This window comes from Bacillus sp. FSL W8-1127, assembly GCF_038006725.1.
Taxonomy (GTDB): Bacteria; Bacillota; Bacilli; order Bacillales; family DSM-4216; genus Bacillus_O; species Bacillus_O smithii.
This window is the reverse complement of the sequence record NZ_JBBOVU010000001.1, coordinates 3,056,589-3,162,500: the sequence shown is the minus strand read 5'-3', so window position 1 is coordinate 3,162,500 and position 105,912 is coordinate 3,056,589. Positions and strand designations below refer to the sequence as shown.

Sequence of the window (105,912 nt, the reverse complement as noted above, 5' to 3'; positions counted from 1 at the left end):
TCGTCGGGCTCATAACCCGAAGGTCGCAGGTTCAAATCCTGCCCCCGCAATTGTTTCATCATAAGGATGGTCCCGTAGTGTAGCGGTTATCACGCCTGCCTGTCACGCAGGAGATCGCGGGTTCGATTCCCGTCGGGACCGCCATTCACTAAGTTTTGTTGACGAAACGTTGTTTCGTTCTTTTTTATTTTTGAAATGTAGGGTATACTGCTTATAATACGATGAACGACCTTAGGATTCGCATTATCCTAAGGTTTTTTTATAGACAGAAGCTAATAAAAAGGAATCTTGAGCTAAAAGGAGATTAAGGATGGGCCGATATGAAACTGTAACGAAAAGTCCGGAAGAAACGTTTCGTTTGGCAGAATCTCTTGCAAAAAAGTTGGATGCCGGGGATGTTCTTCTGTTGGAAGGTGATTTGGGAGCCGGGAAAACGACGTTTACCAAAGGCATTGCGAAAGGCTTAGGGGTCGAAAGAACGATTAATAGTCCCACTTTTACGATTATTAAGGAATATAAAGGAAGAATTCCTTTCTATCATATGGATGTCTATCGAGTAAGCGATCCGGAGGAGGATCTTGGATTTGATGAGTATTTTTTTGGACAGGGTGTATGTGTGGTAGAGTGGGCCCATTTAATTGAGGACCAGCTTCCGGATGAATATTTGCAGATTTCTATTTATAATGAGGATATGACAACAAGACGCTTTGTGTTTGAACCTGTTGGAAAAAGATATGAACGGTTATGTGAGGAGCTTTTTTTATGAAAGTGTTAGCGATTGATACATCAAATTATCCGTTAGGCGTTGGATTAGCAGATGAGAATAAAGTGATTGGGGAATATATCAGCAATACAAAAAAGAACCATTCCATCCGCGCAATGCCGGCCATTGAGTATTTATTAAAAGACTGTGAGACTTCTCCCCAAGAATTGGATAAAATCGTCGTAGCAAAAGGACCGGGATCTTATACCGGAATTCGTATAGGCGTGACCATTGCGAAAACGCTTGCTTGGTCCTTGCAAATTCCGATCAGCGGGGTTTCCAGTTTAGCTGCTATTGCTGCCGGCGCCCATTACTACCCGCATTTCATTTGTCCAATCTTTGATGCCAGAAGAGGACGAGTCTACACCGGTTTATACCGTTATATAAATGGTCAGCTGACGACTGAATCAGAAGATCAAAATGTCCTTTTATCCGATTGGTGTGAAGAATTAAAGAGGAAAAAAGAACCCGTTTTATTTATGGGAAACGATCTTTCCCTCCACCGTTCTTCGATAAAAGAAATGTTGGGAGATCAAGCCGATTTTGCGCCGGACACTCTTCACAACCCTCGTCCGGGAGAGCTTGCCAAAATGGGCATGAACATGCCGGAAGAAGACTTGCACTCATTTGTCCCGAATTATATTCGTTTGGCTGAAGCAGAGGCAAAATGGCTTGAAAAGCAAAAGGAACATGAAGAGGGCTGAAGATCAATGGAACGCATACAATATCGATTTATGAGAATCGAAGATATTGATGAAGTGATGGAGGTAGAACATTCGAGTTTCACCCTTCCTTGGACGAAAGAATCGTTTTATTATGAACTGGAACAAAACCATTTTGCCCATTATCTTGTGGTAGTGGTCAATGACAAGGTAGCCGGGTACTGTGGTTCTTGGATTATTTTGGATGAAGCTCATGTCACGAACATTGCTGTTTTGCCTCAATATCGAGGAAGAGGATTTGGCGAAGCTTTGCTGAGCAAAATGATGGAGTTGGCAAGGGAGCTTGGGGCGAAAACGATGACGTTAGAGGTTAGGGTAAGCAATATGCCAGCTCAGTCTCTTTACAAAAAATTAGGGTTTCAAAAAGGAGGTATCCGTAAAGGGTACTATACGGATAATCAAGAAGATGCTTTGATAATGTGGGTGAACTTATAATGGAAAAGGATATGTACATTTTAGGAATTGAAACAAGCTGTGATGAAACGGCTGCTTCCGTTGTCAAAAATGGCAAGGAAATTCTCTCCAACAAAGTGGCGTCTCAAATAGAGAGCCACAAACGATTTGGGGGCGTTGTCCCGGAAATCGCATCACGCCATCATGTGGAACAAATCACGATTGTCATTGAAGAAGCGATCAAGGAAGCCGGTCTAGATTTTTCTCAATTAGACGCGATTGCGGTGACGAAAGGACCCGGTCTTGTCGGGGCGCTGCTCATTGGCGTCAACGCGGCAAAAGCGCTTGCCTTTGCTCATCAAATCCCTCTTGTCGGTGTGCATCATATTGCGGGCCATATTTATGCTAATCGGCTCGTAACGGATATGCGCTTTCCGTTGATAGCGCTGGTAGTTTCAGGCGGCCATACGGAATTAGTGCTGATGAGAGAGCACGGAACATTCGAAGTGATTGGGGAAACAAGAGATGACGCGGCCGGAGAGGCTTATGACAAGGTAGCCAGAACATTGAATCTAACCTATCCCGGAGGGCCGGTCATTGACCGTCTTGCGCATGAAGGAAAAGCATTGATCGATTTTCCGAGGGCTTGGCTGGAAGACGGATCCTATGATTTCAGTTTTAGCGGATTAAAATCAGCAGTCATTAATACTTTGCATAATGCGGAGCAAAGAGGGGAACAGTATCGCCCTGAAGATGTGGCTGCAAGTTTTCAGGCGAGTGTGGTAGAAGTATTGACTGAAAAAACAGTGAGAGCCGCCAAACAATTTCAAGTAAAACAAGTTTTACTTGCCGGGGGCGTGGCAGCAAATCGTGGTTTGCGTAGCGAATTGCAAAAGAAAATGGAAGAATTGAAGGATGTAGAGTTAGTCATACCGCCTTTATCGCTATGTACGGATAATGCAGCCATGATTGCGGCTGCAGGGACCATTTTTTACGAAAAAGGAAAACGAGACGGCTATAACATGAACGCCTATCCCGGATTGGAACTGGATCACGTTTAATCTCATTCTTAGATGTAAAAAAAGGGTTTTTGCGGGGATCCATCTTTAGAAAAATAGTGCTGTTTCTAATCGAGATGAATAATGACGTTTTTTGACCGGCAGAAGGGCGCTGCCGGTTTTTTTGTCTTCCGGTGAGAATCGTGGAAGGGCTTTTTGGTGAAAAGCTGTGGAAAATAGAATCGTCAGGAATCACTATTGTTCATAACATGTGGATAATATGTGGAAAACAAAGTACGTTATGTTAAAAACTTTTTTTAAATGTGGATAAATTTCGAGGATAAATTTGGAATGTTGTCAATAAGTCTGTGGATAATGTGGAAAAATGTGACTTTTGCGGTTGTTTCAATGACAATAATGTGATTTATTTTGTGGATAATTACGATGGTATCAATCCGTCTTGGCAGCGATTTTTTTGTTGATAAAATATCGGAAATAACGGTGTGGAAAAATCGTGTATAAGAGGATTTTCATTTATGGTGTAAAAATCTAAAGAGGCTGTAAGCAATGATGCTACAGCCTCTTTTTTCATAGAGAATACAGGATGTCCGAACAATGAGAACTATAAACTTTCCTGCAATTCCGTCCATTCCTCCATAAGCTGATCAATTTCTGCTTTCAGCTGTTCGATTTCCTGATTGATGGCATGTGCCTTTTCATAATCTTGAAATATGTCAGGCTGAACGAGAAGTGCTTCTTTTTCTGAAAGGAGCGTTTCTTTTTGTTCAATCGTTTGTTCAATTTCTTCAATTCGTCTTCTTTTTTTTCTCTCCGCTTTTTTCGCTTCTTTATCCAGTGCAAACGTGTTTTTCGAAGCGGTTGTGTCGTCATCAGAGGTACGGCGATTTTCTTGTTGTTCCAAAAGCGATAATTCCAGCTGTTCTTGTTTTTTGTTTACATAGTAATCGTAGTCTCCCAAATATTCAGTGGTCCCGTTAGGAGAAAGCTCGATCACTTTAGTGGCAATTCGGTTGATAAAATAGCGGTCATGGGATACGAACAATAATGTTCCCGGATAATCGATCAAAGCGTTTTCGAGTACTTCTCTGCTGTCAAGGTCAAGATGGTTCGTCGGCTCATCGAGAATTAAGAAATTGGCTTTCTTCATCATGAGTTTGGCAAGGGCCAGCCGTGCCTTTTCCCCGCCGCTTAAAGAGGAGACGGTTTTCAAAACGTGATCGCCTGAAAAGAGAAAATTCCCTAAAACGGTCCGAATTTCTTTTTCATTGTAATCAGGAAAATCATCCCACAGTTCATGAAGGACGGTTTTATTTGAAGTTAAATTGGCTTGTTCCTGATCATAATAGCCGATTTCGACATTGGTGCCGAATTGAACAGATCCTTTGATCGGCTGCAGAAGCCCAATAATCGTTTTTAATAGAGTGGTTTTTCCGACCCCGTTCGGTCCGACAAGCGCAATGCTTTCCCCGCGGGTTATGTTCAAATGGATATTTTCACTCACAGGACCGCGGCCGTATCCAATGGCTAAGTCTTTAACGCGCATCACTTCATTGCCGCTTTGCTTTGCAATTTCAAACGAAAATTGAGCCGATTTTTCATCCCCTGCAGGTTTTTCCATCAGCTCCATTTTTTCCAGTCGTTTTCTTCGACTCTGCGCTCTTTTTGTCGTCGAAGCGCGAGCGATGTTTCTTTGGATGAAGTCTTGGAGCTTTTCAATCTCCTCTTGCTGCTTTTCGTATTGTTTCATTTCCCGTTCATATTGCTCTGCTTTTTGAATCAAGTAATCACTGTAGTTTCCATAATATTTTCTAGCCTTATGCCGGGAAATTTCGTATACTTGGGTCACTACTTTATCAAGAAAATAGCGGTCATGGGATACAATCAGAATGGCTCCGGGATAATTTTGCAAATATTGTTCCAGCCATGTTAAAGTTTCAATATCTAGATGGTTGGTCGGCTCGTCCAATATGAGAAGATCCGGTTTGGAGAGCAAAAGTTTCCCGAGGGCCAACCTTGTTTTTTGACCTCCGCTTAATGAGGAAATTTTGGTTTCATAATCATAGTCTTGAAAATGAAGACCGTGCAAAACGGAACGAATATCGGCTTCATACTGATAGCCGCCTTGTTCTTTAAATTGAATTTGCAATTGGTCATATTCTTTCACGATTTTCTTAAATTTTTCCGGATCGTTATAAACGGTCGGATCGGCCATTTGATTTTCCAAATCTCTCAGTTTCTTTTCCATCTCCCGCAGTGGGCCAAAAACGGACAGCATTTCATTCCAAATTGTCAAATCCGATTCCAAGCCGGTATCTTGAGCAAGATAGCCGATCGTCACATCCTTTGGCTTGATGATTTCGCCGGAATCATATGACAATTGGTCCGCGATGATTTTCAGAAGCGTAGATTTGCCTGCTCCGTTTCGCCCTACTAAAGCAATCCGGTCACGTGATTGTATTTCCAGTTTAATATTCGATAAAATAAGTTCAGAACCATAATATTTTGTGAGTTGAAGAACTTGCAGTAGAATCATTGTTTTATTCACCTCAATTGCTATAGTGTAAGTGTACCTTATAGCTCCTTAAATGGGCAATGGAAAGAAACAGAACGGGGGAAGTGTGAGACGGAAAGAACGGGAAATCGAAGCAATCTCTTCGGTCGTTAAGTCAAGCTGCCGGCAGGAAGCCACAACGAAGCATGAATTGACGACGATCTTACATCCGCTGGACATACGTTTTAGATCGATGTCCACATTATACACAGACATTCGCAAAAAAATAGTGTATCATAATGGGGAGGCATTCATCGTGTCGAAATTTACTCATTTTAACGAACAGGGAAGGGCTAAAATGGTTGATGTCAGCCATAAACCAGAAACAGTCCGTACAGCCGCCGCCTGTTCAAGCATCCAAGTAAATGAAGAAATTTATGAAGCCATACAAAATGACCGGATTCAAAAAGGGGATGTGTTGGCCGTAGCACAAGTGGCCGGAATTATGGCGGCAAAGAAAACATGGGATATCATTCCAATGTGCCATCCCATTCCCATTAAGGGGATCGATATTTCCTTTTCGTGGGAGACATACAACGAGAAATTTACTTTGAAAATTTTGGCTAAAGTAAAGACCGTAGGAAATACAGGTGTAGAAATGGAAGCGTTGACAGCCGCTTCTGTTGCGGCTCTTACCGTTTATGACATGTGCAAAGCCGTAGATAAAGGGATGGTCATCGGACCGACCTACTTGCTCGAAAAAACGGGCGGTGTCTCCAGTCCGGACTATAACAGAGATCATCATTCATAGTTTTTGGAAGTTGTGGAGGAATGAGTATGAGTCAAGAAGCCATGAAAATTCCACAAGCGACGGCTAAACGTCTGCCTCTTTATTACCGATTTTTGCAGAATCTGTACGCCTCAGGGAAAGAACGAGTATCTTCAGCAGAATTAAGTGAGGCGGTCAAAGTGGATTCCGCCACGATCCGCCGTGATTTTTCCTATTTTGGCGCCTTAGGGAAAAAAGGCTACGGATATAATGTCAGCTATTTATTGTCGTTTTTCCGAAAAACGCTTGACCAAGATGAAGTGACAAGCGTCGCACTGATTGGCGTGGGGAATTTAGGCACAGCGTTTTTAAATTATAACTTTATGAAAAACAACAATACGAGAATCGAATGGGCGTTTGATATCGACAAAAATAAAATTGGCAAAAAAGTTGGCGATGTAGTGGTATATGATTTAGCTGAATTGGAGGAGCGATTGATGGGCGAGAATGTTCCGGTAGCCATTTTAACCGTTCCGGCTTCGGCCGCCCAAAGTATTACAGACCGTCTAATAAAAGTGAACATCAGTGGAATTTTAAATTTTACGCCGGCAAGAATATCCGTTCCTCCTTCCATTCGAGTCCACCATATCGATTTAGCAGTTGAATTGCAATCATTAGTATATTTTCTGAAAAATTATCCTGAAGAGGAAGAAGTGGAAGAGAAACTCGATAGAAAAAAGGATTTACATCATTTATGATAAAATGAAAGAGGTGGAATACATTGGGAATGGGACCGGGCAGCCTTATTTTAACTGCGATCGCAGCTTTATTAATCTTTGGACCGAAGAAACTCCCTCAGTTGGGGAAAGCAGCCGGGGATACATTGCGTGAATTTAAACAAGCAACTAAAGGCTTAGCAGAAGAAGAAAAAACGAAAAAGAACGACGACAAGTAATGATAGGATGAGCGATCATGAATCGAAAAGACATGACGGTACTGGAACATATCATGGAATTAAGAAAACGTCTCATCATTGTGATCGTTTTCTTTGTGATCGCTGTAATTGTGGGTCTATTTACAGCGGAGCCGATGATTAAATTTCTGCAGCATGCCGATCTGGCGAAAGAGTTGACGATGAATGCATTTCGCATTACGGATCCTATGAAAGTTTATTTTCAAATGTCCTTTGTGATCGCATGCATCTTAACTTCCCCAGTTCTTCTTTACCAGCTTTGGGCCTTTATCAGTCCCGGGTTATATGAAAAAGAGAGAAAAGTCACGTTAAGTTATATTCCTGCTACGGTATTGTTATTTCTTCTCGGCGTTGCTTTTTCCTATTTTGTTCTTTTTCCGTTTGTTCTTCGTTTTATGACAAACTTATCTGAAAAACTGGGGATTCATCAAGTCATTGGAATTTACGAATATTTTCACTTTTTGTTCCAACTCACTATTCCTTTTGGGATTTTGTTTGAATTGCCTATCGTGGTCATGTTTTTAACCCGGCTTGGCATCGTTACACCCAAGTTTTTGGCCAAAATACGTCGTTACGCCTATTTTGTCCTGCTTGTCATCGCGGGAATTATTACGCCGCCGGATGTGATGTCACAGCTCATTGTGACCATTCCTCTTTGTTTTTTATACGAAGTGAGCATTTGGATTTCGCGGATGTCCTATAAAAAAATGCAGAGATTAGAAAGGCAAAGAAGCGAAGAAATCGTGAATGAAAATTAATATCACGATCCGAGAGAAAGGCTGCTCGAGTTTCAGTGGAAGATATATCCCATATTGATTGCGTGAAACGTTCAATAATCTGCTTTATAGTCTGTTCAAAAAACATATCCAGTATATCCTAAAAGAATATACTAAGAGAAAAATAAAAACGAATCCTCTGCTCAAGCAGAGGATTTTAGTTTTGGCGCGAGGAGGGTGTTTACGAAAAAATGAAAGCGATTTCTTTTTTGTGAAACAAAGAAGGCTTTCTAAACGAGAAGTGGTGATGAAAACATGGCGAATTTCGGTTAGGTTTTTTTAAGAAAAAATTAAGAAAGGACCCGCATACTAGGCTTATCCAAATGACCAATGGATAAGAAAGGAGCAGGGATGTTGAAAAAATGGTGGATCCTTTTTGGGATTGTGATTGTCGTTATTGGAATAGGTGGATGGTTTTTTGCCAAAGGAAAAGACAAGCCGACAATGGCACAGGTTCAAACCGCTTCTGTACAAAAAGGAAAATTGCAAGTGAAGGTGAGTGGTTCTGGGACTGTTCAACCTGTTACGAGTACGGATGTCAAAGCTGCTTCCAACAACGAAGTAGACGAAGTGCTTGTTTCTAAAGGAGAGAAAGTAAAGGAAGGACAAGAGTTGGTTACATTTACGGACGGCAGTGATATTACTGCACCGGCAGACGGAACCGTTACATCGATTGGCGTTTCGGATGGAGATCGTGTATCGAAAGGCCAAGTCATTGCTCACATTACCAATTATGATGATTTGCAAACAACGGTGCAAATTGATGAATTAGATATTCCAAAAGTAAAAGTGGGGCAAACGGCCAGTATAAAGGTCAATGCCTTCCCTGATACAACCTATACGGGGAAAGTGACAGCGGTTGCCAATGAAGGGACGGTATCCAATGGAGTCTCGACATTTGATGTAACGGTTCATATGAATAAACCAACGAATGTAAAAGTGGGAATGACAACCGAAGTCAGTATTTTAGTGCAAAGCAAAGACAATGCTCTCTATGTGCCGATTGAAGCAGTACACTCAATCAATAACGAAAAGTATGTAGTGGTTGAAAAGGGAGATGGCTCTGTCGCGCGGCAAACCGTGAAAACGGGAATAAGCAATGAAGATTATGTAGAAATCACAGATGGTTTAGCAGAAGGTGAGGTTGTCCAGCTGCCGAGAGTATCTGCATCGTCTTCGAGCAATGAACAAATGAGCGGCAGAAGAATGATGGGCGAAATGTCTGGTATGGGTGGATTTGGCGGCATGAATCGCGGATTTAACAGAGGGAGATGATCGATGATGACTGAACCGATTATTCGGATGGAAAATATAACGAAATCATATTCGCTTGGGGGAGAAGTGGTTCATGCCCTGCGGGGGGTCTCTCTCCAAATTGGAAAAGGAGATTTTCTTGCGATTGTCGGTCCTTCCGGTTCCGGGAAATCAACATTGATGAATATCATTGGCTGCCTCGATCGTCCTGATGAAGGTCGTTATATCCTCGATGGAAAAGAAATAGATAAAATGATAGACAGTGAACTGGCAACTGTTCGAAATGAAAAGATAGGATTCGTTTTTCAAAATTTTCATTTACTGGCAAAATTAACGGCGTTAGAGAATGTAGAACTGCCTTTATTATATCGAGGAGTAAAGACAAAGGAACGACAAAAAATCGCTTATGAATACTTAGAGAAAGTGGGATTAAAAGATCGAGCCCGTCATTTGCCCAACCAGCTTTCTGGCGGGCAGCAGCAACGGGTGGCCATTGCACGGGCTCTTGTCGGCACCCCGCCGATTTTGCTTGCCGACGAGCCGACAGGGGCTCTCGACAGCAAGACAAGCAAGGAAATCATTCAATTGATGAAACAATTAAATGAGCAAGGACATACGATTCTTCTCATTACACACGATTGGGAAGTGGCTAACGAAGCAAAGAGAATTGTTCGCATTCAAGACGGGCAGCTGTTTGAGGAGAGAGGTGATTTTGTTGGCAATTATTCCATCCATTAAAATGGCTTTCCGCAGCATTCAAGGCAATAAGCTTCGCTCCTTTTTAACGATGCTTGGCATTATTATCGGCGTCTCTTCTGTTATTGTTTTGATCTCAATAGGTCAAGGTTCGAGTAAAGAAGTTGCCAGTCAGATGAACCAGTTAGGGAGCAATTTATTAACAGTGAATGTGATGGATTCGGATCGTGTTCAATTGAAAATGGATGATATCGAAAAGTTTCGCGATATTACAGGCGTAAAAGAAATTGCTCCCGTTGTTTCCGGACGGGTCTATGTAAAAAATGGTACGACTTCGACACAAGTTTCTTTATTGGGAACGAGCTCTTCGTATCAAACCGTACGCAATGCACAAGTCAGCCAAGGTCGCTTTTTATCTGATATCGATGTAGAGTATCGGCAAAAAGTGGTGATTTTAGGATCTGACACAGCGCAAACATTATTTGGTTTTGATAATCCGGTCGGAAAATATATACAAGTGGAGGGCACATCGTTCAAAGTAATTGGAGTTCTGGCTTCAAAAGGCAGTTCGTTTGGACAAAGCGGTGATGATGTGATCATAATGCCGCTTTCGACAGCCCAGCGATTGGTTAAAAACACAAGTATTCAGACAGTATATGTTCAAGGAAAAGATGAAAGTGAAGTCCCGTTTGTTATGGCGCAATTAAAAACAACATTAGCACGTCTATTCCCCAATGATGAAGATAGCTACAGCGTCTTTAACCAACAAGATTTAATGGAAACGATGAGTTCGGTTAACAATACGATGACGATGATGCTGGGCGGAATCGCAGGAATTTCCCTTTTAGTTGGTGGAATTGGGATTATGAATATTATGCTTGTGTCTGTTTCAGAGCGAACGAAGGAAATAGGAATTCGAAAAGCGATTGGAGCGAAGAGAAGAGATATTTTAATGCAGTTTTTGATTGAAGCTGTTGTGCTAAGCGCTCTAGGAGGTGCGATTGGAGTGGGATTTGGATTGGTCATTGGAAAAGGGCTTGCAGCTACGATCGGACTGTCTGTTTCTTATTCTGTCTCTGTTTGTATGGTTGCCTTCTTATTTTCTCTATTCATTGGAGTGGTGTTTGGTGTCTTCCCGGCTAACAAAGCAGCAAAACTGGACCCGATTCAAGCTCTAAGATATGAATAAAGTAAAAAGGCGCAATATGGCTGCATACGGATTGGAGAAGCAAGTTTTAAGAAAAATAGATATCTTAAAATCTCCTGCGAATGTTTTTTATTCGTAAAAGTGACTGGTCTTTTTAAGGGCAAATTCTATGGCGTAAGAAAATAGACAATCGAGCGGCAGAAAAAATAAAAAAGAAATTCTAAAAAGCGATCGCTTTTGGCGACCGCTTTGTCTTATGTGCGCCCGGCATGTACATGAACTATAGGGTGTAAGTCCCGAACCCCGAAGACAGAAGTAGAGGTTAGCCAAGAGCAAGGGTGTCCGTGGTGACGCGGAATCTGAAGGAAGCTGGAGGCAAAACACCGGTCCGAGGAACACGAACCTCATATAAGGCTAGGTATGATTGAGTGAGTTTGCATAACAAAACAAAGCTCTTTCTGTCGAAGGTCATATCGAGTAAATGAGGCGGATAGATGGTGTGAAAGTGCATGTACTTACCCGGGGAGGTCTGGCGGATATGTGAAGTACTCTTCATAACCTACTTAGTGATAAGTAGCTGAACCGTCAGAAGTCAGCAGAGGTCATAGTATTAGTTGGTCTAGAACAACTAAGAAGGACCGAACAATTAAGAGAGAATAGCCCTTGGTATTCAGTGAGTCATGATGAACACAGAAAACGTAGTACCTCACTTGAGGGAGGAAGCGGTGAATCCCGTGGGAGACCTCTTGGAGGGTGGAGTGACCACTGGCATAAAGAGAACAGCTATTCACGGAAGTTATAAAGACTTGCGTCAATTATCTTAATTGAACCGCCGTATACGGAACCGTACGTACGGTGGTGTGAGAGGACGGGAGTTAATCGCTCCCTCCTACTCGATTATTAGAAGTAAGAGAAAGAAGGGAGATCCGTGAGATTATTAGTAGTTGAAGATCATGTAGATTTGTTGAAATCGATGATTGACATCTTATCGGATGAGTTTGAGATCGATAGTGCCACAGATGGCGAGGAAGGGTTATATTTAGCTTTGCAAAATATTTATGATGCCATTATATTGGACGTTATGCTGCCGGGAATGGATGGTTTTGACATCGTGCAACGAATTCGGAAAGAAGAGATTGATACACCCGTTTTATTTTTAACGGCAAAAGATTCTCTCGAGGATCGGGTAAAAGGCTTGGATTTTGGCGGAGATGACTACTTAGTCAAACCGTTTTATGCTTCGGAGCTAAAAGCACGCATTCGAGCGTTATTACGGCGCAGTGGCAGTTTTACAACCAAACAGACTATTTGCTATCGAGGGATTGAGCTGTACGGAAAAGATAAGGATGTCATGGTAGATGGGCACCCTATTAAATTAACGGCGAAACAATACGAGCTATTAGAGTATCTTATCCATAATAAGGGAACCATTCTAACAAAAGAACAAATTTATGATCGGGTGTGGGGATTTGATTCGGATACAACGATTGCCATTGTCGAAGTATTCATTCATCATCTCCGCAAAAAGCTTGAACCGTTTGGCTATCACACAGATATTCAAACGGTTCGTGGCGTCGGATATAGGTTAACAGACCAATAGGCAGGAGAGAAAACGATGTTTCAACGCACTCATCTTCGATTGACGCTGTTAAATTCTCTTGTTTTTTTCGTTTTAATTAGCTTATTAGGGACGGCTCTCTATTCATACATGCATGCTCGTTTATATAAAGACGTGGATGCATCGCTTATGCATATAGCGGAACGAGAAGCAGATAATGATAGACCGTGGGAAAAGGACGTTCCTTTTTTTCGGGATCCCCGTGTGTTTATCGTGTTTTGGAATGAAAAAGGAGAAATAATCGACTTAGGTCACGACGCAACCATTTTCACCCAAACGCCTATCGAGAAACCTAAACAATTGAACAAACTGTATGATATGAAGATTGAAAATTTTTATTTCCGAACGATTGCATTCCAAATGGATACGGAATTCGGAAAGATTACGGTACAAATTTTTCGAAGTGTCAATTCCGAAAAAGAGATTTTAGATAAGCTTTTATTGATCATTGTGGCGGGATGCGTGATCGGAGGACTGTGCGCCGTAGCAGCGGGATATTTTCTTGCAGGGCGAGCACTGGTGCCGATTCAAAGAGCATGGCAAAAGCAGCAGCAATTTGTTTCGGACGCTTCTCATGAATTGCGGACGCCATTAGCAGTGATACAGACAAAAACGGATTTATTGTTCCATTCTCTTTCCTCGACCATTGAAGAAAAAATAATGGATATTTCCGTAATCGCGAAAGAATGTAGACGACTTTCCAAATTAGTCTCTAACTTGCTTATCTTGGCACGCTCAGATTCCAATCAAATAGAATTAAAAAAACAATCATTTCGATTGGATGAGTTGATTAGAGAGATTGCCGATACTTATTCAGAGATTGCTTCCTATCAACAGAAGGAAATAACGATAAACGTAGAATCCCCGATTTTATTTACTGCGGATAAAGAACGAATCCATCAATTACTGGTCATCCTATTGGATAATGCGATCAAATATACTAAAGAAGGGGGACGCATTTACATCTCTTGCCGTCAAACTTCTTCTTCCATTACCCTTGAGGTGCAAGATAATGGAATCGGGATTGCCAAAGAAGAGATTCCGAAAATTTTTGATCGTTTTTATCAAAGCGATAAAGCACGGACGAAGTCAGATGGGGCAGGATTGGGACTTTCCATTGCCAAGTGGATTATTGAAAAACACAATGGAAAAGTAAAAGTGGACAGCCAATTAGGAGAGGGAACTCGCTTTGAAATGACCTTTCCAAAACAATCAAAAAGATGAAGGGACACCCGCATTTCTTGAAGTGACCCCTGTCAAGTAGACAGGAAATAAAAAAGGACACTTAAGTAGCCTGAGCCTTATATTCATAAGGGCTCGGGCTATTTTATTTTTTTAGTAGCGTTGGACGTATTTGTGTACGGCATCCTTGACCTCTTTGACTTTGCAAAAAGAGTGCAGAAGAAAGCACTCTGTCTTGAAATAGCTGAATAAGTTCTCTATGCAGGCATTGTCCAACCAGTTTCTTTTCCTGGATATTCGGGTCCTTGATCGACCGTGACGGCCTCTGGGAGAATGACCATAACGTTCTTTATATTTTTCAAGTGCTTCCTGTCAAGTTAGAGCTTTGTTACAGAAAGGCTTGGTGTGCCCTTTTTACGATAAGTGTACGACTTCTTAGAGGGCCTGCGGAGAGGCTCAAAAAGGACGTCGATGAGGCGTCCCACGGATTTCGTTCTAAAGGATCAAGTCCGTGGGATAAGAGATATTGGCTGCTTGCATATGTAGTATCCAGCATTCGTTTTCCTTCAATCTGGGGCAGATACGATATAGCCGTGATCATTTTCCGGGGATCCGAACCGGCTGGGGATTGATCACCTTCATCATCGTTGAAAGAATCTTGAGCTTTCTGACGTTCTTGTTTCCCCTCCGCTGTCCGAGGTTTTCCCTTCCGTATCCGATTCCTGCCAATCTTTGCATACGTCGATCCAATCCTTGGCACCGGAATAATTCCACAGATCTTCCAGACTCACTTCAATGGCGGAGTTGATGCTTCCGCATGCGGGAAAAACGGTTTTGAACCGCTTTAAGGACAGGTCTAAAAAGATGTCCAAATCATTGGCCAATCCAAAAGGGCAAACCCCTCCGACCGCATGGCCCGTTTGTTCGAGCACTTCCTTGGCGCTTAACATCCGCGCTTTAAAACCGAAAGTATGGCGGAATTTTTTGTTGTCGATTTTGGCGTCGCCGGCGGTCACGACCAACAGCGCACTGTCTCCTTTGCTCCGGAAGCATAAGGTTTTGGCGATGCGGGCCGGTTCTACGCCGATGGTCTGGGCGGCTTGTTCCACCGTGGCGCTCGAAGTATCGAAGACCATAATATCCTGATCCCGATTCCATTTTTTTAGATGGGCTCTAACACTTTCCAGGGACATCTGTCTTTCCTCCTTCATAGGTTCTATATGATTAATGTCTATCTTATCATAATGATTCGAATTTTGTGAGATTTGAGTCTTTTGGGGGCGTGATATTACGGAAGGACGCAAAAGGGACATCCTTGTATGCAGCCGCCGCAGATCGGATGTGATCTTACGGAAGGCATATATAAAGCCAGACCGGTGGCAATGTCCTCTATCCCTTCGTGAACTTTCTTTTTTCTGTCCACTATTATAAGGGGATCATATCAACTTATAGGGTGTTTTCCTTTTTTAAGAAAAAGTTAAGCAAGGCTTGGCATAATGATGGCATCCTCAAATAAATGAAGAAAGGAGAGTCGCATATGAGAAGGGTACGTGCCCTTCATTTTTGGATCGGAGTAATAGCATCTTTGTTTTTGTTCATTGAATCAATAACAGGTCTCATTATGTATGTAACAGGAGAAGAGCGAGGAAAGGATGGTAGAATGGAACAGTTTCATGCAGTCAATACACAGCAAATGGCAACGAACTCTCAACAAAATGGACAATCAGGGCCTCCAGCTGCAGGAGAAATGAATGGGGGTTTTCCGAATAATGGGGGAGAGGGCCATTCATTACAAAGAGTGGTTCGTGAACTTCATACAGGCCCCATTGGTCTAGTGAGTTCGATCGGAATGATCATCATGACCGGGACTGGACTGGCTATTTCGATTCATATACTTCTAAGAAAACGAAGAAAGGCGAGACTTCGAAAATCTCTCGCTACATAAGATGAAGAAAGGGGGAGATTTTCCTTTTGACGCACTTCGTAAAAAAGGAATAAAGAGGTTGGCTTTCATAAATTAGCCGAGCCGTTGATAAAGGCTGCTGCCATGTTTGGTTTTATGTTTTGGTGAAAATGGGAAGATAAAGGGGGTGAGAAATCATCAATGGGCTGAAGAAAATCGAGGCTGTTAAATAATGTGAATCATTCTTTTTTTTGCCGTATATGGGGAGCCTCGGCGAGGAGCGAAGATACGAACGAATGATCACATTATTACACTGAAGCCTCCATTTTGCCCATGCAGAAATAGAAAAAATTCGATTGTCAAAGAAAGATAGCATTCAATTGGCAGAACAATAAAATGAAGGTGAAAGGTAAGCAAATAGGATGGGTATATCGGTTCATGCTTACCTTTTTTCTTTTTGTGAAATTCGTGCCTTATTTTTTGTATCGGCTCTTCATACGGAAATAATAAAAAATGACTCGAATGCCAGATCCCACATCCAACGTCGCCAAAATGATGAGCAAGTACGTAAAAAAACCAAATCCATTGGAATTTACATTTTCAATAGCCATATAAGTAAAAAGGGAACCAAAAAGCAAATAGATGATCCCTGAGGATAGCAATGTTTGTTTCATTGGAAAAATCCTCCAATTAGTCCTTGAATGTGCTGAAGTTGGTCACGATAGAAAAGCTGTACGACGACCACAAGAGTATTCATGGCTACGTGGGCGAAAATAGGAACCAGAATTCTGCCTGTTCTTACATATAAAAAAGCGAATGTGAACCCCATCGCGCTATAAAGAAGAATATGTTCAAATTCCATATGCGCCATGGCGAAAATGACGGAACTGATCGTTGCGGCGATCCAAAAAGAAAAACGTTTGTATAAAGAGCCAAAAATGATTTTTCGAAAAACAATTTCTTCTAATATAGGTCCGAAAATGGATGAAACAAGCATGGAAGCCGGAAATGTTTTGATAATTTGAAGGATATTTTCCGTATTTTTCGAACCGGGATCCACCCCGAAAAGGTTTGCTTCGATGTTGGCGGCGATGCCTTGGGCAAACAGTGCAAGAAATACTCCGGCGATCGCCCATACTATCGATTCTCCTGGAGAAGCCGGAGCTTTTCTCACCAATAAAGCATCAGTACGTGCTTTTCTTAAAATCAGCAAAATAATGATTAATGTAATGGAAAAACTGATGACAATCCAATATCCGGGGGCCGCTTGCCTCATAAAAACGGGGTCTTGTCCTGCCCTGATTCCGATTCGATAAACGAGCGGGACACCGATGAAACTGGATAGCTGCATAAGAATATAAGCAATTAAAATATAACCGTATTCTTTTTTCACTTTTTTATACTCCTTCTCTTATTCATTCATTATTTTCATTCTACTAGCAATTTACATCCCATTCAAATTCAAGAAATACAGGAATAAAACTAGTGGCCGGGGAGAAGATAACATCGGGCATTTTCCCCTCGCGCGGATAAGAGAATTCTGGCGAAAAATCTCGAATAAAATTTTTTGCATCATACTTGCAAAAGAAAGGGGTTTTATTTATTATTATTAATGTGTTAGCACTCGGGTGAATAGAGTGCTAACAATATAAATTACATATGAAAACAAGGAGGTTGTTTCACTTGTTAAAACCACTGGGTGATCGCGTCGTAATTGAATTAGTTGAAACGGAAGAAAAAACTGCAAGCGGCATTGTATTGCCAGATACGGCAAAAGAAAAGCCACAAGAAGGCAAAGTGATCGCAGTTGGAACAGGCCGCGTTCTTGACAGCGGTGAACGCGTTGCACCAGAAGTGTCTGTTGGCGACCGCATCATCTTTTCTAAATATGCTGGTACAGAAGTGAAATACCAAGGTACAGAATACTTAATCCTTCGCGAAAGCGATATTTTAGCAGTGATTGGAGAATAATAACGATTTTTATCATAATGACAATATTTTAACTAAGGGGGTTTTACAAAATGGCTAAAGATATTAAATTCAGCGAAGACGCTCGCCGTGCGATGCTCCGCGGTGTAGATAAACTAGCGGATGCAGTAAAGGTGACTCTTGGACCAAAAGGACGCAACGTGGTTCTTGAGAAAAAATTCGGATCTCCTTTAATTACGAACGATGGGGTTACCATTGCGAAAGAAATCGAATTGGAAGATCCATTCGAAAATATGGGAGCTAAATTAGTTGCTGAAGTAGCCAGCAAAACGAACGATATTGCTGGGGACGGTACTACGACTGCAACTGTACTTGCTCAAGCCATGATCCGTGAAGGATTGAAAAACGTAACAGCCGGTGCAAACCCTGTCGGCATCCGCAAAGGAATTGAAAAAGCGGTTCAAGTGGCTGTTGAAGAATTAAAAGCCATTTCAAAACCAATCAAAGGAAGAGAATCCATTGCTCAAGTTGCTGCTATTTCTTCTGCTGATGAAGAAGTTGGCGAATTGATCGCAGAAGCAATGGAACGCGTTGGCAACGACGGTGTTATCACGATTGAAGAATCCAAAGGTTTCACGACAGAATTAGATGTCGTAGAAGGTATGCAATTTGACCGTGGCTACGCTTCTCCATACATGGTAACAGATTCTGACAAAATGGAAGCTGTTCTGGAAAACCCATATATCTTAATCACTGATAAGAAAATCTCTAACATCCAAGAAATCCTTCCTGTTCTTGAACAAGTTGTACAACAAGGCAAACCGCTTCTTTTGATCGCTGAAGACGTTGAAGGGGAAGCTCTTGCAACACTTGTTGTAAACAAATTACGCGGTACATTCAACGCAGTTGCTGTAAAAGCTCCTGGATTTGGTGATCGTCGTAAAGCAATGCTTGAAGACATTGCTATTTTAACTGGCGGTGAAGTGATTACCGAAGATTTAGGATTAGATCTTAAATCTGCGACTATTGCTCAATTAGGTCGTGCTGGAAAAGTTGTAGTAACGAAAGAAAATACAACGATCGTAGAAGGAGCTGGCGAATCCAGCAAAATTGCTGCTCGCGTAAATCAAATCCGCGCTCAATTAGAAGAAACAACTTCTGAATTCGATCGTGAAAAACTTCAAGAACGTCTTGCTAAATTAGCAGGCGGAGTGGCTGTGATCAAAGTGGGTGCTGCCACTGAAACGGAATTAAAAGAACGCAAACTTCGCATTGAAGACGCTCTGAACGCTACTCGTGCAGCTGTAGAAGAAGGAATCGTTTCCGGCGGTGGTACTGCACTAGTGAACGTTTACAATAAAGTCGCTGCTATTGAAGCAGAAGGCGACGTAGCGACTGGTGTGAAAATCGTTCTTCGCGCATTAGAAGAACCAATCCGCCAAATCGCACAAAACGCTGGTCTTGAAGGATCTGTCATTGTAGAACGCTTGAAAAAAGAAGAAGTCGGAATCGGCTTCAACGCTGCTACTGGCGAATGGGTAAACATGATCGACGCTGGTATCGTAGACCCAACAAAAGTAACTCGTTCCGCACTTCAAAACGCAGCATCTGTTGCCGCTATGTTCTTAACAACAGAAGCTGTTGTAGCTGACATCCCGGAAGAAAACAAAGGCGGATCAATGCCTGACATGGGCGGAATGGGCGGAATGATGTAATATCGTTAAAAAGCCTTTATAATAGCAAAGCTTTCAAAAAGGCACCAAGAATCTTGGTGCCTTTTTGGTGCCGATAGATAATTTTAGAGGTTTCTCATGAGTTATCCGAACTTTTGGGAAGCATCTTTTTTTCTGATCAGCCTTAAGAGATGATTGACATCGTTGACCTGTTGTTTATTTTTGCGAGAAACTTATGGAAATAAGCCAATGCCCCAACATCTTTTGGAATATGGTTCGGCTCGGAAAGCATTTGAATTAAAACCGAATATTTTATATAATAATAGTGGAACTGAAACCAGGCTAGACTTGGGAGTAGGCTCCTACCGGCCCAAATCAATGGGCCTTTTTATATGGACAAAACACCATCCTGTGTTCGTGAAATGGCGGTGCAAAGCACTTTATCAAATTTATTTATAAAGTTATGGGCTTTTTTCTTTTTCATGTATTTCGTCGGATCATATTTTTGTTTCATAAAGTATGCATTCACGTCAACTAATTGATGTATATATGATTCTGCTGAATCTTTACTGTATGGATCTTCAATAATGTATTTTAACGGCAAGTTTCTGAATCCTCCTCCAAAACGACTAGGAATTGGGTTATATCTGCGCATTCTTCGTACCAATTGCTTCAACTTTTTATCATCTGTTTTATCTGGAATCAAAATAAAACTTTCGTTCCAAGTATGATCAATGTCCTTAGCGATAACATCGAAATTTTTGTGTTCTAATGTATTATGAATTCTTTGGATTAGGTACTTCCATGCCATATCAAAAATATCTTCATTTTGATGTGCACTTTTATCAATTACAACAAACATAACCTGAATGTAGTCCAACGATTCTTGAAATTCAATTGCCTTTTTGCAAATCTGAAGTTTAACATGTTTTTTTAAGTGATCGTATTTTTTGGATGACTGAAAAAATTCTGCTGCGTGGATTTCCTCCCTCATTTTTAGGTGATATGTATCGCGTAATTTTCTTCTAAAGTCTACTAAATCATCTAAAAATCGAATCCAATTGCTTTCATGAACAATCAGCGCGCTTAAAATAAAATACTTTGTTGGGCTATTAAATGTTCCAGTATCTCCACTTTCATCAACATAAACCATATACATATTGATTGCTCCTTTCCAAAGAAGATATGTATATTTGTTTAAGAAAAAGCCCCCGAGAGGGCTATCTTAATTTCTTTCACACGCATAATTGTCGTGATCTCTATCGAATTTAGGTTGATAAGCTGGATGACCAGCGGGAACTCCATCTGGATACACTTCTCTAAGCTCTGTACAATTTGCAAAATCTGTTTGGCCAGTACTTGGTGTTGTTGCAGAAGGAGCAGTTGGTTGTGTATTGGCGTTGTTATTAGAGCTAGAGCTTGATCCAACGCTTGTATGAGAACTTTGTGTTGAATGTGTTGAGTGTGATGTGTGTTGACTTGCGGTTTGATTAGCTGCACAACCATTGAATCCTTTGTCCGTCACATAGCCTGGATCTGACCATATATTTAAGTGCTTGTTTTGAGCTGCTTTTTCATCATTTTCATATGTTGATAGATATTTGTACGGCGGGTCGTATATGTATGCAACACGTGCATATCCTTCTTTCAACAGTTCTTCTTGTACAGATTTACCGTCAACAAACACATATGCAAGTAGACGTCCGTATTTATCTCTTTCGCTGCCCTTGTCAAATTCAAGGTACAGATTGCCGCTATTTACTAATTCACGGTTTCTTTCTGCTGCAGCCTTAGCGTACGGTTGAACACATGTACCAGGCTTTTTCGATTCTGGCGTATCAACAAGTAAATAGCGAACCGTTTCTTCTTTGCCTTTGTAGTTAACTTTGATGGTATCACCGTCTACAGTTTCAATGAGAGTAACTGGAATTAAGTTTTTATTCGCATCATCATGAGACGATGACTTTAAAGAAGGGGTAGAAACAGGTGTACGTTTTTCTTTGGAAACATTATGTTCTTTAGTAGTTTTGCTATCATCTGATTTTTGTTTCGTCTCAGTAGAAGCAATTTCTGTTTTATTTGGATGTGATTTTTCATTCTCAAGATCTGGTGCATTTGACGCAAAAACTACAGATAGAACCAATAAAACAATTGATGCTATGGAGAGTTGCTTCCAAGCCCGATTTCGTTTGATTCCAAAAATAATTGTGGCAATTAAAGCCGCAAGGAACGCAACTATAAAAAATACTGCTAATGTATTGAATGGTTCCTTTAGCGAAAACCATAAAAGCGTTAATAAAGAGCCGAAAAGAAAAGTGGATATCGAGATGGATTTTTTATTTTTTTGACTCAATAAGCCAATGCCTGCTACCATGGCTATAATCCCGATAACTCCCAAAATATTAATAAATAACCATTTAATGACTATTATTGCTAGAGATAATAAAACTAGCAATAGTACGATCCCCAAGCAGCCTGCTATAATATTGGGCATTGAATAACACCCCTAACTGAAAGATTTTGGATACAGAATTTATCTTTCACACGCGATAAAATCGTGCTCCCGATCCAATTTTTTGTTTGCATCATATAAAGCTTGTGAAACATATGGCTTATAGCGCGTTTTTCCACCCTTGTTTTTTACGCTTGCAGAACGGGCAACTCCACCTTTGTATACTTTGTTCATTTCTGTGCAGTTTTTGAACGTTTTGGTTTTGACTGCTGCCTCTGTATCGTGGCTGGAATAAACAGAAAATCCTAAAATCAAACAACCAGAAGCTAAGATTCCAAACCATTTTTTCATGATGATTCCCCCTAAAGTAAATTTTGTATGTGAATTATAAAGGTTATCATAGCCGTTTCATTATTTACTTTTAAAGGGCAGGCCTCGAGAAAAGAGCTATCTTGGATAACACTCAAGCAAAGTTAATGAGTGTTTTAACAACATGATCTGATAAAAGTACTTAATTAGCACGGTCGTTATTGGAATGAAATAGCCTTTTCTCGTACATGAATTCATCTCCAATAGACCTATGAATATAGTACTAGATAACATGCAAAAAAATAAATCTTCAAGATAAGCTCATCGAATACTAATGGATCCGGTCTTTTCCCAGTTACCATGTCTGCTCATTACGCTGGAATGGAGGGCAGCACGCCTAGCAAGTTCTCATTTATTCCAAATTATTATTATCTTAATTTTGCGATTTTTTCAATATACAATTCCAATTTTACCATGTTTTTATTTTGGAAAAAATAAAATGGCTAGTAAAGCAAATAGACGGAACGTTTTCTTTTCGATTTAACTAGTAATTTTCTTTAAAATGGGAATTAATTCATGAAAGAAAGGTTTTACAATAAAGTCAGTGGCACCTAGCTTAATAGCTTCCATGATCAAAGTTTTTTGTCCCATGGAGGAGCAGATGACAACTTTGGCTTTCGGATTATGCTTTTTGATTTCATTTAAAGCGTCTAATCCATTTTTATAAGGCATGATGATGTCAAGCAATACAACATCAGGACGAACTTTTTGAAAGAGTGTAATGGCTTCACAACCGTTGGAAGCCTCAGCCACAACCTTGAAGTTGTCATTGGACAAAAGATGTTTTAAATGATTCCTCATAAACTGAGAGTCATCCGCAATAAGGACAGTTGTAAACATTTTTTTCAATTGAATCCAATCCTTTCCTAAAATTTAGGCAAATTTTTAAGAAAGGAATGCAGTTTTGAACAAGATTTATCAAGAATAAATCTTGGCAGCCCGGCTACCATGACAATCTATAGATTGTTTTAGGCCCGTGGCTTTGCGTCTTTTACTTTCGTAAAATTTGCCCAAAAAAATCATAACACATCGAATATTGTCGATAAAGTTTTGTACTTTATAATAAAATGTTTACTTTTACGTCAAGAATAGCAAAGAGCAGATGGAAATGAAAAAGAGGAAATCGTATAAAACGTGATTGTAGCGGCAGCAAAAGCAGAAGAACATGAAAAAAGAGGAGTCTCGCTGCAGCGAACAGCATTCAGAAGAGATATAATTTACAACACTTATGCTCATCATGTATAATAGTATTGAGTAATTCCATATGATAATAAAAAACGAAGGTGCGGCAACACCTTCGACTATACAATAGACGGTTCCCTTCAAGGGGGATCGACAAGGCAGAAAGAATCCATAATCCACCCGGTCTCGTTAACTCAAGGGTGGATTATTTTCTTTGGTGATATGACAGTATCGAAACAATGAGACTTGCAAAAGTGAGTGCAAACATCAATGCTTGAAATACCGTCATCGGCATCACCCCCTCTCTTTTAGGGGTAAAATGCCGACCACCCTTGAGCTTTTCCCGTAGCTATTGTGTTTCTATTATATCACGTGTTTATTTTTTTCATAGATTATTACGAACGTTTGTTCCTTTTTACCAAGTTAATGATTTGATTTCGCGAATTTTGCATGTGATGAATTGCTTTTTTTAATGATGGCAAGGGGGAGTTGTATTGGTAAAAAATAGATAGTGCAAGGGGAAGCAGCGGAGAGTAAATATCTTTTGCTAAGTGAGATGGCTAGTCGCTTTTACCTATTTCGATTGAAATATAAGAAATGCCTTTTACTAGAATGTCGAGGGCTTTGTCACTGTTAATTCATAACAACACCCCTCTTCTGCTTTAGTAGAAGAGGGGTGAGGGGATATTAGGCTTTGGTTTCTTCTTTTTCATAAATCGGCACCCAGCCTTCGGTTGTGACAAAAATGCGTATGGCGACAACGCGACGATCTTCTTGCAGTGTAAAATAGTGGCGCGTATTTTCGGGAACGGAAATTAAATCGCTCGGCTCTAACTCGACGTCAAAAAACTTTCCGTCTTTTCCTTGAATCACAAAGATTCCGTGGCCGCTGACAATAAAGCGGACTTCGTCATCTGTGTGATGGTGTTCACGCTTGAAATTTGTGAGCAATTCATCCAAGTTCGGTGTATTTTCAGATAAAGAAATGACATCTTGCGCTTTATAGCCGCGACGTTCGGAAATATCCGCAATTTCCTCTTTAAACGTTTCTAAAATTTCATTTTTTTCTTCTTCCGTAAGCAAATATTTCTCACGCAAATGTTCCGGGAGTTTGGTAATATCCCATTTTTCGTAAATAACGCCTTGCTCGTCTAAAAATTGGATTACTTCTTCTTCCTTTGTAATTCTTTCATTTGTTTCATGTAAACGAATCGTTGCCATTTTTCTTCCTCCTTTATTTTTGCTTATCCCTTTTGTACTTTAAAGCGCAAGTGGGGTCAGGCACCTTAATTTGATATGATAACTGAATAAAAATTCATATGCTTCCAAATATTTTTTCGCTTCAAATGCGGTGCGTCCCCATACGGTAATGCCATGATTGCGAATGAGGACGGCGCCTGCATCGTCGTGCACATGCCGGGCGAATTCTTTCGCCAGCGTTGGAATATGGGCGTGATTTTTGATGATCGGAATGCGAATCACAGCGTCTTCTTCCCAAAGTCCGAACGCTTTTATAATTTCTTGATTGCTAAATTCCACTTCTCCAATGTCACCGTATAATTCAGAAATGACATTATTATCGATGGTATGGACATGGAGGCCGCAGCCTGCATTGGTTCTGTTATAAATTTCCACATGCAAAAGCGTTTCCGCTGAAGGTTTTAAATGGGTTTCTTCAGCCGGATGGCCAAGCGCATCTACGAGAAGGAAGTCTTCATCGGTTTGCTTTCGTTTATCTTTTCCGCTCGCGGTAACAAGAAAGTGGAGAGGATCATCGGAAACTTTAATCGATAAGTTCCCGCTTGTCGCAAAAAACCAATCGCGCTCGGCCAACTCCGCTTTCACATCGGCAAGTTCCTTCCATTTTTTCTCAAGTTCACTCATGCTCCCACCTCCAGCTTCTCAAGCACCTCCACTACATCAAAAAACGTGTTGAATGGTGAATGGGAAATGCCTAGTTTCTTGCACTTTTCCAGTAAAAAGTCGCGAGCAATGACATGGTCCGCTAATTTTGCCACAGCTAAATCCGTAATGGAATCTCCTATGACGATATGGAATCCATCCGGTTTTGAGTGCTTCCGCAGCAGCGACGGCTTGCAACAGCCGCAACCGTTTTGGCAATGTTCATCACACGAATAAGGCCAAACAATTTGAATGGTTTCATTGCTAAAGTCTGAGCCGTTGCAAAAAATGCGTTCTTTTTCGATAAGTCCTTCCAGAATCGGATAGACGAAAAAATCAATGCCGCCGCTCACTACATAGAGCGGAATGTCGTGTTGTCTTGTAAAATCGACAAATTCCCGAAAGCCGTCGCGAATACAGGCCGTTTGTAAAACGTAGTCTGTAATCTCTTCTTTCAATTCGGAAGAAAGGAGGGAAAACATGTTTCCGACACCTTCTTGAACGGTCAGCCGCTCCGCCAATATATCGTCTTTTAGCACTTCCCATTCCGGAGGAGCAAACTGTTTCATAATCGCAGCGATATTATCTTGGGTGGTAATAGTTCCGTCGAAATCGCAAAAAACGATTGGTTTTGTCATACTGTCACCTCGTGAGCGCCCCATAAGTCAATAGCCTTTTTCAGCTCTTCATGGTCTTTGGCGGATTCTTCCAGGGTTTTTCCTGCCAGCACTGCCTCAATCGCCGCACGGAATGCTTTTCCTCCGCCTTCAGCTCCATCCGGGTGGCCATGTATCCCGCCGCCGGCATTAATGACGCTATCGATTCCAAAATCGCGAATTAAAAGCGGCACTAGACCTGGGTGGATACCCGCAGATGGAACCGGGAAAGATCGTTTCCAATGCTCATCTTCTTTCGTCAACTCGTCGGCAATGCCGAGCGCTTCACTTCGATCAAGGGCGACGCTTCCATATGGCGATGGGAAAAGAGCAAAATCGGCTCCGGCTAATCGAAGCAATTTTCCAAGCAAGAGCGGGCTTTTGATGCCATAAAACTCTGATGGTGTAAGTGCACCGCTGACAGCTGGATGGGCCATAATCGGAATGGCAATGTCTTCATCTTCGCGCAAGCCTTGCAATACGTCTAATCCATAAGCGAACACGTTAAAAAGAATCACATCGGCACCGATTTCCGCCGCGCGTTTTGCTTTTTCTTTTAACTCGAATGTTTTGCCCGTTAAATTGACCGCATACAACGTTTTCTTTCCTGTTTTTTCGTATACATCGTTCAGCACGGCTTTCCCGTTGATGATTCGCTTTTCAAACGGAGTTAAGTCGTTTTCAAACAAAATTTCGTCGTCTTTCACGAGATCGACTCCGCCGAGGGCTTGTTGTTTTAACTGTTCCGACAAATAATCTAAATCACGCCCGATGACGCCTTTAAAAATACTCATGAGAAGCGGACGATGATCGGCGCCGACTTTTTGGCGAATTCCGTCTATTCCGAAGCGCGGACCGGGAAACTGTTTTTTTAATTCTTCAGAAAAAGCAAGATCGACCAGTTTCACTTCGCCATCGAGCGACAGCTTGCCGAATACGGTTGTTAAAATCGCCGGTAAATCGGCGCTGAAATTGAGGCTTGGATACGCAATGCGGACAAGTCCTCGCTTCACACGTTTGCCCAGATACTCATTGACTCGCTCGTCCTCTTCCAACGGTGTGACGCTCTCGACTTCTCCTTTATGCTTCTGCAATTGTTCTTTTTGCAGCTGCGGCAAATTGGTCCAAGAACCAACCGTGAGGCCAAGAGCAATTCCTTCTGCTTTTTTCTCCAAATCTTTCTCATCGTGAATAAGATAGGTGGCAATGACTTGGCTCATGTTCATCCCTCTTTCTAAGTTCAATAAAAAAACCTCTTCATAAGAAGAGGCTAGAGGTTCACACTCTTCTTATCTCTCAGCATATCGCTGCAAGAATTAGCACCGTGCTTAACGATTGTTAAGTCGGTTGCCGGGCTTCATAGGGCTCGTCCCTCCACCTGCTCTTGATAAGAATGCTTGAATCATGTATTGACTTTTCAAAATTTTCTTAGTATCGGTAAATTTGATTTGTATTATGACAGGAATTTTTATCGGTGTCAATCATTTTTTTGCGACATGGAAAAGACCAAGCTTCGCAATACGTTGGACAGCTTCTTCCAGCCGTTCTTCCCTCGTTAATAAACCGACGCGCACATACCCTTCTCCGTGTTTCCCAAATCCGATTCCGGGAGCAACCGCCACATGCGCTTTTTCAAGTAGAAAGTCAGAAAATTGCTCTGATGTCCAGCCGTTCGGTACAGGCAGCCATGCAAAAAATGAGCCAGAAGGAGGCGTGACATCCCAACCGATTTGCGAAAGAGCACGAATAAATGTATTCCGTCTCGACTCGTACAGCGAAACAAGCTTTTTCACGCTCTCTTGTGAAGAAAGAAGCGCACAAGCCGCTGCCTCTTGAATCGCACCAAACAAGCTGACGTATAAATGGTCTTGAAGCAAGTTAATCGCTGCGATGACACTTTCATTACCAACTGCCGCTCCCACTCGCCAGCCGGCCATATTAAAGGTTTTCGAGAACGTATATATTTCTATGCCGACGTCTTTAGCCCCTTCTGCTTGGAGGAAACTGACCGGTTTTTTGCCGTCAAATCCGATTGCCCCGTAGGCGAAATCATGCACGACGCAAATATCGTGTTTTGCGGCAAACGAAACGGTATCCATAAAAAATTCTTTCGATGCCGCCGCTCCGGTAGGGTTATTTGGATAGTTTAAAAACATTAATTTTGCTTTTTCTGCCACGTCCTTTGAGACTTCGTTGTAATCCGGCAAAAAATGGTTTTGAGCGCGAAGCGGCATCATCGCCATTTCGGCTTGTGCCAAAGCGACACCCGACCAATAATCCGGATATCCCGGATCAGGAACGAGAACAAGATCACCCGGATTCAGCAAACAGGTCGGAATTTCCACAAGTCCTGCTTTTCCTCCAAATAAAACCGCCACTTCTTTTTCCGGATCCAGTTTCACCCCATATTCACGTTCATAAAAGGCCGCGACCGCTTCTTTAAAAAACGAATAGCCGCGGAACGGCGAATATTTATGATAACGGGGATTGGCGACTGCCTTTTGCATCGCCTCCACAATATGGGATGGCGTCGGCTGATCCGGATTCCCTTGACCGAGGTTAATGACATCATGTCCTTGGGCTTTCACGTTTTCCACTTTGGCGACAAGAGACGCAAAAAACTGTTTTGGCAGTTTCTGCAGCAGTTCCGATTGTGCGAAATGTTTCATCGTTTACACCTACTCAAAATTTTCTTGAAATTCTAGTCAAACATCATATATCGTAAAAATCAAATTGTAAAGTCAAAATTTTTTGAGGTGAATGATTATGACATTCAAAATTGCTTGTCTTCAACTGGATATTGCTTTTGGCGCTCCGCTGGAAAATCGACAGCTTGTTCAAAACGAAGTAGAAAAAATAGCCGCTCAACACCCTGACATCATCGTTCTTCCGGAATTATGGACAACGGGCTATGATTTAACGCGTCTGGATGAAATTGCGGATAAGGAAGGCGAAGAAACAAAAGCATTCATTAGTGAGCTTGCGCGTCGTCATCGCATCCACATTGTCGCCGGTTCCATCGCCAAAAAAACAAATGATGGAACGACGAATACGATGTACGTGGCCGATCGAAACGGCGATATTGTAGGCGAATACAGCAAACTGCATCTTTTCCAACTGATGGATGAACATCTTTATTTGCGATCCGGAGATACACCAGGATTATTTACACTTGAAAATACATTATGTGCCGGTGTGATTTGCTACGACATTCGTTTTCCGGAATGGATTCGCGTACATGCCTTGCAAGGAGCAGAAGTGTTGTTTGTCGTTGCCGAATGGCCGTTGCCGCGTCTGTCTCATTGGCGTACGTTGCTTCAAGCGCGTGCCATTGAAAATCAATGTTATGTTGTCGCCTGTAATCGCGCCGGCCGCGACCCGAATAATACGTTCGCCGGACATTCGCTTATCATCGATCCGTGGGGGGAAATTCTTGCGGAAGCAAAAGAAGATCCTTGCTCCCTCATAGCTGAAATCGATTTGCAAAAAGTCAAAGAAGTACGTGAGCAAATCCCGATTTTTAGCGACCGTCGTCCGGAACATTACAGAACAAATGAAAAAATTTTTTAAAAAAGGATTGACAATCACTCGAACTTCGATGTATGATTTCACTCAAATGAGAATCCGCCAATAATTAAAGCAATAACGAAAATTCGAATAATAGCTGATCAATACTCTTATCAAGAGTTGGCTGAGGGAATTGGCCCAATGAAGCCCAGCAACCGACCGTAATACTATCGTGAGATAGGGCGCAGAAAAGCGCCGGAAGGAATCTTCCGCAAGGCACGGTGCTAAGTCCAACAGAGAGAGTCATTCTTTCTGAAAGATAAGAGGTGAGAAGAAGAATCTTCAAGCCTCTTTCGATAAACGAGAGAGGCTTTTTATGTGCGCCCGGCATGTACATGAACTATAGGGTGTAAGTCCCGAACCCCGAAGACAGAAGTAGAGGTTAGCCAAGAGCAAGGGTGTCCGTGGTGACGCGGAATCTGAAGGAAGCTGGAGGCAAAACACCGGTCCGAGGAACACGAACCTCATATAAGGCTAGGTATGATTGAGTGAGTTTGCATAACAAAACAAAGCTCTTTCTGTCGAAGGTCATATCGAGTAAATGAGGCGGATAGATGGTGTGAAAGTGCATGTACTTACCCGGGGAGGTCTGGCGGATATGTGAAGTACTCTTCATAACCTACTTAGTGATAAGTAGCTGAACCGTCAGAAGTCAGCAGAGGTCATAGTATTAGTTGGTCTAGAACAACTAAGAAGGACCGAACAATTAAGAGAGAATAGCCCTTGGTATTCAGTGAGTCATGATGAACACAGAAAACGTAGTACCTCACTTGAGGGAGGAAGCGGTGAATCCCGTGGGAGACCTCTTGGAGGGTGGAGTGACCACTGGCATAAAGAGAACAGCTATTCACGGAAGTTATAAAGACTTGCGTCAATTATCTTAATTGAACCGCCGTATACGGAACCGTACGTACGGTGGTGTGAGAGGACGGGAGTTAATCGCTCCCTCCTACTCGATTTTTTCCAAAGGAGGCGTTCCTACATGGCCGTTTCAAATCCATCCGCTTACGAACCATTAACAGAAAAAGACGCGATTTCTCTTGCCGTTCGATTGCGCTTATTTTCAGAAGAAGCCCAGCTGGTATGCCGGGAAATTGGCGATGGAAATTTAAATCTCGTTTTCCGTATCGTTGACCAAAAAACAGGCAAAGGAGTGATTTTCAAACAAGCGCTGCCGTACGCGAAAGTCGTTGGTGAAAGCTGGCCTCTTACGTTAAAGCGTGCGACCATAGAAAGCAATGCGTTGCGTACATTTGCCGGCTTCGTTCCGGAATACGTTCCGGAAGTGTACCATTCCGACGAATCTCTTGCCATTACCGTCATGGAGGATTTATCTCATTTACAAATTGCTCGCAAAGGGCTTATAGAAGGAAAAACGTATCCGCTTTTGTCACGGCACATCGGTGAATACGTAGCCAAAACGTTATTTTATACGTCTGACTTCGGGATGAATCAACAAGAGAAAAAACAGCTTCTTCAAAGTTTTATCAACCCTGAACTATGCAAAATCACGGAAGATCTTGTCTTTACCGATCCGTTCTTTGATTATGATACAAACGATTTTGAAGAGGAGCTGCGTGAAGATGCAAAAGCGCTTTGGAACGATGATGAGCTTCATCTTGAAGTGGCAAAATTAAAGCGAAAGTTTTTAACAGAAGGGGATGCGCTGATTCACGGCGATTTACATACCGGCAGTATTTTTTGCAGCGATAAAGAGACAAAAGTGATTGATCCGGAATTCGCCTTTTACGGTCCTTTTGGTTTTGATCTCGGTCAATTTATCGCTAATTTGCTGCTGAATGCGCTGTCCCGTCCGCAACAAGACCAAGAGTTTTTATTTGACCATATCGAAAACACTTGGGAAGTATTTGCAAGCGTATTTTCCGACCTTTGGGAGCAGCACAATGTCGAGCCTTACGCCAAGACATCGAAGTTATTGCAGGACGTTTTGCACCATACATTTGTCGATGCGATTGGATTTGCCGGATGCGAAGTGATTCGCCGCACCATCGGTTTAGCACATGTCGCTGACCTTGACGGTATTGAAGACAAAGAGGAACGTCTTCGTGCGAAACGCCGTGCCCTTCGTCTCGGACGCAGCCTTATTTTACAGCGACATTCGCTCAATGACATTCAAGAAGTTCGTCCGCTTTTCCTACAGGCATCATTGACACCGACTAACTAAACGAAAGGAAGACAGCTATGACTGAACGATTCATGATTCCGCGTTCGGTTGAATGGAACGATACGCATATCACAATTTTAAATCAGCAAAAGTTGCCGGAGGAGACTGAATATTTAGAATTAAAGGAAATTGAAGATGTATGGGATGCCATTTCAACCTTGAAAGTTCGAGGGGCTCCTGCGATCGGCATGACGGCTGCCTACGGGCTTGCTCTTGCGGCTCAACGTTACGAGGCAAGTTCGATGGCTGAATTTAAACAACAGCTTCAAAAAGACATCGACTATTTAGCCAGCTCGCGGCCTACGGCGGTTAACTTGTTTTGGGCGCTGAACCGTCTTGCATCAAGCATTGAAGACGCCATTTCTGTCAACGAAGCGAAAACGATGCTCGTTCATGAAGCGATTCGCATCCAAGTGGCGGATGAAGACGTATGCCGCCGCATCGGAGAGCATGCATTGTCGCTTTTTAAAGACGGCGACCGCATCTTAACGATTTGCAACGCCGGTTCCCTTGCAACGGCTCGCTACGGTACGGCGCTTGCTCCATTTTATCTAGCCAAAGAAAAAGGAGTTCATCTTCAAGTATTTGCCTCAGAAACGCGCCCGGTTTTGCAAGGAGCAAGACTCACCACGTGGGAGCTCATGCAAGCCGGTGTGGATGTTACGCTTATCACGGATAATATGGCGGCGCAGACGATTTACGCCAAAAACATTTCGGCCGTCATCGTCGGTGCGGACCGAATTGCCGCTAACGGAGATACCGCTAATAAAATCGGAACATTTGGACTGGCTTTACTGGCACAATCGTTCGGCATTCCATTTTACGTCGCGGCGCCATTATCCACGATTGATTTAGAAACCAAAACGGGAAGAGATATTCCGATTGAAGAACGGAATCCGGAAGAAGTTACCCATATCGCAGGCAAACGCATTGCTCCTGAAGGGGTGGAAGTCTACAATCCGGCTTTTGATGTCACCCCCCACGAACTGATTACAGCGATTATTACCGAAAATGGAATCATTGGCGAAAACTATGAAGCAGAATTGCCGGCATTATTTGAGAAGAGCGAACAAGTGGGATGAGGAGATTAAAAAGAGAGACAAAGTTTGGTGGAGAACTCAATCTAATCATGATGACCAAACTTGTTGTTTTCAACAAAGGGCATAGAAAGAAGTCCCTTTCCATCTCTGAAAAACAGGAGGGAGAGGGACTTCTTATAAGTCTTACAAAGCAGACCACTGCACCCCGATACCGAAGTTTAATCAGCCTGCCTTATTTTTCTCCTAAAATAGCGATCGGACTGAATGCTTCAAAATGGATGTGCTCATTCGGAATTCCCCATTGTTGCAACGCCGATTGAATGTTTTTCATAAAAGGAATCGGTCCGCAGAAATAAAAAACGGATTCTTTTGATGGAACGATAGATTGTAGAAAGTCTAAATCAATGTACCCTTCTTTATCGAATTTTTTAGAGTTCCGATCTTCTTTTGTTGGTGAATCATAGCATACATATGATTTGATGTTTGGGTGACTTTTTTCTAATTGATTCACATGGTCTTTAAAAGCGTGTGTTTGGCTGTTGGCTGTTGCGTGTACAAATGTAACCTGACGTTGTGACTTACTTTCTGCAATGGAATTTAACATGCTAAGTAATGGCGTAATGCCAATTCCTCCGCTAATCAGAACTACAGGTAAATCACTGTCATCGAGCACAAAGTCTCCAGCAGGAGCAGAAAATTGAAGAGTATCTCCAACTTGGACTTGTTTATGTAAATAATTCGATACAATTCCTGGTGGAGCATCCCCATGTGCATCTTCACGTTTTACACTGATTCGGTAATAGTTTTTTCCAGGAGAATCAGAAAGACTGTAATGACGAATATGCGTATATTTTTCTCCAGGAATTTCAGCTTTTATAGTTAGATATTGCCCAGGTTTATAGGTAGGGATTGCTTTACCGTCCTTCGGCTTTAAATAAAAAGAAGTTACGGCATCCGTTTCTTTTACCTTTTGATCCACTAAAAAGCTTCGATAGCCGCTCCATCCACCAGGCTGATGATCTGTTTCTTCGTAGAGTTTTTTTTCAATGTCAATGAATGCATCTGCAATATAGTCATAAGCTTTTTTCCATGCATCGAGAACTTCATCCGTGACGGCATCACCCAGAACTTCTTTTACACCTTGCATCAACGCTTCGCCTACAAGTGGATCCGTTTACTGGGGCTTCGGTTCGCACCTTCAAGCAACCTTGCATCAACGCTTCGCCTACAAGTGGATACTGCTCAGGTTTAATCCCTATGGCGCGATGTTTCTCTGTAACCCTTGTGATCACTGGCTTGATAGCATCTAGATTGGTAATGTGTTCCCCAGCAGCATAGACAGCGTAACCTAATGCTTCCTGCTGAATTCCTCTTTTTTGATTGGTTTGATTAAAAATATTGTACAAGTCAGGAGCTTTTGAGAATAGGATTTGGTAAAATCTTTTTCCAATTTCTTTACTGTGTTTTTTTAGAACCGGTGCAGTGGATTGTACGATTTCAATAGTTTTAGCATCAAGCAAGTGAAGTCCTCCTATTTTAAAAAATGGAATGAAATCTAGGAGTTAATATGCTCAATTGAGTTCAAATCTATGACTTCCTTTAAAAAATTTTTTCTAAATATGTCTTTCATGAAGGTGAATGGTTTTTTGAGACTGATAAAAGCAGCAAAATAAAAATAGACCAATGCGATCATCGTTGCTTCGGGAAGCCTCTCTAAATACCAAATATTGAAAACGAAACGTTTTGTCTTTGAGAGAACACTATCTGATCATCTTAATTAAAGAAAACTTTGCAGGGAGGTAAATCCTACAATTTAAAAAAACGGTGTAAGAAAGATAAAAACGCTGAAAGGGTGTGCCTTCAGCGCTGTTCGTTATCGCTGTCATCATGATGATGTTTATGATGCCAGTGGCCTTTTTCCGAGTGATTCCAATGAGGGGAAAAGCCGTTTTGCTGCAAGTGTTTGTAATGTTCTTCCAAATGGGAAATGATGTCATCTCCTTTTTCTTTAGAAATGATTCCGTATTCTACATATTGGCGAATTAATTCTTTTCTTTTTTCCAATAGTTCTTTGTGAAGTTTGTTCAGTTTGGCTTTTTGCTGTTCGGTCAGCTGGACAGGTTTTTCGTTGCTTTTTCCTTGATTTGTTTCTGCATGCACGGTTGAGGCAGCAAACATCGCAACGGACACGAAGATGATGGCCATGATTTTTTTGGAAAATGTAAACATAGGTCTATTCTTCCTTTCCTTTTTATTTGTAAGGTTCTGTTTTGAGAATGAGAGAAACGGTCAACCCATTTTAGCTTTCATCCACTTCATCGTAGGAAAGATGCGTGACTTCGGTAAATTCTCCCCTTTCTATTTCTTCTTTTGTTGCCCGCTGTTCCAATTCTTCTTCATCGTCTATTCCGGGAGCAAGCGACGGCTGCTGTTCTTTTTTCTTATTCAACATCTTGATTCTTACCTCCTTATGGCTGTTTTTTTTCTCGTTTCTTCTTTATAATGATCCTAAAAATAGATATTATACAAATAAAGCCATTTTTGAACGCTCTGTGAACGAAATCGGTAGACTTGTCTTATATTTGGGTTTTTGGCGCACTTGATAGACATTATGAAACTTTGACGATGCTGAAAAAGGTGTCTTGGATATATAATGAGAATCAAGAGTTTTGCAGTTTGATCACGTATAAAGTTCTTTTCCGGCTTTCATGTTCAACATATCACAGAGCCTCTCGAAGCAAATAGGGGAAAAAGGAGACTTTGGCAATGGGGAAAAAAGCGTTGATCAATATCGATTACACTGTCGATTTTGTGGCGGATCATGGTGCTCTCACGTGTGGAAAGCCCGCTCAAATGATTGAGAATTTCATTACTTCTTTGACGGACACGTTTATTCAAAACGGCGATTTTGTGGTATTTGCAGTGGATATCCATAAGGAACAGGATCCGTATCATCCCGAAAGCCAATTATACCCGCCGCACAACATTGCCGGTTCGGAGGGAAGGAGGCTGTACGGTCAATTAGGGGAACTGTATGAGCGGATGAAAAACAAGGAAAATGTATATTATATGGACAAAACACGGTACAGCGCGTTTGCAGGTACAGACTTAGAGATTCAGCTGCGAGCTCGAGGCATAGATGAACTTCATTTATGCGGAGTTTGTACCGATATTTGTGTGCTTCATACCGCTGTAGACGCTTATAATAAAGGGTTTAAACTGGCTGTATACGAAAAGGGAACGGCAAGTTTTAACGAAGCAGGACATGATTGGGCGTTGAAGCACTTTCAACATGCACTCGGAGCAAAGGTAATTTCATGACGGAAACGGGGTTTGGACGATGAGAAAATATCAAGATGACAGTCTTGCTTTGCATACAGATTTATATCAAATTAATATGGCTAAAACGTACTGGGAAGACGGTGTCCATGAGAGAAAGGCGGTGTTTGATCTTTATTTCCGGAAAATGCCGTTTGGAAGCGGATACGCAATCTTTGCGGGGTTAGAAAGAATTGTTGAATTTTTAAAGAATTTTCGGTTCAGCGATAGCGATATCGCTTATTTGCGCGAAGTAGAAGGCTATGATGAAGATTTTCTTCAATACTTGTCGAATTTAACTTTTACAGGAAATGTACGGTCGATGAGGGAAGGAGAAGTGGTTTTTGAAAATGAACCAATTGTTACAATAGAGGCGCCTTTGATTCAAGCGCAGCTGATTGAAACGCCTTTATTAAATATAGTCAACTATCAAACGTTGATAGCCACGAAAGCCGCCCGCATCAAGCATGCCGTTGGGGAAGACTTGGTCATGGAATTCGGGACAAGAAGGGCTCAAGAAATGGATGCGGCCATTTGGGGAACTAGAGCGGCCTTTATCGGTGGATGCGGGGCTACCAGCAATGTCAGAGCCGGAAAGCTGTTTGGCATTCCGACAGCCGGAACACACGCTCATGCCATGGTACAAGCTTATCAAGACGAATATACGGCATTTCGCAAATACGCTGAATCCCATAAGGATTGCGTCTTTTTAGTGGATACATATGACACGCTTCGTTCCGGTGTACCGGCAGCGATTCGAGTCGCTAAAGAAATGGGGGATTCGATCAACTTTATTGGTATTCGTTTAGATAGCGGCGATTTGACCTATTTATCGAAAAAAGCGAGAGAAATGCTGGATGAAGCCGGATTTCACGATGCGAAAATTTTTGCTTCGAATGATTTGGATGAATACACCATTACGCATTTGAAAGCTCAAGGAGCCAAAATCGACGCTTGGGGGGTCGGGACGAATTTGATTACGGCGTACGACCAACCGGCGCTTGGAGCAGTCTATAAGTTAGCTTCGATAGAGAATGAGGTAGGGGAAATGATCGATACGGTCAAAATTTCCAGCAATGCCGAGAAAGTAACCACTCCGGGAAAGAAAAAAGTATATCGAATCATCAATAAAAGCAACCAAAAATCGGAAGGCGACTATATCACCCTTTATGACGAGAATCCCGCCGCAGAAGAAAGAATTAAAATGTTTCACCCTGTTCATACCTATGTCAGCAAATTCGTGACAAACTTTGAAGCGGTGGAATTGCAAAAAGATATTTTCATCAATGGCGAGCTAGTATATGAATTGCCATCGCTGGCAGAAATCCAATCTTTTGTCCAAAAAAATTTAGGCTATTTATGGGATGAATATAAACGAATTTTAAATCCGGAAGAATATCCGGTGGACTTAAGCGAAAAATGCTGGAATAATAAAATGAAAAAGATTCAAGAAGTGCGGGACAAAATTGTATCTAGTTTGTCAACCAAAACGAAAGGAGAAGGAGAAGATGACCGATTTACAAAAACGGATTATTGAGGAATTAAAAGTAAAACCGGTGATTGATCCAAAAGAAGAAATTCGCAAAAGCGTAGACTTTTTAAAAGCTTATTTAAAGAAATATCCGTTTATAAAAGGCTTCGTTCTAGGCATTTCGGGTGGGCAAGACTCCACATTAACCGGGAAGCTGGCTCAAATGGCGATTAACGAAATTCGTGAGGAAACAGGAAAACAAGATTATCAGTTTACGGCGGTCAGATTGCCATATGGTACACAATTCGATGAAGAAGATTGCCAAGTGGCTTTAAACTTCATCCAGCCAGATGATGTCGTTACGGTGAATATTAAAGAAGCGGTAGATGCCAGTGAAAAGGCATTAAAGGATGCCGGCGTGGAAATTTCCGATTTTGAAAAAGGAAATCAAAAAGCTCGTGAACGGATGAAAGTTCAATACAGCATCGCAGCAATGAGAAATGCAGTCGTACTGGGAACCGACCATGCGGCAGAAGCAGTCACAGGATTTTTTACAAAATACGGAGACGGCGGTGCGGATCTCGTTCCGATTTATCGTTTAAATAAACGCCAAGGAAAGATGCTGTTAAAAGAACTTGGGTGTCCGGAACGTTTATATAAAAAAGTGCCGACAGCCGATTTGGAAGAAAATCGTCCACAGCTTCCGGATGAAGTCGCACTTGGTGTTACCTATGAAGAAATTGACGACTACCTGGAAGGCAAAACCGTTTCTGAAGAAGCGAGAAAAACGATCGAAGGATGGTTTTTAAAGACAGAGCATAAACGGCATCTTCCCATCACGATTTTCGATGACTTTTGGAAATAATTTGTGGATTCTTCCTTTAATAGAAAAGACAGAGAGCCTTTTGTGGAGCTCCCTGTCTTTTTTGGTTTGAAGAAATGGAAAGAAAGCAGGAGAAGAGTTTTCTTCATTGTGAGTTATTATCTGAATAATAAATCAATTGCAAGGCGGGTTGACCGTGGTTACAGATAGATATAAAATGATGACAAATTTGTTGCGTCTATGGTCTATCAGTATTTCATCTTCAGTTCTTTAGAAAAATTGGATTGCTGCCGGATGGCTGCAATGAGATGGCAATAGTGGCCGCAGGAGACCTCCGTTGGTCTTCTTGAAAAGGCGGGTTTATAAAAGTCTATTAAGGACTTAATAGAGGGGGAAGGAATTCCCCCTGAATACTTTTTTGTGATCTATTGGCTCTGTTACATGATTATTTGCTGGAGAAACTGTGCTGCATGGGAAAAGCTTGCGTCATAGGAACAGAGCTTATTTTTCATACATAGAGAGGTGGATATTGTGGAAAGAAAGAAGGAATGGGAAAACCAAGAGATGGTTGTCGTACTTGATTTCGGCAGCCAGTATAACCAACTGATTACGAGAAGAATTCGGGAACTTGGCGTCTATAGCGAACTTCATCCCCATACTTTGACGGCGGAAGAAATAAAAGCTATGAATCCAAAAGGGATTATTTTATCTGGGGGACCTAACAGTGTATATGCCGAAGATGCTTTTCGCTGCGACGAAGACATTTTTAATCTAGGAATCCCGGTGCTAGGAATTTGCTATGGAATGCAGCTGATGACAAAGCATTTCGGTGGAAAAGTGGAACCTGCCAGCAAACGGGAGTACGGAAAAGCGACCATCCGGGTACAAAACCAAAATCCTCTTTGGGATGGACTACCGGAAGAACAAGTGGTATGGATGAGCCATAGCGATTTAGTGATGGAAACTCCTGAAGGATTTACTGTAGATGCGGTAAGTTCATCATGTCCAATCGCGGCAATGAGTCATCAAGAACAACAATTATATGGGGTTCAATTCCATCCGGAAGTTCGCCACTCTGTCTACGGAAACGAGCTGCTTCGCAATTTTGTGTTCAACATTTGCGGCTGCCGGGGCGATTGGTCCATGCAAAATTTTATTGAAATGGAAATAGAAAATATTCGAAAAACCGTTGGCGATAAAAAGGTTCTTTGTGCCTTGAGCGGCGGAGTCGATTCTTCTGTTGTGGCTGTTCTTATACATAAAGCCATCGGAGATCAATTGACATGTATTTTTGTCGATCACGGCCTTTTGCGCAAAGGGGAAGCCGAAAGTGTAATGAAAACGTTCGCGGAAGGTTTTCACATGAACGTGATCAAAGTGGATGCAAAAGATCGCTTTTTGAACAAACTGAAGGGAGTTTCCGACCCTGAGAAAAAACGGAAAATTATCGGCAATGAGTTTATATATGTGTTTGATGACGAGGCGGCCAAACTGGAAGGAATTGAATTTTTAGCGCAAGGTACTCTGTATACGGATATTATTGAAAGCGGAACGGCCACAGCCCAAACGATTAAATCCCATCACAATGTGGGCGGGCTGCCGGAAGATATGGAATTTAAGCTGATTGAGCCGCTGAACACGTTGTTTAAAGATGAAGTGCGAAAATTGGGCACCGAATTAGGAATTCCGGATGAAATTGTTTGGCGTCAGCCATTCCCGGGACCGGGACTAGCCATTCGGGTTTTAGGAGAAGTAACGGAAGAAAAATTGGAAATTGTTCGGGAATCGGATGCTATTTTAAGAGAAGAAATTAAAAAAGCTGGGTTGGATCGCGACATTTGGCAATATTTCACTGTTCTTCCTAATATCCGCAGCGTCGGGGTAATGGGAGACGCGAGAACATATGATTATACTATCGGGATTCGTGCGGTTACTTCCATCGATGGAATGACCTCCGATTGGGCAAGAATTCCGTGGGATGTGCTGGAGACGATCTCGACACGCATCGTCAACGAAGTCAGCCATGTGAACCGTGTAGTCTATGATATTACCAGCAAACCGCCGGCCACTATTGAGTGGGAATAAAGACCCGCTATTCATCCGTGAGATAAGGATGATCAGCGGAACGAATCGGGCATTTAAGGGCAGCCGGCCTCCGAAGGAACTCTTCGCCTTGCTGCCCTTAATGCAGAATGAGACAAACACGAATGATAATAAATAATTTTAAAATAATGTTCGTATTTTGTTGACATCGTCGTCATTTAGCACTACAATGTAGTTGAATTAAATAATTTGTCGCATTACGTCGTATAATTACGGGGATATGGCCCGGAAGTCTCTACCAAGCTGCCGTAAATAGCTTGACTACGAGGTAATGGAATGTAAACAGGATTGGATTCCCATCCTTTTATCTTTCTATCCTCAAGCCATGCCCCGAACGAATGTTTGGGGTATTTTTATTTTGCTTGGTGAATAGCTTTATCACCCGAATGGTGATTTCACCCGGCGGCATCCTGTTGGCCGGTGTGGTTGCCTCGTGACGTATTTGTGATAATGGCGGAGGGGAATTATGAAAAATTATTTTCATTTTGATGAATTGGGGACGAATTACCGCAGGGAAATTATCGGTGGTATTACGACCTTTCTTGCTATGGCCTATATTTTGGTCGTGAATCCGCTCACTCTTTCGCTTGCATCAGTGAAGAATCTTCCGGATTCCATGCGAATGGACCACGGAGCGGTGTTTGTTGCGACGGCTTTATCTGCTGCTTTCGGTTCCTTGTTGATGGGATTATGGGCGAAATATCCGGTGGCTCTCGCGCCGGGATTGGGTTTGAACGCCTTTTTTGCCTATACGGTTGTTTTGAATTACGGCATTTCTTGGCAAGTTGCGCTGACAGGAGTATTTTTGGCAAGCCTCATATTTATTTTGCTCACGCTTACCGGAATTCGGGAAAAAATTATTAATGCTATCCCGGCTCAATTAAAACACGCAGTAGGAGCAGGAATTGGACTTTTTATTACTTTTATTGGTTTTCAAAATGCTGGAATCATCGTGAATAATGATGCGGTTTTAGTTGGGCTTGGCGATTTGACAAACGGCAATACGCTTTTGGCCATTTTCGGCATCATCATTACGGTCATTCTCATGACGAGAGGCATTAACAGCGCTGTGTTTATCGGAATGGTCATTACGGCTATTGTCGGGATGTTGACCGGTTTAATCCCTCTTCCGAAACATGTGATCGGCAGCATTCCAAGCATTAAACCGGTGTTTGGCGTTGCGGTGACTTCGATTTTCCATATGCCGGATCAAATTTTTACGATGCAAATGTTGATGGTGGTTTTGACCTTTTTATTTGTAGCCTTTTTTGATACGGCGGGGACTCTTTTGGCGGTTGCTCATCAAGCCGGATTGATGAAAAACAATCAATTGCCTCGAGCCGGAAAAGCGCTGTTTTCAGATGCTATGGCAGGAGCGATTGGTGCGGTGCTCGGAACGTCCACGACGACTTCTTTTGTGGAATCAACAGCGGGGGTAGCTGCCGGGGCCAGAACCGGATTTGCTGCTGTTGTCACAGGTGTGTTGTTTTTGCTGTCGCTCTTTTTCTACCCGTTGCTTTCGGTTATTACCTCACACGTAACGGCGCCTGCTTTGATTATTGTCGGTGTGTTGATGGTATCGTCTCTGGGAGAAATTGACTGGAAGAAATTCGAAATTGCTGTTCCGGCTTTCTTGACCGTTATTTGTATGCCTTTGACATACAGTATCGCGACAGGAATCGCGATCGGATTTATTTTCTATCCTATTACGATGATTGTAAAAGGAAGAGCCAAAGAAATTCATCCGCTTATGTATTTCTTGTTTGTTGTTTTCTTATTATATTTTATTTTCTTGAAATAGTAGGAAGGACGTCCTCCAAATGGGGGACGTTTTTTTGTAAAAAGGTTTTCATTGTATAAAGGCAAATCCTTGATTACAATATGGGTAGACTAATATAAGGAGGACGAAGCTGTTGCTTATTGCAGCGGTGAATCACAAGAGGAGATTTCAAATGGTTAAATATGTAGTGAAAAAAGTCCTTAATAATAATGTTTTGATCGCTGCTGATGACAAGAACAACGAAGTCGTACTAATTGGGAAGGGAATCGGTTTCCAAAGGAAAAAAGGAGATGTGATCCATCAAGATATTATCGAAAAAATATTTGTCCTCAAAAATGAAAATGAACAAGAACATTACAAAAAATTATTGCCCTACCTCGATGAAAAAACGCTGAATGTAATTATTTCCTCTTTAGAAATCATAAAAAAACGAACACGCGGCACTTTAAATGAGCATATCCACGTTGCGCTCACGGATCACCTGCTTTTCGCGATGAACAGGCTTATGAAAGGAATGGTTATTAAAAATCCTTTTCTAAATGAAACAAAAGCGATGTATCCTTTTGAATATGAAATCGCTGAAGAAGTAGTGGATTTTATTCATGAAGCGGCCAACATCAAGCTGCCGGAAGGGGAAGTAGGCTTTATTGCTTTGCATATTCACAGTGCCTTAACAGATAAACAACTTTCTGAGATTAATCAATATTCCCAGTTATTGTCCACTCTTGTCCGCACGATGGAAGAAAATCTTGGAATGGAAATCGATAGAAATAGTGTGGAATATATGCGACTCATCCGCCATCTTCGCTATACCATTGACAGGGTGCAAAAAGGAGAAGCATTGGAAGATTCAAAAAAAATAAAAGAACTATTGAAAAAAGAATACCCTCTATGCTACAATCTTTCATGGAAGCTAATCAAAATTATGCAGCAGACGCTGAAGAAACCGGTTTATGAAGCGGAAGCCACTTATTTAACGATGCATTTGCAGCGTTTACGTGCGAAACAAAAGAATAGCAATTCTTTACGTGTTACTGATTCGATCAGGCATGAGTAAAGAAGTTGATAGAAACAAGAACACAAGGGAACACTACCCTTTGTACTGCTTGTTTTTATTGCTTCTTCACTCATGCTTTTTTGTTTATGCAATAACAGAATGGAGGTAACGTATATGTTTAAGAAATTCTTCGGCGTTCTCCAAAAAGTGGGTAAAGCTTTGATGCTTCCAGTCGCCATTTTACCGGCTGCCGGAATTTTGCTTGCTCTTGGAAACGCTTTACAAAACCCGACGCTAGTCGATATTGCTCCGTTTCTGCATACCGGTTGGGTGGAAATGGTAGCAAAAGTAATGGAAGAAGCCGGTGGAATTATCTTTTCGAATCTAGCCCTTCTATTTGCCGTCGGGGTTGCCATTGGTTTGGCCGGAGGAGAAGGGGTAGCTGGACTTGCTGCAATCGTCGGCTTCCTGATCATGAATGTTACGATGGGAGTTGTGCTTGGTGTCACTCCTAAAATGGCTGCTCATGATCCTTCCTATGCAACCGTTCTCGGCATTCCTACGCTGCAAACCGGTGTATTCGGCGGGATTATTGTTGGTATATTAGCTTCAATTCTCTACAATAAATACTTTAATATTGAGCTTCCATCTTATTTAGGATTTTTTGCGGGAAAACGTTTTGTTCCGATTGTGACGGCTGTATCTTCTTTAATTCTTGGATTGATCATGATTGTTATTTGGCCGCCTATCCAATCAGGTTTAAATGCTTTCTCCAATAACTTGTTGAATGCAAACTTGACGTTGTCTGCCTTTATTTTCGGTGTCATTGAACGTTCGCTGATTCCATTTGGATTGCATCATATCTTCTATGCTCCGTTCTGGTTTGAGTTTGGACAATATACGAACAAAGCAGGAGAAGTGGTTCACGGAGACCAAGCGATCTTTATGGCTCAAATTAAAGATGGAGTCAAGAATTTGACGGCTGGTACATTTATGACGGGTAAATATCCGTTTATGATGTTTGGTCTTCCTGCTGCTGCGCTGGCTATTTACCACGAAGCTAAACCTGAAAAGAAAAAAGTGGTTGGAGGTTTAATGGCTTCAGCGGCTTTGACTTCTTTCTTGACAGGGATTACAGAGCCGATTGAATTCTCCTTCTTATTCGTAGCACCTGTGTTGTTTGCGATTCACGCTGTTTTTGCCGGACTGTCATTTATGATTATGCATATTTTAAATGTCAAAATCGGGTTGACATTCTCAGGGGGATTAATTGACTTTATTCTCTTTGGTGTTTTGAATCCACAAACTCATTGGTGGCTCGTGATACCGGTCGGATTAGTCTTTTCCGTCATCTATTATTTCGGTTTCCGATTTGCCATCCGCAAGTTCAATTTAAAAACGCCTGGTCGCGAAGATGATGAAGAATCGAACGATGGAAAAGAAACAGCAGATAGCGGATCTGGAGACCTTGCCTACAATATTTTGGAAGCAATGGGTGGACAAAGCAATATTGCTTCGCTGGATGCTTGTATCACTCGTCTGCGCGTTCAAGTAAATGATCCTAAAGAAGTGGATAAGGAACGTTTGAAAAAACTGGGCGCTTCCGGAGTATTGGAAGTTGGAAACAATATTCAAGCTATTTTCGGACCACGTTCCGACACGATTAAAACGCAAATGCAAGATATTATGAAAGGCAAAGCGCCGCGCAAAGCAACAACTCCTGATATGAATCAGGAAGTTAAACAGCAAGTAGAAGAAGTGAATCCAACGCCTCTTCAAAATGAAATTGACCGAAATGAAGCGATTATTTCTCCATTAAAAGGGGAAATTAAGCCGCTTGCAGAAGTTCCTGATCCAGTCTTTGCAGAAAAAATGATGGGAGACGGCTTTGCTATATTGCCGGAAGAAGGAACTGTTGTATCGCCGGTTAACGGAAAAATTGTGAACCTGTTCCCGACTAAGCACGCAATCGGTATTTTGTCCGACGGCGGAAGAGAAATTTTAATTCACGTGGGTATTGATACAGTGAAACTGAATGGCGAAGGTTTTGAGGCGCTTGTGAACCAAGACGACCATGTAGAAGCCGGACAGCCTTTGTTGAAAGTGGATCTTGATTTAGTGAAAAGCAAGGCACCGTCTGTGATTACTCCGATTATTTTTACAAACCTTCAAGAAGGGGAACAAGTTGTAATTGAAAAGCAAGGTAAAGTCGATTTGAAAGAAGAAAACATCATTTCGATTCAAAAATAGCCCATCAGGACAGAAAGCGATGATTGCATTGCTTAACGTCCGCTTCATTGATAAAGATGAAATATCCGGGTAAAGAAAGCCGTTCATGCTTTTGGCGTGAACGGCTTTCTTGTGTGCGCCCGGCATGGGTGTAATCTATAGGGTGAAAGTCCCGAGCTGCGAAGGCAGAAGTAGCAGTTAGCTTAACGCAAGGGTGTCCGTGGTGACGCGGAATCTGAAGGAAGCGGGCGGCAAACTTCCGATCTGAGGAACACGAACTTCATAGGAGGCTAGGTATCACTGGGTGAGTTTGCACAACAAAACAAAGCCCTTTCTGCCGAAGGTGATACAGAGTAAATGAAGCAGATGGATGGAAGGAAAGATTACACTCTTACCCGGGGAGGTCTGATGGATACGTGAAGTAGCCTTCATAACCTACTTAGTGATAAGTAGCTGAGCCATCAGAAGTCAGCAGAGGTCATAGTACGAATTGGTCTAGAACAATTCGGAAGGACTGAACAATTAAGAGAGAATAGCCCTTTGCATTCAGTGTGTCATGTTGAACACAGAAAACGTAGTACCTCACTTGAGGAAGGAAACGGTGAATCCCGTGGGGGACCTCTTGGAGGGTGGAGTGACCACTGGCATAAGAAGATAAGCTATTCACGGAAGGAAGAATAACAATGCTTTTGAATCAAATCCTGTCACGGGAGAATATGCTTTTAGCTTTACAAAGAGTAGAAAAGAACAAAGGTAGCCATGGAGTAGATATGATGCCCGTACAAAACCTCCGTCAGCACATAGTCGAAAACTGGATATCTATGAAAGAGGCAATTCTCAAGGGTACCTATGAACCAATGCCTGTTCGAAGAGTCGAAATCCCGAAACCTGATGGCGGTGTTCGGTTACTAGGTATTCCAACCGTAACAGACCGTTTGATTCAACAAGCAATTGCCCAAGTATTATCGAGGATATATGACCCTATGTTCTCCGAACATAGTTATGGGTTTCGTTCAAATCGAAGTGCTCATGACGCAGTTAGGAAAGCAAAAGGCTATATCAGAGATGGTTATAGATGGGTAGTAGACATGGATTTAGAAAAGTTCTTCGATCGAGTGAATCATGACAGGCTGATGAGTACATTAGCCAAGACTATTAAAGAAAAGCCACTATTGAAGCTAATCCGCAAATATCTACAAGCTGGTGTCATGATTAATGGTGTGGTATCTAGGACAGAAGAAGGGACGCCGCAAGGTGGCCCCCTAAGCCCTTTACTTTCGAATATTGTACTAGATGAACTAGACAAAGAATTAGAGAAAAGAGGGCATAAATTTGTTCGTTATGCCGATGACTGTAATATTTACGTGAAGTCAAAACGGGCTGGTGAAAGAACCATGGCTAGTGTCAAACGATTTATTGAGGGAAAACTTCGTCTAAAAGTCAACGAGAAGAAATCTGCGGTTGACCGACCATGGAAACGAAAGTTTCTAGGATTTAGTTTTACACCTTCAAAAGAGCCAAAAGTTCGGATTGCCAAGCAAAGTCTAAAACGAATGAAGAAAAAGGTGCGAGAAATCACGTCAAGAAAAATACCATACCCAATGGAATATCGGATTAAGAAACTTAACCAATATCTACTTGGATGGTGTGGATATTTTGCATTAGCAGACACAAAGAGTATCTTTGAAGATTTGGATGGCTGGATTCGACGAAGACTCCGGATGTGTTTATGGAAAAACTGGAAGACCTCAAAGACCAGGATACGCAACCTCATAAAACTAGGAGTTCCTGAATGGAAAGCTTATGAATGGGGGAACAGTCGCAAAGGTTATTGGCGAATCTCAAAAAGTCCCATATTACACAGAACCCTTGGAAACTCCTATTGGAGTAACCAAGGGCTTAAAAGTCTACAGAAACGTTATGAATTCTTGCGTCATTTATCTTGATTGAACCGCCGTATACGGAACCGTACGTACGGTGGTGTGAGAGGACGGGGGTTAATCACCCCCTCCTACTCGATTTCAAATCGTCAGGATCAAAAGGAGCTCAAATATTCTATAAACACAAATTGCCATTCGGTAAGAATTTAGAATAAGTAAAGGGAGGAAAGAAATCACACTTTAAACTTTGTTCATGGCCAGACGACTTTGTCATTTGGCATGAAGGTCCTCTTTTATTATGCGGTTTTGGGTTAGGTTGTTATATTCATCCTGATGATAGTAGACGAATGATCTCCTTCCTTTTGGCTGTACAGGAAAGCTTTTTTACATCATGATCCTTTTAAGGGGGTATGAAGATGAAACTATGGACTATCCATCCTGTTGAAGTGTGGGAATGGTTGCAGCAACAAGGTTTTTATCGTGGTGCGAAGGAGCTTGTTTATGAAGATTTCCTCGATTCGTACGACTGGCTTATCATTGAAATGGAGAAACGATTGGGGCCAAGACCGGAAAAAGAATCGTACCCTGTCTGGGCATGGAAACAATGGAATGGCGTGCATATTCGTCCGGACCTCCGTTTTTCGGGTTTTCTGGAGAAAGGAACGAGAGGTGTACGTCTCGAAATAGACATACCTGATGAACAGGTTGTTTTGAGCGATTTTGATAAATGGCATTACGTACTGAATTATTGGTACCTCGAAGAAAATGAAGAAGACGGGGAATTATTCGACAAAGAAATAAAGAAAAGAGGGCTGGATTATTATCAGCAAAAGCCGCTTCCGGACCCTTATTATCATCAGAAAATTGTGGATAGCTGGAAACGTATTTTTGATATTGAGCCAAGGAATGAAGAGGAGAAAAGGAGCTTATCGATTCAAGCTACTTTCTGGGAGTTGAAATTGGAGCAGGTAAGGAAGGTGGATTTTTTTGTTGCAAGGTAGTGATTTTGTAAGAAGAGAGAAATTTTTTGTTTGATGGATTTCGAGAATGATTTTGTTGATTATTGCATCATAAGATCCAAAAATACCTGAGTACGGGAACCTCCTCAAAAGATGAATGACGTTTTCACGGATTAATCTGGATTAGCTCGGCGCATGATTTCTCTGACTTTTCCCGGTCCTTCTAAAAAGATTTTTTTAAAAATGTGCTGTACGTCTCTTTTACATTCCAAAATCCTGTTGATAATAAAGTAAATAATTATTTATTATAAACGCAGGTGATAGGTAAAAATAATTTACTTTTCTACCTGTTTTTATCGATATTTTAGTATATTGTTAGTATGGAAATTAAATATATATTTATTGTTTCATATAAATAATAAATATTTATTTACTATTTGCTTTATCCAATACAAGAAAAAGGAGCGTTTTTTATGCTTTCATCCGGGTTGCAGTTTGGAATCTATCCGCTTAGTGTAGCCGGTACGCCTGCCGGTTTAGCTGTAGGACCTCAAGACAACTATGAGCAAATTCAAATGGCCTTAAAACGTCTTCGAGGAGAATCTAAATCGCTGTTGCCAAGAATTTATCTCGTTTATACAGGACCTGCTGATTCGGGAGAGAAGCTTTTGTCGATCGTGGAGAAATATGTTCGTTTGGGATTAATGGGGGACTTGGTAGTAGGTTCTTTGGCTCCAAACATAGAAATGAATCACTGGCTCGCGCTTATTAGGAAAATCATTAGAGAGTATGGTTCTTATATTGACTCGCTGCAAATTACGAATGAACCTAATTTGAGCTTTATGGACGGATCAAACCCTAACATCCTGCCATTGTTGGTGCAAGGGGTTATTGCAGCAAAAGAAGAAGCAGAAGCAGCGAACGTTCGTGTGGATATCGGATTTGGATCTGTGCCGGATAACGGTCCGAAAGTGGTTCCGCATTTCTGGGAAAACCTTGCTGAAATTGGCGGAGAGGTTTTCATAGATTCTTTGGATTATGTCGCGCATAATTTTTATGTAGATGTATTTGAACAGCCGCTCTCATTGGAAAAAGTCCCAGCTTCCGTTGAGGACTTGCTGCGGCGTTTTCGTGAAGTGAATCTGAAGACAGCCGGTATACCTGATTGCATCCCTATTCGCATTACCGAAAACGGATGGCCTACGGGCAAAAACCCTTTTGTAGGCAAAGACAGATCTTACGAACATCAATCTGAAGTACTAGAGACGATCATACGGACCGTTTATAATCTGCATCAAGAACTCAATATCACACATTATGAGCTTTTTGGTCTCAGGGATGCAGACAGTTCCAAAGATGATCTCTTTCACCAATTTGGCATCATGCGGGATGATTATACTCCGAAACCGGCGTTTTATACATTTCAGCATTTGATACAGGAGTTGGGAATTTGAAATGGTTCACAAAGCCGAGAGGCAGGTGCGGCAGATGATTATAAAGTTTTTACAAATCTATGTGGATCGGCTGTTACTGCTATAGGACAGAGAAGAACAAATCGTTATAGCATCTTGACAGAGAGGCTGTATGATTTAAAATAAAACGCAACAGTAAAAATACTCTATCCATAAATTGTACAGGTATCAATCGATATGGTCGAATGATGGAAAAAGGAAGCTGCTCTGATGAGTAAAAAGAAGATATTTGAGATGAAAGAAAATGAAACCATTGATCAATTATTGGCACGAATGTCCGAAGAAGGATATAAACCCGTTAGAAGAACGGAAGAACCCATCTTTCAAGAAAAGAACATAAACGGAAAAATAGAATATGTTCCTGTTGGGCGAATTATAAAGTTTGAAGGGAAAAAAGAAGGTTAAACCCGAACGTTTTCTATTGAGACTGTTTTTATTGTTCGAAAGTGTGAGTAAAATGTTTGTGGGAGAAATTCTTAGAATTCCCCGATGAGGGGGTTGGGAACGTAGGTTCGCAATCCCCCTCATCGGGGCCACCAAGCAAAGCGCGGTAGGATCCCAAGCAGGAAACATGAAAAAAGGACTCTCTCCCTGGTAAGATGATCATTGTTCACACCATCAAACAGGAGGAGAGAGTCCTATGAATATTCAACAACATCTTACCACAAATTCGTTGACATGGAAAGAGATCGAACTTGATTTGTTTCGAGCCTTGCAAAACGCCTTCACCGAGCTGTTTACGGCTCTGTTGGAGGACATCGACCGACAATTGGCGGAAACCCGGGACAAGCGCCGGTACCACTTGAAAGACAAACGACGCACCACGATTCAAACCTTGTTTGGCGAAGTTACCTTTGAGCGAAACTACTATTTAGACCGAGAACAAAACCGTTACACGTTTTTGCTTGATTCCTTTTTAGCGTTTGATGGATCGCAGTCAATCAGCCCTTGTCTAGAAGAAACGGCGATGGGATTGGCTGTGGAGTGCTCTTCCTATCGCAAAGCGGCTCATACGCTTGCCCAGATGGTCGGGTATCCGGTGATGAGCCATGAGACGATCCGCCAGTTGGTGCTCGAGGCTGAAGTTCCGCTGCACTGCCCGGTTGACCAGCGATATGGACGGGTGCTGTTTGTGGAGGCCGATGGACTGTTTGTCTCTCTCCAAGGGAAGGGAAAACGGGCCAAGGAAGACAAAATCCTGACCGTTCACGAAGGATGGAAGCGTAACGGCTCACGGATCGAATTCGTGAATCAGCGCCATTACGTCCATGAAGGCAAGGGGGAGGTGTGGGAAGGCTTCGAGGAATTTTTGATGAACGAATATGCCTATGATCCGTGTCGGGATCTTCTTGTCATCAACGGGGACGGCGCTCCATGGATTACCGCGTGCCGGGAGTATTTCAAAGGACGGGTCTGCTTCCAATTGGATCGATTCCACGTGGCGCGTGAGTTGCGCCAATGCCTCTCGGGCCATCCACGGTGGCAGGCGATTCGGCAAAAGCTGGCGAAGCAGGATGAAGAGAAGCTGCTTGTGGAACTGAACAGCGCCCTCGGCACGCTGGGGGACGAAGCGAAAGAACAACAGCTGGCTGCCTTGATCCACCGGATCGAATCGATGCCGGGATGCATCCGTGATTACCGGGAATGGCTGAAGGAGCAAGGAGTGGACACAACGGGCATGTATCCGATGGGGAGGGCTGAAAGCGTGATGAGCCAGCTGGCGTATCGGGTGAAATACCGCCGCAGTTGGACAGACAAGGGACTCAGGGCGTTTTTCAAGGCAATGATTGCCCGGATGGATGGGATTCGTCTTTTCGGACATCGTTTAGGAGAAGAATCGTCGCATCCGGCGGAGGAAACGGCATCTACCAAACAGACGATCGTGAACAAGGCGAAACAACGCATCCGCCGTCTTCTTCCAGAGGTAACGCGGAATAACGTGCCATATTTACAGCAATCGTCCGGGACTCCGATCTATCATGCCCTGTCTGAATTCAAGGGATGGTAAAAAAAGGTATACATATTCGTCTGTCATGGCAAGGGATGAGAGTCCGAAAGCGCTTACGGATGAAATTCAAAAAAATGGTTCGCTAACCTATGACTTACATCTGTTTTCAGGAATCAAAAAAGTTCCCACAAAGTCTTGACTGACTCTGTTCGAAAAATTTTGTTGACAATGGCTTGTTTTCATTGTTAAGATGGAGTTGTCAACTCAATAGCCCTCATATAATCACGAGAATATGGCTCGTAAGTCTCTACCCGATTACCGTAAATAATCGGACTATGAGGGAAAGTAGCTATCTGGAAAACTGTGAATGAAAGAGGCATCTTCAGGATGGCGATTGCACTATGTTCTGAAAGCCGTTCATTCCATGTGCAGCGCCATTGGAAGAAGAAATCTTTCTTCGATGAGTCCTGCCATAAAAGGCTTTTAATTGGTCTTTTCTTACCCGGATTCACTGCTTTCTCTCAAAGAAAGTATGTGAAGCCGGGTTTTTTTGTTATATAAGACTGCATCACGTGGAGGGATGGAAATGCCGGCGGAAGTAGGAGTGATTATGGGAAGCGCATCGGATTGGGAAACGATGAAAAACGCCTGTGAAGTATTGGATGAATTAGAAATTGAATATGAGAAAAAAGTCGTTTCGGCACATCGCACTCCTGATTTGATGTTTGATTATGCCGAAAGTGCCAGAGATCGAGGGATCAAAGTGATTATCGCAGGAGCGGGTGGAGCCGCGCATTTGCCGGGGATGGTAGCGGCTAAAACGACTCTTCCCGTGATCGGAGTTCCGGTTCAATCCAAAGCATTAAATGGTTTAGATTCCCTGTTATCGATCGTACAAATGCCCGGCGGCATCCCGGTGGCTACAGTAGCGATTGGGCGTGCCGGCGCCACGAACGCCGGTTTGCTGGCAGCGCAAATATTATCGATTGAGAATCCCGACATTGCCCGCAAATTGGAAAACCGACGAATTGAGCTGAAAGAAAAAGTACTAGAAAGCAGTGATCAACTTGACTAATCCAGTCATTATGCCAGGAAAAACGATTGGAATTATTGGCGGCGGCCAGCTAGGCAGAATGATGGCACTGGCAGCAAAAGAAAAAGGGTTTCGAATCGCTGTATTAGATCCTGCGGAAGATTCTCCGTGCGGTCAAGTGGCTGATGTGGAAATTACGGCGGCCTACGATGACCAAAACGCTTTGGCGCGGCTTGCTCAAATAAGCGATGTGATCACGTACGAATTTGAAAACATCGATTATGAGTCATTGCGGTGGCTCGAGCAAAGAGCCTATCTTCCGCAAGGAGCCGAATTGATTCGCATTACTCAGGATCGGATTTTAGAGAAAGATGCTATCACAAAAGCGGGTGTGCCGGTGGCCCCTTATAAAGTGATTTACGAAGAAAACGAACTATATGATAAGATAAAAAAGCTTGGTTATCCTGCTGTTTTAAAAACCTCAAGAGGCGGTTATGACGGAAAAGGCCAGTATGTGATTCGCCGCGAAAGCGAGATCGAAAAGGCAGCCGAATTGCTGCAATCAGGTCCGTGTGTATTGGAAAAATGGATTCCGTTTACGACGGAAATTTCAGTGATTGTATTTCGCAATCCGGATCGCGAAGTCAGCTTTTTGCCCGTTGGCGAAAATATTCATGTCGAGAATATTTTGCATCAAACCATTGTTCCGGCAAGAGTGGACGGGGATGTCAAACAAAAAGCGGTGAAATTGGCGCTCAAGATCGCCGACTATTTGGAACTGATCGGAACGCTGGCGGTGGAGATGTTCGTGTGCTCAAACGGTGAGATTTATATAAACGAACTGGCCCCCAGACCGCACAATTCCGGCCATTATTCGATCGAAGCTTGCGAGGCGTCTCAATTTGAACAGCATATACGAGCGATTTGCAATTGGCCTTTCCAGAAAACGGAGTTGTTAAAACCGGCTGTTATGGTCAATGTTCTAGGCAAGCATTTAGAGGGGGCGTTAAACGAATTCCATCGCCACCCGGACTGGTCGTTTCATTTATACGGAAAAAAAGAAGCGAAAGAGAAAAGAAAAATGGGGCATATCACCGTCTTGACCGACGATCTTGAGAAAACATTGCAAGAAATAGACGATAGCAGGATTTGGAGCGCAAAAGAAGAAAAGATCGGAGGCAGTATAAGATGATCGATCGTTACACCCGCCCGGAGATGGGGGCGATTTGGACTGAGGAAAACCGCTTCAACGCTTGGCTGGAAGTGGAAATTCTTGCTTGCGAGGCGTGGGCGGAACTGGGAGTCATCCCGAAAGAAGATGTGAAAAAAATCCGGGAGAATGCAGGCTTTGATATTCGCCGCATTAAAGAAATTGAAGAAGAAACTCGCCATGATGTAGTGGCCTTTACAAGAGCCGTATCGGAGACGCTTGGCGAAGAGCGAAAATGGGTTCATTATGGATTGACGTCTACTGACGTTGTCGATACAGCCCTATCGTACTTGCTTAAGCAGGCAAATGAGATTTTGCTTAAAGATTTGGAAAACTTTATTGAAATTCTTCGCCAAAAAGCGAAAGAACATAAATATACCGTGATGATGGGAAGAACTCATGGAGTCCATGCGGAACCAACTACTTTTGGGTTAAAGATGGCGCTTTGGCACGAAGAAATGAAGCGGAATTTGGAACGGTTCAAACGAGCGGCTGAAGGAGTGCAGTACGGAAAAATCTCCGGAGCCGTTGGCACTTATGCGAATATCGATCCATTTGTTGAACAATATGTATGCCAAAAATTAGGCCTCAAACCGGCGCCTATTTCCACTCAAACGCTTCAGCGCGACCGTCACGCATACTACATGAGCACGCTCGCTTTAATCGCGACGTCGATCGAAAAATTTGCCGTGGAAATTCGCGGACTTCAAAAGAGCGAAACGAGAGAAGTGGAGGAGTTTTTCGCGAAAGGCCAAAAAGGATCATCGGCCATGCCTCATAAACGGAATCCGATCGGATCGGAAAACATGACAGGAATGGCCCGTGTGGTAAGAGGGTATATGCAAACTGCATATGAAAACGTACCGCTATGGCACGAACGGGATATTTCCCATTCTTCTGCGGAACGCATTATTTTGCCTGATGCGACGATTGCCCTTAATTACATGCTCAATCGCTTCGGCAATATCGTGAAAAATTTGACCGTCTATCCGGAAAATATGAAACGAAATATGGAAAAGACGCTTGGTCTTATTTATTCACAACGCGTTTTGCTCGCCCTGATTGAAAAAGGCCTTACACGTGAAGAGGCATATGACACCGTTCAGCCGCGGGCCATGGAGGCTTGGGAAAAACAAGTGCCGTTCCGTCAACTAGTAGAAAGCGATGAAAAAATTACCTCGAAGTTGACAAAAGAAGAAATCGATGATTGCTTCGATTACCACTATCATTTAAAACATGTCGATACGATTTTTGATCGTCTCGGTTTGAACGACTAAGCAAAAGAGGCTGACTTTTAGGCTGTTTCTTGTGTTTGCGAAAAAGGCAAGAGGGCTTAAAGCGGTCGGCCTCTCTTAAAACCGCTGTATTCGGAAGATTATCAATATTCCAAAATGAGGTGGACAACTTGAAAAAAGGCGAGCTTTTGTATGAAGGAAAAGCGAAAAAGATTTATGCAACCGACCAAGAAGATATTCTATTCGTGGAATATAAAGATTCCGCGACCGCTTTTAACGGAGAGAAAAAAGCGGAAATTGCCGGAAAAGGAAGCCTCAACAACCAAATTAGCAGTTTTATTTTTACGAAAATGAAAGAAGAGTTGGATCTGCCGACTCATTTTATCCAACAAGTTTCAGATCATGAGCAGCTGATCAAACGAGTGAAGATTATCCCGCTTGAAGTCGTGGTTCGAAACGTTTCTGCAGGAAGCATGGCGAAAAGGCTGGGGATAGAAGAAGGGATCCCGTTAGAAGAGCCTATCATTGAATTCTACTTAAAGGACGACGAACTTGGGGATCCTTTGATCATAGAAGACCATATTCGCTTCTTAAAAATCGCTTCTTCCGAAGAAATGGAACAAATCAAAAAGATGGCGTTGAAAGTCAATCAGTTTTTGATTTCCTTATTTGATTCCTTAAATATTCGTTTGATCGATTTCAAATTGGAATTTGGCAAAGATCCTCAAGGAGAAATTTTGCTTGCGGATGAAATTTCGCCTGATACATGCAGGCTTTGGGAAAAAGAAACGAATCGAAAGCTGGATAAAGACGTGTTTCGCCGCAATCTTGGCAATTTAATCGATGCCTATACCGAAGTGCTTACGAGATTAGGAGGGAAAACACATGTATAAAGTGAAAGTTTTTGTGACACTCCGTGAAAGCGTATTGGATCCTCAAGGGGGAGCTGTACAGCGTTCCCTTCACAGCCTTGGATTCGGACAGGTGGAGGATGTCCGTATAGGGAAATACATGGAGCTGACTGTGAAGGAGAGCGATCAAGACATCGATGTCGTGGTCAGAGAAATGTGTGAGAAATTATTGGCCAACCCGGTGATAGAGGAATTTCGTTATGAGATAGAGGAGGGTGTCATCCAGTGAAATTTGCGGTGATTGTCTTTCCCGGTTCCAATTGCGATGCCGATATGTACCACGCCGTCAAAGATGAATTGGGGGAAGAAGCGGAATTCGTTTGGCACGATGCTGATGATCTGAGCGGATACGACGGTATTTTGCTCCCGGGGGGCTTTTCATACGGCGATTATTTGCGGTCAGGCGCCATTGCCCGCTTTTCTAAAGTGATGGAAAAAGTGGTCGAAGCGGCAGAAGAAGGGAAACCGATTCTTGGCGTTTGCAATGGATTTCAGATTTTGCTGGAATCAGGGCTTTTACCTGGCGCCATGAGAAAAAACGATCAATTAAAGTTTATTTGCAAAACGGTAGAACTGACTGTAGAAAATAATGAAACGATGTTTACAAACGGTTATGAATTAGGGGAGACAATCCGAATCCCTATCGCTCATGGCGAAGGCAACTACTATTGCGATGACAAGACGCTTGAAACGTTAAAGCGTAACAAGCAAATTGTCTTTACGTATCAGAACAATCCGAACGGCTCAGTTGCCGACATTGCCGGGATTATCAATGAAAAAGGGAATGTTCTTGGGATGATGCCGCATCCTGAAAGAGCGGTGAACGAACTGCTGGGCAGCAGTGATGGCCTTAAGCTTTTCCAATCGATTGTCAAACAGTGGAGGGAATCGTATGCTACTACGCACTGAACCAAAACCGGATGAGATAAAAGAAAATAAATTGTATCGGCAAATGGGTCTTAGTGACGAAGAATTTGCGCAAATTGAATCGATTTTGGGAAGGCTTCCCAACTACACGGAGACCGGTCTTTTTTCTGTCATGTGGTCGGAACACTGCAGCTATAAAAATTCAAAAGTAGTGCTAAAAAAATTCCCCACAGAGGGAGAAGGAGTTTTGCAAGGACCGGGGGAAGGAGCCGGCATTGTCGATATCGGTGATGGCCAGGCAGTCGTTTTTAAAATCGAAAGCCATAACCATCCTTCTGCCATTGAACCGTATCAAGGTGCGGCAACCGGTGTGGGGGGAATTATCCGCGATGTGTTTTCCATGGGGGCAAGGCCGGTAGCTTTGTTGAATTCTTTAAGATTTGGAGAATTGAAGTCTTCCAGAGTCCGATATTTATTTCAAGAAGTAGTGGCAGGCATCGCCGGCTATGGAAATTGCATCGGCATTCCAACGGTTGGGGGCGAGGTGCAATTTGATCCTTCTTATGAAGGGAATCCGCTGGTGAACGCAATGTGTGTCGGCTTGATCGATCATCAAGATATTCAGAAAGGCCAAGCGGTAGGGGTAGGCAATTCCGTCATGTATGTCGGTGCGAAAACAGGTCGCGACGGAATTCACGGAGCCACTTTTGCTTCGGAGGAATTAAGTGAGCAATCTGAAGAAAAGCGCCCGGCTGTTCAAGTGGGGGATCCCTTTATGGAAAAGCTGCTGCTAGAAGCCTGTCTTGAATTGGTGAAATCAGATGCACTTGTCGGAATTCAAGATATGGGAGCAGCCGGATTGACCAGTTCAGCGGCCGAAATGGCAAGCAAAGCCGGATCGGGAATCGAAATGAACCTCGATCTTGTACCTCAACGGGAAACGGGCATGACTTCTTATGAAATGATGCTGTCTGAATCGCAGGAGAGAATGCTGATCGTTGTCAAAAAAGGAAGAGAGGAAGAAGTCGTTTCTCTTTTTCAAAAGTATGGATTGGAAGCAGTCGTCGTCGGAAAAGTAACGGATGATTCCATGTTGAGACTGACTCATCGCGGCGAAGTCGTAGCGGAAGTTCCGGTCGATGCATTGGCGGAAAATGCTCCGGTTTACCATAAACCTTCTAAAGAACCGGACTATTTCCGTGAATTTCAGCAAATCGATGCACCGGCACCTGAAGTGAAAGATTTTAAAGAAACGCTGATCAAACTGCTTTCGCAGCCGACCATTGCGAGCAAAGAATGGGTGTACCAGCAGTATGACTATCAAGTTCAAACGAATACAGTCGTAGCGCCTGGCTCAGATGCGGCGGTCATTCGAATCCGCGGAACGAAAAAAGCGCTGGCGATGACAACAGACTGCAATTCCCGCTATCTCTATCTTGACCCGGAAACAGGAGGAAAAATTGCAGTCGCTGAAGCCGCTCGCAATATTGTTTGCGCAGGCGGTAAACCTCTCGCTATTACGGACTGCTTGAATTTTGGCAACCCGGAAAAGCCGGAAATCTTTTGGCAGCTGGAAAAAGCGGTGGATGGAATGAGCGAAGCCTGTAAGACGCTTCAAACTCCGGTCATCGGCGGGAACGTATCGCTTTACAATGAAACAAACGGCACGGCAATATATCCGACTCCTGTCGTTGGCATGGTTGGACTGATTGAAGACGTGGCTCACATTACTAAACAAACGTTTGAACAAGCGGGCGATTATATTTACGTCGTGGGGAAAGCGAACAACGATTTCGGCGGCAGCGAACTTCAAAAAATGCTGGAAGGTCGTATTTTCGGTAAAGCGCCGGAAATCGATTTAGCGGTAGAGCGAAAAAGGCAGCAAGCTATTCTGCAAGCCATTAAAAGGAAAACCGTACAATCTGCTCATGATATTTCCGAAGGGGGATTGGCTGTCGCGTTGTCAGAGTGTTTGTTTGGCACTGGTTTAGGAGCGGATATAAAAATTGAAGGAGAGGCCGTTTGCGAACTGTTTAGCGAAATGCAATCACGTTATGTGCTATCGGTGAAACCGGAACATCGCAGCCTTTTTGAAACGATTGTGACGGACGCGGTGTGCGTAGGCCGCGTTGTCGACGAACCGCTTTTAACGATTCGATCTGCTGAAAATGAATCGATTTTGCAGGCGCAAGTGAGTGAGCTTGAACAAGCCTGGAAAGGAGCTATCCCATGCTTGCTGAAATAAAAGGATTAAACGAAGAATGCGGAGTGTTTGGCGTTTGGGGACATGAAAATGCTGCTCAGATCACGTATTACGGCCTTCATAGTTTACAGCACCGCGGTCAAGAAGGAGCCGGAATTGTCGTAACGGACGGCTGCGAATTAAAGGGGTTAAAAGGGAAAGGGTTAGTGACAGAGGTTTTCAGTCGTGAAGCCATCCACAATTTGCATGGATACGGTGCAATCGGCCATGTCCGTTACGCGACAGCAGGCGGAGGAGGGTACGAAAACGTTCAGCCCCTTCTCTTCCATTCCCAGACCGGGAGCTTGGCCCTCGCTCACAATGGCAATTTGGTCAATGCCACCATGCTCAAATATCAGCTGGAAGCTCAAGGAAGCATTTTTCAAACCAGTTCGGATACAGAAGTACTTGCTCATTTAATTAAAAGAAGTGGTTTTGTCCATTTGAAAGATCAGGTCAAAAACGCGTTAACCATGCTAAAAGGCGCATACGCATTTCTGATCATGACGGAAACGGAGTTGATGGTTGCCCTCGATCCGAACGGATTAAGACCGCTTTCCGTTGGACGGCTTGGAGATGCGGTGTGCATCGCTTCGGAAACATGTGCATTTGATGTTGTCGGTGCTCAATTCGTCCGGGAGGTGGAGCCGGGGGAATTGATCATCATCAACAATGAAGGAATGTATTCGGAGCCGTTTGCGTTAAAAAGCAATCAAGCCATTTGTACAATGGAATACGTTTATTTTTCCCGCCCTGACAGCAACCTTCACGGGATTAATGTGCATAGCGCCAGAAAGAGCATGGGGAAAAAATTAGCTGAAGAAGCGGGCATCGAAGCGGATGTCGTCACGGGAGTGCCGGATTCCAGCATTTCCGCTGCCATCGGCTATGCAGAAGCTTCCGGTATTCCGTATGAACTGGGCCTCATCAAAAATCGCTACGTCGGACGCACGTTTATCCAGCCATCCCAGTCGCTGCGCGAACAAGGAGTGAAAATGAAGCTTTCTGCCGTTCGCGGTGTCGTCAATGGGAAAAGAGTGATTATGGTGGATGATTCGATTGTCCGTGGTACGACCAGCAAACGAATTGTCCAGCTTTTGAGAGAAGCAGGCGCCAAAGAAGTTCATGTCGCCATCAGTTCGCCTCCCATTACCCATCCGTGTTTCTATGGGATTGACACATCAACGAAAGAAGAATTAATTGCTTCTTCTCATTCTGTAGAAGAAATCAAACAATTAATTGGCGCGGATTCTTTAACCTTTTTAAGCCTTGAAGGAATGATCGAGGCCATTGGCCATGCAAAAGACGGAAATCATTGCGGGCAATGCTTAGCCTGTTTTACCGGAAAATATCCGACGGAGATATATCCGGCAGGAAAGGAACAGATGGTGACTTTATCTTAGTCGAAATGGTTTCCCAATACATTGTTAGAAGGGCGCAAATGGAGGAGGACCGGGAATGGCAAAATCATATAAGTCGGCTGGAGTGGATATAGAAGCAGGGTATGAAGCAGTTGAACGAATCAAAAAACATGTCGAACGGACGAAAAGACTTGGGGTTATGGGAGCACTTGGAAGTTTCGGCGGTCTGTTTGATTTATCCGTCCTCCAGCTTAAAGAACCTGTTCTCGTATCAGGTACAGATGGTGTGGGGACCAAATTAAAAATTGCTTTTATGATGGATAAGCACGATACGATCGGCATCGATTGCGTCGCCATGTGTGTCAATGACATCCTCGTTCAAGGAGCCAGTCCGATCTTTTTTCTCGATTATCTCGCTTGCGGGAAAAATGAGCCGGAGAAAATAGAACAAATTGTGAAAGGAATTGCTGACGGCTGCGAACAAGCAGGGTGCGCCTTAATCGGAGGAGAGACAGCAGAAATGCCGGGCATGTACGCTCCCGGGGAATATGATCTGGCCGGCTTTGCGGTAGGGGCGTGCGAAAAAAGCGAGCTCATTTCGGGAAGTGCAATTAGGCCAGGTGATGTTTTGATCGGTCTTCCATCAAGCGGAATTCATAGCAATGGCTATTCTTTGGTGAGAAAAATCTTCTTTGAAGAGCATCGATTGCACATCGACTCTCAATTGGACGGTTTGAAGGGGACACTGGGAGAAGCATTGATTGAACCGACACGAATTTATGTCAAGCAAATCCAAAGTATTCATAAAAAAGGTACAATTAAAGGGATGGCCCATATTACAGGCGGAGGCTTTATTGAAAATATACCTCGTGCTCTGCCGGCCGGATACGGTGCGGAAATTGCAGAAGGCACATGGGAAATACCAGCCATTTTTGAAGTGCTAAAAGAATATGGAAAACTGGATCGGAAAGAAATGTATAATATTTTTAACATGGGAATTGGGCTGGTCTTGATCGTCGCAGCGGCGGATGCGGAGGCTGTTTTAAACGATCTTGAACAGATAGGAGAAAAAGCGTTCAAAATCGGACAGGTGGTTCCTCAAGAGGGAATCCGCATTTCCTGATTGGAGAGGTTGGAAACAGATGAAAAAAGTGGCGATATTCGCGTCTGGAAACGGCAGCAATTTTCAAGCGCTGGCAGAAGCAAGTTTGCGAAAGGAACTAAACGCGGACATCTGCTTGCTTGTATGTGATCAGCCGGAAGCTTATGTAGTCAAACGGGCACGCAATTTAGGGATTCCTGTGTTTTCCTTTCGGGCAAAAGAATATCCTTCCAAAGAGGCGTTTGAAAACGAAATTGCATCAGAGTTAGCCAAAAGGGGAGTCGAATGGATCATCCTTGCCGGCTACATGCGTTTGATCGGCTCTACACTCTTAAATCGTTATCGCAACCGTATCGTGAATATTCATCCTTCGCTTTTGCCGGCGTTTCCGGGAAAAGATGCCATTGGACAAGCTTTGGACGCCGGGGTAAAAGTGACGGGGGTTACCATCCATTTTGTCGATGAAGGAATGGATACCGGGCCGATCATCGCTCAACAAAGCGTCAACATTTTGGCTGAGGACACAAGAGAAACGCTTCAGAAAAAAATCCAGGCTGTTGAACATGAGTTATATCCGAAAACCATCAATGAATTATTGGATGAATAGAAAGGGAGATCAACTATGAAAAGACGGGCATTAATCAGTGTTTCCAATAAAGAAGGGATCGTGGAGTTTGCAAAAGGACTGGTTTCTTTAGGATTTGAGATTCTTTCAACCGGCGGCACCAAAACGATCTTGGCGGAAAACGGAATCCCGGTTACAGCCGTCGAAGAAATAACTGGATTTCCGGAAATATTGGAAGGCCGTGTGAAGACTCTTCATCCTCTTATTCATGGCGGGCTGCTGGCGAAATGGGATCACGAACTGCATCAACGGCAAATGAACGAACAAGGAATTGAGCCCATCGAAATCGTTTGCGTCAATTTGTATCCTTTCCAGCAAACGATTGAAAAAGCGGATGTTACTCCGGAAGAAGCTATTGAAAATATTGATATCGGCGGGCCGACTATGCTTCGATCCGCAGCGAAAAACCACGAGTATGTCACGGTGCTGGTCGATGCGGCTGATTACGGAAAAGTGCTGGACGAGCTGAAAGAAAATGGGAAAGTCAGCAAAGAAACTAAGAGAAAACTGGCTGCCAAAGTATTTAGGCATACGGCTGCTTACGATGCTTTAATTTCGCAATATATGACCCGTCTTGCCGGCGAAGAGAATCCGGAGAGAGTCACTTATACATATGAATTGAAACAAACGCTTCGCTATGGTGAAAACCCGCACCAAAAGGCGGCTTTTTATCAAAAACCGCTCGGTTCGGATTTTTCCATTGCCAGAGCCAAGCAATTGCACGGCAAAGAACTTTCTTATAATAACATTCGCGATGCGGACGCTGCTTTGCAAATCATTAAAGATTTTCAAGAACCGGCTGCCGTTGCGGTCAAACATATGAATCCGTGTGGAGTGGGCATCGGGAATTCAATAGAAGAAGCCTACGCAAAAGCTTACGAAGCGGATCCGGTTTCTATTTTTGGAGGAATTGTGGCGCTTAATCGACCGGTCGGAAAAGAGCTGGCGGAAAAACTGCATGAAATTTTCCTTGAGATTGTGGTGGCTCCTGAATTTACAGAGGAAGCGCTGGACATTTTAACCAAGAAGAAAAATATTCGGCTGTTAGTCCTTCCGTTTACGGGTGAGAAGAAGAAAGAAGAAGTATTGACATCGGTTGAAGGCGGCCTCTTAGTCCAAGATCCGGATACGTTCTCGCTGGATGAAGCTGAGCTGAAGACGGTGACGAAGAGAGAGCCTACTGCAGAAGAATGGGAAGCTTTGAAGCTTGGATGGAAGGTAGTCAAGCATGTGAAGTCCAATGCCATCGTAGTGACCAACAAAGAAAGAACGTTAGGAATCGGAGCAGGACAAATGAATCGCGTCGGCGCTGCCAAAATTGCGCTTGAACAAGCCGGCGACTTGGCAAAAGGAGCTTGCCTGGCTTCAGATGCCTTTTTCCCGATGGACGACACGGTAGAAGCTGCTGCCAAAGCAGGAATCACCGCTATTATCCAGCCGGGAGGATCGATCCGTGATGAGGATTCCATTAAAAAGGCGGATGAATACGGAATCGCAATGGTGTTTACAGGCGTTCGTCATTTTAAACATTAAACGGTTTGGGGAAGTATGAAAAGGCCCGACGAACGACAGTCTTGTTTTGACCGGGCTTTTTACCTCCCCTAATCTTTGAGGGCGAATGAGAATATGAGAAAAGAGGTGGCTGGTTTGAAGATCCTTGTGGTCGGCAGAGGCGGACGGGAGCATGCGATCTGCAAAAAGCTGAATGAAAGCGTGCTTGTTGAAAAAGTATTTTGTGCTCCAGGCAATGCCGGTATTGCTGAAGATGCGGAGTTAGTGAATATAGACGAAATGGATTTTGCCGGTTTAGCCGATTTTGCGGAAAGACAAGGCATCGAATTAACGGTAATCGGTCCGGAAAATCCATTGGCTGCCGGGATTGTGGATTATTTTCAACAGCGTGGATTAGCGGTTTTCGGACCTAATCAAAAGGCGGCCCAGTTAGAAAGCAGCAAATCATTTGCAAAAGAATTGATGAAGAAGTATCAGATCCCCACAGCATCCTATGCCGTATTTGAAGAGTATGAAGAAGCAAAAGCTTATATTGTCCAACATGGGGCTCCTATCGTGCTAAAAGCAGATGGGCTTGCAGCCGGAAAAGGGGTTACCGTTGCCATGACGTTGGAAGAAGCGTTATCGGCCCTGGAAGAAATGCTTTTGAATCAGAAATTCGGCGAAGCGTCGTCCAAATTGGTGATTGAAGAATATCTGCAAGGGGAAGAATATTCTCTGATGGCCTTTGTTCATGGCGAAAAAGTATATCCCATGGTCGCTGCTCAAGACCATAAGCGGGCGTATGACGGCGATAAAGGACCGAACACAGGCGGGATGGGGGCTTATTCACCTGTCCCTCATTTGCCGGCTGACATCGTCGAACAATCCGTCCGCGAAATTTTGGAGCCATGTGCAAAGGCAATGGTGAAAGAAGGATGTCCGTTCACAGGGGTTATCTTTGCCGGCTTGATGATGACAAAACAAGGTCCTAAAACGATCGAATTTAATGCCCGTTTTGGAGACCCTGAAACTCAAGTAGTTTTGCCGCGATTGGAATCCGATTTGGCGCAGGTATTTTTAGATGTGCTGGCCGGAAAAGATCCACAACTCAAATGGAAAGAGGAAGCGGTTCTTGGGGTTGTATTGGCTTCAGAAGGCTACCCGGGATCGTATCAAAAAGGAGTCCCCATCAAGGGATTAGATGAAATTGAGCAGGCGACGGTTTATCATGCGGGAACGATTCGAAGTGAGAAAGGAGCCATTTGTTCCGACGGCGGCCGCGTTCTGTTGGTTGCGGCTAGCGGTGCATCGGTAGAAGCAGCCCAGCAGCAAGTCTACCGGGAAATGAAAAAATTGGATCAGCCCGGATTTTTTTACCGAAAAGATATCGGTGCAAGGGCTATTGCTCGTTTCTCCTCTTAGACATGCGGAAAAAAATATAGATGAGAGCAGCAATACTTCCAATGAGAAGAATAAGTGCAAATGACGAGTGTGTGATATATTCCATAAACGTCCGATTGTACATTTTTCGTTCACTCCTTTTGGTCAGTTGAAATTGCCTTTCATAGTGCTTAATGCTTAACTCTTGTCATCAACCGCCTGATAGTTTCTTTTGAAACATTCAGGCGGCATTTCAAGATTGTTCAGGCTATTCGCTTTCTGTTTAAGTGCCTTCTTGTTTGTAGACTGCGCCCTCCTATTTGAAAAAAACGTTCTGACGCAATTTAATGTTATTTAGACTGTCATCAATCTCGTGAAAGCTGATTTTGAAAAAAACTTCTCGAGGATTTAGATATTTATGACGGATTGTAAGGAATGTCGATGTCTTCCTTACGGTTCGCCTGATTTTGTTGATTCTGTTGGTTTTGCTGATTTTGCCGGTTTTGGTTATTCTGCTGGTTCATGAAAGAACCGTTTTCCCATAGGTCGGTCAGCGGACAATATTGTAAAATTCCTTCTCCAACCCGCATGGCCCCTAGGAAAGCGATGAACAAATACGATTGCCGCCAAGGCTTTTTGGAAAGCTTAGCTGTCCCCCATGCAAGCATTGTGAGTCCGCAGGTTATTCGAATCAAAGCATTCAAAAGACCGATATTTTGTTTTACTTTCAAAGGGATCGCCTCTTTTCACTAAATTTTCAAACTTTACATTCTTTTTACCCTGAGTTTGTCGCCAAAATATGGTACTATTAAAATTAACATTTTTCCTTGAATATCAGTAAACATCGCCACTGCAAAAAGCGGTAAAAGGATGATTCCGTTTTTGACATAGTACCGAATGAAGCAGGCGGAATGTTTAGCTATTCACTTCATCTTTTCAGCAAAGGACAGTTTTTTCAATGACAGCCTTTTTTTCATTCAGCAAGAGCTTTTGTGTATGACATTCATCCGTTCAGCATAAACCCATATAAAGAAGAGAACGGGAAGAATCCATAGTAGAAAGTTTTAATACAATTAGGAGGGCCCTTAATTATGTTAGAACAGCATTATCGGTGGAAAAACAGACAGCTCAGAGATCATGTGGCAGTGATTGACGGAGAAAAGCCTCCGAATATATTGCTGAAAAACGCGCGATTTTTGCATTCCACAATGCGAAGATGGGTGGAAGCCAATATTTGGATCGCAAACGACCGCATCGTTTATGTCGGGGAGAAACTGCCGCAAAAGCTAGACGAATGTGAAGTAGTAAACTGTGAAAATTTTACGCTTGTGCCTGGTTACATTGAGCCGCATGTTCATCCTTTTCAACTTTATAATCCCCAGTCATTTGCCGAATATGCATCTCAATCAGGAACAACGAGTTTCGTCAGCGATAATCTTGTGTTGTTCTTGTTTTTGAAAAATAAGAAAGCGTTTTCTTTGATGAATGAGTTAAATAAGCTTCCGTTCTCTTTGTTTTGGTGGTGCCGGTATGATCCGATGACGGAACTGAATCAAGAGGATGAAAAATTTTCGCATAGAGATGTCAAATCATGGATTGAAAGCGGATTTGTTATCCAAGGGGGAGAACTGACTGGCTGGCCAAAATTGTTGGACGGAGATGATATGATTCTTCACTGGATACAGGAAACAAAGAGGCTTGGAAAAAGAATTGAAGGACATTTTCCGGGAGCTTCGGAGAAAACGCTTACGAAAATGACGCTTTTAGGAGCAGATGGCGACCATGAATCGATGACCGGAAAAGATGTGTACAAACGACTGATGCAAGGATATACGGTAGCTTTGCGCCATTCTTCCATACGTCCAGATTTAGAAATCCTTTTAAGAGAAATTCGGGAAATGGGTTTGGATCAGTATGATCAAATGACGTTTACAACGGATGGCTCTTTTCCCTCTTTCTATGAAGACGGGGTGATCGACCGTATGATCGCCAAAGCGTTGGAATTTGGCGTTCCGACGATGGATGCTTACCAAATGGCCAGCTATAATGTCGCAAAGCATTATCGAATCGATCATTATTACGGTATGATTGCTCCTGGACGAGTAGCCAATATTAATTTTCTGGAAAACGAAAACAATCCGACGCCTGTTTCCGTTTTGTCGAAAGGACAGTGGGTCAAAAAGAACGGAACGAAGGTGTATCATGGCCATCCGATCAAATGGGAAAATTGGGGATTGAAACCAATATCGTTCCATTGGGATTTAAAAAAAGAAGATCTGCAGTTTTCAATGCCGTTTGGCATCCAGATGGTCAACGATGTTATTACGAAGCCATATTCACTAACAAGGGATATTTCATTGGATCAACTTCCGGAGGATGATGAAAGCTTTTTGCTGTTATTGGACCGAAACGGACAATGGCGGGTGAGCACAGTGTTAAAAGGTTTTGACAATCGAGTGCAAGGTCTTGCTTCATCCTTTTCAAGCACTGGCGATATTGTATTGATCGGAAAACGCAAAGAAGAAATGCGTCGAGCTTTTCAAAGAATGAAAGAGATCGGGGGAGGAATTGTTCTTGCGGAAAACGGCAAAGTCATTCATGAAATCCCCCTTAAGCTTTCCGGCATGATGTCAGATCAGAGCATGGAAGAGTTGATCAAAGAAGAAAAAAGGATGAAAAAATTGTTAATCGACCGCGGCTATTCTTTTTCTGATCCTTTTTACACACTGCTTTTTCTGTCAGCTACCCATTTGCCGTATATTCGTGTTACTTCGCGCGGCATCTATGATGTCATGAAAAAAACTATACTCTTTCCCACTATAATGCGTTAAAATAATGAAATACAGACATATCAATTCCATTTTCAAAAATATCGGGAAAAGGAGTATGAATCGTTGATGCAAATTGATAAATTGCGCGGCAAAGAGTTGGATCAGCTTTTTCAGGCAGTTTTATCGTTAAAAGATTTAGAAGAATGCTATCGTTTTTTTGATGATTTGTGCACGGTTAATGAAATTCAATCTCTTGCGCAGCGCCTTGAAGTGGCCAGAATGCTCCAGGAAGGGAAAACGTACCACAAAATTGAGAATGAAACCGGCGCCAGCACCGCTACCATTTCCCGCGTGAAGCGCTGTTTGAATTATGGAAATGATGCTTATCGAATGGTATTAGATAGAATCAAAAATGAAAAAGAGCAAAGCGGCGAATGATGACGGGGGATTTTCCTCCGTTTTCTTGCTTCTAGCATGGCTTATTGGAGTTTGAAGCGATAAGGATTGCCCTTGAGTAGCCTTGCTACCAAGTATGAAGTTATTGAAAAAGAAAGACTTAATTATAAAAAATGAAGCGGGTGGCAATTATGTCAATCTTTCAATTAACGAATAGAAAATATAAAAAGGCTGTGGAATGGGTTAGAGAACATAGTTATGGTATAGACTCCCTGGAAAAATGTGAGATTAATGACTTTAATTTTTTAGAAAATATATTAAAGGATAAGCAAATCGTTTGGTTGGGTGAAAATGGACATGGAATTGCAGAGCATAATCTTTTAAAATCTAAACTTATTGAATTCTTATATCACAAAATGGGATTCAAGGTAATAGCATTTGAAAGCGGCCTAAGTGAATGCTATAGCGCTAACTACTTTAAAGATGATATTTCTGTGAATGAACTTATGGATAAATCAATATTTTCTTTATGGAAAACAGAAGAAACGCTACCTTTGTTTGAATTAATAAAAGGATCTGATTTGAATCTTATAGGATTTGATTTTCAACCTTCATCCAAACAAAACTTATTTGTAGATCTGTTGGACAAACTGGATATTGATTTACCCTTAAAATTCAAATTAAGTATAAAAGCTTTGGATAAAGCAACAATGGATTGGTATATGCGTATTGGCAAGTTGAAAGGAGAGAGGAAGAAAATACCAAGACATATTATGCAAGAGTATTTGGAAACCCAAAAAGAATTAACAGAATTGTTCTCCTCGCTACATAAGACATTAGAGGAGTTGGAAAAAGAATTTATTAGGAAAGATATGCATATATATTTTCAATTAATTCAAAGAGTCATAGAAAATAGACGACTTTTATTATCAAACCTTGCCACTGGACATCGTACTTATCAGAAAATTAGAGATCAAATTATGGCATACAATATAGAATGGATTTGTGAAAAATTATACCCGAATGAAAAAATTATAGTATGGGCACACAACTCCCATATTTATAAAAATTATGAAAATCTAATTAAATATAAACCTATGGGATCATTAATGAGTCCAGAGATGGTTAGTAAATCCTATTATCTCGGACTGTTTATGTATGAAGGGAAGGCGGCCTTAAATAATAAAACAATATATGATTTAGTTAAACCTCCCAAAAAGAGTCTTGAAGATTATATGAACCATAATAAATCATCGATATCTTTCATTGATTTTTCAGATGTATCACCCAACGAATTGAACAAATGGATTTTTAACAAAACTCTTATATTAGAATCAGGAACAATGCAAAAATTAATTACTCCAGCGCAGCAGTTGGACGGTATTTTCTTTGTAAAAAAAGTTTCACCGCCTCATTATCTTTAAGCTGACTTTCATTATATGATCATCAGAATTCTTCCTATAAATTGCCGTTTTTGGCTTTTAGCGGTCTATGGCTTATTTTGAAGCATTACAAATCAGTATATTTGATGTCAAAGTGAACTTATATTTTTTCTTGTCTTGTAACGTACGTTGTTTAGTTGGATTACTTCTTTAGATATGCGTTTACTCTTTCTATCGCGGTGCAACGTTTGTCTCCATACCACAATACAATTTTGACTTCTTTGATCTTTTGGACTTCTATTTCTCATGGTTCTAGAGTATCAAACTCATCATCCAATTGAAGATTAAATCAAACAATCAGGAAAAGAGATTAACTTTTATACCCGAAATATTGACTCCAATCCACTTAAAAAGACAATCGGCTATATTGACAATTCCGTCATTTTATTTGACGAAGCTATTTTTCTTGGAGAGATTGAAATAATGTGCGTTCCAGCTTCCAAAAACCTAACCCGCTTTTTTCATAATAACGTAATTCTTCTTCTGCTTTTTTAAGTATTTTATGGTTGTCTCTAAATCGTTCTCTAAATATTTTATCATCACAAGAGATCTATAATAGAATATAAACTGGTTTTCGGTACAGCTTTAAAATGTTTTTTCATATCCGCTAATGTAGAACGTTCTGATTCATGTAAAAACTTATAAAGCATGTAAGAACTTTAATAATCTCCTTATAACCTTCCTTGGCTTTTCCCGTCAAGGCGTTGATTTTTACGCTAACAAATTCGTATTGGTACAAAGCGATTTCACCCCAATTTTTATATTCTGATATTTTTGAAAAACAATCCTTTTATTATCCAATAAATGAGTATAAATCTTCAATATTTTTCGCTGTCCGGATAGGAAAAAGGCGTTCACAAATCAAAGGAGAATCGTTCGATGACCTGTGTGGGTGGTTTTTGTCACCAAAAAGAAAACTGGTGTTTTATATTTTTAGGGATTTATAACAAAAAATAGAAACGCTTCATTTCCTTCTTTTCCGGTTTTAGCAGAGCAAAACAAATGCTATAATGGTTAGATGAAATCATGAAATGGAGGGCATTTGGATGTATGATGTGCGCGAGTGGCGCCATGTGTTCAAACTGGACCCAAATAAAGAAATAGATGATGATAGTTTAGAGAAAATTTGCGAATCAGGAACGGACGCGGTGATCGTCGGCGGCACGGATGGAGTCACGCTCGACAAAGTGCTTCATTTAATGGCGAGAATCCGCCGCTACACGGTTCCTTGTGTATTGGAAGTTTCTACGCTTGAAGCGATCACGCCGGGGTTTGATCTTTATTTTATTCCCATGGTATTAAACAGCTCCAAAGTCGATTGGGTGCTGGGGCTTCATCATCAAGCGTTAAAAGAATACGGCGAATTAATGAATTGGGATGAAGTGCTCGCGGAAGGCTACTGCATTTTAAATGGCGATTCCAAAGCAGCGCAATTAACCGAGGCAAATACGGAATTAGATATAGAAGATGCTGTTGCTTATGCGCGTTTGGCGGAAAAGATGCTGCATTTGCCAATCTTTTATTTGGAATACAGCGGCACATATGGGGATCCCCAGCTTGTGAAAAAAGTAAAAGAAACATTGACCGATACGGTTGTTTTTTACGGCGGCGGCATACAATCTCCTGAAGAAGCAGCCGAGATGGGGGCGGTTGCCGATGTTATTGTGGTAGGAAACGTCCTTTATACCGATTTGGAAAGTGCTTTAAAAACCGTTGAAATGGTGAAAAAGATTCCGCGCCGGTAGAGAAAAATCGGTTATAATAAGAACAAATGTTCTAACGGTGGTGAAAACATGCAATTTTTAACGGAAAAGCTGTTAAGCGGATTGAATAAAGAGCAGCAGGAAGCGGTGAAAACAACGGAAGGGCCGCTTCTTATTATGGCCGGAGCAGGTTCCGGAAAAACGAGAGTACTGACCCACCGAATTGCCTATTTAATGGTGGAAAAGGCAGTCAATCCATATAATATTCTGGCGATTACTTTCACCAATAAGGCAGCGCGCGAAATGAAAGAACGTGTTGGCCAATTGATGGGCGGCGCGGCGGAAGAAGTATGGATCTCAACCTTCCATTCCATGTGCGTTCGCATTTTAAGAAGAGATATAGACCGGATTGGCTTTAACCGGAATTTTACGATTTTGGACACAACCGATCAGCAGTCCGTAATTAAAGGCATTTTAAAAGATAAAAATTTGGACCCCAAGAAATTTGATCCCAGAGCCATTCTTGGCACGATCAGTTCTTTAAAGAATGAATTGATCGATCCGGAATCTTACAGCAAACAAGTTGGCAGCTATTATGAACGGATTGTCAGCGAAGTATATGAAGAATATCAAAAACGATTGCGGAAAAATCAATCGCTTGACTTTGATGACCTCATTATGACGACGATTCATCTGTTCCAACGAGTGCCGGACGTTCTCGAGTATTATCAACGCAAATTTCAATATATACATGTGGATGAATATCAAGACACAAATAAAGCCCAATACTTGCTCGTAAAGCTTTTGGCATCGCGTTTTCAAAATTTATGCGTGGTCGGAGACAGCGATCAGTCGATTTATCGTTGGCGCGGGGCGGATATTTCCAACATTTTATCGTTTGAAAAAGACTATCCGAATGCCCATGTCATCCTGCTTGAGCAAAATTATCGCTCCACTAAAAGAATTTTGCAGGCAGCGAATGAAGTGATTAAAAACAATTACAACCGCAAACCGAAAAAGCTGTGGACGGAAAATCCGGAAGGGAAGAAGATTGTCTACTTTCGGGCGGAAAATGAACAGGCGGAAGCTCAGTTTGTCGCCGGTAAAATTAAAGAGCTGGTCGAAAGCGGAAAAAGACAATTATCCGACTTTGCCATTTTGTATCGAACGAACGCACAATCCCGTGTAGTCGAAGAAGTGCTGATGAAATCCAATATCGACTATACGATTGTCGGGGGCATTAAGTTCTATGACCGAAAAGAAATTAAAGATATATTGGCTTATTTAAGACTGATCGCCAATCCGGACGATGATATCAGCTTGCTTCGTGTCATCAATGTACCAAAGCGGGGAATCGGTTCCACTTCAATGGACAAAATCGCCCGCTATGCTCAAGAAAATGATCTTTCTCTATTTCAGGCATTGGAAGAAGCGGATTTTATCGGTTTAAGCCCGAAAATCACCAAAGCGGTACTTGAATTCCGTGATTTAATTAAGGGCTATACCCAAATGCAAGAATACTTGTCTGTCACGGAACTGGTGGAAGAAGTGTTGGACAAGTCCGGATACAGGGATATGCTGAAAGCGGAAAAAACGCTTGACGCCCAAAGCCGTTTGGAAAATATCGATGAATTTTTATCTGTTACAAAAGGATTCGAGGAAAACAGCGAAGATAAAAGCTTGATCGCCTTTTTAACGGATCTTGCTCTTGTGGCGGATATTGACCGATTAGATGAAGAGGACAACAATCAGCAATCGGTTGTATTAATGACGCTCCATTCCGCGAAAGGGCTTGAGTTTCCGGTTGTCTTTTTAATCGGTATGGAAGAAGGCGTTTTTCCTCACAGCCGCTCGCTTATGGATGAAGAAGAAATGGAAGAAGAGCGGAGGCTCGCTTACGTGGGGATTACAAGAGCGGAAGAGGAGCTGTATTTGACGAACGCTCAAATGAGAACGTTATACGGTAGAACCAATTTGAATCCTGTTTCCCGATTTATTCAAGAAATACCCGAAGATCTATTGGACGAAGTGGTGGTCGAGAAAAAACCTTTTACTCGTTTTCAATCCAATCTTTCAACTTCTTCTCAAAAAGCCTCTATTCGGCCAATGGCAGTTTCCACGGGAGGAGAAGAAATTCCATGGAAAGTCGGGGATAAAGCCGAACATAAAAAGTGGGGCATCGGAACCGTAGTCAGTGTAAAAGGCGAAAAGGAAAATATGGAACTCGATATTGCGTTTCCAAGCCCGACAGGAGTAAAGAGACTGTTGGCGAAATTCGCTCCCATTCAAAAAGTATGAATGGGGAATAATAGACTCATCTATCGTGAATATGAACATATGAAGCTTTTTTGAACTCTTTTCTTTTTGGAGGAAAAGAAAAGACTCGCATGCGAAAGCGCATTTTCGTTGATGAATCATCGATTCGCCTTTGGCGAATCGATAAACGCTTGGTTTTGGATAAGTAGCAAAAGTAAGACAAAGAAAGGGCTGGCAAAATGGAGCGACATACGGCAGAAAAACGAGTAAGAGAACTCCATGAACGTTTAAATCAATACAGCTACGAATATTATGTGTTGGATCAGCCGACTGTTCCGGATGCGGAATATGATCGGCTCATGCAAGAATTGATCGAAATAGAAAATGCTTTTCCTGAATTGAGAACGCCTGATTCTCCGACTCAGCGCGTCGGCGGCCAGCCGTTGGAAGCTTTTCAAAAAGTTCGTCATGATATTCCGATGCTAAGCTTGGCGAATGCGTTTGGAGAAGGCGATTTGAGGGATTTCGATCGCAGAGTTCGGGAATCTTTAAACGAAGAATATTCGTACGTATGCGAGTTGAAAATCGACGGATTGGCTGTTTCCCTTTCCTATGAAAACGGAGTGTTTGTCCAAGGCTCTACTCGCGGCGATGGTGCAATCGGCGAAGACATTACGATGAACTTGCGAACCATCCATTCGATTCCTCTGAGGTTGAAAGAGCCGGTTTCAATCGAAGTTCGCGGCGAAGCGTTCATGCCTAAAAAATCGTTTGAAAAGCTGAATCGTGAACGGGAAGAGAGAGGGGAAACGCTGTTTGCCAATCCTCGCAATGCCGCTGCCGGATCGCTTCGGCAACTGGATCCCAAAATCGCCGCTTCCCGAAATTTAGATATTTTTCTTTACGGCATCGGCAACAGTGGAAATGTCAATATTCAATCCCATAGCGAAGGATTGGACTATTTGGACAGGCTCGGCTTTAAAACGAACAAAGAGCGGAGAAAATGCAAAGACATTGAAGAAGTCATCCAATATATCAAAGAATATACGGAAAAACGATCGACTCTTCCTTATGAGATCGACGGGATTGTGATCAAAGTCGACTCATTAGCCCAACAGGAAAAATTGGGGAGTACCGCCAAAAGCCCTCGATGGGCCATTGCCTACAAATTTCCTGCAGAAGAGGTGGTCACTAAGCTTTTAGACATTGAATTAAGCGTAGGACGGACAGGCGTTGTGACACCGACTGCCGTTTTAGAACCGGTCCGTGTTGCCGGAACAACCGTGCAAAGAGCTTCCCTTCATAATGAAGATTATATTCGGGAAAAGGACATCAAAATTGGAGACGAAGTCGTCATCAAAAAAGCCGGTGATATCATCCCTGAAGTCGTGCGGCCGATCAAAGAGCGACGAAAAGGGGAGGAAAAAGAGTTTCACATGCCTGGCCATTGCCCGGAATGCGGCAGCGAACTGGTTCGTCTCGATGGGGAAGTAGCTCTTCGCTGCATCAATCCAAAATGTCCGGCACAAATTCGTGAAGGACTGATCCATTTTGTCTCCCGAAATGCCATGAATATTGAGGGACTTGGTGAAAAAGTGATTGCTCAACTTTTCCGGGAGCAATTAGTGAAAGACGTAGCGGATATTTATCAATTGACGAAAGATCAACTGCTGCAATTGGATCGAATGGGTGAAAAATCTGTATCGAACTTATTAAAAGCCATTGAAGATTCGAAAGAAAACTCTTTGGAAAGATTATTGTTCGGCCTCGGCATTCGTCATGTGGGGGCCAAAGCGGCGAAAACGCTGGCTGTTCATTTTGAAACACTGGATCGATTAATGAAGGCAGACGTGGAGGAACTGACGGCGATTCCGGAAGTTGGGGAGAAGATGGCGGACGCCGTTGTCACGTATTTTCATCAACCGGAAGTACTGGAACTGATTCAGGAGCTGAAAGAAGCGGGTGTCAATATGGAGTATAAAGGGCCGAAGCCTGTTTCCGGAGATCAATCCAGCTCTTATTTTGCCGGAAAAACGATCGTGCTGACAGGAAAACTGGAAGCTTTGACAAGAAATGAAGCGAAAGAAAAGATCGAGGCACTCGGAGGAAAAGTTTCCGGAAGTGTCAGCAAAAAGACGGATTTAGTCATTGCCGGTGCTGATGCTGGCTCGAAATTGGCTAAAGCTCGAGAATTCGATATTGAAATCTGGGATGAAGAGAAACTGTTGGAAGAACTAAATAAATAAGAGGTGCGTTCGATGAAAAAGTGGTTAACGGTTGCCTTAGCGGCCTGCCTTTTGGCAAGTATAAGCGGCTGTGCACCGTCGTCCATTGATAAACAAAATCAGGTCGTTCAGAAAAAGAATGATAAAAAAGAAAAAGCGATCATTCCTAATTACCAAATTTCGGATCAATATTATAAAACGATTTTGCCTTTTAAACCAGGAAAAGCGCAAGGAATGGTCGTTCAAAATTTAAACACTCGCTATGACATCGATGAGTTTGAAACGGGATTAATGCGAATTGCAAAACAAGAGTTTTCGCCGGAAAAATATTTGTTCCAAGAAGGGCAATATTTGAGTAAAAAAACGATTGCTGCCTGGCTTGAGCGAAAATACACAAAGAAGCAGCTGAAAGAGCATGGACTTAAACCATCTGAAAATCTAGGATTAAATCCGATTGATGATGAAAAAGGTTCGATCGACGAACGGAATAAAAAAAGCCCCATTTATTTGGCACACATTTCGGAACAAGATTATTTAAAGCAAATGGATGATAACACGGTACAACTGGGAGGAGTCGTGATCGGTCTCGCTCTTAACTCGGTCCACTACTATCAGAAAGAAGAATACGGTGCTACGTATGACTTGAAAATTCCGCATAAACAAGTGGAAGAGCAAGGAAAGAAAATAGCGGATGAAGTAGCCAAACGAATTCGCAAAATAAAAGGCTTGGAAAATGTTCCGGTCGTCATCGCCCTTTTTGAACAAGCAAGCAAAGATTCTGTCGTGCCCGGACACTTCTTTGCCTACACTACGTTAGGAAAAGGAGAATCGACGATCAGCCATTGGGAAGGGCTTGATGAAAAGTATTATCTCTTCCCGTCAGACCAAGCAGATGCAGACCATCGCGATGACAATACCTACTTTTTGAATTTTAAAGAAGACGTCCAAAAATATTTTGACAATACGACAGGTGTTGTCGGCCGTGCTTTTTATAAAGATGGCCAGCTGAACAATTTGCAAATTGACATCAGTATTCAATTTAATGGCGAAGCCGAAGCGATTGGTTTTACGCAATATGTTTCCGGCTTGATTCTCAACCATTTCCCGGATTATTACCCGATTGAAGTCAATATCAGTTCCGTAGAAGGACCGGAAGCATTAATTGTGAAGAAAGCAAAAGCCAAAGAACCGTTCGTTCATATTTATGGGCAGTAAAGCCTTCCGAGAGCGTTGCTGCAGCTTTGCTTGATCCCCGCCTTTTAAAAAGAGGCGGGGATTTTTTGATGTCCGGGTAAAAGGGATGAACGAAAGGAACGGAGAAACTCAATTTTTTTCACGTTGGCTTTTTCAGTGTTGCTCAAGAGAAAAAAAGAGTCTGTTTTCGAGCTGGTAAGCTTGGAGGGAGGCTCTTTTCTTATGTCGAAAAATATCGGTCAAAAATTTATAAATAATTAGAAAATTCCACTTCCTTTTCTAGGTTATCTGTTATATAATACAAATAACAGTTAATAACTGTAATATAACAAAGAGGTGATAAAGAAGATGGCCACTCAAATAGCTGGGATTCAAGTAACTGGTCCGATGCGGCCCGGATATGAAGAAATTCTTACTCCGGATGCTTTGCAATTTATTGAACAGCTAGAAAGAAGATTTGGGCAGCGTCGAGTGGAACTTCTGAAAAAGAGAGAAGAACGTCAACGAGAGTTCGATCAAGGAAAATTTCCGACGTTCTTGAAAGAAACCGAATCTATTCGGAATAGTGATTGGGAAATTTCTCCCCTTCCTGAAGACTTGAAGGATCGCAGAGTGGAAATTACCGGGCCTGTTGATCGCAAAATGGTCATTAATGCGTTAAACTCTGGCGCCAAATGTTTTATGGCCTGTTTTGAAGATGCTACATCGCCCACTTGGGAGAATATCATCGAGGGACAGATCAATTTAAGGGACGCTGTAAACCGCACGATCACTTTCAAAAATCCTAACGGAAAGACATACGAATTGAAGGACAAAACCGCTGTATTAATTGTGCGCCCGCGCGGTTGGCATTTGGAAGAAAAGCATGTGTTGGTGGATGGACAACCCATCTCCGGGGCACTGTTTGATTTCGGGCTGTTTTTCTTTCATAATGCCGTGCGATTAGTGGAGAACGGTACAGGACCTTACTTCTACCTTCCGAAAATAGAAAGCCATTTGGAAGCAAGGCTTTGGAATGATGTCTTTGTTTATGCGCAAAAATATGTCGGCATCCCTAGAGGAACGATTAAAGCAACGGTTCTTATTGAAACGATCACGGCAGCTTTTGAAATGGATGAAATTTTATACGAATTGCGCGAACATTCCGCCGGTTTGAATTGCGGGCGTTGGGATTATATTTTCAGCTACATTAAAAAGTTCAGGAATCATAAAGATGTTATTTTGCCGGATCGTTCTACTGTCACCATGACCGTTCCGTTTATGCGCTCCTACTCGCTTTTGACGATCAAAACATGCCATCGCCGAAAAGCACCGGCCATTGGCGGGATGGCTGCGCAAATACCGGTCAAAGATGATGAGAAGAAAAATGAAGAAGCCTTTGCCAAAGTGCGGGCAGATAAAGAACGGGAAGCAAGAGACGGACACGATGGCACATGGGTGGCTCATCCGGGTCTTGTGCCGGTGGCAATGGAAGTGTTTGACCGGGAAATGAAAGAACCGAATCAAATTGAAAGTAAGAAATTGGAGGATGTCCATGTAACGGAACAAGATCTCGTCGAAGTTCCGGAAGGGAAAATCACCGAAGAAGGCGTCCGCATGAATATCAATGTCGGGATTCAATATATTGCTTCTTGGTTAAGCGGTCGGGGTGCTGCGCCGATTCACAATTTAATGGAAGATGCGGCGACGGCTGAAATTTCCCGCGCTCAGTTATGGCAATGGATCCGCCATCCAAAAGGAATTTTGGACGATGGGCGAAAGGTGACGAAAGAAATGTATGAACAATTTAAGCAAGAAGAGCTGGAAAAAATCAAGCAAGAAATCGGCGAAGAAGCCTATGCTTCCGGAAGATTCGATGAAGCCGTCGAATTGTTTGACAGACTGACGTTAAACGATGAATTTGAGGATTTCTTAACCATTCCTGGTTATAAAATTTTATAAATATGAATCTATGAAAATGGGAGGAATTGACAATGACAGATCCACGTGTACAAAAATTAAAAGAATCATGGGAAAATGATGAAAGATGGAAAGGGATTACTCGTCCATATACAGCGGAAGAAGTGATCAAACTTCGCGGTTCGATTGATATTGAATATACACTGGCTCGCCGCGGTGCTGAAAAGCTTTGGAAACTGCTTCATACGGAAGACTATATCAATGCATTAGGAGCGTTGACCGGAAACCAAGCCGTGCAGCAAGTAAAAGCCGGATTGAAAGCCATCTATTTGAGCGGATGGCAAGTGGCAGCCGACGCCAACCTCGCCGGCCAAATGTATCCTGACCAAAGTTTGTACCCGGCCAACAGCGTACCGCATGTGGTCAAACGGATTAATCAAGCTTTGCAACGCGCCGACCAAATCCACCATTTAGAAGGAGACGACTCCATTGATTGGTTTGCTCCGATTGTGGCAGACGCAGAAGCCGGTTTCGGAGGACAATTGAATGTATTCGAATTAATGAAAGCGATGATCGAAGCAGGGGCTGCCGGTGTCCATTTCGAAGACCAGCTTTCTTCTGAGAAAAAATGCGGGCACTTAGGCGGAAAAGTGCTGCTGCCGACTCAAACAGCTGTACGCAATTTGATCGCTGCTCGTTTGGCGGCTGATGTAATGGGCGTACCAACTATTCTGGTAGGCAGAACGGATGCTCAAGCAGCTGATTTGATCACTAGCGATATTGACCCATATGATGCTCCATTTATTACAGGGGAACGCACGGAAGAAGGATTTTATCGCACGAAAAAAGGAATTGAACAAGCGATTGCTCGCGGACTTGCTTATGCGCCTTATGCTGACCTTATCTGGTGTGAAACTTCTGAACCGAACGTGGAAGAAGCTCGCCAATTTGCGGAAGCCATCCATGAGAAATTCCCAGGCAAGCTATTGGCATACAACTGCTCGCCATCGTTTAACTGGAAGGCAAAATTGGATGATAAAACGATTCTCAACTTCCAAAAAGAATTGGCTAAAATGGGCTATAAATTCCAATTTGTTACACTTGCCGGATTCCATACGCTTAACTACAGCATGTTCGAATTGGCAAGAGGCTATAAAGACCGTGGAATGGCTGCTTACTCTGAATTGCAGCAAAAAGAGTTTGCCAGCGAAAAATATGGATACACGGCTACTCGCCATCAACGTGAAGTCGGCACCGGCTATTTTGACGAAGTGTCCATGGTGGTTACAGGCGGAAACGCTTCTACTGTTGCCCTTAAAGGCTCTACGGAAGTGGAACAATTCCAAACTCAACCTCAAAGATAATAAAGAAAAGAGCTTCGGATCTCATTCCGAAGCTCTTGTTCTTCATGTAGCCGTCACTTAATCTTCCGCTTCCAAGCCCCTTTACTCAACTAAAGGGGTCTGACCCCTTTTTTCAATTCTTTTGCCAACGTTTCTTCCATTAATTCAAACGTTTGTTCAATTTCATTTTCTGGTTTGGATGTAAGGAGGCTAACTATCAAAATCGCCAATGTGCTTAAGAAAAAGCCTGGAATCATTTCGTACATAAAGTGTTTCAGGGCGGGGATGCTGATCCAGATGATCACCGTTACAGCTCCGACTATCATGCCTGCAAGCGCCCCCCATTTATTCATTCGTTTCCAATACAAGCTCAGTAAGATCGCCGGACCGAAAGAGGCGCCAAATCCTGCCCAAGCGTTGCCTACTAAAGCTAAAATCGTATCGTTCGGCGAATACGATAAAATAATCGCGACAACGGCTACTAAAAGAACCGAAAGCCGTCCGATCAACACCAATTCCTTGTCAGAAACATTCCGCTTCACAAACGCTTTATAAACGTCTTCGGTCAAAGCGCTGGATGTGACCAAAAGCTGTGACGATATCGTGCTCATGATGGCCGCTAATATAGCCGCTAATAAAAAGCCGGTGATCAACGGGTGGAATAAGATCCTGGAGAACACGATAAAGATGGTTTCCGGATCGTGAAGAGGGTAATGTTTGACGGACATATAGGCAATCCCTGTAAGTCCGACAAGAACAGCGCCGCCGACCGTCATGATCATCCAGCCTATTCCGATCCGACGTGCCGTTTTCATTTCCTTGACAGAATGAATCGCCATAAAGCGGACAATGATGTGTGGCTGTCCAAAGTAGCCTAGCCCCCAAGCTAGGAAGGAGATAATGCCCATGATCGATGTACCCCTAAACATGTCCAGCAGTTTCGGATCCACCGAATGAATCTCGCTGAAAACGGAGACGGGACCGCCCAAATCCAGAAAAACGACAAGCGGTACGAGAATAAGAGCAATAAACATGATCGTTCCTTGGACAAAATCGGTTAAACTGACAGCTAAAAATCCACCTAATAAAGTATAAAAAATGACGACTCCTGCTGTAAGAAAGGCACCTAAATGATAGTTGAGGTGAAAGGCCGATTCAAACAGTTTTCCTCCTGAAACGATCCCGGCGGATGTATATAAGGTAAAGAAAATAATAATGACCAGCGAAGAAACAAGGCGCAGCAGCCTGGAACGGTCGATAAACCGATTTTCTAAGTAGTTTGGAATCGTAATGGAATCATTGGCGACATATGTGTACATTCGCAATCGCGGCGCCAAAAATAAATAATTGGAATACGCCCCGATGACCAGTCCGATGGCGATCCATGAACCGGAAATTCCGGTTGTGTACAAGGCGCCGGGAAGCCCCATCAATAGCCACCCGCTCATATCCGAGGCGCCAGCGGAAAGAGCGGTGACAGCAGGCCCTAACGATCGGCCGCCAAGCATATAATCCGATAAATTCGACGTTTTTCTGTAAGAGTACCATCCGATAGCCAGCATGGCCAAAAAATAAATCGATATTGAAATATAAACGCCGCTCTCCATAAAATCCTCCTCTTGTAATATTTTTTTGAATTTTCAAATTTAAATCTTTCTATTATTTTATGAACCATAAAGCCGTTTATACGGTGGCCGGATTCTGTAGATCGGCCATTTCGTCCTTGAGAAAAAGGTCTTATAGAAAAATATTATATAATTTTGTATTTTAAGAAAACAAGTCATATAAAAAAGATTTTGGAAAAGAAATAGACGGAGATTTGTTCTCTACTCCGTCGACAATGTTCGTGGTACAATAAACATTGAGTGAGAAATTACGCTAATTTGTTGCTTTTCCATCTTTTATTTTGATATCATCAATATTATTGCAATGGCACGAGAATATTCTGGAGGTGAAGGAAATGTCACGAATTTCCATTGAACAAGTAAAGCACGTTGCTGATTTAGCGCGATTGGCGATTACGGAAGAAGAAGCTGAAAAATTCGCTACACAGCTGGATGCCATTATTTCGTTTGCGGAACAGCTGAATGAATTAGATACGACGAATGTAAAACCAACTTCTCACGTGCTGGAAATGAAAAACGTGCTGAGAGAAGATACTCCGGAAAAAGGGCTTCCTCGCGAAGAAGTTCTAAAGAATGCGCCTGATCACCAAGATGGGCAAATTCGTGTTCCGGCCATTATTGAGTAGAGGAGGGGTATGAATGGCACTGTTTGACCATAAGCTGACAGAATTGCACGATCTTTTACATAACAAAGAAGTAAGCGTCTCGGACTTAGTCGATGAAGCTTATAAAAGAATCAGTGAAACGGATGAAAAAATACAAGCTTTCTTAACTTTAGATGAAGAAAACGCTCGTAAAAAAGCGCAAAAACTGGACGAAAAGCTTAGCAGCGACGAAGAAAAAGGCCTTTTATTCGGAATGCCGATTGGAATTAAAGACAACATCGTTACAAAAGGTCTTCGCACAACTTGCGCCAGCAAAATATTAGAAAACTTCGATCCTATTTATGATGCGACCGTAATCGAAAAACTTCGGGAAGCAGAAGCCATTACGATCGGAAAATTGAATATGGATGAATTTGCGATGGGATCCTCCACTGAAAATTCCGGCTTCCAGCTGACTCGCAACCCATGGGATACGGAACGTGTTCCGGGCGGTTCTTCAGGAGGCTCGGCTGCGGCAGTGGCAGCGGGACAAGTTCCTTTTGCTTTAGGATCTGACACGGGTGGATCGATTCGCCAGCCTGCAGCCTTTTGCGGAGTCGTAGGATTAAAGCCGACCTATGGACGGGTTTCTCGTTTTGGATTAGTAGCTTTTGCTTCTTCTTTGGATCAAATCGGTCCCATTACACGCAATGTAGAAGATAACGCTTATCTTCTACAAGTGATCGCCGGATTGGATCCGCATGACTCTACATCGGCCAATGTGGAAGTGCCGAATTATGCGGCTGCACTAACCGGAGATGTGAAGGGATTAAAGATCGCCGTTCCAAAAGAGTATCTTGGCGAAGGAGTTCAAGAAGAAGTTCGACAATCCGTATTGAATGCTTTGAAAGTGCTCGAAAAACTAGGAGCCACTTGGGAAGAAGTATCGCTCCCGCATTCAAAATACGGAGTAGCCACGTACTATCTGTTGGCTTCTTCTGAAGCATCGTCCAATTTGGCTCGCTTTGACGGCATCCGCTACGGTTATCGGACGGAAAATGCCGAAAACTTGATTGAACTTTATAAGAAAACGAGAGCAGAAGGCTTCGGCGACGAAGTAAAGCGCCGCATTATGCTTGGAACATTTGCGTTAAGCTCCGGTTACTATGATGCTTATTACAAGAAGGCACAACAAGTGCGTACGCTGATCAAAAAAGACTTTGAAGATATTTTTGAAACTTATGATGTCATCATCGGGCCAACGACTCCGACACCGGCATTCAAAATCGGCGAAAATATAGACGATCCGTTGACGATGTATGCAAATGATATTTTAACGATCCCTGTGAATCTTGCAGGTGTGCCGGGAATCTCTGTTCCATGCGGATTTTCTGCGGACGGATTGCCGTTAGGGCTTCAAATTATCGGAAAGCACTTTGACGAAAGCACCGTTTACCGCGTGGCGCATGCATTTGAACAGGCAACGGACTTCCATAAACAAAAACCGCAACTGTAAGGGGTGAAAAAGCGAATGAATTTTGAAACTGTGATCGGATTAGAAGTGCACGTAGAACTCAAAACGGAGTCGAAAATCTTTTCGCCTGCACCTGCTCATTTCGGAGCTGAACCGAACACCAATACGAACGTGATCGACCTTGGATATCCGGGTGTGCTGCCAGTGTTGAATAAACGGGCGGTAGAATTTGCGATGAAAGCGGCGATGGCGTTAAATTGCCAAATTGCGACTGAAACGAAGTTTGACCGCAAAAACTATTTTTATCCGGACAATCCGAAAGCCTATCAAATTTCCCAATACGATCAGCCGATTGGCCAAAATGGCTGGATTGAAATTGAAGTGAACGGCAAAAAGAAAAAAATCGGCATTACTCGCCTGCATTTAGAGGAAGATGCCGGGAAATTGACCCATGCCGGAAACGGTTATTCATTGGTTGACTTTAACCGTCAAGGGACACCTCTGATTGAAATCGTTTCTGAACCGGATATTCGCAGCCCGGAAGAAGCATATGCCTATCTGGAAAAATTGAAATCGATTATCCAATATACCGGCGTGTCGGATTGTAAAATGGAAGAAGGATCGCTTCGCTGCGATGCCAATATTTCACTTCGTCCTTACGGTCAAAAAGAATTTGGAACGAAAACGGAACTTAAAAACTTGAACTCGTTCAACTTTGTTCGCAAAGGGCTGGAATTTGAACAAAAACGGCAAGAAAAGATCTTGTTGTCCGGCGGAGTCATTGAACAAGAAACTCGCCGTTTTGATGAAGCGACCGGACAAACGATCTTGATGCGCGTGAAAGAAGGATCGGATGATTACCGCTACTTCCCGGAACCGGACTTAGTAGAACTGTATATTGACGACGAATGGAAAGAACGGGTGCGCGCTGAAATCCCGGAACTTCCGGATCAAAGGCAAAAACGATATGTGGAAGAATGGGGTCTTCCAGCTTATGACGCCAAAGTTCTGACCCTTACAAAAGAAATGTCCGATTTCTTTGAAGCAACCGTAAAAGCCGGAGCCGATGCTAAGCTCGCCTCCAACTGGATGATGGGAGAAGTGTCTGCTTATTTAAATGCGCAAGGAAAAGAATTGCATGAAATCGCCTTGACGCCGGAAAGTTTGGCAGGCATGATTCGCTTGATTGAAAATGGCACTATTTCTTCTAAAATTGCCAAGAAAGTATTTAAAGAGCTGGTCGAAAAAGGCGGAGATCCGGAAAAAATCGTCAAAGAAAAAGGGCTTGTCCAAATTTCTGATGAAAATGAACTGCGCAAATATGTGCTGGAAGTGCTCGATGCCAATCCGCAATCGATTGAAGACTTTAAAAACGGAAAAGATCGGGCGCTTGGATTCCTTGTCGGTCAAATTATGAAAGCGACTAAAGGACAAGCTAATCCGCCGATGGTGAATAAGTTATTGCTTGAAGAAATCAATAAACGTTAACATGCTTTATAATAAAAAGGAGGCGGCTCCGTTTAAGAGCCGGCCTCCTTTTTTGTGTGCGCCCGGCATGGGTGTAATCTATAGGGTGAAAGTCCCGAGCTGCGAAGGCAGAAGTAGCAGTTAGCTTAACGCAAGGGTGTCCGTGGTGACGCGGAATCTGAAGGAAGCGGGCGGCAAACTTCCGATCTGAGGAACACGAACTTCATATGAGGCTAGGTATCACTGGGTGAGTTTGCACAACAAAACAAAGCCCTTTCTGCCGAAGGTGATACAGAGTAAATGAAGCAGATGGATGGAAGGAAAGATTACACTCTTACCCGGGGAGGTCTGATGGATACGTGAAGTAGCCTTCATAACCTACTTAGTGATAAGTAGCTGAGCCATCAGAAGTCAGCAGAGGTCATAGTACGAATTGGTCTAGAACAATTCGGAAGGACTGAACAATTAAGAGAGAATAGCCCTTTGCATTCAGTGTGTCATGTTGAACACAGAAAACGTAGTACCTCACTTGAGGAAGGAAACGGTGAATCCCGTGGGGGACCTCTTGGAGGGTGGAGTGACCACTGGCATAAGAAGATAAGCTATTCACGGAAGGAAGAATAACAATGCTTTTGAATCAAATCCTGTCACGGGAGAATATGCTTTTAGCTTTACAAAGAGTAGAAAAGAACAAAGGTAGCCATGAAGAGTCGAAATCCCGAAACCTGATGGCGGTGTTCGGTTACTAGGTATTCCAACCGTAACAGACCGTTTGATTCAACAAGCAATTGCCCAAGTATTATCGAGGATATATGACCCTATGTTCTCCGAACATAGTTATGGGTTTCGTTCAAATCGAAGTGCTCATGACGCAGTTAGGAAAGCAAAAGGCTATATCAGAGATGGTTATAGATGGGTAGTAGACATGGATTTAGAAAAGTTCTTCGATCGAGTGAATCATGACAGGCTGATGAGTACATTAGCCAAGACTATTAAAGAAAAGCCACTATTGAAGCTAATCCGCAAATATCTACAAGCTGGTGTCATGATTAATGGTGTGGTATCTAGGACAGAAGAAGGGACGCCGCAAGGTGGCCCCCTAAGCCCTTTACTTTCGAATATTGTACTAGATGAACTAGACAAAGAATTAGAGAAAAGAGGGCATAAATTTGTTCGTTATGCCGATGACTGTAATATTTACGTGAAGTCAAAACGGGCTGGTGAAAGAACCATGGCTAGTGTCAAACGATTTATTGAGGGAAAACTTCGTCTAAAAGTCAACGAGAAGAAATCTGCGGTTGACCGACCATGGAAACGAAAGTTTCTAGGATTTAGTTTTACACCTTCAAAAGAGCCAAAAGTTCGGATTGCCAAGCAAAGTCTAAAACGAATGAAGAAAAAGGTGCGAGAAATCACGTCAAGAAAAATACCATACCCAATGGAATATCGGATTAAGAAACTTAACCAATATCTACTTGGATGGTGTGGATATTTTGCATTAGCAGACACAAAGAGTATCTTTGAAGATTTGGATGGCTGGATTCGACGAAGACTCCGGATGTGTTTATGGAAAAACTGGAAGACCTCAAAGACCAGGATACGCAACCTCATAAAACTAGGAGTTCCTGAATGGAAAGCTTATGAATGGGGGAACAGTCGCAAAGGTTATTGGCGAATCTCAAAAAGTCCCATATTACACAGAACCCTTGGAAACTCCTATTGGAGTAACCAAGGGCTTAAAAGTCTACAGAAACGTTATGAATTCTTGCGTCATTTATCTTGATTGAACCGCCGTATACGGAACCGTACGTACGGTGGTGTGAGAGGACGGGGGTTAATCACCCCCTCCTACTCGATTAAGCTTGAGGGGTTTATAATTCATCGAATCCGTTGTCAATTACATTGACTTTTGTATATTGACGCGACTTTTGTTCAAAGAAATCCGATTTTCCTAAGTCTACTTCTTCATACGCTTTAATCCACGGAAGCGGGTTGGTTTGATAGCCAGGAAACGGTTTTGAATCTGGGTATCCAAGCTGTTTGACGCGGAAGTTGGAATAAAACTTGACATAGGCTTCTACATCCTCAATGAAAATGCCATTTATTTTATTGCCAATCACTTCTCTTGCCCAATCAATCTCGAGTTCTGCCGCTTGTTTAAAAGTTTCTTTCACAAAGTGTTCCATTTCTTCATTATCATATTCCGGGTATTCTTTTAATACTTCTTTAAAGATTTTCACAAACAAATCGACATGAATTTGTTCGTCCCGGTTAATGTAATTAATCATCGTGCTTGTCGCGACCATTTTTTGATGGCGAGCAAGATGGTAAAAGAAAGCGAACCCTGAATAAAAGAACAGTCCTTCCAAAATGACGTCAAACACGCAGGATTTCAATAAGTGCTCCACAGTCGGCTGTTCCACGAAATGTTTATACCCATCGGTGACAAACTCATTTCTTCGTTGCAAAGTAGGCTCGGTCCGCCAAAACTCAAAAACTTCATCTTGTTTTTGTTTCGGAACGAGGCTGGATAATATATAAGAATAAGAATGATTATGAATCACTTCCTGCTGAGCCAATATAATCATCAGCGCGTTTAAGCTGGAATCGGTCAAGTAATCGGCCACTTTTCCGGCATAGTCGGTTTGGATGCTGTCAAGCAAAGCAAGAAGGCCGATGATTTTCAAAAAGCTGTCCTGTTCAGCAGGAGGCAGCTCAGGAAATTGTTTAATGTCTTGGGACATATTGATTTCAAATGGCGTCCAAAAATTAGCCAGCATTCTTTTATACTTCGGATAAGCCCAAGAAAAGCGGACATCATCCCAGTTTAAAATATTGGAGCTTTCACCGTTGACAATTTTCGTCGAACGGTTGGGAGCTTCGCGATTGATTAGTTCTCTCTTTTTTAATCGTTCCATTTTCATATCCTCCTTGAATATCCAATGTCAGCTTGAGCACGATTCGCATTCTTCCATGATTTCCGACGAAGTGGACCGCAAATAATACGTAGATTTCAGTCCGGATTTCCATGCTTGCAAATGAAGATCCAGCAGCTGTTTCGCTTTGATCGTGTTTTGTACGTACATGTTAAAGGAAATCGATTGATCAATATGGCGCTGACGAACGGCGTTTTGACGGATGCTCCAATGTTGGTCGAGAAGATAGGCTGATTTATAATACCATGTCGTGTCGGCGTTCAAGTCGGGCGCTGTCACCGGTATCTTGTAATCTTTCTTTTCTTCGGCATAAAATTTTTGGAAAACCGGATCAATGCTCGGTGTGCTTCCGGCTATCAAGGAGGTGGATGAATTCGGAGCGATCGCCATTAAATAGCCGTTTCGAATTCCGTGTTCTTGAATGCTGCGGGCCAGCTGTTTCCATTTTTCATCTTTCAGATAGCCGCGTACTTCAAAATAGCGTCCGCTTTCCCAATCGGAGCCTTCAAAGTAAGGATAGGAACCTTTTTCTTTCGCTAATTCCATGCTGGCTTGAATGGCATAGTAAGCGATAGTTTCATATAATTCATCCGCATATTGAACGGCTTCATCACTTTCCCAGCGGATATGTTTCAAAGCGAGCAAATGATGCCAGCCGAACGTGCCTAATCCGACGGCTCGATATTTTTGATTCGTGATTTGAGCCTGCAAAACAGGAAGATGGTTAATGTCGATCACATTGTCGAGCATTCGGACTTGAATCCGGATGAGACGTTCCAAGCATCCATCTTGAACGGCCCTTGCTAAATGGATGGACGACAAATTACAAACGACAAAATCTCCCGGAACTTTCTCCACGTGAATGCGGCCGTCTTGGATATATTGTTGGGTCATGACGGTCGGGCTCATATTTTGGGCAATCTCGGTGCACAAATTTGTGGCGTAGATCATTCCTTTATGCTTGTTCGGATTCATGCGATTGGCCTCATCACGGTAGAACATAAACGGCGTTCCCGTTTCGAGCTGGCTTCTCATAATGGATTTCATAATTTCAATCGCAGGCACTTTTTCTTTGGAAAGCTGTGGATGGTTGACACATTCTTGATATTTTTCACGGAAGCTTCCCCGGCCTTTTTCTTCGTCATAATAATCTTCCAATGAGAAGCCCATGACGGTTCTGACCTCATGAGGATCAAACAAATACCAATCATCCCGGTTTTCGACGGCTTCCATAAAGAGATCGGGTATGCACACGCCCGTGAAGATATCATGGGTACGGAACCGTTCGTCGCCGTTATTCAGCTTCGCGTCTAGAAATGCAAAAATATCTTTATGCCAAACGTCCAGATAGACGGCAATCGCTCCTTTGCGTTGTCCGAGCTGATCGACGCTGACAGCGGTATTGTTCAATTGTTTCATCCATGGAATAACTCCTGATGAAGCGCCTTGATGGCCGCGAATGGCGCTGCCGCGGCTGCGGATTTTTCCAAGATACAGACCGATTCCGCCGCCATGTTTCGATAGATTGGCCGCATCGGTGTTGCTGTCGTAAATTCCTTGCAGGCTGTCGTCTACTGTATCGATAAAGCAGCTGGATAATTGACCGTATTTTTTGCCGGCGTTGGCCAAAGTCGGAGTGGCTACGGTCATATAGAGATTGCTTAATGCCCAGTAGGCTTCTTTCACAAGCGTTAGACGTTTTTCTTTCGGTTCCTTTTGCATCAACGTCATGGCGATGATCATCCAACGTTCTTGCGGCAATTCCATCGTTCGTTTTTCATAATCTTTTGCTAAATACCGGTCATTTAATGTACGCAGCCCGATGTATGTAAATAGCTCGTCTTTTTTCGGATCAATAATAGATTCCAACTCTTCTATTTCCTGTTTGCTGTAGGTTTCAAGCAGAACAGAGTCGTAAATTCCAATCTCCGTCAAATGTTGAATCAACGGATAAAAAGGCCCGTAGCCTGTCTCGCCCGGATCATAGCCTCTGTTGGCAGCCGCTTCTGTATACAATAGACCGGCGAACAGCTTGGCGGCTACAAACGTCCATTCAGGTTCTTCTACAGAAATAAAACCGAGACATTCCAAAATCAATTCCTCGGTTAACGCTTTGGTCGAAAGCCAAGGTTTTTGCTCCGCCATCTGTTTGGCTTTTAAGGATAATATCGAAAAATCAAGCTGTGGATATTGGTGAGATAGTTTTTCAAATAAAAGCTGAAAAACTTGTTCTTTTGAATTGGTTGAGATCATGGTTTGGTCCTCCTTATCGTTTGAAAGAACAAAAAAATCCGCCCGGAAATATGAGCGGATCAAACGATAGACAAAAAAGGCAGAGGTAACCTTTTTTCACTATCGTTTCATCTTCCCAAATCCCCGGAGAATTGAAACTTGACAAGGATGGCAGGTCTCCTGGCTTGTGGTCATCCTACTAGGGACCTTCCCATATCAGCACCGAACAGCAAACTGATACAGTGGTATTCCCGTTCGTCTCACTTACAGTTGCGGGGACAGCTCCGGAATTTCACCGGATTCCCTTTTAAGTCCAACGACACCATCGCTTGCAGCGAAACAATATATTGAAATTGTATGGAGTTGTCGATCTATATATTGTGATGATAAACTTTGCGCAAAGAATTGTCAAGAGGGCAGAGCTCTTTATCGATAGTGATAAAGAAAGAAGAGAACCTGAGTGAAGAAGTGCAAAAAAAGAAATCCCCCTGTCATTTTCAAAGAGACAAGGGGAGAATGATGTGGAATATTCATTTACGATCCCAGAACTTTTGACAAGATGTTGACGGCTTTTTCGATTTCTGAATCTGAGACCGTTAATGGAGGAAGGAGGCGGAGGACATGAGATCCGGCTGTTAAAATCAGCAGTTTTTCTTTTCTTGCTTGAACGAGGAAAGGTTCTGCATTATCTGTAAGCTCTATACCGATCATTAACCCTTTTCCTCTAATAGATTTAACTACTTTTGCATCGGATAATTTCGTTTTCAACAAGTTTTGGAAATAAGCTCCTTTTCTCTCTACTTCATTCAGAAAATCGTTTTGGAAAATGATTTCCAATGTGGCTTTTGCGGCTCGGACAGAAACCGGATTGCCCCCAAAAGTGGAACCGTGAGAGCCCGGAGAAAAGGCTTGGCCTAGTTCTTTTTTGCCGATGATGGCACCTAAAGGCAGTCCGCTGGCGATTCCTTTTGCGACCGAGACAATGTCGGGATGCAGGCCATAATGTTGGAAGGCAAACGGTTTGCCTGTCCGGCCGATGCCGGTTTGGATTTCATCGATGATGAGGAGAGAACCGTTTTCATGGCATAACGTTTCCAATGACTGTAAAAATTCCGGCGTGGCCGGATTTATGCCTCCTTCTCCTTGGATAATTTCGGTCATCACCGCCGCCGTGTTTTCATCAAGCGCTGCTTTTAAAGCTTCGATATCGTTGAAAGGAACGTATTCAAATGTTTCCAGCATCGGGCCAAAGCCGATTTTGACTTTTTCCTGTCCGGTTGCGGCCATTCCGGCAAAAGTCCGTCCGTGAAACGAATGTAAGAACGTGATGATTTTCGAGCGGCCGGTTGCCTTTCTGGCTAATTTGATCGCCGCTTCGTTTGCTTCCGCTCCGCTGTTGCAAAAGAATACAAGATCAAGACCGGATGCTTCCGCTAAAAGCTTGGCGGTTTCTTCTTGAAGTTTGCTTTGAAACAGATTGGAAGTGTGCCAAAACAGGTTGAGCTGGTCGATTACCTCTTCTTTAACAGTGGATGGTACATGTCCGAGATTGGTCACTCCGATACCGGCTGTAAAATCGAGATACTCATCGCCGTTTTGATCTGTCAGCCGCGATCCTTTCGCTTTTACGGGCTGCACTTCCCAGCGAGCGTATGTGGGAAATAAGTAACTCATATTGTCACCTTCTCTTTTGCAAATTGTGTTCCATGCCAATGGCCGCTTTTATAAAAACGCTTTTTCCCTGATACAATATGCACATGGCCCGTATTTTGGGAAGCCGCTTTTAATGCCGATTGGACTTTTGGAATCATTCCTCCTGTAATGACTCCGCTTTCCATAAGTTGATGGGCTTTTTCTTCTGTCAAACGGTCGATCAATCGGCCGTTTTGGTAGACCCCATCGACGTCCGTCACCATTAAAAAATGGTCCGCGTTGAGAGCCGCAGCCACCGCACAAGCCGCATGATCGGCATTGACATTTAAAATCCGGCCATCCGGACCGGAAGCAATCGGCGTTAAAACAGGCAAAAGTCCTTGTTCGGTGAGGCTGGACAGAAAATCGGCCTTGACGTTTGTTACATCTCCAACTAGTCCGTATTCTTCACGATTGATATAATCCGCTTCAAGCAAGAAAGCGTCGCTTGAATTTAAACCGATCGCTTGGAAACCGTGCTGCTGCAGCAGGTGGACCAATTTTCGATTGGTCTTGCCTGAAAGCACCAGCTCGGCTGTTTCCAGCACTTTTTCGTCGGTTATTCTTAAACCGTTTTTAAATTCAGATTTGATCTTGAACAGGTCGAGCATGGCGCTGATTTCCGGACCGCCGCCGTGCACGAATACAAGGCGGTAGCCGTCTTTTTCCATTTCTTTCATGCTTTGGAAAAAATCTTCTGATAAATGGTCCACCACACTTCCGCCGCATTTCACTACTGCCGTTTTCATTGGGATCCCCCTTTGTCATACCTTTCGTTATGTTCGATAACTGGCATTAATCTTCACGTAATCATAAGTTAAATCGCAGCCCCAGGCTGTTCCTGTCCCGTTTCCGACATTCAGACGGATCTGGATCACAACCGTTTCATTTTTTAAATACTCCGTGACGGCTTCTTCGCTGTAGGCTTGAACTTCGCTATTTTTCAGTATCCAATAAGGACCGATTGCAATGTCTATCTGATCCGGAAGAACGGTGGCTTCACTATAGCCGACAGCGCAAACCACTCTTCCCCAGTTCGCATCGTTGCCATAGACGGCGGTTTTCACCAAACTGGACCCGACTACCGTTTTGGCGATCTTTCTGGCTTCTTCGTCATTGGCTGCTCCTTCGACGTTGACTTCCACCAGTTTTGTTGCTCCTTCGCCATCGCGGGCAATTTTTTTCGCCAAATCTTCGCAGACCATTTTGAATGCGGCTAAAAACTTCTGCCATTCCGGATGTTTTGGGGAAAGCGGGTTATTTCCTGCCAGTCCGTTGGCCAAGACGAGGACCATATCATTGGTGGAGGTATCGCCGTCTACGGTAATTTGGTTAAAAGTATCATCCGTAATTTCTTTCAGCGCCTGCTTCACATATCCGTCTTCAACCGCGGCATCGGTCGTAACAAAAGCGAGCATGGTGGCCATGTTCGGCTTGATCATGCCCGATCCTTTCGCCGCGCCTCCGATCGTGACTTTTTTTCCGTCAATGGTCGTTTCGACCCCGCAGCTTTTTGTGACAAGATCCGTCGTCAAAATAGAGGTTTCAAACGAATTCGAATGCTCTTTAGAGGCAGCCGGTTTCAACATCTGAATTCCTTTTTTCATTTTTTCCATTTCTAAATATTCCCCAATGACGCCGGTGGACGCTACGGCTACATAGTGATCGGGAATGCCGAATTTTTTGGCTACCCATTCGCGCGTTTGATAGGCATCCAGCAGCCCTCTGTTTCCGGTGCATGCGTTAGCGCAGGCGCTGTTGACGAGAACGGCTTGCAGTTTATGTTCCTGGGCAAGGCTTTCCTGAGTAACCTTTAACGGAGCAGCTTGAAACACGTTCGTTGTGTAGACAGCTGCAGATTGGGCAGGCACTTCGCTAAAGATAATACCGAGGTCTTTTTTGGCATAACGCAGCCCGGCATGTACTCCATCAGCGGCGAACCCTTTCGGGGAGATGATAGATCCGTTTTCCAGCTGATGGATATCGTACGGTTTTTTCAATGCTTGCATGTAAAACTCCTCCTGTTCATTTTCACGGGTATAAAGGAAAGCCTTTCAATCCGCTTGTTTCGTCAAATCCAAACATCAAATTTGCATTTTGAACCGCTTGACCCGCGGCTCCTTTCATTAAATTGTCAATAACCGAGACGATGGTGAGTCGGTTCGTTCGTTCATCCACGGCGACCCCGATGTCACAAAAGTTGGAACCAGCTGTTTCTTTCACACTTGGGAACGTACCAAGAGGACGAACGCGGACAAACCTTTCGTTCTTGTATGTTTCTTTGTACAATTCATATACTTGTTCGGATGTCGCTTCTTTGGCTAATGGAGCGTATATCGTGGCCATAATGCCTCTTGTAATCGGCAGCAAATGGGTTGAAAAGGTGATAGGTCCACTAGCCTTGTTCCAAAGTTCGAGCTGCTGTTCGATTTCAGGTATGTGTTGATGAGCATTGACTTTATAAATACGGAAGTTTTCATTCATTTCCGCGAAATGAACGTTCAAGGAAAGCCCTCTGCCCGCGCCGGAGACGCCGGATTTCGCGTCAACAATAATTTGCCGAACATCAATCCAATGTTCTTTGACGACGGGAGCGAGCCCCAGCAGTGTGGCGGTCGGATAGCAGCCCGGATTGGATAAAAGTTTCGCCTTTTTGATGGCTTCTCGGTTCCATTCGGTCAATCCGTACACCGCTTGTTCCAAATAGAAAGAATCCGCCGGTGTTTTCTTATACCAATTTTTATAATCTTCAGGATTTTTCAAGCGCAAATCGCCCGATAAATCGACTACTTTTACATCATTCTTCAATAGTTCGGGGACCAGTTTTGCTGATGCTCCCGAAGGAACAGCTAAAAAGACAACGTCTGCTTCTTCTGCGATCTGGTCAGGATCTAATTTCGTAAGCTCTAGATCACATATATCAGATAAATGCGGATATTCTGCAGAAATCGGAACGTGGTCTTTGCTTGAAGAATACATTTTATTCAATTTCAAATGGGGATGATGGATTAATAAGCGTATCAACTCGGCTCCTCCATAGCCGGAAGCACCGACAACGGCAGCTTTCATCAGAAACCTCCTGGATTGTATTTTTATTTATAAAATCTCATAATTATAAGTAATTTTTTATAATTATAGAATTGTATGAAGCACAAATCAACTGTTTTTTTCTTGGATGAGAAAAATCAGGCGCATGACAAAAATAAAATTTCGGTTCATTTAAGCAGCTAATACTCCAATCTTTTCTGTTTAAGACGTATTTTTTGCTTGATTGCACGGCCAACGCTTATTTCACCTTATGACTTGTTTTACGGATATGATTGTATATTTATTAATCATTTTGATAAAATATTCAGATTATTTCATCTGCTTTATAAGAGAAACTTATGAGTATAGCTTGAAGTTGTGCTAAAATAAAGGGAAAGTCAATATGCATCATTCATGTTTCCGGTTAAAGAAGAAACGGAGGAGTGTCGATGAATTTAGAGAAATGGTTTGAAAAAGGCATTACAGCAGAGCAATATGTCAAACAAATGGACGTAAACAAAGAAAACCTGCTTTCCATATACAAACAATTTACCATTCCGGAAGGGGAAGAGGATTTTATTAATGGTTTAAAAGAAAAAAAACTGCGCGTGATTGTGTTGACGGAAGACTGGTGCGGTGATTCGATGCTGAATGTTCCGATCTTGTTAAAGTTGGCGGAAGCCGCAGAGATGGACGTGCGCTTTTTGTATCGGGATGAAAATCTTGAACTGATGGATCAATATTTAACAAACGGCACAACAAGGTCGATCCCCATTTTCATTTTTTTGAACCAAGATGGAGAAGAGGAAGCTGTTTGGGGACCTAGAGCGTCAGAAATTCAGCAGCTTGTGATCGAAAAACGTTCGGCGCTTCCGCCAATGGATCATCCGGACTTTGAGAAAAAGCATGAAGAAATGCACCAACAATTAAAAAACAGCTATTTGGAAACTGAAGAATATTGGTATGAAGTTTTTGACAGCCTGAAAACAAGGTTGGCTGAACGATTGTTTTAAAGCAGAAAAAAAGGGCCGGTAAGAGAGCTAAGGGTTCTGTTTTCTTGACCATGCCGATACATGAAAGGGATTTCTTTGGCTTTTGAATCACCCGTCACTTGTCAGCATTTTTTTCGATCACGACGGCCGACGGTATTTCGTAGTCTTTATTCATGGGACGGGGCATTTTTATTTTGTATTCGCGCGGCAAGAGAATGGTATTGGAAATCTTTCCGTTTTGGACAAATATTAATAAATTAATATCGTCCCGGTTTGCTATACCAATATTTTGGATCTTTTTCCATTCCTGGCCGAGCACTTTTTTCTGTTCCTTTTCAACCGTATAGGGCGGGAAAAGAAAGACGTGGTCGAAATGCATATGTAAGTCTTTATTAAAATCGACGTAAACGGAATTTTGATCTTTTTTTTCTATTAAAGAAAGCATAGTAGTTTCCGGACTTTCGTTGCTGGCTCGATCGCTTTGCGTATGTCCAAATAAGAGAAGCGAAAACAACAGCAAGTAAATAGGCAAAACGATCCGCTTGGTTCGTTTCTTCATATATGAAACTCCTTTCAACGGAAAGGTTTCCCCCGAGCAAAGAAAGTAGAACCCTTCACCATAATACCATTGATTGCCACAGAATGTGTAACATTTTTGTAAATAAAAAGAAATCCGTGCCATGTTGAACATTATTGTTCTATTATTCTTCCTCCAATCAATGAAGGAATATGAAGAGAGTGAACGGTAAGATAGCCGGGCTAACTCGTAGGCATCTTGTTTTGGAATCATCCCTTTTTTTGTTCCCAATGCAACCCTTTCATCCATTGCAAATCCATCGTTGTTTGATCCAACAGAAAATAGGAAGAGATTTATTTGTCGCTCTGATGTACTGTTTTTCTTGAACGATAGACGAACGCCTTTTTTGATATTGTATTTTTCGTGCTTCAACTCGTTTATCCTTTTATTTTTATCCGCAGTGGCCCGCATTTGATATGCTGCCGCTTTTATCATCAACAGTCTTTATTTGAATATGGTTTTGCAAAAGATATACAGGCAGTTTACGCAGATAGAGATGGTAGGATGAGCGAGCGCAGGCGTATGTTAAGGAAAATCTATTTTATGTGAGAAGAATTTTTTGCGTCGTCCAGAGAAGTGAAAGGTTTCTAAATATTCCTTCGATGTTTGAAGAAAGTGGATAAGCATTTGCACTTAGAGCTGCCAGTTGAAAGGGATGGGGGTGAAAATGAAGGGGGTTACAAAATTGATTCCTTCGTCTTGATAGGCTATGATGTTAGAGGGTAAATGCAAACACATACGACTTTAACAGATTAGGATGGGGAGTTATGAAAAGAGCGAGAATTATTTATAATCCGACATCAGGACGCGAATTGTTTAAAAAACATTTGCCGCAAGTCTTGCAGAAGTTGGAAAATGCCGGTTATGAAACATCCGCTCATGCGACCACCGGTGAAGGCGATGCGATCAGAGCTGCCAAAATCGCGGTGGAACGACGTTATGACATTGTGGTGGCCGCAGGAGGAGACGGGACACTCAATGAAGTCGTAAACGGGTTAGCAGAGCAGGAATATCGGCCAAAACTTGGAGTTATTCCCATGGGAACGACCAATGACTTTGCCAGAGCTCTTCAAATACCGCGTGATATTGAAAAAGCCGTCGATATCATTGTGAAAGGCGATACGCTTCCGGTTGATATCGGACGGATGAATGACCGCTATTTTATTAATATTGCCGGCGGGGGCCGGCTGACAGAACTGACATATGAAGTGCCCAGCAAACTAAAGACGATGATGGGCCAGCTTGCTTATTATATCAAAGGAATTGAAATGCTTCCGTCGATAAAGGCGACGGAATTGACGATTGAATATGATGGAAAATTGTTTGAAGGCGAAGCCATGCTGTTTTTAATTGCCCTTACCAACTCAGTCGGCGGCTTCGAAAAACTGGCTCCCGATGCGTCCATCAATGACGGTCTCTTTACTATTTTAATTTTAAAGAAAACGAATTTAGCCGAACTTTTGCGAATTGCCACGCTGGCGCTGCGGGGAGAACATTTATCCGACGATCACGTCATTTATACGACAGCCAACCGGGTAAAAGTTCGTTCCTCTGAAAAAGTATTGATTAACTTGGATGGAGAATTAGGAGGAGAAGCACCAGCCGAATTTGAAAATCTTTATCGCCACTTGGACGTATTTGTACCCATTGAAAAAGTTCGTCCGCAAGATCGAGTGGATTGAGGTTGGCGAAAAGAATCTCATATAATGCGAATCCATTTTTAGATATTGGGGCAGGCTTAGGAAGCAAAGTCCGCCCTTTTGTTATGTGCACAAATCTAATCGGATATTGCAAATGGGAAATTGAGATACTGATTTTATAGGAGATACCAAAGAAGGTGATAGGTTTGGCGAAAGTACAAGCACCGGTTCAATTAAATGAAAAGATCGATGTTGTCTTTGATGATGTCACGCATGAAGGGCAAGGAGTGGCCAAGGTAGACAGCTATCCGTTGTTTGTTCCCGGAGCTCTGCAAGGAGAAAAGGGAACGATTCAAGTAACCAAAATCAATAAAAGCTACGGTTTTGGCAAAATCCTCGACATTTATGAAGAAAGCCCGGAACGCATGAATCCTCCGTGCCCGCTTTACCATGAATGCGGCGGCTGCCAGCTTCAGCATGTAAGCTATGAGGGGCAATTGAAAATAAAAGAAAAGCATGTGCAAGATTGCCTTGTGCGAATCGGAAAAATAACGGATGCGGAAGTCCTTCCGGCATTAGGAATGGAAACACCGTGGCATTACCGCAACAAGGCGCAAGTGCCGGTCGGTCAAAGAAACGGCAAGATCATTGCCGGTTTTTATAAAAAACGCAGCCACGAGATCATGGAAATGGACGCTTGCATCATTCAGCAAAAGCAAACCGACGAAACGATTCAAGCCGTAAAAGACATTTGCGCCCGCTATCGCATTCGTCCTTACGATGAGAAACAACATAAAGGCATACTCCGTCATATTATGGTCCGCTATGGCCGGACGAGCGGTGAGATCATGGTCGTCTTGATTACACGGACAAAAGACTTGCCGCATAAAAAGAAGATCGTACAAGAAATCAAAGCACGTGTGCCCGGGATCCGTTCGATTATTCAAAACGTCAACAGCAAGCGGACGAATGTCATTCTCGGCGACGAAACGATCGTTTTATGGGGACGGGATGTTATTTATGACTCGATCGGCGATGTTCAATTTGCCATTTCGGCCAAGTCCTTTTACCAAGTGAACCCTGAACAAACGAAAGTATTGTATGACAAGGCTTTGGAATATGCCGAATTAAAAGGCGATGAAACGGTCATCGACGCTTATTGCGGCATCGGCACTATTTCGTTGTTTCTAGCCAAAAAAGCGAAAAAAGTGTACGGCGTCGAAATCGTCCCCGAAGCGATTGAGGATGCGAAGAAAAATGCCGAACTAAACGGCATCACCAATGCCGAATTTGCGGCGGGGAAAGCGGAAGAAGTCATCCCGGAATGGTACCAAAGAGGAGTCAAAGCCGACGTTCTTGTCGTCGATCCCCCTCGCAAAGGATGCGACCCGGCTCTATTGGACACCATCCTGCAAATGAAACCAAAAAAAGTCGTCTACGTCTCCTGCAACCCCGCCACACTCGCCCGCGACCTCCGCATCCTCGAAGACGGCGGATACAAAACCACCAAAGTCCAACCCGTCGACATGTTCCCGCAGACAGGGCATGTGGAGGCAGTGGCGCAGATGGTGTTGAAGGAGAAATAAGCAGAGGAAGCCGGAAATCTGAAAAAGATTTTCGGTGTTCCATCTGCTTTTTTTCAATTCGCTCAATATCATCGATGTAGGATTTCAGGAGCCAATTCTTTGAAAAACCATAAAGGCTTCCAGTAACTGTTTTAATTCCTCAATGGCAAGTTCATCATGTGTTGTTTGAAGGGGATGCTGCCCATATGAAATAGGAAAGTGATTTGTTCGGCACTAGGTGGGATATAAAAGAAAGGCACTTTTAAATTTTAATGTTGATTTTTTTGTATGTCTTCTTCAACGAAACCCCCATTTGCACAATAAAAAAGGCGGCATCACTTATTGTAGTAGTACCCTTAGTTGAACAAGCGCCTATTCCAATGATTCAGAATAGTACGTACTATGTGTACAGCGACGAACTTCTCTTTTGTTTTCTTTGATTTTCTCGTGCAATCGCATTATTTGTCAACCGCAATAACCATTTGAATTTGTCATACAGGGCTTGAAATATTTATAACCTTTAGAAAGAAGATGCTTATAATCAGCAGGTTATAAAGGAGTGGAAATATGATTCTCTCCAAATTTGTAGATGAGCTCTCCATTCCCCCTGTTTTAAAACCTCGATGGAAAGATCGGTTTCATACTTATTATGAAGTGAATATGACGGAATTTAAACAGTCGCTCCATAGCGAATTAAACGATACAACTGTTTGGGGATATGAAGGCAGTTATCCAGGACCTACAATTGAAGTAGAAAGCGGAGAAAAAGTGTTTATTAAATGGATCAACAATCTTCCCGATAAGCATCTTTTGCCGGTAGACTATACGGTGCATGGTGCCCACATGGATGTCCCGGAAGTACGAACGGTGGTACACGTACATGGCGCTAGTGTTGAATGGGAAAGCGATGGCTACCCGGAGGCTTGGTTTACAAAGGGATTCAAACAAGTCGGTCCATATTTTAGAAAGCAAATATATCGATATGATAATGACGATCGAGCTTGCACCCTCTGGTATCATGACCATGCGCTTGGTATCACGAGGCTCAATGTGTATGCTGGATTGGCAGGATTCTATCTTATCAGAGATCATCGGGAACGTTTATTGAATTTACCAAGTGGGAAATATGAGGTCCCTCTTATGATACAAGACAAGACATTTAATAAAGATGGTTCTCTTTATTACCCGAAGCAACCAGAAAAACCAGTCCCGGAATTAGAAACGTCGATAGTTCCTGAATTTATTGGAGATACCATCTTGGTGAACGGAAAAGTATGGCCGTATCTAAAAGTGGAACCCCGTAAATATCGATTCAGGTTGTTAAATGCATCTAACACCCGTTTCTATAGGCTAAAGCTTGATTCGGGACAACTTTTTTATCAAATCGGAACGGATGGAGGATTCATGCAGCACCCGATAGGCGTCAAAGAAATCATGTTGGCACCTGCAGAACGAGCAGATGTGATCATTGATTTTACCAATCTTGAAGGCAAGAATATTATCATGACAAATGATGCCCCCGCGCCATTTCCAACCGGAGATCCACCAAATGAAAATACAGGTACTGTGATGCAGTTTAGAGTGACTCTTCCACTGTCAAGTGTTGATACGAGTGTTATTCCGGCTTATATGATGCCTCTTCCAAAAATAAAAGTACAGTCAGCTTCCAAGATACGATACCTAACATTAAATGATAATATGGATAAGTACGGTCGTGAATTCATGCTATTGGATAATAAACACTGGGATGCCCCCATAACAGAAAATCCAAAATTGGGATCAACTGAAATATGGTATCTAATTAACTTAACTACGGATACACACCCTATTCATCTTCACTTAATTGATTATCAAATATTAGACCGGAGAGATTTCGATGTAGAAAAGTATAAAAAGGAGAGAATGATCCATTATACGGGTCCGGCGATGCCTCCCGAACCACAAGAACAAGGATGGAAGGACACAGTAAGAGCTAATCCTAACCAAGTCACTCGAATTATCATGAAGTTTGGTCCTTATACAGGGTTGTATGTATGGCACTGTCATATCTTGGAGCACGAGGATTATGAGATGATGAGACCGTATATTGTTATCCGATAATAGACAGTTCTCCGTGAGTATGTACTTGAACTGTATCTATGCTCGTTAATCCTGTCGATAAAATCCTTTTCTCGGATGAAATGTATGGGTATCATTCAAAACGTCAACAGTAAGCGGATGAATGTCATTCCCGGAAAAAATATGAGGACGGGGTGCCATTTACGACTCGGCAAAGTTCAATTTGACATTTCGGACAAATCCTCTTACCAAGTGAATGCTGAACAAACGAAAGTATTGTATGACAAGGCTTTGGAATATGCCGAATTAAAAGGCGATGAAGCGGTCATCGACGCTTACTGCGGCGTCGCTTTTTTATTTCGATTCGATCAACTAAACTTCTTCAGCACGGTAATAAAGGATAGTTGATGGAAAAGAATCGCCAAGGAAAGCGCTTGACCGCTTTTTTTCATCAACTGGCTGGTCAGTAAGTTGAAGAAGGAGAAGGTTTGAGTGTATCCCATTCTAATTAACTTATTGCCAAATTCTATGCTAATAACAAAAATGGTGAAGAGACTTTAAACTTTATTATTAGAAAAGAGTATCAATTAATAAAAATATGAGAGTTTTATGAGATTTTCGTGCGACTTTTGTGCAACTTTCGTGAGATTTTTTTGATAGTTTTTTGCAATTTTTTTGATACTTTTTTGGTACGGAAAACAGAAAAAAATCTGCTATTATGATAGTGTGAGATAAAAAGGAGCATAGCTTAAAGGGCTATGTTCTTTTTTTATGCTAATCAAAAAGGGGATGATAAAAATGAAATGATTGATGATGTTTCAAAAAATGCAGTAAATTGCCGCAATGATTCTCAAACAGTTTCCGATTCAATTATGCATATTTCAAAGGAAGTAGCAACGGAGGGCTTGTTCCCTTCGTTGCTATTTTCGTGTTGGATCATCCGAACGTCCTGTGAGATAGTCGATGGATACATCGAAAAAATCGGCAAGAATAATAACTTTGGAAATCGGCATATCGCTTTTGTCACTTTCATAACGCTGTTCTTGCCTAGTGGTGATATTAAGTAATTTTGCAATGTCACTTTGAGTTAGCTCTTTTGAGACTCTTAATTCTTTAATTCTTTCGCCTAATGATGCCATAGAAAAATCCTCCGAAAAAATTGTTGACACGACATAAAACGTCGCATATATTGAACTTATAAAACGACATAAAATGTCGTTATAACATTGAAAATGAGTGGTGGTACATGACATATTTGAAAAAAATGCGTGAAAAGATGGATTTTACTCAAGAAGATGTGGCTCAAGCAATCGGAACCACGATCCGGCAATATCAACGGATAGAAGCCGGCTTGAGCTTCTGCAACCGAGAAAAACTCAACAAGTTGGAAGATTTCTTCCAACTTCCTCAACGAATTTTGTTTGCTCGGAATTATGAGGAGATTCCAAGTTATTATCGTGGGTTTCTCCTTAACTGTAAATATAAAGCATTGTTCAAATGAAAGAAAGGGGGGTTTTCGTTGGGTGGTTTGCATAACAAAACAAAATCAGTTCTTATAGAAGAATTGAAAAGGTTGCATTTTTACACCCATAAAGGCGAGCCTATTGAAAATTTATCTATCGATGAATTGAAACAGTTAGTAGCTACGGCCCGATTGAAAGAGGATTCAGTGGAACATATAACCAATATAGGTAGATAGTTGTGTATAATGAAATTAATGGTATCTTTTTAAGGAGGCGTTTGAATTGAAGAAAAAGAGTTTTGTAGGAGCTTTGGCATTTGCGACTTTTTTAACGGGTTCTATCCCTGCTGTTGGGGCGAGTGCAGCTAATACAGACTTTCGAGATGTTCCGAAAAGTTCATACGCTTATTCGGATATTGAGAAATTAGTAGAACGTGGTGTTGTCACTGGCTATTCTGATGGCAAATTTCATCCAGATGAAAAGGTAACAAGAGGACAATTTGCTGGCATGGTTGCTAGAGCGTTGAAGTTACCAAAGGGAACGAGTCGTTTCAAAGATGTTCCAGAATCGAAGGCACTTTATGATGAAATTAGTCGTGCTGCGAGTGCAGGAATTGTTAAGGGGACAGGTGGTAAATTTTATCCTGATCGTCCCGTAACACGCGCTGATATGGCCGTTATGTTAGATCGGGCCATGAATCTCAAAGGGAATTTCAAAGAAGAAGGAAATCTGAAATTTAAAGACAATGTTCCGGCCTATGCTTTAGAATCAGTCAAACGAATGGTCTTTTATGGCGTGATTCAAGGAAAAACAAACGGTACATTTGCTCCTAGTGAAGACGCCGACCGTGCTTCATCCAGCGTTTTGGTGAGCCGGATGCTGCAGGTTATCGAAAGAAATGAAACGAAACCAAGCAATCCAGGAAGTCCATCAACACCGGCGCCAACGAATCCAACTGAACCGAGCAATCCGACAGGTCCATCTACACCTACGAATCCTTCGGATACGGTTCCTGATTATGTCAATATGTCATTGAGTGAGCTTCACGCAAAATATGGAGACTGGACATTAGTTCGGAGAATTGATGGTATGGTGCCGGGAGGGGGCATTGTAGCAGATGTTGATTTGTTAAAAGATTTTTACAACGAACTACATCAATCAAAAGATGCCTATAAAAATCTTCCAGATCCTGAAACCTATTTAAAAAATGAAACACAGTCTTTACTATCTCAAAAAACGTTGATAAGCGCTCATTATCCAGACTATGAAATTATTTCATTCAACGGTAAGGCTTATAAGGATTCAGAAATTTATAATCCTCCTTTTCCGGAAGATCATCCGGTAACGGTTACTATGCCTTCTCAACCGAAAGAAGCAAATCAATATTGGATTGACTTGCATATTCCATATACTCAATTTGGTGTATACGGTCATGACAAAGTGACGGTTGGTCAAGTTCAACCAACCTATACAAAATCTGGTGTCGTGATGGTCGATGTCAAAGGTCTGTTTGCTCAAGTGCCAACTGTCACGGTGTCCAATGATGGCGAAACCGTTCAATATAACGGAACCACGATCAATCTCACGCCGGGAAGCAATGACATTCAAGTGAATGGGAAAAGCAAGACTTTATCCGTCAATGTAGAAGCGAAAAATGGAACCGTTTATGTCCCTGTGAGAGAGTTTGCAAAAGAATTAGGCTGGTATACTCGTTCGATTCCAGTAATGAAGCGATTAGACATTTCAACCTATCCATTACCGCAGTATGAGGGACTAACGGAATAAATATTTGTAAAACAAGAAGAGAGCATAGCCAAAGGGCTGTGTTCTTTTTTATTCCTTGAAAGGAGGTGTGATCCATGTCAGAAAACAAGGCGGTTATAATTTTAGTTGTGGTCACTGTCGTGTTTTTCGTGGTCATTGACACAGGAGTGACTCAACTGCTATTCAATAAAATTGGCGACCTTTTAACCACGATGGTTACGAATGTATTTTCCGGAGTGAATTGAACAAAGATCTTTCATTTGAAAGGTCTTGTTTTATTGCTCAAAAGAAGGGTAATGAAAATCCGGGCAAAAAAACGGATCGAGTTAAAGGGTATGAGGGTAGAGCTAAAAGTATCCTTGATGCTCAAGGGATTGATTATTATGAATTGGTTACACAAGCGACATCAACAATTGGTTGAATAGGTGGTGATTACCAATTGGTGGTCTTGACCCGCAAGCAGAGAATGAGGCATTTTCCGAGTTT

General features: G+C 42.6%; 90 protein-coding genes, 2 tRNA genes, 2 pseudogenes and 6 riboswitches (1 of these 100 cut by a window edge). Of the genes and pseudogenes, 67 read left to right on the top strand and 27 right to left on the bottom strand.

Going from position 1 to position 105,912, the window contains the following annotated elements; all coding sequences use genetic code 11:
• From NST12_RS14795 to tsaD, 6 genes are all read left to right on the top strand, one after another.
• A tRNA-Met gene (locus NST12_RS14795) sits at positions 1 to 50 on the top strand (it extends 24 nt beyond the left edge of the window).
• Between the two features lie 18 nt (positions 51 to 68).
• Positions 69 to 144, top strand: a tRNA-Asp gene (locus NST12_RS14790).
• 166 nt (positions 145 to 310) lie between these two features.
• Complete coding sequence (gene tsaE / locus NST12_RS14785; protein WP_327797529.1) at positions 311 to 766, top strand: tRNA (adenosine(37)-N6)-threonylcarbamoyltransferase complex ATPase subunit type 1 TsaE; 456 nt, start codon at positions 311 to 313, stop codon at positions 764 to 766.
• Entirely contained in the window at positions 763 to 1,467 is a 705-nt protein-coding gene (gene tsaB, locus NST12_RS14780; protein ID WP_270584158.1) for a tRNA (adenosine(37)-N6)-threonylcarbamoyltransferase complex dimerization subunit type 1 TsaB, read from the top strand. Before tsaE ends, tsaB begins: the two co-directional genes overlap by 4 nt.
• A gap of 6 nt (positions 1,468 to 1,473) precedes the next feature.
• Positions 1,474 to 1,920 carry a ribosomal protein S18-alanine N-acetyltransferase gene (gene rimI, locus NST12_RS14775; RefSeq protein WP_003354024.1) on the top strand — a complete coding sequence of 149 codons (447 nt, stop codon included), beginning with the start codon at positions 1,474 to 1,476 and terminating at the stop codon, positions 1,918 to 1,920.
• Positions 1,920 to 2,939 (top strand): tRNA (adenosine(37)-N6)-threonylcarbamoyltransferase complex transferase subunit TsaD, encoded by a 1,020-nt coding sequence (gene tsaD / locus NST12_RS14770; protein ID WP_327797528.1) that lies wholly within the window; start codon positions 1,920 to 1,922, stop codon positions 2,937 to 2,939. The genes rimI and tsaD overlap by 1 nt, the downstream gene beginning before the upstream one ends.
• Before the next feature lie 559 nt (positions 2,940 to 3,498).
• Here the strand turns inward: tsaD and NST12_RS14765 are convergent.
• Positions 3,499 to 5,430 (bottom strand): ABC-F family ATP-binding cassette domain-containing protein, encoded by a 1,932-nt coding sequence (locus tag NST12_RS14765; protein ID WP_327797527.1) that lies wholly within the window; start codon positions 5,428 to 5,430, stop codon positions 3,499 to 3,501.
• A gap of 274 nt (positions 5,431 to 5,704) precedes the next feature.
• Between NST12_RS14765 and moaC the strand changes: the two genes are divergently transcribed.
• The 9 genes from moaC (at position 5,705) to NST12_RS14720 (ending at position 13,845) form a co-directional block, all read left to right on the top strand.
• A complete protein-coding gene (gene moaC, locus NST12_RS14760) occupies positions 5,705 to 6,199 on the top strand; it encodes a cyclic pyranopterin monophosphate synthase MoaC (RefSeq protein ID WP_048624143.1) in 495 nt (164 codons plus the stop codon).
• Between the two features lie 26 nt (positions 6,200 to 6,225).
• Positions 6,226 to 6,915, top strand: a complete 690-nt coding sequence (locus tag NST12_RS14755; RefSeq protein ID WP_003354029.1) for a redox-sensing transcriptional repressor Rex — start codon at positions 6,226 to 6,228, stop codon at positions 6,913 to 6,915.
• Positions 6,916 to 6,938: 23 nt separating this feature from the next.
• Positions 6,939 to 7,112: a twin-arginine translocase TatA/TatE family subunit gene (locus tag NST12_RS14750; protein WP_328203447.1), complete on the top strand. Its 174-nt coding sequence runs from the start codon at positions 6,939 to 6,941 to the stop codon at positions 7,110 to 7,112.
• Between the two features lie 17 nt (positions 7,113 to 7,129).
• A complete protein-coding gene (gene tatC, locus NST12_RS14745) occupies positions 7,130 to 7,888 on the top strand; it encodes a twin-arginine translocase subunit TatC (protein WP_340396265.1) in 759 nt (252 codons plus the stop codon).
• Positions 7,889 to 8,257: 369 nt separating this feature from the next.
• Positions 8,258 to 9,181, top strand: coding sequence for an efflux RND transporter periplasmic adaptor subunit (locus tag NST12_RS14740; protein WP_340396266.1), 924 nt, complete (start codon positions 8,258 to 8,260; stop codon positions 9,179 to 9,181).
• A gap of 6 nt (positions 9,182 to 9,187) precedes the next feature.
• A complete protein-coding gene (locus NST12_RS14735) occupies positions 9,188 to 9,898 on the top strand; it encodes an ABC transporter ATP-binding protein (RefSeq protein ID WP_003354033.1) in 711 nt (236 codons plus the stop codon).
• Complete coding sequence (locus NST12_RS14730) at positions 9,876 to 11,045, top strand: ABC transporter permease (RefSeq protein WP_340396267.1); 1,170 nt, start codon at positions 9,876 to 9,878, stop codon at positions 11,043 to 11,045. The genes NST12_RS14735 and NST12_RS14730 overlap by 23 nt, the downstream gene beginning before the upstream one ends.
• 886 nt (positions 11,046 to 11,931) lie before the next feature.
• Positions 11,932 to 12,603, top strand: a complete 672-nt coding sequence (locus NST12_RS14725; RefSeq protein WP_048624140.1) for a response regulator transcription factor — start codon at positions 11,932 to 11,934, stop codon at positions 12,601 to 12,603.
• A 15-nt stretch (positions 12,604 to 12,618) separates the two neighbouring features.
• Entirely contained in the window at positions 12,619 to 13,845 is a 1,227-nt protein-coding gene (locus tag NST12_RS14720) for a sensor histidine kinase (protein WP_327797525.1), read from the top strand.
• Between the two features lie 599 nt (positions 13,846 to 14,444).
• Here the strand turns inward: NST12_RS14720 and NST12_RS14715 are convergent.
• On the bottom strand, positions 14,445 to 14,996 hold the full coding sequence (locus NST12_RS14715; protein ID WP_048624137.1) for a YbaK/EbsC family protein: 552 nt from the start codon (positions 14,994 to 14,996) through the stop codon (positions 14,445 to 14,447).
• Between the two features lie 344 nt (positions 14,997 to 15,340).
• Between NST12_RS14715 and NST12_RS14710 the strand changes: the two genes are divergently transcribed.
• Positions 15,341 to 15,748, top strand: a complete 408-nt coding sequence (locus NST12_RS14710) for a PepSY domain-containing protein (protein ID WP_048624136.1) — start codon at positions 15,341 to 15,343, stop codon at positions 15,746 to 15,748.
• Positions 15,749 to 16,179: 431 nt separating this feature from the next.
• Here the strand turns inward: NST12_RS14710 and NST12_RS14705 are convergent, their stop codons facing one another.
• Positions 16,180 to 16,380 carry a YdiK family protein gene (locus NST12_RS14705; RefSeq protein WP_003354040.1) on the bottom strand — a complete coding sequence of 67 codons (201 nt, stop codon included), beginning with the start codon at positions 16,378 to 16,380 and terminating at the stop codon, positions 16,180 to 16,182.
• On the bottom strand, positions 16,377 to 17,099 hold the full coding sequence (locus NST12_RS14700; protein ID WP_048624135.1) for a CPBP family intramembrane glutamic endopeptidase: 723 nt from the start codon (positions 17,097 to 17,099) through the stop codon (positions 16,377 to 16,379). Before NST12_RS14700 ends, NST12_RS14705 begins: the two co-directional genes overlap by 4 nt.
• A 290-nt stretch (positions 17,100 to 17,389) precedes the next feature.
• Between NST12_RS14700 and groES the strand changes: the two genes are divergently transcribed.
• The gene (gene groES, locus NST12_RS14695; protein ID WP_003354042.1) at positions 17,390 to 17,677 is read left to right on the top strand and encodes a co-chaperone GroES; all 288 of its coding nucleotides are present in this window, start codon (positions 17,390 to 17,392) and stop codon (positions 17,675 to 17,677) included.
• A 50-nt stretch (positions 17,678 to 17,727) separates the two neighbouring features.
• Positions 17,728 to 19,350, top strand: coding sequence for a chaperonin GroEL (groL, locus tag NST12_RS14690; protein WP_003354043.1), 1,623 nt, complete (start codon positions 17,728 to 17,730; stop codon positions 19,348 to 19,350).
• Between the two features lie 346 nt (positions 19,351 to 19,696).
• Here groL and NST12_RS14685 read toward each other — a convergent pair whose 3' ends face one another.
• The 9 genes from NST12_RS14685 to NST12_RS14645 all read right to left on the bottom strand — a co-directional run bounded on the left by NST12_RS14685 (position 19,697) and on the right by NST12_RS14645 (position 28,538).
• Positions 19,697 to 20,467 carry a DUF3800 domain-containing protein gene (locus NST12_RS14685; RefSeq protein ID WP_341101741.1) on the bottom strand — a complete coding sequence of 257 codons (771 nt, stop codon included), beginning with the start codon at positions 20,465 to 20,467 and terminating at the stop codon, positions 19,697 to 19,699.
• Between the two features lie 66 nt (positions 20,468 to 20,533).
• Positions 20,534 to 21,469 (bottom strand): thermonuclease family protein, encoded by a 936-nt coding sequence (locus tag NST12_RS14680; protein ID WP_445662350.1) that lies wholly within the window; start codon positions 21,467 to 21,469, stop codon positions 20,534 to 20,536.
• 372 nt (positions 21,470 to 21,841) lie between these two features.
• Complete coding sequence (locus NST12_RS14675) at positions 21,842 to 22,111, bottom strand: excalibur calcium-binding domain-containing protein (RefSeq protein WP_341101737.1); 270 nt, start codon at positions 22,109 to 22,111, stop codon at positions 21,842 to 21,844.
• Positions 22,112 to 22,609: 498 nt separating this feature from the next.
• A complete protein-coding gene (locus NST12_RS14670; RefSeq protein ID WP_341102255.1) occupies positions 22,610 to 22,969 on the bottom strand; it encodes a response regulator in 360 nt (119 codons plus the stop codon).
• Positions 22,970 to 23,059: 90 nt separating this feature from the next.
• Positions 23,060 to 23,150: riboswitch (cyclic di-GMP riboswitch) on the bottom strand.
• A gap of 848 nt (positions 23,151 to 23,998) precedes the next feature.
• The gene (locus NST12_RS14665; RefSeq protein WP_328204134.1) at positions 23,999 to 24,532 is read right to left on the bottom strand and encodes a 1,2-dihydroxy-3-keto-5-methylthiopentene dioxygenase; all 534 of its coding nucleotides are present in this window, start codon (positions 24,530 to 24,532) and stop codon (positions 23,999 to 24,001) included.
• Between the two features lie 39 nt (positions 24,533 to 24,571).
• Positions 24,572 to 25,195: a methylthioribulose 1-phosphate dehydratase gene (locus NST12_RS14660; RefSeq protein ID WP_327797183.1), complete on the bottom strand. Its 624-nt coding sequence runs from the start codon at positions 25,193 to 25,195 to the stop codon at positions 24,572 to 24,574.
• Entirely contained in the window at positions 25,192 to 25,851 is a 660-nt protein-coding gene (gene mtnX / locus NST12_RS14655; RefSeq protein ID WP_328204131.1) for a 2-hydroxy-3-keto-5-methylthiopentenyl-1-phosphate phosphatase, read from the bottom strand. The genes NST12_RS14660 and mtnX overlap by 4 nt, the downstream gene beginning before the upstream one ends.
• Entirely contained in the window at positions 25,848 to 27,089 is a 1,242-nt protein-coding gene (mtnW, locus tag NST12_RS14650; protein ID WP_341101734.1) for a 2,3-diketo-5-methylthiopentyl-1-phosphate enolase, read from the bottom strand. The genes mtnX and mtnW overlap by 4 nt, the downstream gene beginning before the upstream one ends.
• Positions 27,090 to 27,155: 66 nt before the next feature.
• Positions 27,156 to 27,263: riboswitch (SAM riboswitch) on the bottom strand.
• Between the two features lie 87 nt (positions 27,264 to 27,350).
• Positions 27,351 to 28,538, bottom strand: a complete 1,188-nt coding sequence (locus NST12_RS14645; protein ID WP_328204126.1) for a pyridoxal phosphate-dependent aminotransferase — start codon at positions 28,536 to 28,538, stop codon at positions 27,351 to 27,353.
• Between the two features lie 97 nt (positions 28,539 to 28,635).
• On the opposite strand from NST12_RS14645, the gene NST12_RS14640 reads away from it, so the two are divergent.
• The 3 genes from NST12_RS14640 to mtnA all read left to right on the top strand — a co-directional run bounded on the left by NST12_RS14640 (position 28,636) and on the right by mtnA (position 32,703).
• Entirely contained in the window at positions 28,636 to 29,439 is an 804-nt protein-coding gene (locus NST12_RS14640; RefSeq protein ID WP_048624128.1) for a carbon-nitrogen family hydrolase, read from the top strand.
• A 104-nt stretch (positions 29,440 to 29,543) separates the two neighbouring features.
• Positions 29,544 to 29,702, top strand: a riboswitch (SAM riboswitch).
• Positions 29,703 to 30,418: 716 nt separating this feature from the next.
• Positions 30,419 to 31,621 (top strand): S-methyl-5-thioribose kinase, encoded by a 1,203-nt coding sequence (mtnK, locus tag NST12_RS14635; RefSeq protein WP_048624127.1) that lies wholly within the window; start codon positions 30,419 to 30,421, stop codon positions 31,619 to 31,621.
• A gap of 17 nt (positions 31,622 to 31,638) precedes the next feature.
• Positions 31,639 to 32,703, top strand: coding sequence for an S-methyl-5-thioribose-1-phosphate isomerase (mtnA, locus tag NST12_RS14630; protein ID WP_048624126.1), 1,065 nt, complete (start codon positions 31,639 to 31,641; stop codon positions 32,701 to 32,703).
• A 190-nt stretch (positions 32,704 to 32,893) separates the two neighbouring features.
• Here the strand turns inward: mtnA and NST12_RS14625 are convergent.
• The 3 genes and pseudogenes from NST12_RS14625 to NST12_RS14615 form a co-directional block, all read right to left on the bottom strand.
• Positions 32,894 to 34,181: pseudogene (locus NST12_RS14625) on the bottom strand (NO-inducible flavohemoprotein).
• Between the two features lie 340 nt (positions 34,182 to 34,521).
• Positions 34,522 to 34,890 (bottom strand): YckD family protein, encoded by a 369-nt coding sequence (locus NST12_RS14620; protein ID WP_048624124.1) that lies wholly within the window; start codon positions 34,888 to 34,890, stop codon positions 34,522 to 34,524.
• A 70-nt stretch (positions 34,891 to 34,960) separates the two neighbouring features.
• Positions 34,961 to 35,113, bottom strand: a complete 153-nt coding sequence (locus NST12_RS14615; protein WP_328201948.1) for a hypothetical protein — start codon at positions 35,111 to 35,113, stop codon at positions 34,961 to 34,963.
• A 314-nt stretch (positions 35,114 to 35,427) separates the two neighbouring features.
• On the opposite strand from NST12_RS14615, the gene NST12_RS14610 reads away from it, so the two are divergent.
• The 24 genes from NST12_RS14610 (at position 35,428) to purD (ending at position 65,143) form a co-directional block, all read left to right on the top strand.
• Positions 35,428 to 35,982 carry a cysteine hydrolase family protein gene (locus NST12_RS14610; RefSeq protein ID WP_003354063.1) on the top strand — a complete coding sequence of 185 codons (555 nt, stop codon included), beginning with the start codon at positions 35,428 to 35,430 and terminating at the stop codon, positions 35,980 to 35,982.
• A 19-nt stretch (positions 35,983 to 36,001) separates the two neighbouring features.
• Positions 36,002 to 37,516 carry a nicotinate phosphoribosyltransferase gene (locus tag NST12_RS14605; RefSeq protein ID WP_341101729.1) on the top strand — a complete coding sequence of 505 codons (1,515 nt, stop codon included), beginning with the start codon at positions 36,002 to 36,004 and terminating at the stop codon, positions 37,514 to 37,516.
• Positions 37,488 to 38,315 (top strand): ammonia-dependent NAD(+) synthetase, encoded by an 828-nt coding sequence (gene nadE, locus NST12_RS14600; protein WP_048624121.1) that lies wholly within the window; start codon positions 37,488 to 37,490, stop codon positions 38,313 to 38,315. Before NST12_RS14605 ends, nadE begins: the two co-directional genes overlap by 29 nt.
• 522 nt (positions 38,316 to 38,837) lie before the next feature.
• On the top strand, positions 38,838 to 40,358 hold the full coding sequence (gene guaA, locus NST12_RS14595; protein ID WP_340397571.1) for a glutamine-hydrolyzing GMP synthase: 1,521 nt from the start codon (positions 38,838 to 38,840) through the stop codon (positions 40,356 to 40,358).
• Positions 40,359 to 40,558: 200 nt separating this feature from the next.
• A riboswitch (purine riboswitch) is annotated at positions 40,559 to 40,660 on the top strand.
• Between the two features lie 182 nt (positions 40,661 to 40,842).
• Positions 40,843 to 42,177, top strand: a complete 1,335-nt coding sequence (locus NST12_RS14590; RefSeq protein WP_048624120.1) for an NCS2 family permease — start codon at positions 40,843 to 40,845, stop codon at positions 42,175 to 42,177.
• A 151-nt stretch (positions 42,178 to 42,328) separates the two neighbouring features.
• Positions 42,329 to 43,213 carry a glucose PTS transporter transcription antiterminator GlcT gene (gene glcT, locus NST12_RS14585; protein ID WP_327797169.1) on the top strand — a complete coding sequence of 295 codons (885 nt, stop codon included), beginning with the start codon at positions 42,329 to 42,331 and terminating at the stop codon, positions 43,211 to 43,213.
• Between the two features lie 114 nt (positions 43,214 to 43,327).
• A complete protein-coding gene (gene ptsG / locus NST12_RS14580; protein ID WP_341101724.1) occupies positions 43,328 to 45,403 on the top strand; it encodes a glucose-specific PTS transporter subunit IIBC in 2,076 nt (691 codons plus the stop codon).
• A 662-nt stretch (positions 45,404 to 46,065) separates the two neighbouring features.
• A complete protein-coding gene (gene ltrA, locus NST12_RS14575) occupies positions 46,066 to 47,328 on the top strand; it encodes a group II intron reverse transcriptase/maturase (protein WP_341100012.1) in 1,263 nt (420 codons plus the stop codon).
• 350 nt (positions 47,329 to 47,678) lie between these two features.
• Complete coding sequence (locus NST12_RS14570) at positions 47,679 to 48,263, top strand: DUF3841 domain-containing protein (protein ID WP_341030225.1); 585 nt, start codon at positions 47,679 to 47,681, stop codon at positions 48,261 to 48,263.
• Positions 48,264 to 48,694: 431 nt separating this feature from the next.
• The gene (locus tag NST12_RS14565) at positions 48,695 to 49,675 is read left to right on the top strand and encodes a hypothetical protein (protein WP_341101722.1); all 981 of its coding nucleotides are present in this window, start codon (positions 48,695 to 48,697) and stop codon (positions 49,673 to 49,675) included.
• A gap of 228 nt (positions 49,676 to 49,903) precedes the next feature.
• The gene (locus tag NST12_RS14560; RefSeq protein WP_048624115.1) at positions 49,904 to 50,098 is read left to right on the top strand and encodes an NETI motif-containing protein; all 195 of its coding nucleotides are present in this window, start codon (positions 49,904 to 49,906) and stop codon (positions 50,096 to 50,098) included.
• 235 nt (positions 50,099 to 50,333) lie between these two features.
• Positions 50,334 to 51,701 carry an ISLre2 family transposase gene (locus NST12_RS14555; protein WP_003355652.1) on the top strand — a complete coding sequence of 456 codons (1,368 nt, stop codon included), beginning with the start codon at positions 50,334 to 50,336 and terminating at the stop codon, positions 51,699 to 51,701.
• Positions 51,702 to 51,895: 194 nt separating this feature from the next.
• Positions 51,896 to 51,997: riboswitch (purine riboswitch) on the top strand.
• Between the two features lie 230 nt (positions 51,998 to 52,227).
• On the top strand, positions 52,228 to 52,716 hold the full coding sequence (gene purE / locus NST12_RS14550; RefSeq protein WP_040341288.1) for a 5-(carboxyamino)imidazole ribonucleotide mutase: 489 nt from the start codon (positions 52,228 to 52,230) through the stop codon (positions 52,714 to 52,716).
• Complete coding sequence (gene purK, locus NST12_RS14545) at positions 52,709 to 53,866, top strand: 5-(carboxyamino)imidazole ribonucleotide synthase (protein ID WP_341101718.1); 1,158 nt, start codon at positions 52,709 to 52,711, stop codon at positions 53,864 to 53,866. The genes purE and purK overlap by 8 nt, the downstream gene beginning before the upstream one ends.
• Complete coding sequence (gene purB, locus NST12_RS14540) at positions 53,863 to 55,161, top strand: adenylosuccinate lyase (protein WP_003354077.1); 1,299 nt, start codon at positions 53,863 to 53,865, stop codon at positions 55,159 to 55,161. The genes purK and purB overlap by 4 nt, the downstream gene beginning before the upstream one ends.
• Positions 55,162 to 55,289: 128 nt before the next feature.
• On the top strand, positions 55,290 to 56,012 hold the full coding sequence (purC, locus tag NST12_RS14535; RefSeq protein ID WP_003354078.1) for a phosphoribosylaminoimidazolesuccinocarboxamide synthase: 723 nt from the start codon (positions 55,290 to 55,292) through the stop codon (positions 56,010 to 56,012).
• Entirely contained in the window at positions 56,005 to 56,259 is a 255-nt protein-coding gene (purS, locus tag NST12_RS14530) for a phosphoribosylformylglycinamidine synthase subunit PurS (RefSeq protein ID WP_003354079.1), read from the top strand. Before purC ends, purS begins: the two co-directional genes overlap by 8 nt.
• Entirely contained in the window at positions 56,256 to 56,939 is a 684-nt protein-coding gene (purQ, locus tag NST12_RS14525; RefSeq protein WP_003354080.1) for a phosphoribosylformylglycinamidine synthase subunit PurQ, read from the top strand. Before purS ends, purQ begins: the two co-directional genes overlap by 4 nt.
• Positions 56,923 to 59,142 (top strand): phosphoribosylformylglycinamidine synthase subunit PurL, encoded by a 2,220-nt coding sequence (purL, locus tag NST12_RS14520; RefSeq protein ID WP_341101712.1) that lies wholly within the window; start codon positions 56,923 to 56,925, stop codon positions 59,140 to 59,142. Before purQ ends, purL begins: the two co-directional genes overlap by 17 nt.
• Positions 59,127 to 60,542 (top strand): amidophosphoribosyltransferase, encoded by a 1,416-nt coding sequence (gene purF, locus NST12_RS14515; protein WP_341101709.1) that lies wholly within the window; start codon positions 59,127 to 59,129, stop codon positions 60,540 to 60,542. Before purL ends, purF begins: the two co-directional genes overlap by 16 nt.
• 55 nt (positions 60,543 to 60,597) lie before the next feature.
• A complete protein-coding gene (gene purM, locus NST12_RS14510) occupies positions 60,598 to 61,623 on the top strand; it encodes a phosphoribosylformylglycinamidine cyclo-ligase (protein WP_341101704.1) in 1,026 nt (341 codons plus the stop codon).
• 19 nt (positions 61,624 to 61,642) lie between these two features.
• A complete protein-coding gene (purN, locus tag NST12_RS14505) occupies positions 61,643 to 62,209 on the top strand; it encodes a phosphoribosylglycinamide formyltransferase (protein WP_341101701.1) in 567 nt (188 codons plus the stop codon).
• A 15-nt stretch (positions 62,210 to 62,224) separates the two neighbouring features.
• A complete protein-coding gene (gene purH, locus NST12_RS14500) occupies positions 62,225 to 63,760 on the top strand; it encodes a bifunctional phosphoribosylaminoimidazolecarboxamide formyltransferase/IMP cyclohydrolase (RefSeq protein ID WP_341101698.1) in 1,536 nt (511 codons plus the stop codon).
• A 114-nt stretch (positions 63,761 to 63,874) separates the two neighbouring features.
• Positions 63,875 to 65,143, top strand: a complete 1,269-nt coding sequence (gene purD, locus NST12_RS14495; RefSeq protein WP_341102251.1) for a phosphoribosylamine--glycine ligase — start codon at positions 63,875 to 63,877, stop codon at positions 65,141 to 65,143.
• Here the strand turns inward: purD and NST12_RS17190 are convergent.
• Both NST12_RS17190 and NST12_RS14490 read right to left on the bottom strand, forming a co-directional pair.
• Positions 65,121 to 65,228 (bottom strand): EYxxD motif small membrane protein, encoded by a 108-nt coding sequence (locus NST12_RS17190; protein WP_412677267.1) that lies wholly within the window; start codon positions 65,226 to 65,228, stop codon positions 65,121 to 65,123. The two genes, purD and NST12_RS17190, sit on opposite strands and share 23 nt — an antisense overlap.
• 289 nt (positions 65,229 to 65,517) lie before the next feature.
• Positions 65,518 to 65,832, bottom strand: a complete 315-nt coding sequence (locus tag NST12_RS14490) for a YgaP family membrane protein (RefSeq protein ID WP_341101696.1) — start codon at positions 65,830 to 65,832, stop codon at positions 65,518 to 65,520.
• Positions 65,833 to 66,192: 360 nt separating this feature from the next.
• On the opposite strand from NST12_RS14490, the gene NST12_RS14485 reads away from it, so the two are divergent.
• The 9 genes from NST12_RS14485 (at position 66,193) to aceA (ending at position 80,351) form a co-directional block, all read left to right on the top strand.
• On the top strand, positions 66,193 to 67,932 hold the full coding sequence (locus NST12_RS14485) for an adenine deaminase C-terminal domain-containing protein (protein ID WP_328201173.1): 1,740 nt from the start codon (positions 66,193 to 66,195) through the stop codon (positions 67,930 to 67,932).
• Between the two features lie 66 nt (positions 67,933 to 67,998).
• Complete coding sequence (locus NST12_RS14480) at positions 67,999 to 68,310, top strand: YerC/YecD family TrpR-related protein (protein WP_003354092.1); 312 nt, start codon at positions 67,999 to 68,001, stop codon at positions 68,308 to 68,310.
• 149 nt (positions 68,311 to 68,459) lie between these two features.
• Positions 68,460 to 69,692: an erythromycin esterase family protein gene (locus NST12_RS14475; RefSeq protein ID WP_048624106.1), complete on the top strand. Its 1,233-nt coding sequence runs from the start codon at positions 68,460 to 68,462 to the stop codon at positions 69,690 to 69,692.
• A 1,064-nt stretch (positions 69,693 to 70,756) separates the two neighbouring features.
• On the top strand, positions 70,757 to 71,455 hold the full coding sequence (locus tag NST12_RS14470) for a heptaprenylglyceryl phosphate synthase (RefSeq protein ID WP_327824964.1): 699 nt from the start codon (positions 70,757 to 70,759) through the stop codon (positions 71,453 to 71,455).
• Between the two features lie 48 nt (positions 71,456 to 71,503).
• Entirely contained in the window at positions 71,504 to 73,711 is a 2,208-nt protein-coding gene (gene pcrA / locus NST12_RS14465) for a DNA helicase PcrA (protein ID WP_341101689.1), read from the top strand.
• A 197-nt stretch (positions 73,712 to 73,908) separates the two neighbouring features.
• Complete coding sequence (gene ligA, locus NST12_RS14460; RefSeq protein WP_341101687.1) at positions 73,909 to 75,915, top strand: NAD-dependent DNA ligase LigA; 2,007 nt, start codon at positions 73,909 to 73,911, stop codon at positions 75,913 to 75,915.
• Between the two features lie 12 nt (positions 75,916 to 75,927).
• Positions 75,928 to 77,109 (top strand): CamS family sex pheromone protein, encoded by a 1,182-nt coding sequence (locus tag NST12_RS14455; RefSeq protein WP_048624102.1) that lies wholly within the window; start codon positions 75,928 to 75,930, stop codon positions 77,107 to 77,109.
• A 327-nt stretch (positions 77,110 to 77,436) separates the two neighbouring features.
• Entirely contained in the window at positions 77,437 to 79,029 is a 1,593-nt protein-coding gene (gene aceB / locus NST12_RS14450; protein ID WP_048624101.1) for a malate synthase A, read from the top strand.
• Between the two features lie 32 nt (positions 79,030 to 79,061).
• Positions 79,062 to 80,351, top strand: a complete 1,290-nt coding sequence (gene aceA, locus NST12_RS14445) for an isocitrate lyase (RefSeq protein ID WP_327804632.1) — start codon at positions 79,062 to 79,064, stop codon at positions 80,349 to 80,351.
• Positions 80,352 to 80,440: 89 nt separating this feature from the next.
• Here aceA and putP read toward each other — a convergent pair whose 3' ends face one another.
• Entirely contained in the window at positions 80,441 to 81,937 is a 1,497-nt protein-coding gene (gene putP / locus NST12_RS14440) for a sodium/proline symporter PutP (RefSeq protein ID WP_048624100.1), read from the bottom strand.
• Positions 81,938 to 82,290: 353 nt separating this feature from the next.
• Here putP and gatC point away from each other — a divergent pair, with 353 nt between their 5' ends.
• The 4 genes and pseudogenes from gatC to ltrA (NST12_RS14420) all read left to right on the top strand — a co-directional run bounded on the left by gatC (position 82,291) and on the right by ltrA (NST12_RS14420) (position 87,263).
• On the top strand, positions 82,291 to 82,581 hold the full coding sequence (gene gatC / locus NST12_RS14435; protein WP_003354105.1) for an Asp-tRNA(Asn)/Glu-tRNA(Gln) amidotransferase subunit GatC: 291 nt from the start codon (positions 82,291 to 82,293) through the stop codon (positions 82,579 to 82,581).
• A gap of 13 nt (positions 82,582 to 82,594) precedes the next feature.
• The gene (gene gatA / locus NST12_RS14430) at positions 82,595 to 84,055 is read left to right on the top strand and encodes an Asp-tRNA(Asn)/Glu-tRNA(Gln) amidotransferase subunit GatA (RefSeq protein ID WP_048624099.1); all 1,461 of its coding nucleotides are present in this window, start codon (positions 82,595 to 82,597) and stop codon (positions 84,053 to 84,055) included.
• Between the two features lie 15 nt (positions 84,056 to 84,070).
• Entirely contained in the window at positions 84,071 to 85,501 is a 1,431-nt protein-coding gene (gene gatB / locus NST12_RS14425) for an Asp-tRNA(Asn)/Glu-tRNA(Gln) amidotransferase subunit GatB (RefSeq protein WP_048624098.1), read from the top strand.
• A 605-nt stretch (positions 85,502 to 86,106) separates the two neighbouring features.
• Positions 86,107 to 87,263, top strand: a pseudogene (gene ltrA, locus NST12_RS14420) (group II intron reverse transcriptase/maturase).
• Between the two features lie 88 nt (positions 87,264 to 87,351).
• Here the strand turns inward: ltrA (NST12_RS14420) and NST12_RS14415 are convergent.
• The 6 genes from NST12_RS14415 to argC all read right to left on the bottom strand — a co-directional run bounded on the left by NST12_RS14415 (position 87,352) and on the right by argC (position 95,409).
• Positions 87,352 to 88,398, bottom strand: a complete 1,047-nt coding sequence (locus NST12_RS14415; protein ID WP_003354124.1) for a ribonucleotide-diphosphate reductase subunit beta — start codon at positions 88,396 to 88,398, stop codon at positions 87,352 to 87,354.
• Between the two features lie 27 nt (positions 88,399 to 88,425).
• Positions 88,426 to 90,669 carry a ribonucleoside-diphosphate reductase subunit alpha gene (locus NST12_RS14410; RefSeq protein ID WP_341101678.1) on the bottom strand — a complete coding sequence of 748 codons (2,244 nt, stop codon included), beginning with the start codon at positions 90,667 to 90,669 and terminating at the stop codon, positions 88,426 to 88,428.
• A 132-nt stretch (positions 90,670 to 90,801) separates the two neighbouring features.
• Positions 90,802 to 90,990, bottom strand: a riboswitch (cobalamin riboswitch).
• Positions 90,991 to 91,182: 192 nt separating this feature from the next.
• On the bottom strand, positions 91,183 to 92,322 hold the full coding sequence (locus NST12_RS14405; RefSeq protein ID WP_048624096.1) for an acetylornithine transaminase: 1,140 nt from the start codon (positions 92,320 to 92,322) through the stop codon (positions 91,183 to 91,185).
• The gene (argB, locus tag NST12_RS14400) at positions 92,319 to 93,089 is read right to left on the bottom strand and encodes an acetylglutamate kinase (protein WP_048624095.1); all 771 of its coding nucleotides are present in this window, start codon (positions 93,087 to 93,089) and stop codon (positions 92,319 to 92,321) included. The genes NST12_RS14405 and argB overlap by 4 nt, the downstream gene beginning before the upstream one ends.
• A 27-nt stretch (positions 93,090 to 93,116) precedes the next feature.
• Positions 93,117 to 94,349, bottom strand: a complete 1,233-nt coding sequence (gene argJ / locus NST12_RS14395) for a bifunctional glutamate N-acetyltransferase/amino-acid acetyltransferase ArgJ (RefSeq protein WP_048624094.1) — start codon at positions 94,347 to 94,349, stop codon at positions 93,117 to 93,119.
• Between the two features lie 22 nt (positions 94,350 to 94,371).
• Positions 94,372 to 95,409, bottom strand: coding sequence for an N-acetyl-gamma-glutamyl-phosphate reductase (gene argC, locus NST12_RS14390; RefSeq protein ID WP_048624093.1), 1,038 nt, complete (start codon positions 95,407 to 95,409; stop codon positions 94,372 to 94,374).
• A 407-nt stretch (positions 95,410 to 95,816) separates the two neighbouring features.
• Here argC and NST12_RS14385 point away from each other — a divergent pair, with 407 nt between their 5' ends.
• A complete protein-coding gene (locus tag NST12_RS14385) occupies positions 95,817 to 96,380 on the top strand; it encodes a thioredoxin family protein (RefSeq protein ID WP_341101672.1) in 564 nt (187 codons plus the stop codon).
• A gap of 94 nt (positions 96,381 to 96,474) precedes the next feature.
• Here the strand turns inward: NST12_RS14385 and NST12_RS14380 are convergent, their stop codons facing one another.
• Positions 96,475 to 96,918, bottom strand: coding sequence for a hypothetical protein (locus tag NST12_RS14380; protein ID WP_048624092.1), 444 nt, complete (start codon positions 96,916 to 96,918; stop codon positions 96,475 to 96,477).
• Between the two features lie 785 nt (positions 96,919 to 97,703).
• Between NST12_RS14380 and NST12_RS14375 the strand changes: the two genes are divergently transcribed.
• The 4 genes from NST12_RS14375 to NST12_RS14360 all read left to right on the top strand — a co-directional run bounded on the left by NST12_RS14375 (position 97,704) and on the right by NST12_RS14360 (position 102,607).
• Positions 97,704 to 98,618: a diacylglycerol kinase gene (locus NST12_RS14375; protein ID WP_341101667.1), complete on the top strand. Its 915-nt coding sequence runs from the start codon at positions 97,704 to 97,706 to the stop codon at positions 98,616 to 98,618.
• Positions 98,619 to 98,773: 155 nt separating this feature from the next.
• Positions 98,774 to 100,162 (top strand): 23S rRNA (uracil(1939)-C(5))-methyltransferase RlmD, encoded by a 1,389-nt coding sequence (rlmD, locus tag NST12_RS14370; RefSeq protein ID WP_341101665.1) that lies wholly within the window; start codon positions 98,774 to 98,776, stop codon positions 100,160 to 100,162.
• Positions 100,163 to 100,708: 546 nt separating this feature from the next.
• Entirely contained in the window at positions 100,709 to 102,241 is a 1,533-nt protein-coding gene (locus NST12_RS14365; RefSeq protein ID WP_341030203.1) for a multicopper oxidase family protein, read from the top strand.
• A gap of 84 nt (positions 102,242 to 102,325) precedes the next feature.
• Positions 102,326 to 102,607 carry a hypothetical protein gene (locus tag NST12_RS14360; protein ID WP_412678304.1) on the top strand — a complete coding sequence of 94 codons (282 nt, stop codon included), beginning with the start codon at positions 102,326 to 102,328 and terminating at the stop codon, positions 102,605 to 102,607.
• A 512-nt stretch (positions 102,608 to 103,119) separates the two neighbouring features.
• Here NST12_RS14360 and NST12_RS14355 read toward each other — a convergent pair.
• Positions 103,120 to 103,338 carry a helix-turn-helix domain-containing protein gene (locus NST12_RS14355; RefSeq protein WP_341030202.1) on the bottom strand — a complete coding sequence of 73 codons (219 nt, stop codon included), beginning with the start codon at positions 103,336 to 103,338 and terminating at the stop codon, positions 103,120 to 103,122.
• Between the two features lie 107 nt (positions 103,339 to 103,445).
• On the opposite strand from NST12_RS14355, the gene NST12_RS14350 reads away from it, so the two are divergent.
• The 4 genes from NST12_RS14350 (at position 103,446) to NST12_RS14335 (ending at position 105,671) form a co-directional block, all read left to right on the top strand.
• Positions 103,446 to 103,700, top strand: a complete 255-nt coding sequence (locus NST12_RS14350) for a helix-turn-helix domain-containing protein (RefSeq protein ID WP_341030201.1) — start codon at positions 103,446 to 103,448, stop codon at positions 103,698 to 103,700.
• 18 nt (positions 103,701 to 103,718) lie between these two features.
• Entirely contained in the window at positions 103,719 to 103,898 is a 180-nt protein-coding gene (locus NST12_RS14345; RefSeq protein ID WP_048624088.1) for a hypothetical protein, read from the top strand.
• A gap of 46 nt (positions 103,899 to 103,944) precedes the next feature.
• Positions 103,945 to 105,447, top strand: a complete 1,503-nt coding sequence (locus NST12_RS14340) for an S-layer homology domain-containing protein (RefSeq protein WP_341101659.1) — start codon at positions 103,945 to 103,947, stop codon at positions 105,445 to 105,447.
• 74 nt (positions 105,448 to 105,521) lie between these two features.
• Complete coding sequence (locus NST12_RS14335; RefSeq protein ID WP_003354155.1) at positions 105,522 to 105,671, top strand: hypothetical protein; 150 nt, start codon at positions 105,522 to 105,524, stop codon at positions 105,669 to 105,671.
• Positions 105,672 to 105,912: the final 241 nt, after the last annotated feature.

Bases quoted from the DNA above. Each gene is read 5' to 3' on its own strand.
- tsaE (WP_327797529.1), top strand. From the start codon at position 311: ATGGGCCGATATGAAACTGTAACGAAAAGTCCGGAAGAAACGTTTCGT.
- tsaB (WP_270584158.1), top strand. From the start codon at position 763: ATGAAAGTGTTAGCGATTGATACATCAAATTATCCGTTAGGCGTTGGA.
- rimI (WP_003354024.1), top strand. From the start codon at position 1,474: ATGGAACGCATACAATATCGATTTATGAGAATCGAAGATATTGATGAA.
- tsaD (WP_327797528.1), top strand. From the start codon at position 1,920: ATGGAAAAGGATATGTACATTTTAGGAATTGAAACAAGCTGTGATGAA.
- NST12_RS14765 (WP_327797527.1), bottom strand. From the start codon at position 5,430: ATGATTCTACTGCAAGTTCTTCAACTCACAAAATATTATGGTTCTGAA.
- NST12_RS14755 (WP_003354029.1), top strand. From the start codon at position 6,226: ATGAGTCAAGAAGCCATGAAAATTCCACAAGCGACGGCTAAACGTCTG.
- tatC (WP_340396265.1), top strand. From the start codon at position 7,130: ATGAATCGAAAAGACATGACGGTACTGGAACATATCATGGAATTAAGA.
- NST12_RS14740 (WP_340396266.1), top strand. From the start codon at position 8,258: ATGTTGAAAAAATGGTGGATCCTTTTTGGGATTGTGATTGTCGTTATT.
- NST12_RS14735 (WP_003354033.1), top strand. From the start codon at position 9,188: ATGACTGAACCGATTATTCGGATGGAAAATATAACGAAATCATATTCG.
- NST12_RS14720 (WP_327797525.1), top strand. From the start codon at position 12,619: ATGTTTCAACGCACTCATCTTCGATTGACGCTGTTAAATTCTCTTGTT.
- NST12_RS14715 (WP_048624137.1), bottom strand. From the start codon at position 14,996: ATGTCCCTGGAAAGTGTTAGAGCCCATCTAAAAAAATGGAATCGGGAT.
- NST12_RS14710 (WP_048624136.1), top strand. From the start codon at position 15,341: ATGAGAAGGGTACGTGCCCTTCATTTTTGGATCGGAGTAATAGCATCT.
- NST12_RS14705 (WP_003354040.1), bottom strand. From the start codon at position 16,380: ATGAAACAAACATTGCTATCCTCAGGGATCATCTATTTGCTTTTTGGT.
- groL (WP_003354043.1), top strand. From the start codon at position 17,728: ATGGCTAAAGATATTAAATTCAGCGAAGACGCTCGCCGTGCGATGCTC.
- NST12_RS14685 (WP_341101741.1), bottom strand. From the start codon at position 20,467: ATGTATATGGTTTATGTTGATGAAAGTGGAGATACTGGAACATTTAAT.
- NST12_RS14675 (WP_341101737.1), bottom strand. From the start codon at position 22,111: ATGAAAAAATGGTTTGGAATCTTAGCTTCTGGTTGTTTGATTTTAGGA.
- NST12_RS14670 (WP_341102255.1), bottom strand. From the start codon at position 22,969: ATGTTTACAACTGTCCTTATTGCGGATGACTCTCAGTTTATGAGGAAT.
- NST12_RS14665 (WP_328204134.1), bottom strand. From the start codon at position 24,532: ATGGCAACGATTCGTTTACATGAAACAAATGAAAGAATTACAAAGGAA.
- NST12_RS14660 (WP_327797183.1), bottom strand. From the start codon at position 25,195: ATGAGTGAACTTGAGAAAAAATGGAAGGAACTTGCCGATGTGAAAGCG.
- mtnX (WP_328204131.1), bottom strand. From the start codon at position 25,851: ATGACAAAACCAATCGTTTTTTGCGATTTCGACGGAACTATTACCACC.
- mtnW (WP_341101734.1), bottom strand. From the start codon at position 27,089: ATGAGCCAAGTCATTGCCACCTATCTTATTCACGATGAGAAAGATTTG.
- NST12_RS14645 (WP_328204126.1), bottom strand. From the start codon at position 28,538: ATGAAACATTTCGCACAATCGGAACTGCTGCAGAAACTGCCAAAACAG.
- NST12_RS14640 (WP_048624128.1), top strand. From the start codon at position 28,636: ATGACATTCAAAATTGCTTGTCTTCAACTGGATATTGCTTTTGGCGCT.
- mtnK (WP_048624127.1), top strand. From the start codon at position 30,419: ATGGCCGTTTCAAATCCATCCGCTTACGAACCATTAACAGAAAAAGAC.
- mtnA (WP_048624126.1), top strand. From the start codon at position 31,639: ATGACTGAACGATTCATGATTCCGCGTTCGGTTGAATGGAACGATACG.
- NST12_RS14620 (WP_048624124.1), bottom strand. From the start codon at position 34,890: ATGTTTACATTTTCCAAAAAAATCATGGCCATCATCTTCGTGTCCGTT.
- NST12_RS14615 (WP_328201948.1), bottom strand. From the start codon at position 35,113: ATGTTGAATAAGAAAAAAGAACAGCAGCCGTCGCTTGCTCCCGGAATA.
- NST12_RS14610 (WP_003354063.1), top strand. From the start codon at position 35,428: ATGGGGAAAAAAGCGTTGATCAATATCGATTACACTGTCGATTTTGTG.
- NST12_RS14605 (WP_341101729.1), top strand. From the start codon at position 36,002: ATGAGAAAATATCAAGATGACAGTCTTGCTTTGCATACAGATTTATAT.
- nadE (WP_048624121.1), top strand. From the start codon at position 37,488: ATGACCGATTTACAAAAACGGATTATTGAGGAATTAAAAGTAAAACCG.
- guaA (WP_340397571.1), top strand. From the start codon at position 38,838: ATGGTTGTCGTACTTGATTTCGGCAGCCAGTATAACCAACTGATTACG.
- NST12_RS14590 (WP_048624120.1), top strand. From the start codon at position 40,843: ATGAAAAATTATTTTCATTTTGATGAATTGGGGACGAATTACCGCAGG.
- glcT (WP_327797169.1), top strand. From the start codon at position 42,329: ATGGTTAAATATGTAGTGAAAAAAGTCCTTAATAATAATGTTTTGATC.
- ptsG (WP_341101724.1), top strand. From the start codon at position 43,328: ATGTTTAAGAAATTCTTCGGCGTTCTCCAAAAAGTGGGTAAAGCTTTG.
- ltrA (WP_341100012.1), top strand. From the start codon at position 46,066: ATGCTTTTGAATCAAATCCTGTCACGGGAGAATATGCTTTTAGCTTTA.
- NST12_RS14570 (WP_341030225.1), top strand. From the start codon at position 47,679: ATGAAACTATGGACTATCCATCCTGTTGAAGTGTGGGAATGGTTGCAG.
- NST12_RS14565 (WP_341101722.1), top strand. From the start codon at position 48,695: ATGCTTTCATCCGGGTTGCAGTTTGGAATCTATCCGCTTAGTGTAGCC.
- NST12_RS14560 (WP_048624115.1), top strand. From the start codon at position 49,904: ATGAGTAAAAAGAAGATATTTGAGATGAAAGAAAATGAAACCATTGAT.
- NST12_RS14555 (WP_003355652.1), top strand. From the start codon at position 50,334: ATGAATATTCAACAACATCTTACCACAAATTCGTTGACATGGAAAGAG.
- purE (WP_040341288.1), top strand. From the start codon at position 52,228: ATGCCGGCGGAAGTAGGAGTGATTATGGGAAGCGCATCGGATTGGGAA.
- purB (WP_003354077.1), top strand. From the start codon at position 53,863: ATGATCGATCGTTACACCCGCCCGGAGATGGGGGCGATTTGGACTGAG.
- purS (WP_003354079.1), top strand. From the start codon at position 56,005: ATGTATAAAGTGAAAGTTTTTGTGACACTCCGTGAAAGCGTATTGGAT.
- purL (WP_341101712.1), top strand. From the start codon at position 56,923: ATGCTACTACGCACTGAACCAAAACCGGATGAGATAAAAGAAAATAAA.
- purF (WP_341101709.1), top strand. From the start codon at position 59,127: ATGCTTGCTGAAATAAAAGGATTAAACGAAGAATGCGGAGTGTTTGGC.
- purM (WP_341101704.1), top strand. From the start codon at position 60,598: ATGGCAAAATCATATAAGTCGGCTGGAGTGGATATAGAAGCAGGGTAT.
- purN (WP_341101701.1), top strand. From the start codon at position 61,643: ATGAAAAAAGTGGCGATATTCGCGTCTGGAAACGGCAGCAATTTTCAA.
- purH (WP_341101698.1), top strand. From the start codon at position 62,225: ATGAAAAGACGGGCATTAATCAGTGTTTCCAATAAAGAAGGGATCGTG.
- NST12_RS17190 (WP_412677267.1), bottom strand. From the start codon at position 65,228: ATGGAATATATCACACACTCGTCATTTGCACTTATTCTTCTCATTGGA.
- NST12_RS14485 (WP_328201173.1), top strand. From the start codon at position 66,193: ATGTTAGAACAGCATTATCGGTGGAAAAACAGACAGCTCAGAGATCAT.
- NST12_RS14480 (WP_003354092.1), top strand. From the start codon at position 67,999: ATGCAAATTGATAAATTGCGCGGCAAAGAGTTGGATCAGCTTTTTCAG.
- NST12_RS14475 (WP_048624106.1), top strand. From the start codon at position 68,460: ATGTCAATCTTTCAATTAACGAATAGAAAATATAAAAAGGCTGTGGAA.
- NST12_RS14470 (WP_327824964.1), top strand. From the start codon at position 70,757: ATGTATGATGTGCGCGAGTGGCGCCATGTGTTCAAACTGGACCCAAAT.
- pcrA (WP_341101689.1), top strand. From the start codon at position 71,504: ATGCAATTTTTAACGGAAAAGCTGTTAAGCGGATTGAATAAAGAGCAG.
- ligA (WP_341101687.1), top strand. From the start codon at position 73,909: ATGGAGCGACATACGGCAGAAAAACGAGTAAGAGAACTCCATGAACGT.
- NST12_RS14455 (WP_048624102.1), top strand. From the start codon at position 75,928: ATGAAAAAGTGGTTAACGGTTGCCTTAGCGGCCTGCCTTTTGGCAAGT.
- aceB (WP_048624101.1), top strand. From the start codon at position 77,437: ATGGCCACTCAAATAGCTGGGATTCAAGTAACTGGTCCGATGCGGCCC.
- aceA (WP_327804632.1), top strand. From the start codon at position 79,062: ATGACAGATCCACGTGTACAAAAATTAAAAGAATCATGGGAAAATGAT.
- putP (WP_048624100.1), bottom strand. From the start codon at position 81,937: ATGGAGAGCGGCGTTTATATTTCAATATCGATTTATTTTTTGGCCATG.
- gatC (WP_003354105.1), top strand. From the start codon at position 82,291: ATGTCACGAATTTCCATTGAACAAGTAAAGCACGTTGCTGATTTAGCG.
- gatA (WP_048624099.1), top strand. From the start codon at position 82,595: ATGGCACTGTTTGACCATAAGCTGACAGAATTGCACGATCTTTTACAT.
- gatB (WP_048624098.1), top strand. From the start codon at position 84,071: ATGAATTTTGAAACTGTGATCGGATTAGAAGTGCACGTAGAACTCAAA.
- NST12_RS14415 (WP_003354124.1), bottom strand. From the start codon at position 88,398: ATGGAACGATTAAAAAAGAGAGAACTAATCAATCGCGAAGCTCCCAAC.
- NST12_RS14410 (WP_341101678.1), bottom strand. From the start codon at position 90,669: ATGATCTCAACCAATTCAAAAGAACAAGTTTTTCAGCTTTTATTTGAA.
- NST12_RS14405 (WP_048624096.1), bottom strand. From the start codon at position 92,322: ATGAGTTACTTATTTCCCACATACGCTCGCTGGGAAGTGCAGCCCGTA.
- argB (WP_048624095.1), bottom strand. From the start codon at position 93,089: ATGAAAACGGCAGTAGTGAAATGCGGCGGAAGTGTGGTGGACCATTTA.
- argJ (WP_048624094.1), bottom strand. From the start codon at position 94,349: ATGCAAGCATTGAAAAAACCGTACGATATCCATCAGCTGGAAAACGGA.
- argC (WP_048624093.1), bottom strand. From the start codon at position 95,409: ATGAAAGCTGCCGTTGTCGGTGCTTCCGGCTATGGAGGAGCCGAGTTG.
- NST12_RS14385 (WP_341101672.1), top strand. From the start codon at position 95,817: ATGAATTTAGAGAAATGGTTTGAAAAAGGCATTACAGCAGAGCAATAT.
- NST12_RS14380 (WP_048624092.1), bottom strand. From the start codon at position 96,918: ATGAAGAAACGAACCAAGCGGATCGTTTTGCCTATTTACTTGCTGTTG.
- NST12_RS14375 (WP_341101667.1), top strand. From the start codon at position 97,704: ATGAAAAGAGCGAGAATTATTTATAATCCGACATCAGGACGCGAATTG.
- NST12_RS14365 (WP_341030203.1), top strand. From the start codon at position 100,709: ATGATTCTCTCCAAATTTGTAGATGAGCTCTCCATTCCCCCTGTTTTA.
- NST12_RS14360 (WP_412678304.1), top strand. From the start codon at position 102,326: ATGGGTATCATTCAAAACGTCAACAGTAAGCGGATGAATGTCATTCCC.
- NST12_RS14355 (WP_341030202.1), bottom strand. From the start codon at position 103,338: ATGGCATCATTAGGCGAAAGAATTAAAGAATTAAGAGTCTCAAAAGAG.
- NST12_RS14350 (WP_341030201.1), top strand. From the start codon at position 103,446: ATGACATATTTGAAAAAAATGCGTGAAAAGATGGATTTTACTCAAGAA.
- NST12_RS14335 (WP_003354155.1), top strand. From the start codon at position 105,522: ATGTCAGAAAACAAGGCGGTTATAATTTTAGTTGTGGTCACTGTCGTG.